General features: G+C 64.5%; 100 protein-coding genes, 1 pseudogene and 1 riboswitch (2 of these 102 cut by a window edge). Of the genes and pseudogenes, 64 read left to right on the top strand and 37 right to left on the bottom strand.

All coding sequences use genetic code 11. The features are described from left to right. Positions 1–1,377 carry the 3' end of an autotransporter family protein gene (locus ACVW1B_RS31225; protein WP_456822710.1) on the top strand. Its footprint begins 1,458 nt before the window's first position, so 1,377 of the gene's 2,835 nt are visible here — the last part of the coding sequence; its start codon lies off the left edge, out of view; it ends in the stop codon at positions 1,375–1,377. 805 nt (positions 1,378–2,182) lie between these two features. Then, positions 2,183–2,404 (top strand): hypothetical protein, encoded by a 222-nt coding sequence (locus tag ACVW1B_RS31220; protein ID WP_143029486.1) that lies wholly within the window; start codon positions 2,183–2,185, stop codon positions 2,402–2,404. Positions 2,405–2,542: 138 nt separating this feature from the next. Here the strand turns inward: ACVW1B_RS31220 and ACVW1B_RS31215 are convergent, their stop codons facing one another. After that, positions 2,543–4,330: a tetratricopeptide repeat protein gene (locus tag ACVW1B_RS31215; RefSeq protein WP_253606505.1), complete on the bottom strand. Its 1,788-nt coding sequence runs from the start codon at positions 4,328–4,330 to the stop codon at positions 2,543–2,545. A 272-nt stretch (positions 4,331–4,602) separates the two neighbouring features. On the opposite strand from ACVW1B_RS31215, the gene ACVW1B_RS31210 reads away from it, so the two are divergent. The 11 genes from ACVW1B_RS31210 to ACVW1B_RS31160 all read left to right on the top strand — a co-directional run bounded on the left by ACVW1B_RS31210 (position 4,603) and on the right by ACVW1B_RS31160 (position 14,137). After that, complete coding sequence (locus tag ACVW1B_RS31210; RefSeq protein WP_229192917.1) at positions 4,603–4,848, top strand: hypothetical protein; 246 nt, start codon at positions 4,603–4,605, stop codon at positions 4,846–4,848. Between the two features lie 31 nt (positions 4,849–4,879). Beyond that, positions 4,880–5,020: a hypothetical protein gene (locus ACVW1B_RS31205; RefSeq protein ID WP_253606506.1), complete on the top strand. Its 141-nt coding sequence runs from the start codon at positions 4,880–4,882 to the stop codon at positions 5,018–5,020. 15 nt (positions 5,021–5,035) lie between these two features. Next, positions 5,036–6,010, top strand: coding sequence for a formylglycine-generating enzyme family protein (locus tag ACVW1B_RS31200; RefSeq protein WP_256558625.1), 975 nt, complete (start codon positions 5,036–5,038; stop codon positions 6,008–6,010). Continuing rightward, positions 6,010–7,716: an arylsulfatase gene (locus tag ACVW1B_RS31195; RefSeq protein ID WP_253606508.1), complete on the top strand. Its 1,707-nt coding sequence runs from the start codon at positions 6,010–6,012 to the stop codon at positions 7,714–7,716. Before ACVW1B_RS31200 ends, ACVW1B_RS31195 begins: the two co-directional genes overlap by 1 nt. A gap of 73 nt (positions 7,717–7,789) precedes the next feature. Continuing rightward, complete coding sequence (locus ACVW1B_RS31190) at positions 7,790–8,800, top strand: HAD family hydrolase (RefSeq protein ID WP_253606510.1); 1,011 nt, start codon at positions 7,790–7,792, stop codon at positions 8,798–8,800. Between the two features lie 96 nt (positions 8,801–8,896). Beyond that, positions 8,897–10,201 carry a DUF3300 domain-containing protein gene (locus ACVW1B_RS31185; RefSeq protein ID WP_253606517.1) on the top strand — a complete coding sequence of 435 codons (1,305 nt, stop codon included), beginning with the start codon at positions 8,897–8,899 and terminating at the stop codon, positions 10,199–10,201. A 172-nt stretch (positions 10,202–10,373) separates the two neighbouring features. After that, complete coding sequence (locus ACVW1B_RS31180) at positions 10,374–11,798, top strand: MltF family protein (RefSeq protein ID WP_253606519.1); 1,425 nt, start codon at positions 10,374–10,376, stop codon at positions 11,796–11,798. A gap of 61 nt (positions 11,799–11,859) precedes the next feature. After that, positions 11,860–12,207 (top strand): HdeA/HdeB family chaperone, encoded by a 348-nt coding sequence (locus ACVW1B_RS31175; RefSeq protein WP_253606521.1) that lies wholly within the window; start codon positions 11,860–11,862, stop codon positions 12,205–12,207. 233 nt (positions 12,208–12,440) lie between these two features. After that, a complete protein-coding gene (locus ACVW1B_RS31170; RefSeq protein WP_253606523.1) occupies positions 12,441–13,052 on the top strand; it encodes a DUF502 domain-containing protein in 612 nt (203 codons plus the stop codon). Positions 13,053–13,371: 319 nt separating this feature from the next. Further along, complete coding sequence (locus ACVW1B_RS31165) at positions 13,372–13,581, top strand: hypervirulence associated TUDOR domain-containing protein (RefSeq protein WP_057017689.1); 210 nt, start codon at positions 13,372–13,374, stop codon at positions 13,579–13,581. Further along, positions 13,574–14,137 carry a DUF488 domain-containing protein gene (locus ACVW1B_RS31160; protein WP_256558913.1) on the top strand — a complete coding sequence of 188 codons (564 nt, stop codon included), beginning with the start codon at positions 13,574–13,576 and terminating at the stop codon, positions 14,135–14,137. The genes ACVW1B_RS31165 and ACVW1B_RS31160 overlap by 8 nt, the downstream gene beginning before the upstream one ends. A gap of 13 nt (positions 14,138–14,150) precedes the next feature. Here the strand turns inward: ACVW1B_RS31160 and ACVW1B_RS31155 are convergent, their stop codons facing one another. Next, positions 14,151–15,305: a caspase family protein gene (locus tag ACVW1B_RS31155; RefSeq protein ID WP_253606527.1), complete on the bottom strand. Its 1,155-nt coding sequence runs from the start codon at positions 15,303–15,305 to the stop codon at positions 14,151–14,153. 73 nt (positions 15,306–15,378) lie between these two features. Continuing rightward, positions 15,379–16,611 (bottom strand): hypothetical protein, encoded by a 1,233-nt coding sequence (locus ACVW1B_RS31150; RefSeq protein ID WP_253606529.1) that lies wholly within the window; start codon positions 16,609–16,611, stop codon positions 15,379–15,381. Positions 16,612–16,808: 197 nt separating this feature from the next. Between ACVW1B_RS31150 and glf the strand changes: the two genes are divergently transcribed. Beyond that, positions 16,809–18,017 (top strand): UDP-galactopyranose mutase, encoded by a 1,209-nt coding sequence (gene glf, locus ACVW1B_RS31145; RefSeq protein ID WP_253606531.1) that lies wholly within the window; start codon positions 16,809–16,811, stop codon positions 18,015–18,017. Positions 18,018–18,084: 67 nt separating this feature from the next. After that, the gene (locus ACVW1B_RS31140) at positions 18,085–19,353 is read left to right on the top strand and encodes a serine hydrolase domain-containing protein (protein ID WP_253606533.1); all 1,269 of its coding nucleotides are present in this window, start codon (positions 18,085–18,087) and stop codon (positions 19,351–19,353) included. 110 nt (positions 19,354–19,463) lie between these two features. On the opposite strand, the gene ACVW1B_RS31135 is transcribed toward ACVW1B_RS31140, so the two are convergent. After that, complete coding sequence (locus tag ACVW1B_RS31135) at positions 19,464–19,751, bottom strand: hypothetical protein (RefSeq protein ID WP_075969423.1); 288 nt, start codon at positions 19,749–19,751, stop codon at positions 19,464–19,466. A 460-nt stretch (positions 19,752–20,211) separates the two neighbouring features. Between ACVW1B_RS31135 and ACVW1B_RS31130 the strand changes: the two genes are divergently transcribed. From ACVW1B_RS31130 to ACVW1B_RS31120, 3 genes are all read left to right on the top strand, one after another. Further along, positions 20,212–21,513 (top strand): PQQ-dependent sugar dehydrogenase, encoded by a 1,302-nt coding sequence (locus ACVW1B_RS31130; RefSeq protein WP_253606535.1) that lies wholly within the window; start codon positions 20,212–20,214, stop codon positions 21,511–21,513. 137 nt (positions 21,514–21,650) lie between these two features. After that, entirely contained in the window at positions 21,651–21,977 is a 327-nt protein-coding gene (locus ACVW1B_RS31125) for an ArsR/SmtB family transcription factor (RefSeq protein ID WP_092080338.1), read from the top strand. Continuing rightward, entirely contained in the window at positions 21,974–22,477 is a 504-nt protein-coding gene (locus ACVW1B_RS31120; RefSeq protein ID WP_253606537.1) for an SRPBCC family protein, read from the top strand. The genes ACVW1B_RS31125 and ACVW1B_RS31120 overlap by 4 nt, the downstream gene beginning before the upstream one ends. Positions 22,478–22,508: 31 nt before the next feature. On the opposite strand, the gene ACVW1B_RS31115 is transcribed toward ACVW1B_RS31120, so the two are convergent. The 4 genes from ACVW1B_RS31115 to ACVW1B_RS31100 form a co-directional block, all read right to left on the bottom strand. Further along, positions 22,509–23,279 carry an SDR family oxidoreductase gene (locus ACVW1B_RS31115; protein WP_456822709.1) on the bottom strand — a complete coding sequence of 257 codons (771 nt, stop codon included), beginning with the start codon at positions 23,277–23,279 and terminating at the stop codon, positions 22,509–22,511. 158 nt (positions 23,280–23,437) lie between these two features. Beyond that, entirely contained in the window at positions 23,438–24,292 is an 855-nt protein-coding gene (locus ACVW1B_RS31110) for an alpha/beta fold hydrolase (protein WP_253606540.1), read from the bottom strand. A gap of 40 nt (positions 24,293–24,332) precedes the next feature. Next, entirely contained in the window at positions 24,333–24,932 is a 600-nt protein-coding gene (locus ACVW1B_RS31105) for a TMEM175 family protein (RefSeq protein WP_057017697.1), read from the bottom strand. Between the two features lie 33 nt (positions 24,933–24,965). Then, positions 24,966–25,661 (bottom strand): alpha/beta fold hydrolase, encoded by a 696-nt coding sequence (locus ACVW1B_RS31100; RefSeq protein WP_253606542.1) that lies wholly within the window; start codon positions 25,659–25,661, stop codon positions 24,966–24,968. 179 nt (positions 25,662–25,840) lie between these two features. Here ACVW1B_RS31100 and ACVW1B_RS31095 point away from each other — a divergent pair, with 179 nt between their 5' ends. The 4 genes from ACVW1B_RS31095 (at position 25,841) to ACVW1B_RS31080 (ending at position 30,066) form a co-directional block, all read left to right on the top strand. Further along, on the top strand, positions 25,841–26,455 hold the full coding sequence (locus tag ACVW1B_RS31095) for a CGNR zinc finger domain-containing protein (protein WP_253609876.1): 615 nt from the start codon (positions 25,841–25,843) through the stop codon (positions 26,453–26,455). Between the two features lie 35 nt (positions 26,456–26,490). Beyond that, entirely contained in the window at positions 26,491–27,177 is a 687-nt protein-coding gene (locus ACVW1B_RS31090; protein ID WP_253606544.1) for a haloacid dehalogenase type II, read from the top strand. Positions 27,178–27,355: 178 nt separating this feature from the next. After that, a complete protein-coding gene (locus ACVW1B_RS31085) occupies positions 27,356–27,703 on the top strand; it encodes a hypothetical protein (RefSeq protein WP_253606546.1) in 348 nt (115 codons plus the stop codon). A 341-nt stretch (positions 27,704–28,044) separates the two neighbouring features. Next, positions 28,045–30,066 (top strand): DEAD/DEAH box helicase, encoded by a 2,022-nt coding sequence (locus tag ACVW1B_RS31080; RefSeq protein WP_253606548.1) that lies wholly within the window; start codon positions 28,045–28,047, stop codon positions 30,064–30,066. A 306-nt stretch (positions 30,067–30,372) separates the two neighbouring features. Here the strand turns inward: ACVW1B_RS31080 and ACVW1B_RS31075 are convergent, their stop codons facing one another. After that, entirely contained in the window at positions 30,373–31,866 is a 1,494-nt protein-coding gene (locus ACVW1B_RS31075; protein ID WP_253606550.1) for a sensor domain-containing diguanylate cyclase, read from the bottom strand. A 115-nt stretch (positions 31,867–31,981) separates the two neighbouring features. Between ACVW1B_RS31075 and ACVW1B_RS31070 the strand changes: the two genes are divergently transcribed. After that, positions 31,982–32,260, top strand: coding sequence for a DUF7662 domain-containing protein (locus ACVW1B_RS31070; RefSeq protein ID WP_057017704.1), 279 nt, complete (start codon positions 31,982–31,984; stop codon positions 32,258–32,260). Positions 32,261–32,373: 113 nt separating this feature from the next. On the opposite strand, the gene ACVW1B_RS31065 is transcribed toward ACVW1B_RS31070, so the two are convergent. The 3 genes from ACVW1B_RS31065 to metG all read right to left on the bottom strand — a co-directional run bounded on the left by ACVW1B_RS31065 (position 32,374) and on the right by metG (position 38,118). After that, positions 32,374–35,250: an EAL domain-containing protein gene (locus tag ACVW1B_RS31065; RefSeq protein WP_076827342.1), complete on the bottom strand. Its 2,877-nt coding sequence runs from the start codon at positions 35,248–35,250 to the stop codon at positions 32,374–32,376. Between the two features lie 120 nt (positions 35,251–35,370). Next, a complete protein-coding gene (locus ACVW1B_RS31060) occupies positions 35,371–36,369 on the bottom strand; it encodes an NAD(P)H-quinone oxidoreductase (protein WP_057017706.1) in 999 nt (332 codons plus the stop codon). A 69-nt stretch (positions 36,370–36,438) separates the two neighbouring features. Continuing rightward, the gene (gene metG / locus ACVW1B_RS31055; protein WP_253606551.1) at positions 36,439–38,118 is read right to left on the bottom strand and encodes a methionine--tRNA ligase; all 1,680 of its coding nucleotides are present in this window, start codon (positions 38,116–38,118) and stop codon (positions 36,439–36,441) included. Positions 38,119–38,391: 273 nt separating this feature from the next. Between metG and ACVW1B_RS31050 the strand changes: the two genes are divergently transcribed. Further along, positions 38,392–38,583: a DUF1192 domain-containing protein gene (locus ACVW1B_RS31050; protein ID WP_016845225.1), complete on the top strand. Its 192-nt coding sequence runs from the start codon at positions 38,392–38,394 to the stop codon at positions 38,581–38,583. 574 nt (positions 38,584–39,157) lie between these two features. Then, positions 39,158–39,670, top strand: coding sequence for a protease adaptor protein RcdA (gene rcdA, locus ACVW1B_RS31045; protein WP_028340279.1), 513 nt, complete (start codon positions 39,158–39,160; stop codon positions 39,668–39,670). 16 nt (positions 39,671–39,686) lie between these two features. On the opposite strand, the gene pdxR is transcribed toward rcdA, so the two are convergent. Next, positions 39,687–41,201, bottom strand: a complete 1,515-nt coding sequence (gene pdxR / locus ACVW1B_RS31040) for a MocR-like pyridoxine biosynthesis transcription factor PdxR (protein ID WP_253606553.1) — start codon at positions 41,199–41,201, stop codon at positions 39,687–39,689. A gap of 108 nt (positions 41,202–41,309) precedes the next feature. Between pdxR and ACVW1B_RS31035 the strand changes: the two genes are divergently transcribed. Both ACVW1B_RS31035 and ACVW1B_RS31030 read left to right on the top strand, forming a co-directional pair. After that, entirely contained in the window at positions 41,310–41,936 is a 627-nt protein-coding gene (locus ACVW1B_RS31035; protein ID WP_253606555.1) for an FMN-binding negative transcriptional regulator, read from the top strand. Between the two features lie 14 nt (positions 41,937–41,950). After that, positions 41,951–42,568 carry a LysE family translocator gene (locus ACVW1B_RS31030; protein WP_253606557.1) on the top strand — a complete coding sequence of 206 codons (618 nt, stop codon included), beginning with the start codon at positions 41,951–41,953 and terminating at the stop codon, positions 42,566–42,568. 79 nt (positions 42,569–42,647) lie between these two features. On the opposite strand, the gene ACVW1B_RS31025 is transcribed toward ACVW1B_RS31030, so the two are convergent. From ACVW1B_RS31025 to ACVW1B_RS31015, 3 genes are all read right to left on the bottom strand, one after another. Next, positions 42,648–45,236, bottom strand: a complete 2,589-nt coding sequence (locus ACVW1B_RS31025) for an MASE1 domain-containing protein (protein WP_253606559.1) — start codon at positions 45,234–45,236, stop codon at positions 42,648–42,650. Between the two features lie 348 nt (positions 45,237–45,584). Then, positions 45,585–47,024, bottom strand: a complete 1,440-nt coding sequence (locus ACVW1B_RS31020) for an IS1182 family transposase (RefSeq protein WP_253607763.1) — start codon at positions 47,022–47,024, stop codon at positions 45,585–45,587. Between the two features lie 828 nt (positions 47,025–47,852). Beyond that, positions 47,853–48,593: a phosphotransferase enzyme family protein gene (locus tag ACVW1B_RS31015; protein ID WP_253606561.1), complete on the bottom strand. Its 741-nt coding sequence runs from the start codon at positions 48,591–48,593 to the stop codon at positions 47,853–47,855. A gap of 233 nt (positions 48,594–48,826) precedes the next feature. On the opposite strand from ACVW1B_RS31015, the gene ACVW1B_RS31010 reads away from it, so the two are divergent. After that, positions 48,827–50,266 carry an IS1182 family transposase gene (locus ACVW1B_RS31010; protein ID WP_253607763.1) on the top strand — a complete coding sequence of 480 codons (1,440 nt, stop codon included), beginning with the start codon at positions 48,827–48,829 and terminating at the stop codon, positions 50,264–50,266. Positions 50,267–50,375: 109 nt separating this feature from the next. Here ACVW1B_RS31010 and ACVW1B_RS31005 read toward each other — a convergent pair whose 3' ends face one another. Then, positions 50,376–51,404, bottom strand: coding sequence for a hypothetical protein (locus ACVW1B_RS31005; protein WP_253606564.1), 1,029 nt, complete (start codon positions 51,402–51,404; stop codon positions 50,376–50,378). Between the two features lie 410 nt (positions 51,405–51,814). On the opposite strand from ACVW1B_RS31005, the gene ACVW1B_RS31000 reads away from it, so the two are divergent. After that, positions 51,815–53,254 carry a DUF1254 domain-containing protein gene (locus ACVW1B_RS31000; RefSeq protein WP_253606566.1) on the top strand — a complete coding sequence of 480 codons (1,440 nt, stop codon included), beginning with the start codon at positions 51,815–51,817 and terminating at the stop codon, positions 53,252–53,254. Positions 53,255–53,518: 264 nt separating this feature from the next. Here the strand turns inward: ACVW1B_RS31000 and rpmE are convergent, their stop codons facing one another. Further along, complete coding sequence (rpmE, locus tag ACVW1B_RS30995) at positions 53,519–53,746, bottom strand: 50S ribosomal protein L31 (protein WP_016845230.1); 228 nt, start codon at positions 53,744–53,746, stop codon at positions 53,519–53,521. A 194-nt stretch (positions 53,747–53,940) separates the two neighbouring features. Between rpmE and ACVW1B_RS30990 the strand changes: the two genes are divergently transcribed. The 6 genes from ACVW1B_RS30990 to ACVW1B_RS30965 all read left to right on the top strand — a co-directional run bounded on the left by ACVW1B_RS30990 (position 53,941) and on the right by ACVW1B_RS30965 (position 63,226). After that, positions 53,941–55,797 carry an ABC transporter ATP-binding protein/permease gene (locus tag ACVW1B_RS30990; protein WP_253606568.1) on the top strand — a complete coding sequence of 619 codons (1,857 nt, stop codon included), beginning with the start codon at positions 53,941–53,943 and terminating at the stop codon, positions 55,795–55,797. Between the two features lie 152 nt (positions 55,798–55,949). Then, entirely contained in the window at positions 55,950–56,342 is a 393-nt protein-coding gene (locus ACVW1B_RS30985) for a hypothetical protein (protein ID WP_225646584.1), read from the top strand. Between the two features lie 153 nt (positions 56,343–56,495). Beyond that, positions 56,496–57,986: an amidohydrolase family protein gene (locus ACVW1B_RS30980; protein ID WP_253606570.1), complete on the top strand. Its 1,491-nt coding sequence runs from the start codon at positions 56,496–56,498 to the stop codon at positions 57,984–57,986. 1 nt (position 57,987) lies between these two features. Then, positions 57,988–58,917, top strand: coding sequence for a CobW family GTP-binding protein (locus ACVW1B_RS30975; protein WP_253606572.1), 930 nt, complete (start codon positions 57,988–57,990; stop codon positions 58,915–58,917). A gap of 228 nt (positions 58,918–59,145) precedes the next feature. Further along, positions 59,146–59,340, top strand: a riboswitch (cobalamin riboswitch). A 284-nt stretch (positions 59,341–59,624) separates the two neighbouring features. Then, positions 59,625–61,724 (top strand): TonB-dependent receptor, encoded by a 2,100-nt coding sequence (locus tag ACVW1B_RS30970; RefSeq protein ID WP_456822708.1) that lies wholly within the window; start codon positions 59,625–59,627, stop codon positions 61,722–61,724. Between the two features lie 2 nt (positions 61,725–61,726). Continuing rightward, entirely contained in the window at positions 61,727–63,226 is a 1,500-nt protein-coding gene (locus ACVW1B_RS30965; RefSeq protein WP_253606576.1) for a cytochrome b family protein, read from the top strand. 7 nt (positions 63,227–63,233) lie between these two features. Here the strand turns inward: ACVW1B_RS30965 and ACVW1B_RS30960 are convergent, their stop codons facing one another. Together ACVW1B_RS30960 and gspD are read right to left on the bottom strand one after the other, a co-directional pair. After that, complete coding sequence (locus ACVW1B_RS30960; protein ID WP_057017771.1) at positions 63,234–63,707, bottom strand: tetratricopeptide repeat protein; 474 nt, start codon at positions 63,705–63,707, stop codon at positions 63,234–63,236. Positions 63,708–63,783: 76 nt separating this feature from the next. Beyond that, positions 63,784–66,171 (bottom strand): type II secretion system secretin GspD, encoded by a 2,388-nt coding sequence (gspD, locus tag ACVW1B_RS30955; RefSeq protein ID WP_253606577.1) that lies wholly within the window; start codon positions 66,169–66,171, stop codon positions 63,784–63,786. Between the two features lie 336 nt (positions 66,172–66,507). Here gspD and ACVW1B_RS30950 point away from each other — a divergent pair, with 336 nt between their 5' ends. The 10 genes from ACVW1B_RS30950 to ACVW1B_RS30905 are packed head-to-tail and all read left to right on the top strand — an operon-like array spanning position 66,508 to position 74,693. Next, positions 66,508–68,184, top strand: coding sequence for a GspE/PulE family protein (locus tag ACVW1B_RS30950; protein WP_253606579.1), 1,677 nt, complete (start codon positions 66,508–66,510; stop codon positions 68,182–68,184). 4 nt (positions 68,185–68,188) lie between these two features. Continuing rightward, positions 68,189–69,400, top strand: coding sequence for a type II secretion system F family protein (locus ACVW1B_RS30945; RefSeq protein ID WP_253606581.1), 1,212 nt, complete (start codon positions 68,189–68,191; stop codon positions 69,398–69,400). Positions 69,401–69,417: 17 nt separating this feature from the next. Further along, positions 69,418–69,933, top strand: a complete 516-nt coding sequence (gene gspG / locus ACVW1B_RS30940) for a type II secretion system major pseudopilin GspG (protein WP_050386312.1) — start codon at positions 69,418–69,420, stop codon at positions 69,931–69,933. A 15-nt stretch (positions 69,934–69,948) separates the two neighbouring features. After that, a complete protein-coding gene (locus tag ACVW1B_RS30935) occupies positions 69,949–70,413 on the top strand; it encodes a type II secretion system protein (protein ID WP_253606583.1) in 465 nt (154 codons plus the stop codon). Beyond that, positions 70,379–70,798: a prepilin-type N-terminal cleavage/methylation domain-containing protein gene (locus tag ACVW1B_RS30930; protein ID WP_229160390.1), complete on the top strand. Its 420-nt coding sequence runs from the start codon at positions 70,379–70,381 to the stop codon at positions 70,796–70,798. Before ACVW1B_RS30935 ends, ACVW1B_RS30930 begins: the two co-directional genes overlap by 35 nt. Then, positions 70,795–71,502 carry a PulJ/GspJ family protein gene (locus ACVW1B_RS30925; RefSeq protein ID WP_253606584.1) on the top strand — a complete coding sequence of 236 codons (708 nt, stop codon included), beginning with the start codon at positions 70,795–70,797 and terminating at the stop codon, positions 71,500–71,502. Before ACVW1B_RS30930 ends, ACVW1B_RS30925 begins: the two co-directional genes overlap by 4 nt. Next, positions 71,502–72,416: a type II secretion system minor pseudopilin gene (locus ACVW1B_RS30920; RefSeq protein ID WP_253606586.1), complete on the top strand. Its 915-nt coding sequence runs from the start codon at positions 71,502–71,504 to the stop codon at positions 72,414–72,416. Before ACVW1B_RS30925 ends, ACVW1B_RS30920 begins: the two co-directional genes overlap by 1 nt. After that, complete coding sequence (locus ACVW1B_RS30915) at positions 72,416–73,489, top strand: PilN domain-containing protein (RefSeq protein WP_092080420.1); 1,074 nt, start codon at positions 72,416–72,418, stop codon at positions 73,487–73,489. The genes ACVW1B_RS30920 and ACVW1B_RS30915 overlap by 1 nt, the downstream gene beginning before the upstream one ends. Beyond that, complete coding sequence (gspM, locus tag ACVW1B_RS30910; RefSeq protein WP_229160386.1) at positions 73,486–74,049, top strand: type II secretion system protein GspM; 564 nt, start codon at positions 73,486–73,488, stop codon at positions 74,047–74,049. The genes ACVW1B_RS30915 and gspM overlap by 4 nt, the downstream gene beginning before the upstream one ends. Further along, positions 74,049–74,693, top strand: a complete 645-nt coding sequence (locus ACVW1B_RS30905) for a hypothetical protein (protein WP_253636016.1) — start codon at positions 74,049–74,051, stop codon at positions 74,691–74,693. The genes gspM and ACVW1B_RS30905 overlap by 1 nt, the downstream gene beginning before the upstream one ends. Before the next feature lie 20 nt (positions 74,694–74,713). Here ACVW1B_RS30905 and ACVW1B_RS30900 read toward each other — a convergent pair whose 3' ends face one another. Beyond that, a complete protein-coding gene (locus ACVW1B_RS30900) occupies positions 74,714–75,151 on the bottom strand; it encodes a prepilin peptidase (RefSeq protein WP_063790104.1) in 438 nt (145 codons plus the stop codon). A gap of 298 nt (positions 75,152–75,449) precedes the next feature. Here ACVW1B_RS30900 and ACVW1B_RS30895 point away from each other — a divergent pair, with 298 nt between their 5' ends. The 4 genes from ACVW1B_RS30895 (at position 75,450) to ACVW1B_RS30880 (ending at position 80,709) form a co-directional block, all read left to right on the top strand. After that, on the top strand, positions 75,450–76,235 hold the full coding sequence (locus ACVW1B_RS30895) for an EfeM/EfeO family lipoprotein (protein ID WP_092080432.1): 786 nt from the start codon (positions 75,450–75,452) through the stop codon (positions 76,233–76,235). Then, the gene (locus ACVW1B_RS30890) at positions 76,232–77,608 is read left to right on the top strand and encodes a cytochrome c peroxidase (RefSeq protein WP_253606589.1); all 1,377 of its coding nucleotides are present in this window, start codon (positions 76,232–76,234) and stop codon (positions 77,606–77,608) included. The genes ACVW1B_RS30895 and ACVW1B_RS30890 overlap by 4 nt, the downstream gene beginning before the upstream one ends. A gap of 244 nt (positions 77,609–77,852) precedes the next feature. After that, positions 77,853–79,904, top strand: coding sequence for an alkaline phosphatase family protein (locus ACVW1B_RS30885; RefSeq protein WP_375167130.1), 2,052 nt, complete (start codon positions 77,853–77,855; stop codon positions 79,902–79,904). Positions 79,905–80,022: 118 nt separating this feature from the next. Further along, complete coding sequence (locus tag ACVW1B_RS30880) at positions 80,023–80,709, top strand: hypothetical protein (protein WP_253606592.1); 687 nt, start codon at positions 80,023–80,025, stop codon at positions 80,707–80,709. A gap of 12 nt (positions 80,710–80,721) precedes the next feature. Here ACVW1B_RS30880 and ACVW1B_RS30875 read toward each other — a convergent pair whose 3' ends face one another. Further along, positions 80,722–82,134, bottom strand: coding sequence for a cytochrome c peroxidase (locus ACVW1B_RS30875; RefSeq protein ID WP_253606594.1), 1,413 nt, complete (start codon positions 82,132–82,134; stop codon positions 80,722–80,724). Between the two features lie 324 nt (positions 82,135–82,458). On the opposite strand from ACVW1B_RS30875, the gene ACVW1B_RS30870 reads away from it, so the two are divergent. Next, positions 82,459–84,228 (top strand): alkaline phosphatase family protein, encoded by a 1,770-nt coding sequence (locus ACVW1B_RS30870; protein ID WP_253606596.1) that lies wholly within the window; start codon positions 82,459–82,461, stop codon positions 84,226–84,228. A 104-nt stretch (positions 84,229–84,332) separates the two neighbouring features. Here ACVW1B_RS30870 and ACVW1B_RS30865 read toward each other — a convergent pair whose 3' ends face one another. Continuing rightward, positions 84,333–88,841 (bottom strand): DUF5801 repeats-in-toxin domain-containing protein, encoded by a 4,509-nt coding sequence (locus tag ACVW1B_RS30865; RefSeq protein WP_253606597.1) that lies wholly within the window; start codon positions 88,839–88,841, stop codon positions 84,333–84,335. A gap of 446 nt (positions 88,842–89,287) precedes the next feature. On the opposite strand from ACVW1B_RS30865, the gene ACVW1B_RS30860 reads away from it, so the two are divergent. Beyond that, entirely contained in the window at positions 89,288–89,926 is a 639-nt protein-coding gene (locus ACVW1B_RS30860; protein ID WP_253606599.1) for a FecR family protein, read from the top strand. Positions 89,927–89,963: 37 nt separating this feature from the next. Continuing rightward, on the top strand, positions 89,964–90,827 hold the full coding sequence (locus ACVW1B_RS30855) for a tetratricopeptide repeat protein (protein ID WP_082653818.1): 864 nt from the start codon (positions 89,964–89,966) through the stop codon (positions 90,825–90,827). 73 nt (positions 90,828–90,900) lie between these two features. Here ACVW1B_RS30855 and ACVW1B_RS30850 read toward each other — a convergent pair whose 3' ends face one another. The 4 genes from ACVW1B_RS30850 to ACVW1B_RS30835 are packed head-to-tail and all read right to left on the bottom strand — an operon-like array spanning position 90,901 to position 94,509. Beyond that, on the bottom strand, positions 90,901–91,767 hold the full coding sequence (locus ACVW1B_RS30850) for an efflux RND transporter periplasmic adaptor subunit (protein ID WP_253606601.1): 867 nt from the start codon (positions 91,765–91,767) through the stop codon (positions 90,901–90,903). Continuing rightward, entirely contained in the window at positions 91,764–91,970 is a 207-nt protein-coding gene (locus ACVW1B_RS30845; RefSeq protein WP_028333641.1) for a DUF1656 domain-containing protein, read from the bottom strand. The genes ACVW1B_RS30850 and ACVW1B_RS30845 overlap by 4 nt, the downstream gene beginning before the upstream one ends. Next, positions 91,967–94,018, bottom strand: coding sequence for an FUSC family protein (locus ACVW1B_RS30840; RefSeq protein WP_253606603.1), 2,052 nt, complete (start codon positions 94,016–94,018; stop codon positions 91,967–91,969). The genes ACVW1B_RS30845 and ACVW1B_RS30840 overlap by 4 nt, the downstream gene beginning before the upstream one ends. A gap of 2 nt (positions 94,019–94,020) precedes the next feature. Then, positions 94,021–94,509 (bottom strand): MarR family winged helix-turn-helix transcriptional regulator, encoded by a 489-nt coding sequence (locus tag ACVW1B_RS30835; RefSeq protein WP_253606605.1) that lies wholly within the window; start codon positions 94,507–94,509, stop codon positions 94,021–94,023. A gap of 212 nt (positions 94,510–94,721) precedes the next feature. Between ACVW1B_RS30835 and ACVW1B_RS30830 the strand changes: the two genes are divergently transcribed. From ACVW1B_RS30830 to ACVW1B_RS30815, 4 genes are all read left to right on the top strand, one after another. Next, on the top strand, positions 94,722–94,898 hold the full coding sequence (locus tag ACVW1B_RS30830) for a hypothetical protein (RefSeq protein ID WP_253606607.1): 177 nt from the start codon (positions 94,722–94,724) through the stop codon (positions 94,896–94,898). Positions 94,899–94,914: 16 nt separating this feature from the next. Continuing rightward, on the top strand, positions 94,915–95,142 hold the full coding sequence (locus tag ACVW1B_RS30825; protein WP_092080482.1) for a DUF6894 family protein: 228 nt from the start codon (positions 94,915–94,917) through the stop codon (positions 95,140–95,142). Positions 95,143–95,219: 77 nt separating this feature from the next. Then, the gene (locus tag ACVW1B_RS30820) at positions 95,220–95,375 is read left to right on the top strand and encodes a hypothetical protein (protein ID WP_176936779.1); all 156 of its coding nucleotides are present in this window, start codon (positions 95,220–95,222) and stop codon (positions 95,373–95,375) included. 29 nt (positions 95,376–95,404) lie between these two features. Further along, entirely contained in the window at positions 95,405–95,617 is a 213-nt protein-coding gene (locus ACVW1B_RS30815; RefSeq protein ID WP_253606608.1) for a hypothetical protein, read from the top strand. A gap of 58 nt (positions 95,618–95,675) precedes the next feature. On the opposite strand, the gene ACVW1B_RS30810 is transcribed toward ACVW1B_RS30815, so the two are convergent. Beyond that, positions 95,676–96,233: an HNH endonuclease gene (locus tag ACVW1B_RS30810; RefSeq protein ID WP_016845270.1), complete on the bottom strand. Its 558-nt coding sequence runs from the start codon at positions 96,231–96,233 to the stop codon at positions 95,676–95,678. Positions 96,234–96,424: 191 nt separating this feature from the next. Between ACVW1B_RS30810 and ACVW1B_RS30805 the strand changes: the two genes are divergently transcribed. Beyond that, on the top strand, positions 96,425–98,185 hold the full coding sequence (locus ACVW1B_RS30805; RefSeq protein WP_253606614.1) for a chloride channel protein: 1,761 nt from the start codon (positions 96,425–96,427) through the stop codon (positions 98,183–98,185). Between the two features lie 204 nt (positions 98,186–98,389). Here the strand turns inward: ACVW1B_RS30805 and ACVW1B_RS30800 are convergent, their stop codons facing one another. The 6 genes and pseudogenes from ACVW1B_RS30800 to ACVW1B_RS30775 form a co-directional block, all read right to left on the bottom strand. Further along, positions 98,390–99,367 (bottom strand): peptidyl-alpha-hydroxyglycine alpha-amidating lyase family protein, encoded by a 978-nt coding sequence (locus tag ACVW1B_RS30800; RefSeq protein WP_253606616.1) that lies wholly within the window; start codon positions 99,365–99,367, stop codon positions 98,390–98,392. Between the two features lie 106 nt (positions 99,368–99,473). Then, positions 99,474–101,262 (bottom strand): annotated as a pseudogene (locus ACVW1B_RS30795) (flavin-containing monooxygenase). A 112-nt stretch (positions 101,263–101,374) separates the two neighbouring features. After that, positions 101,375–102,460 carry a DUF2855 family protein gene (locus ACVW1B_RS30790; RefSeq protein ID WP_253606620.1) on the bottom strand — a complete coding sequence of 362 codons (1,086 nt, stop codon included), beginning with the start codon at positions 102,458–102,460 and terminating at the stop codon, positions 101,375–101,377. Positions 102,461–102,564: 104 nt separating this feature from the next. After that, positions 102,565–104,082, bottom strand: coding sequence for an acyl-CoA synthetase (locus ACVW1B_RS30785; RefSeq protein ID WP_253606621.1), 1,518 nt, complete (start codon positions 104,080–104,082; stop codon positions 102,565–102,567). A 15-nt stretch (positions 104,083–104,097) separates the two neighbouring features. Further along, a complete protein-coding gene (locus ACVW1B_RS30780) occupies positions 104,098–105,288 on the bottom strand; it encodes an ABC transporter substrate-binding protein (RefSeq protein WP_253606623.1) in 1,191 nt (396 codons plus the stop codon). A 29-nt stretch (positions 105,289–105,317) separates the two neighbouring features. Beyond that, positions 105,318–106,289: an NAD(P)H-dependent flavin oxidoreductase gene (locus ACVW1B_RS30775; RefSeq protein ID WP_253606625.1), complete on the bottom strand. Its 972-nt coding sequence runs from the start codon at positions 106,287–106,289 to the stop codon at positions 105,318–105,320. A 179-nt stretch (positions 106,290–106,468) separates the two neighbouring features. Between ACVW1B_RS30775 and ACVW1B_RS30770 the strand changes: the two genes are divergently transcribed. Then, positions 106,469–107,356 carry a LysR family transcriptional regulator gene (locus ACVW1B_RS30770; RefSeq protein ID WP_092080497.1) on the top strand — a complete coding sequence of 296 codons (888 nt, stop codon included), beginning with the start codon at positions 106,469–106,471 and terminating at the stop codon, positions 107,354–107,356. A gap of 111 nt (positions 107,357–107,467) precedes the next feature. Here the strand turns inward: ACVW1B_RS30770 and ACVW1B_RS30765 are convergent, their stop codons facing one another. After that, the gene (locus ACVW1B_RS30765) at positions 107,468–109,030 is read right to left on the bottom strand and encodes a glycoside hydrolase family 17 protein (protein WP_253609877.1); all 1,563 of its coding nucleotides are present in this window, start codon (positions 109,028–109,030) and stop codon (positions 107,468–107,470) included. A 166-nt stretch (positions 109,031–109,196) separates the two neighbouring features. After that, a complete protein-coding gene (locus tag ACVW1B_RS30760; protein ID WP_253609878.1) occupies positions 109,197–109,850 on the bottom strand; it encodes a DNA-3-methyladenine glycosylase family protein in 654 nt (217 codons plus the stop codon). A gap of 133 nt (positions 109,851–109,983) precedes the next feature. Here ACVW1B_RS30760 and gluQRS point away from each other — a divergent pair, with 133 nt between their 5' ends. Both gluQRS and ACVW1B_RS30750 read left to right on the top strand, forming a co-directional pair. Beyond that, a complete protein-coding gene (gene gluQRS, locus ACVW1B_RS30755; protein WP_253609879.1) occupies positions 109,984–110,853 on the top strand; it encodes a tRNA glutamyl-Q(34) synthetase GluQRS in 870 nt (289 codons plus the stop codon). A 115-nt stretch (positions 110,854–110,968) separates the two neighbouring features. Next, positions 110,969–112,330: an ATP-binding protein gene (locus tag ACVW1B_RS30750; RefSeq protein WP_253606627.1), complete on the top strand. Its 1,362-nt coding sequence runs from the start codon at positions 110,969–110,971 to the stop codon at positions 112,328–112,330. On the opposite strand, the gene ACVW1B_RS30745 is transcribed toward ACVW1B_RS30750, so the two are convergent. Next, the gene (locus ACVW1B_RS30745; protein WP_370143883.1) at positions 112,257–113,117 is read right to left on the bottom strand and encodes a YihY/virulence factor BrkB family protein; all 861 of its coding nucleotides are present in this window, start codon (positions 113,115–113,117) and stop codon (positions 112,257–112,259) included. The genes ACVW1B_RS30750 and ACVW1B_RS30745 overlap by 74 nt on opposite strands. 166 nt (positions 113,118–113,283) lie before the next feature. Between ACVW1B_RS30745 and ACVW1B_RS30740 the strand changes: the two genes are divergently transcribed. The 4 genes from ACVW1B_RS30740 to ACVW1B_RS30725 form a co-directional block, all read left to right on the top strand. Then, the gene (locus ACVW1B_RS30740) at positions 113,284–113,478 is read left to right on the top strand and encodes a twin transmembrane helix small protein (RefSeq protein ID WP_028340366.1); all 195 of its coding nucleotides are present in this window, start codon (positions 113,284–113,286) and stop codon (positions 113,476–113,478) included. 79 nt (positions 113,479–113,557) lie between these two features. Then, complete coding sequence (locus tag ACVW1B_RS30735; protein ID WP_092080510.1) at positions 113,558–114,130, top strand: cob(I)yrinic acid a,c-diamide adenosyltransferase; 573 nt, start codon at positions 113,558–113,560, stop codon at positions 114,128–114,130. Positions 114,131–114,247: 117 nt separating this feature from the next. Then, complete coding sequence (locus ACVW1B_RS30730) at positions 114,248–114,997, top strand: electron transfer flavoprotein subunit beta/FixA family protein (protein ID WP_016845285.1); 750 nt, start codon at positions 114,248–114,250, stop codon at positions 114,995–114,997. After that, positions 114,997–115,042 carry the 5' end (the start) of an electron transfer flavoprotein subunit alpha/FixB family protein gene (locus ACVW1B_RS30725; RefSeq protein ID WP_253606629.1) on the top strand. It continues 905 nt past the right edge of the window, so only the first 46 of its 951 coding nucleotides appear in the window; the start codon lies at positions 114,997–114,999; the stop codon falls past the right edge of the window. The genes ACVW1B_RS30730 and ACVW1B_RS30725 overlap by 1 nt, the downstream gene beginning before the upstream one ends.

The raw sequence follows: 115,042 nt of genomic DNA, 5'->3' as shown, positions 1-115,042 counted from the left end.
AAGATCGCGAACACGACCGGTGGCGGCGCGCTCACCACCGGCAACGGAATCCTCGTCGTCGACGCGATCAATGGCGCGACGACGACGGCTGGTGCCTTCAGCCTGTCTCACCCGGTCTTGGCCGGCCCTTACCAATATTCGCTGTATCGTTCGAGCGTCGACTCCAGCAACCCGCAAGCCTGGTATCTGCGCGACACCCTCGACTGCGTCGCGCATCCCAATCTGCGTGCCTGCGGCGGTGGCGGTCTTGTCAACTGCACCAATCTGCCCAACGTGCCTAGGTGCGGCGGCGGAGGCGGAGGCGGCGGCGGCGGAGGCGGAGGTGGAGGAGGCGGAGGCGGCGGTGGAGGCGGCGGCGGTGGAGGCGGAGCCGATGGCGGCGGCGGCGATATTCCCGACTATCGCGAGGAGACTTCGCTCTACGCGGCAATTCCGTCGATGACGCTGTTGTACGGACGCAGCCTGCTCGACACGCTGCATGAACGCGTGGGCGAGGAGGAGGACGAACGCTTCCGCGCCAATCCCGAGAACGCCAGGGTCGGATGGGGTCGCGTGCTTGGAGTCAACGGCGTGCACCAGGGCGACAGCTTCGGCGTGTTAGGCGGCGAAGCCGGACCGCACTTCAGCTATGATTTCCTGGCGCTGCAGGCGGGCATGGATGTCTATCGACACGACGGTCCCGACGGTTCGCGCGACCAGGCGGGGGCGTATTTCGCGATCGGCGGCGCGCGCGGGCGGGTCACCCATTTCGATGGCAGCCAGGGTGACAACACCTTCTCGGCCTACACGCTCGGTGGCTACTGGACGCATTTCGGACCGACCGGCTGGTACATCGACTCGATCCTGCAAGGCACGTTCTACGACATCACGAGCAGCGCAAATCGCGGCATTCCGGCGCTCAAGACCGGTGCTCAAGGTGGGGCTGCGTCGGTGGAGGGTGGATATCCCTTCAAGTTCGCCGGCGGCTTCTTCATCGAGCCGCAGGCGCAACTGGTGTATCAGAACATCCACATCAATGACGCCAGCGACATCGCGGCGCAAATCCGCTTTGCGGATGTGGATTCGCTCGCCACCCGGATCGGTGCCCGATTTGGCCGAACCTGGGCGGTCGATGACAGTCCGCGTACGCTGACGGCCTGGATCCGTCCGAGCCTGTGGAACGAATTCCTCGGCAACCCGAAAACGTTGTTCTCGTCGGACACCGGCTTCGTTCCATTCCAGGCCAGCCTCGGCGGCCTGTGGGGCGAAATCAATGCCGGCATCAGCGGACAGGTCACGTCGACCACGTCGCTTTATGCCAACGCTTCCTATCAGAGCCGGTTCGACGGTGGCGGCTTCTCCTACAGCGGGAAAGCCGGACTGCGCGTTAACTGGTAGCGCGCGAGGGCGTGACGCCGACCCAGACGGGGTCGGCGAAACGCACTCGCGCAGGCATAGCGGACGAGGAAATGCCTAACAGACCCTCACGCTTTGCTGAACATACGCGTAACCGTTCCACACGTTTCGCGTCTGATAGCAGGAGTTGTAGGCTGTCGCGGCTCCGATGGCTGCACCGGTCGCCAAACCGGCTGCGGCAGCTCCGGGCCATCCCCAACCGCCTCGATAGTAACCGCCACCGCGGTAATAGCCGCCGCCGGCCCAACGTGCGCGGCCGCCGTGCCAGCCGCCGGCATGCCATCGCGTGCCGCCGCCGTGCCAACCAGGCCGCATTCCTCCGCCGTGGAAGTGAGCCGATCGAGCGCCGGCTCCTCTGGGCCGGGCTTGGGCGTCATAAGGAAGTATCATTGCTGCAGATGCGATGAAGCTGAGAACCAGCAAAGCCTTGGTTGGTCGCATATCCGGACTCCTTGCAAGGGTGTCCCGATCAATCCCGCTGCACGAGCTTCGTTCCGTTGGTTCAACTACGTGTCACGCTGGCACAAACTGCATGTTCAGAACCGAATGCACGTCCAAAGCAGCGCGTCGCGGCTTCGGAGGCAAGCGCAGCGAGCGCCAATGCCGAGCTCGATCCTTTGGACCTCGGCTGCGCAAGGCAGGTACGCAAGGCAGGTACGAACGTGTTCGTACCTTGATGACCTCCCCGCCTGAAACAATGCTGATGCTCACGTGCCGGCGCAGCAGGATTGGCGGGCCGGTACGGCAGCTGGTCCACTACAGGGAGACGACCATGTGGAAGACAGGAGTGCTTGGCGCGCTGGTTTTGCTCGTCGCGGTTCCGGCAAATGCGGCTCCAAAGAATAGTGGCAAGAATGTCGATGCAATTCGTGCTGAATGCTTCAGGCAGGCGAATGAAGCCGCTGCCGCCGGCGGTGCGAACATGACAAGCGGGGCGACTGCCGCCCGAAACTCGGCGGGCTATTCCGCCTATCGGGATTGCGCGCGAAAGAACGGCATTCGCCCGTAAGCATCGCTTTGGTTTCCGCTAACCCATGGAAGGCCGCCTTCGGGCGGTCTATTCCATGCGCAGTGAAAAACGGCGACGGCGGCATGGCCGTCGAAAGCCGAAGATGCCGGCTGAGCGGCGCCAAAACTGCAGGGAAGGTCAGCTTGCGACGAGAGCCTGGGCTTTGCGCAATCCGGCCACGAGAGTGTCGACAACCTGATCCGCCGCTCCGTTGCGGCGCAAGAAGCCGGCCGGATCATCGGCCAACGCTTTGTACCGCGACATTCCTTTCAAGGCCGTTTGGGTCGCATCGCGGCGCCCCAGCTCTGTATTCGCTATCGCAATCAACAGTTGGCTGAATCCGGAATCGCGCAACGATGCCGTCTCGGCCACGTCGAGCATCTGCTTGTATTCACCCTTCAAGTAAAGGTCGACCGCGATGAAATGAAGATACCAGGCTGGCGGATGCAACGTGCGCTCGATCGCGCGCTTGAGCATCGGCACGCCTTCCGAGAAGTTCCCGCGGATGGCGAGACGCCAGCCGAATTGGGCAAGAATGTCGGGATCGTTGGGGTTGAGGTCGATCGCCAGATGGCTGATGCGATCACTATCGGCGTAACGTCCCGTGAAATGGTAGGCCGCAGCCAGGGCCTTCAGCGCCAGGGGACTGTTCGGCTGCAGGGCGATGGCGCGCGACGTTGCCTCAAGGGCCTTGTCATACTCCGTTTGCGGATTGCCGTCGGCTGAATAGCCCAACCGTCCGGCGTCGAGATGCAGCCATCCAAGCATCGCCCATGAATCGCTATACTGCGGATCCCGCTGAACGGTTTGCTGAAGACACTGCATGGCCGGATCGAAGTCGACGCGCCGGAAAGTGCTGCGATAGGCCTGAGCGCGCAGGACGCAGAGATAGCTTTCCATATTCCTCGGTGGATCCGCGCGAATGTCGTTTCTAACCACGCCGTAGGATTGGCCGACGACGGTTGCGATTTCGCTTGCGAGCTCGCGCTGGACATTCATGAGCGACTGAGGATCGAACGGTCGAGCATATGTCCGCATCCATACGATCTCGTCGTTCTCGGCATTGAAGACAGTCGTCGTGACTTGCACTTCTTCGGCGCTCGTTTGAACGCTTCCACGGACGACATAGGAAGCACCGAGAGGACGATTAGGTTGGGGCGCTTCGTCGCCTTTTGCGGAGGACCCGTTCGACGGCGACGTGTAGAGCCGGAATCCTCCGAATCGAAACAGGTTGCTGGTCAGTTCGTGTCCCATGCCGATGGCGAAGAGCCGCGTGTTCTCCCCGGGAGTCAGTGGCGTGAATGGCATCACCAGGACCGCGGGTTCGCGTGGCGTCATTGGGGACGGAGGCGGTCTTGCTGCAAGCCATATCCAAGCCACCACGCCGGCTGCCAGCGCGGCAGCGACGGGCCCATAGCGCCTGATGCCAGGCTTGGTCGTCCAATTCGCACGTGTAGCAGCAGCAGTTGTCGAATCATCGTGCAGTTCAAGAGCAGGTTCGCGAGGGGAAGCGTCGGCAATATGCATTTTGTGCCACTCAAAATGAGGCACATAGGAGCCTTTTGGAATTGTGATGCGTACCGGATCATCCCGGCCCGAATCCACGTAGTAGCTATCGAGGTCGCGGCGCAATCGTCGAGCTTCAAGACGGACGACAGGGTCAGCCTGGGGATCGAAAGAATGGTCGCGCCGAAACACGGCCAAGGCAATTGTGTAGCCTTTCAGGCTTTCAGCGCGACCTGCAAGCGTCTCGTCGACAATGAAACGAAGGAAAGCTTGCCGCCGTTCGCTCGCCTGGAAATGCGGACTCGAGAGGATGCGGTCCAGCTCTTTCGCTACATGCGCCGGCAGCACCGCGGAATCATCACGACGCGGGATATCGGATGAGCCGCTGACGGCATCTTGAGCGAAGGGTACATCAGGCATCAACCGGCAACCCCAATCGTCGCTCGACGGTAGGCCTTCCCAATACATGTTGCAACTCGTAAGCGAAACAAGCAGCCGGCGCTGACGCGACAGCTTTCAATCATCGGAACAACGAGTTCCCGACTGCAGCGACAGCTGGTCGCATCGGCCTTGAAGCCGTCGCGCCTGAGACGACGCGCTCAACGAGCGTCGCGCCGTGTACGAACATGTTCGTACCTTGAAGCCTCGATGAACCAGCGGCAAAGGTCACGTTGGCCACAAGCGAGTTCATCATGGAGGAGTTCCGCGCGATTGTGACCCGCTTTCCGCTGCGCGAACTTGACATTCGGCGCTGCTTCAATCGCGACGCGCAGTTTAGAGCCATTTGCGCAGATTATGACGAAGCTGTGAAAGCGCTTCGTCGTTGGCAACAAGCGGCAAAGCAAGGAGACCGCGAAGGAAGTCGGAAGGCCGCGGATTACGAACGGCTCGTTGCCGAACTGGAAGCCGAGGCTCTGGTTCACCTGAACCGGCCGTGATCCAGGGGCGTTCGCACAACTGGAGCAGTGCGTGAACAATACGATTCTTATCAACCTTTCGATATCAGGCGTGCTTGCCGCGGACATGATGCGTGGTGCGATCGGTCAGACGCAGAACCTGCGCAGCGAGGCCGCCGAACCGACCAAGCACGCAATCGGCCGCAACGAGTAACTGGAGGCAACCTTCTTGAATATTGCCGAGAGACCGGTCGCGAACGTGGACGAAACCGGCGCGTCAGACAGCATCTTCATTCCCGGCGGCACGTTTCGCATGGGATCGGATCGGCATTATCCGGAAGAAGCGCCGTCCCACATGGTGAGCGTCGACGGGTTCTGGATGGACCGCACGCCGGTGACGAACCGGCAATTCAAGCAGTTCGTGCGTGCCGCGGGCCACGTCACCTTCGCCGAGGTCGCTCCGGATCCCAAGGACTATCCGGATGCGCTCCCGCACATGCTCTACGCCGGATCGCTGGTCTTCACGCCGCCGGATCACCCGGTCGATCTTCGTGACTACGGCCAATGGTGGACGCTGCTCAAGGGCGCGAATTGGCGCCATCCCTATGGTCCGAAAAGCAACATCAAGTCGCTGGACGACCATCCCGTGGTGCACGTCACCCATGCTGACGCACTCGCCTATGCGCGATGGGCCGGCAAGGATTTGCCGACGGAAGCAGAGTGGGAGTTTGCCGCACGCGGCGGCCTCGATGGTGCTGAGTATGCCTGGGGCGATGAATTCGTGCCGGGCGGCGTGCATCAAGCCAATACGTGGCAAGGTCACTTTCCGTTCGAGAACCGGTGCGAGGACGGCCATGCGCGCACTTCGCCCGTGATGACCTATCCGCCGAACGGCTATGGCGTGTTCGACATGATCGGGAATGTCTGGGAGTGGACCAGCGACTGGTGGGCTCCAAAACACCGCGCCGATGCAAAGAAGGCCTGCTGCATTCCCCAGAACCCGCGGGGCGGCTGCGAGCATGACAGCCACGATCCGTCGCTGCCGCTCAGCAGGATACCGCGAAAGGTGATCAAGGGCGGCTCGCATCTCTGCGCGCCGAACTATTGCCGGCGCTATCGACCGGCGGCGCGCCATGCCGAGCCGATCGATACGTCGACCAGCCATCTCGGATTTCGCTGCATTACACGTTCAGGGAGAAAGTGATGACTGAGAAGACAACGACAGAGACCTTCAGCCGCCGCAACCTGCTCGCGGCCTCTAGTTCGCTCGCCACCATCGCCGCCTTCTCGGCAATGGCGCCCATCCAGACAGCCCAGGCGCAAGCGACCACGCAACCCTCTAGCGCCGCCGGCGGCGCAAAGCCGAACATCATCCTGATCCTGTCGGATGATTTTGGTTATGGTGACTCCGGGCCCTATGGCGGCGGCGAAAATCGCGGCATGCCAACGCCGAACATCGATCGCCTCGCGAATGAAGGACTGCAATTCATGTCCTTCTACGCGCAGCCGAGCTGCACGCCTGGACGTGCCGCGGTGCAAACCGGCCGGATTCCAAATCGCAGCGGCATGACGACCGTCGCGTTCCAGGGCCAGGGCGGCGGCATGCCGGCGGCGGAATGGACGCTTGCCTCGGTTTTGAAGACCGGCGGTTACAAAACGTTCTTCACGGGCAAATGGCACCTTGGCGAGGCCGACTATGCGTTGCCGAGCGCGCAAGGCTACGACGAGATGAAGTATGCCGGCCTTTATCATCTCAACGCGTACACCTACGCCGATCCGACCTGGTTTCCCGACATGGACCCCGAATTGAGGGCGATGTTCGAGAAGGTCACCAAAGGCGCACTTTCCGGAAATGCCGGGCAGCCGGCGAAGGAAGATTTCAAGATCAACGGCCAGTACGTCAACACGCCGGACAAGGGCGTCGTCGGCATTCCCTTCTTCGACGACTACGTCGAGAAGGCCTCGCTCGAGTATCTGGACCGCAACAAGTCATCGGGCCCGTTCTTCATGAGCATCAACTTCATGAAGGTGCACCAGCCCAACATGCCGGCGCCCGAATTCCAGGGCAAGTCGATGTCCAAGAGCAAGTACGCCGATTCCGTGGTCGAGAACGACACGCGTATCGGCCGCATCATGGACAAGGTGCGGTCCCTCGGCCTCGACAAGAACACATATGTGTTCTGGACGACCGACAACGGCGCCTGGCAGGACGTCTATCCGGACGCCGGCTACACACCGTTCCGCGGCACCAAGGGCACGGTTCGCGAGGGCGGCAACCGCGTCCCGTCGCTTGCGTGGGGCCCAGGCATCAAGGCCGGTTCGAAGAATTCGGACATCGTCGGCGGCCTCGATTACATGGCGACGTTCGCGAAGCTTGCCGGCGTGAAGCTGCCGGAGAACGATCGCGAGGGTAAGCCCATCATCTTCGACAGCATCGACATGTCGCCGATCCTGTTCGGAACCGGCAAGTCCGAGCGCAAGAACTGGTTCTATTTCACGGAATCCGAGCTCTCGCCTGGCGCAGCCCGTGTCGGCAATTACAAGGCGGTGTTCAATCTGCGCGGCGACAACGGCGCAAAGACCGGCGGTCTGGCGGTCGACAGCAACCTCGGCTGGAAGGGACCGGAGTCCTACGTGGCGACCGTTCCGCAGGTCTTCGATCTCTGGCAGGACCCGCAGGAGCGCTACGACATCTTCATGAACAACTACACCGAGCACACCTGGTCCTTGGTTTCCATCAATGCCGCGATCAAGGATCTGATGCAGACCTATGTGAAGTATCCCCCTCGCAAGATACAGAGCGAGACCTACGCGGGACCGATCACAATCCAACAGTATGAGCGCTTCGCGTTCTTCAGGGATCAACTCGCCAAGGACGGCTTCCAGATCGGCTTGCCCACAGGCAACTAGACACGCGAACAGAGCGGCCCCGGAACGCGGGGCCGTTCTGACTTGCTTCATGTGAGAACAGGAAAGGGGACTCATGACGGGGAATCCGGTCGGTCGTCGTTCGGTCCTTGCAGGTCTTCTGATATCGGCTGCGACAGCGACCTCTGGCGGTCATGCGCTTGCGCAGGAAGATCCTCTTCCTTCCTGGAATGACGGCCGGGCGAAGCAGTCGATCCTTGACTTCGTCGCGGCGGTGACGCGGGAAGGCACGCCGGATTTCGTGCCGGCGCCGGAGCGCATCGCGACATTCGACAATGACGGCACGCTGTGGTGCGAGCAGCCGATGTATGTGCAGCTTGCGTTTGCGCTCGACCGGGTGAAGGCGCTGGCGGGCCAGCATCCGGAATGGAAGCGGAAGCAGCCGTTCAGGGCGGTTCTCGACAACGACATCGCTGCGCTGGCCAAGGCCGGCGAGAAGGGCCTGGTCGAACTGGTCATGGCGACCCATGCCGGCATGACAACGGCCGAGTTCGCGCAGATCGCCGGCGACTGGATCAAGTCGGCGCGTCACCCGAAGTTCAACCGGCCTTATACCGATCTCGTCTACCAGCCGATGCTGGAACTGCTCGCCTGTCTGCGGGCCAATGGCTTCAAGACCTTCATTGTCTCGGGCGGCGGCATCGAGTTCATGCGGCCATGGAGCGAGCGGGTCTATGGCATCCCGCCGGAGCAGGTCGTCGGATCGAGCATCAAGACGAAGTTCGAGATCGACAAGGGGAAGCCGACACTGATCCGGCTGCCGGCGATCGATCTCGTCGACGACGGACCCGGCAAGCCGGTCGGCATCAACTCGCATATCGGCCGCCGGCCGATCGCGGCCTTCGGCAATTCGGACGGCGACTTCCAGATGCTGCAATGGGCGACGCAATCATCGGGGAAACGCTTCGGCCTGATCGTGCATCACACCGATGCCGAACGAGAATATGCATACGATCGGAAGTCCTCATTCGGCAAACTCGACAAGGCGCTCGACGCGGCGAACTCCAATGGCTGGATCGTTGTCAGCATGAAGGACGACTGGAAACGCATGTTCCGCTTTGAATAGAGGCCGAACGATTGCGTAGGCATCGCTGACGCCCGGCGCCGCGGAGCACGCCGGCGCCGCCGGTGATGCAAGCGAGACGAAGAACGAGGAGGCATCATGACAAAACTTCTTCCGGGAATGCGTCGGGTTACCTTCGCGAGCGCGGCGCTGGCGGTTGGTCTGATGCTGGGGGGCCCGGCATATGCGCAGACACCCGCGGACCAGAAGCCAGCCCAGGACCAGGCCGCCGCGCCGCCGCCGGCCCCGACAGCCAGCAAGCTTCCGAACGGACAGATCGAGCAACTGGTGGCGCCGATCGCGCTCTATCCGGACGCGCTGCTGTCGCAGATCCTGATGGCGTCGACCTATCCGTTGGAAGTCGTCGAGGCGGCGCGCTGGTCGCAAGACAACAAGACCGTCACCGGCAAGGCGCTCGAAGACGCCATGCAGAAGCAGTCGTGGGATCCGAGCGTCAAGGCCCTCGCGGCGGTGCCGCAGGTTCTTCAGATGATGAACGACAAACTCGACTGGACCCAGCAGCTTGGCGATGCATTCCTCGCTCAGGAACAGGACGTGATGAGCGCCGTGCAGACCCTGCGCCAGCGCGCGGAGGCCGCGGGCAATCTCAAGTCGACGCCGCAGCAGAAGGTGATAAAGAGCGCGCCTCCCGCCGGTGTGACCGCGCCCTCCGGCATGCAGCAGGCGATCTCGATCGAGCCGGTCGATCCCGACCAGTATTACGTCCCGGTCTACGATCCCGGCGTCGTCTACGGGGCCTGGGATTATCCCGACTACCAGCCGTTCTATTGGTCTCCGCCAGGCTATGTCGCCGCGGGCGTGATCGGCTTCACCGCCAGCGTGGCCGTCGGCGCTGCGATCTGGGGCGGCTGCAACTGGTGGGGCCGCAGCGTCTATGTCAACGTCAACCGCTATAACCAGTTCAACCGCACCAACATCAGAAACACCAATTGGGCCCACAATCCGGCGCATCGCGGCGGAGTTGCCTATCGCGATGCCGGCGTGGCGAGGCGGTTCGGCAGCAGCAATACCCCCGCCGCGCGCGAGGCGCTGCGCAATCGCACCGGTGGTCCCGGCGGCAGGGTCTCGAATGCGGGTGCTGGCCGGGCCAGGACCGCGGTCTCGCAACGCGCCGGCAATCGCGGTGCCTCGGTATCGCGCCGCACCAGCAGCAGGAGTGTCACGCGTGCTCGCACAGGTGCCGGCAATCGCGCCGCGATCTCGCACAGGAGCGTCACGCGCTCGCGCGTCAGCGGACGTGTTCACGCAGGCGGCCGGCCGGCCGCAATCCGCGGCGGCATGCGGGCCGGCGGCTTCCACGGAGGCGGCCGCGTGGGCGGTTTCCGCGGAGGTGGCGGTTTCCGGGGAGGGGGCGGTTTCCATGGAGGTGGCCGGCGGCGCTGATCAGAGTGCCTGGGCTCGCGCGTCGACATCTGCGAGCCCAGGTTGCTGCATAATTACAATACATCTTCCACGAAGAGAGGTAACGTCCAGGCAGATTTCAGCGGCACGTTTCAAATGATTGGTTGGATCAATGATTTTTTCATCGACCTACGCAAGTCCCAGGTTATTCGCCATGGCCTTCGCAACCGCCGCCGCCGTCGTCGTGGCAGAAAAATCAGCCAGGGCCGATCCACAGGTCCTGGCGCTGCCGTCCCTTAAGGTCTGGGAGGGCGACTTCGATGGCATGCTGAAGCGCAAACTCGTGCGCATTCTCGTGCCGACCGACAGGACATCGTTCTTCGTCGACAAGGGCGAGACACTCGGCTTCGAAGCCGAACTCGGCGTCGAGTTCGAGGGCTGGCTGAACAAGCGGTACGGCAGGAAGAAGCAGAGGATCTATGTCGGCTTCGTACCCACCAGGCGCGACAGACTGCTGGGTGACTTGATCGCCGGAAAGGGCGATATCGCCGCCGGCCTGCTCACGGTCACGCCGGATCGGAGCAAGTTGGTTGACTTCGCTGATCCTTGGGCATCCGGCGTTCGCGAAGTGCTCGTGACGGGATCTGCGGCGCCGAGCATCGGCTCGCTGAACGAGCTCGGTGGAAAGACGATTTTCGTCCGGGAAGCCAGCAGCCATTTCGAGCACCTGAACGCGCTCAACGCGGACCGGGCAGCCAAGGGGCTGGAACGCATCGTCGTCAAGCCAGCCGACAAGAACCTCGAGGACGAGGACTTGCTGGAGATGGTGAGCACCGGCCTGTTGCCCTGGGCCGTCGTCGACCGCTTCAAGGCGCAGGCGTGGGCGGGCCTCCTGAACGGGCTGACGGTGCGCGACGATATTGCGATCAACGAAGGCGGCGACATCGCCTGGGCGATCCGGAAGGACAGTCCGGCGCTCAGGAAGGAGCTCGCTGAATTCGTCAGTACTCACAAAATCGGAACTGAATTCGGCAACGACCTGCGTGCACGCTATTTCAAGACGGCGAAGCCTCTGAAGAACGCCCTCGCGCACACCGAGGCGGAGAAGTTCAAGACGCTGCGCGGATCTTTCGAAAAGTACGGGGTGCAATACTCCATCGACCCCGTCCTGCTCGCTGCACAGGGCTATCAGGAGTCAGAGCTCGACCAGGCCTGCCACAATGCCTCCGGCGCCACCGGCATCATGCAGATCAAGCCCAGTACCGCGAAGGAGAAGCCGATCGAGATCACCGGCGTCGCGGCCAGTGCCGACACCAATATCCACGCCGGCTCCAAATACCTGCGCTACCTGGCGGATACCTATGTCGACGCTTCGGTCACCGATCCGCGCGAGCGCGTGTTCATGGCCCTGGCGGCGTATGATGCAGGCCCGGGAAACCTGAAGCGTTTCCGGGACTATGCGAGCAAGCACGGCTTCGACTCGACCGTCTGGTTCGACAATGTCGAGAACGGCGCGGCTGCGATCGTCGGGCAGGAGACGGTTCAGTACGTCGGCAAGATCTACAAGTACTACATCTCCTACGAGTCGCTTCGCTCGCCCGCTCCGGCGAGCGCAACGGCCGACCCATCGCAGAAATGATCGGTTTGTTCAAAGTGTTCGCTGGCTTGGGTGGTGGACCAAAATCAAGAGGAGACTAATCATGAAACGCAAATCCTTCATGAACCAGATTGGGCTCAGCCTTGGCGCCCTCGTCATCTCGATTGCTTCTGTTCATGCCCAGGTCCCGCTCTCGACCTACATGGACTCGAAAGGGTTCATTGATGTGCAGGCTTTGACCTGCGCGCAACTCGCCAACACTTATCAGGAGGACGCCGACTTTCTCGCGATTTGGTACAGCGGCTGGTACAACGGCCTCGCGAAGAAGCATTTTGCCCATATTACGCGGACCAAATCTGGCGAGCACGAAGTCATTGTGTATTGCAAGGCCCACCCGGAACTCAAGGTGGTGATCCAGGCCATCGACGTTCTCTTCAAGAACGAGAAATGATCGGCGGCTCCCCGAGGCAACCGGTGCGGCGAGACCGGGATGTCTCGCCGCACTGCCCGTTCACTCGCCAAGCATCGCAATGATCCGCATCGGGACGCGATGGTTGTGGCGACGTGGGCGGTCTGTTGACGCTCGATGCGCCATGGCCGTTCTTGTCGATCCGGGCGAGTTCTTTCGGCTGTTGGCGAAAGGCCCGGTTTCAAACGGCGTGTGCAAATGGAGAGGCCGCGGCAATGAAGGAGTTTTTGAAAACGACCTTAATCGGAGGCGCACTGTTTCTCCTGCCCGTCGCTCTTGTACTGGCGATTCTCAGCCACGCGATGCGTCTGGCGGTGAAGGCCGCGCTTCCGGTGTCTCATGCCCTTCATTTCGACCAGATCGGAAAGGTCGCAGGCATTGGAATTGTTACAGTCGTGGCAGTGGCTTTATTGATCCTGGTGTCGTTCCTCGCCGGCATCGTCGCGCGAACCAAAACCGGCTCTCGGATTAGCGCATGGGTCGAAAAATCATTTCTTGGCAGCCTTCCGCAGTACCAGATGGTGAAGAGTATGGCTCAAGGCCTTGCTCAAGCCGAAGGCGCCAGCGATGAGTTCAAGCCAGTGCTAGTGAACGTCGAGGGTGGCTGGCAGCTCGGATATCTCCTCGAGACACTCGAGAACGACTGGGTGGCTGTCTTCGTCCCGCAGGCGCCGACGCCGTTGGTCGGCATTGTCAGATATTGCTCGGTCGATCGCATTCGTCCTCTGAGCATGTCGATGTTGCAGGCGAGGGCAATCGTGACCAATGTCGGCATTGGATCCGCGGCGGCCCTCAAAGGAGAAGATCTGAGCAGGGCAGCAACTTGATTCCGCGGATCCACGTAAGTGACGAGGGAATCTGACCGAGCTTTCTGTCAGGCTTGCGCGTTGAGCCATATAACTTGTAACTTGCTGTATCCGTTGCCGGTATCGCTTCGTCAATCAATCCCGCTATCGAATTCCGGACGGCGGCGGCAAGCTTCCGGGATACCGCAACGCAGACCATCAATTTGCGAGTGAACCCCTAATGCGAGGCAGGAACTTGGCCGGCTGCGAGCTCGTTTGCTCCGGCGGGCTTTTTTAGTCCCGTGCCGTCGATTGGCGGCGTATCGTACGATCAATTTCGCGCCTGAAGGAGCCTGCAACGATGGCCAGGAAATTCAAAGTCGGGGATCACGTCAGCTGGAATTCCGAGGCCGGCCGCGTCTCCGGCACCATCATCGCGGTCCACATCAGCGATTTCGACTACAAGGGGCACACCCACCGCGCCTCGGAAGCCGATCCGCAATACGAGATCAAGAGCGACAAGACCGATCATGTCGCGGCCCACAAGGGCAGCGCGCTGCATCATGCCTAGCAAAGACGTGGCGCTTCCGCTCTTCACGATCGGTCATTCCACCCGCAGCCTCGAAGATTTCATCGCTCTCCTCGGCGCGGCCATGATCGAGCGTATCGTTGACATCCGAACGGTGCCGCGGTCGCGAACCAATCCGCAGTTCAACAAGGATACGCTGCCCAAGCCGCTTAAGGCCGCGGGCATCTCGTATGAGCATCTGGCCGATCTCGGCGGGCTCCGCGGCAAGGCGCGAAGCGTGGCGCCGTCCGTCAACGGGTTCTGGAGCAACGAGAGTTTTCACAACTACGCCGACTATGCGTTGTCGCCGCAGTTTCGTGCAGCGCTGCAGCATCTGCGCGAGGAAGGGCACTGGCAACGCTGTGCGATGATGTGCTCGGAAGCGGTGTGGTGGCGCTGCCACCGCCGCATCGTCGCCGACTACCTCATTGCGTCCGGCGAGACCGTCGTCCACATCATGGGGGAGGGCCGCCTCGAGCCCGCCCGTCTCACCGAGGGCGCCGTCATCCAGGGCGACGGCACGGTGGTCTATCCGGCTACGGGTGAACTGGATTTATGAGAGGACGGCAGCCTCACTCAACACTGCGTTTCCAATAGCCGGTGCCGAGCTTGCCGGTGATCACGGCAATGGCGTCGCGGACCTCGTAGGAGCCGCCGTCGCTGTAGTTCCTCAGTCCTCTCAGCGCATGCAGCGTCCAGCGGCCGTTGGCGAAGCTGACGGTGCCTTCGTGCGGGCGCGCGGCGCGGGAGGGCTCGGCGTGGAATTGATAGGTGCCGTCGGCCATGATCTTCCAGATCCAGCGCGACTGGCCGCGGCCACCCGGCACCATCATCTCCCAGGTGCCGACTAGCGCGGGATCGATCGCGCCGGCTGCTGTCGCCGATGGCGCTGACAATGCGGCGGCTGCCGGCGCAGCGTTCGCCTGTTTCGTGGCGGCGGCGTCGGCGGGCGGAGCGGCCACGAGGTAGATCGCCTTGCGTGACAGCGAGCCGTACACAAACGGCTGCTGCGCGTTGCGCGTCGCCTCCATCACGTCGTCGCGGACGTTGCGGAACATGAAGGTGACCTCGACGCCCGGCGTCTCGATGTTGCGGAGCAGCGCCGCGGCGAACGGGCTGTTGCGGCCGTCGCCGTCGAGCGCAATGGTGCCGTCGCGCGCGGCATAGGCGACCAGCACATTGCCGACCGGCTCGATGCGGCCGAGCCCGCTGCCAGCGGCGGCGCGGGTGGCGAGCGAGCGGCTCATCTTCGCCGCGAACGGATTGTTGCGGCAAGCATCGAGGATGACGAGGCCGAGACTTCCGGTGTTGGAGACCTGCAGCATCACGCTTTGCAGGCTGATCGCTTCATTGGCGGCGTCGGTGTCGCGCTTCAGCTCGGCATCGACCGGGATCAGCCAGTTGTCGCCGTTGACCTCCATGCCATGGCCGGCGAAGTACACCGCGGCCATATCGGCGCCGGCGGCATTGCGTCCGAATGCGATCAGGCCGCGCCGCATCTCGTCGAAGCCGGCATTGGTGATCAGCGTCACGGCAAAGCCGAGGCGCTTCAGCGCGGCGGCGATATCGCCGGCATCATTCGGCGGATTGGACAGTGCCGGCACGCTTTTGTAGGCACCATTGCCGATCACCAGCGCCACCCGCTTGCCGTCGGCCGCAGCCGGCAAGGCGAAGCCCGCCAGCGCCGCGGCAACGGCCAGTCCCGAGACAAACGCGCGGCGATTCATGCTGGCCCCGATCGGAGGTGACGGGTGCATGGTAGCGCAGCCGGCGCGAGCCAGCCACGGAAATGGCGCGCGATCAGGCCGCCTGCTTCGGCGTCCAGACGCCGGCCGGCACCGGCTCGGCCGGCAACAAACTGGCGCCGGCGGCGCCCGCGATCGACATCGTGATCTCGTGGATGTCCTGCACCGACCGCTGCATCGAGAAGCGCGGATAAAGCTCGCGCAAGGTGGTCGCGGCCGCCGCCTGCGCTGCCGAGGGATCGGCAAGCACGGCCTCGACGGCGGCGGCGATGCTCATCGCGTCCTGGCCGAAGCTGAAGCGGGCGAGATGCGGCATCTCCGCGGCCGAGAAGCGGTTGGCGTCGAACACCGGCACGGTGCCGGCGCCGAGCGCGAAGAACACCCGGTCATGCACCGACAGGTCGATATTGGGATTGAGCGAGACCGCGGCAAGGTAGCTGCCGAGGCCTTCGCGCATCGCATCGAAGGTCATCGCGCCGAGCACGCGGGCCGGACGCCCGCTGACGTCGAGATCGCTCCAGCCGCCGCCGATGAAGTCGACCGGATAGTCGGCAAGCACGGCGCCCACCTCGCGGGTGCGCACGCCTCGTGTGTAGTTGTCGAGCCGGGTCAGGATCACGTTGAACAGGTCGCCGCCGGGCTTCAGATAGACCAGATGCTGCTCGGCGACGTCGACGATGATCTTCGGAAATGCGCCGCAGGTCTTGCCGCGCGCCTCGGCGATTGCGTCGAACAGCAGCGCGAACAGTTTTGGCGGCATCGTCTTGCGCCAGCCGCGCTCGAGCGCCAGCGGATTCCAGCCGGACTTGGCGAAGATCAGCCGGCCGTTGCGCCGCTCGGGCGGCAGGCTGCCGAAGAAGCCGGGATCGGGAATGCCCATATGGGTCGCGAACACGGCGCCATTGGCCCCCAGATGATCGCGGTTGAATGCGGCATGGTCCGGGAACACGTAGCCATGCGCGGTGTAGCGGCTCTCGAGCCCGTGACGCCGGGCGAAATAGCAGGGGTGATCGCAGAACCAGGTGAAGACGGGGATCTGGGCGACGTCCCAGAACAATCTGCCGTCCTTGGTGTGGATATCGAGCCCAATGCCGGAGAAGCCGAGCGCCATGGTCTCGGCACGCCGCGGCAGCAGGGCGTTGAGCCGGGTCGAGAAATCCGGCGCCAGCAGATCGAGCATCCTGACCTCGTGCCCGAGCCGGTCGAGCTCGGCGGCCGCCATCGCCAGGATGCCGCGCAGCGAATCATAGGTGGTGTTGCTGGAGTACAGGACGCAGATCACGGACATGGGACCTCCGCGCTTGACGGTGTTGCTGCTCGCGCGGGCATTTCCGTCGCCTTGCATGCTGTCAGTTGAACGGCCGAGCCGGCCGTTCCGGGCTCGGAATTATCCTGATGGGCGGATTTATTTCGCCGGAAACGGCCGTGCCGGCACGTTGAAGCTGCGTCGGGCGCCGTCGCGATCCGACATGAGGGCGAGAGCGCATGCAGCTTGATGGCTTCGACGTCGTCGTGGTGGGGGCGGGCTTCTTCGGCGCCGTGATCGCCGAGCAGGTGGCGAGCAGGCTCGGCCGCTCCGTCTGCGTGCTCGACCGCCGTCCGCATATCGGTGGCAACGCCTATTCGGAGCTCGACCCCGACAGCGGCGTCGAGGTGCATCGCTACGGCACGCATATCTTCCACACCAATTCCGAGACCGTCTGGCGCTATCTGCACCGCTTCACCGAGTTCACCGGCTACCGTCACCGCGTCTTCACCGTGGCGAAGGGCCGCGTCTATTCGATGCCGATTAACCTTGCGACCGTGTGCGCCGCGTTCGGGCGCGCCATGACGCCCGGGCAGGCCCGCGTCGTGATCGCGGCGGAGGTGGCCGCGCACGGCGCCGCAGGGATCGGCAATCTCGAGGACAAGGCAATCGCCTCGGTCGGCCGCACGCTCTACGATCTCCTGATCCGCGGCTATACGCAGAAGCAGTGGCAGACCGATCCGCGTGAGCTTTCGGCCGACATCATCGGCCGCCTGCCGGTCCGCTTCACCTTCGACGATCGCTACTTCGCCGATCGCTATGAGGGCATGCCGCTCGACGGCTACACCGCGATCTTCCGCCGAATGCTCGATCATCCCGCGATCGACGTCCGGCTCGGCGTCGACTATTTCGACGTCGCCGACCACATCAATCCGTGGCAGCTCGTGGTCTATACCGGTCCGATCGACCGCTTCTTCGGCTATGCCTGCGGCCATCTCGGCTGGCGCACCGTCGACTTCGCGCGCGAGGTGCACGACGTCGCCGACTACCAGGGCGCCGCAGTCATCAACTATGCCGACGCGGAGGTGCCGTACACCCGGATCCACGAGTTCAGGCATCTGCATCCGGAGCGCGCGCATGCGCAAGGCCGGACGACGATCTACCGCGAATATTCCCGCTTCGCGGGCCGCAGCGACGAGCCGTATTATCCGATCAACACCGCCGCCGACCGCGCCATGCTCGCCTCCTATCACGCCATGACGGCGTCGCGGCCGAATGTCATTTTCGGCGGCCGGCTCGGCTCCTACAAATATCTCGACATGCACCAGGCGATCGGCGCGGCGCTGAAGACGTTCGAGCTCGAGGTCGAGCCGTTCTTCGGCCGGCAAGGCATGCACCCGCGTGACGCGGCCGCGCGCCGCGAAGTCTTGTCGCCCTTGCCGGCGTGATCTAATCCTGCGAGCTGCGGGCAACGAACGCCATAACAAATCGCCCGCGGTCCCCGGTGAGGAAACAATGAGAAAAACCGTTATTGCCGCGGCTGCCGCCGCCACTAGCCTTGCTTTCAGCATCGCCCACGCCGCGCCGCTTCCGGAAACGTCGGCGCATCAGGCCGGTTTTTCGGAGCAGGGGCTGGCGCGGCTCGACGACTTCTTCGCGCGCGAGATCGCGGCCAAGCGGGTGCCCGGCGCGGTGGTGGCGATCGCGCGCGACGGCAAGCTCGTGCGTTACAAGGCATATGGCCAGCTCGATCCGGTGAAGGGCACGCCGATGCCGATCGACGCGGTGTTCGCGCTGGCGTCGATGACCAAGCCGATGGCGGCGGTTGCAGGACTGACGCTGATGGAGCAGGGCAAGCTGCCGCTGCAGGCCAAGGTCGCCGAGTTCTATCCGGCGTTCGCCGACATGAAGGTCGGCGTGCAGCAGGCCGACGGCTCGCTGAAGATGGAGCCGCAGGCGCAGCCGATCTTCATCCACGATCTCTATCGCCACACCTCCGGCCTGATGTATGGCGGCCGGCCCGACAGTTCGAGCGCGCTGGCGCGGCTCTATCCCGACGGCACCGCGCCGGCGGTCGAGGGCGATACCCAGGCCTTCATCGACCGGATCACCCAGCTGCCTCTGGTGCATCAGCCCGGCACCGAGTTCGAGTACGGCTTCTCGATCGACGTGCTGGGCGCCGTGGTCGAGAAGGTCTCCGGCCAGCGGCTTGGCGATTATCTCGCGGCCAATGTCTGGAAGCCGCTCGGCATGAAGGATGCGACGTTCCACCCGGCCGAGGCGCAGCGCGCGCGGCTGGCGCGTCCGTTCCCCAACGATCCGCTCACGGGCAAGCCGCAAGCCATCAAGCTGCTCGATACACCGTCCAGGTTCGATTGCGGCGGCGCCTGCTCGTTCGCCACCGTCGGCGACTATCTGCGCTTCGGGCAGATGCTGCTCAATGGCGGCGAGCTCGACGGCAAGCGCATCCTCAGCCCCAAGACGGTGCATCACATGACGTCGAACCATCTCGGGCCCGAGATCAAGAACAACGTCGCGGCGGTCGAACCGCATCGCGGCGGATTCGGCTTCGGGCTGTCGGTCGCGGTGCGGACCAGCGAGGGGCTGTCATCAGTGCCGGGCAATCCCGGCGAGTTTACCTGGAACGGCGCTTATGGCACCCAGTTTTTCTGCGATCCGAAGGAGCGCCTTGTCGTCGTTGTGGGAACCGCAGCTCCGGGCGAGCTGCGCAAATATTATCGCGAGAATGTGCAGGACATCGTCTACGGCGCGATGGTGAAGTAACGCCTCAGCAGAAAAATCGGACCTCACGTTGCCACGTTTGCATACGTGGAACGTGGAACAGCAAAAAGGCCCGTCGCTCAAGCCGAGCGACGGGCCTCAAATTCGCGGGCCTACCAGCGCCTGTACACGCCGGTCAGCGTACCGTTGTTGTTCCCTTCAGGACCCACGTCGCCCTGGGTCGAGCTCGGCGTCGGGTGGTTGGTGCCGTTGAATGAACCGTACCAGCCCGGCTCCGCTGGAGAGTACATCACGTCAGGCTGCACGGCCTGATAGCGGGGGCCGCCGTAATATCTCGGACCAGGGTTCCCGTAAGGATAGTAGCCTTGTGCGAACGCGCCTGCCGTTGTTGCGATCAGGGACGCCGCGGCGAGGGACAATATCTTGGTCTTTCGTTGCATTCACACTCTCCTTGCTGGTGTCCCGACCAACGACCGCCATGGAGCGGCGTTCCTGATCTGCCATGCATCTCGCAAAGGCAAATCTGCGCGAGCGTGGGATCAGGATCCTGTGAAGGGGACTTGTGCTCCGGGAGGGCACTGCCGGGCTCTGCCCGGCAGGATGCATCCGTCGCCGGCCCGTTATGCTTCTATGGCTATAACGGCGGATGCGCGAGCGGCGCCTCGAAAAGCCGGGGCGGTTCGTAAAAGGAAGCCCGCCACTGCGGCGGGCAAGGTCTCAGGGAGGAAAGCGCCCTGACAAGGGAGCGTGCAGCCAGTCTCCCCGATTCGTGCGCGGCTGCGAAGATCGTATAACTACTGTCATCAGAGCCGGCATTATGCGAATGCTGCTGCGGGCCGCGGCCGGTCGGCAAGGGAATGACAAGGCGCGCTAACACTGCGCAATTACAGGGGAAGTTTCATGAGCACGTCTGGAGTTTTTGCCCGCGTCGTCGCGGCGATCGGGGCCGGCGCCCTGGCGTGGCGGCGGATGCAGGGCGCGCAGCCCGCGCCCGCCTGGGGTAGCGCGCCAGAGATCCCGCAGGCCAAACCCCAGGGCGCGATCCCGACGCTCAAGATGCCGACGGCGCGAGGCTGGGACAACGACCAGAAGCCGGTCGCCGCGCCCGGGCTCAAGGTCAACGCCTTTGCCGCCGGGCTCGATCATCCGCGCTGGATCAATGTGCTGCCCAATGGCGATGTGCTGATCGCGGAGGCGACGCAGATCGCAGGAAAGCCGCGCAGCGTCTTCCACTACGCGATGCAGGCGACGATGCGGCGCGCCGCGGCGCTCGGCGTCAGCGCCAATCGCATCACGCTGCTGCGCGACCGTGACGGCGACGGCGTCGCCGAAAGTCGCGGCGCCTTCATGGAGGGGTTGAGTCAGCCGTTCGGCATGGCGCTGGTCGGCGACACCTTCTATGTCGGCAACACCGACGGCGTGGTGGCTTTTCCCTACATTGCGGGCGCCGATCGCATCACCGCGCCGGGGCGCAAGCTCGTCAGCTTCAAGCCCGACGGACACTGGACGCGCAGCCTGCTGCCGAGCGCCGACGGCAAGAAGCTTTATGCCGGCGTCGGCTCGCTCAGCAACATCGCCGAGAACGGTTTTGCGGTCGAGGAAGGCCGCGCCGCGATCTACGAGCTCGATCTCGCAGGTGGCACCAGCCGCATCTTCGCCGGCGGCCTGCGCAATCCGGTGGGCATCGCGTGGGAGCCGAGCACCAATGTGCTGTGGACCGTCGTCAATGAGCGCGACGGCCTCGGCGACGAGACGCCGCCGGACTATCTGACCTCGGTACGCGACGGCGGCTTCTACGGCTGGCCTTATTGCTACTGGGGTAAGACGGTCGACGATCGCGTGCCGCAGGATCCGGCGATGGTCGCCAAGGCGATCCAGCCGGACTACGCGCTCGGCGGCCACACCGCCTCGCTCGGCCTGTGCTGGATGCCGCAGGGCACGCTGCCGGGTTTTCCCGACGGCATGGTGATCGGCCAGCACGGCTCGTGGAATCGCTCGACGCTGTCAGGCTACAAGGTGGTGTTCGTGCCGTTCGCGGACGGCCGTCCCGCGGGGCCGCCGCGCGACATCCTTTCGGGCTTCCTCGCGCCCGACGAGAAGGTGTCGTACGGCCGCCCGGTGGGCGTCGCGCTCGGCCCCGACGGCTCGCTGCTGGTGGCCGACGACGTTGGCAACGTGATCTGGCGCGTGACGGCGGCGTAAGCGCCTGCACTTGCGGCAAGACGACTTGAACGGCGCGGCTTCGATCGGAGCCGCGCCGTTTCATTTGGAACCGAGCGTTAGTCTTGACTTACCGTAAGTGTTGACTTACGTTAAATCCGACAACGGACGATACGATCATGATCAGCGCCGAACGCGCGCTCGACGCGCTGGGAGACCCGACCCGCCGCATGGTGTTCAAGCGGCTGCGTGAGGGCAATCGATCGGTGCAGGAGATCGCGGACGGCCTCAAGGTGAGCCGTCCGGCAGTGTCGCAGCATCTTCGGGTGCTGAAGGACGCCGGCCTTGCCGTGGTGCGGATCGAAGGCACGCGGCGGCTCTATGCCATCGACACCCGCGGGTTGGAGAGCCTGCGCGGCTGGCTCGACGGATTCTGGGACAAGACACTCACCGCCTTCAAGCAAGCGGCCGAACGCGAAGCCGCCAAAGAGAGGAGATCCCGATGACGATGCAAGCGACCTCCGACAATTACGATCCCTACAGCGTCCGCAAGGTGATGAATGTCGAGGCGTCGCCGGCGGTGGCTTGGCGCGTCTTCACCGAGCAGATGGGCACGTGGTGGCCGCTCGCGCATTACAAGATCGGCAAGACCAATGCGGTCGATGCAATCATGGAGCCGCGCGTCGGCGGCCGCTGGTACGAACGCGGCGACGACGGCAGCACCTGCGATTGGGGCTGCGTGCTGCTCTGGGAGCCCCCGTCGCGCCTCGTGCTGTCGTGGGACATTACCGCGGACTGGCAGTACGATCCGAACCTGAAGACCGAGATCGAGGTGCGCTTCATTGCCGACGGCAAGGACGCCACGCGCGTCGAGCTCGAGCACCGCAAGCTCGACCGTTACGGCGCCCGCGCCGCCGAGATGCGCCGCATCTTTGATACCGAAGGCGATTGGGGCCGGCTGCTCGCGATGTTCGCGGCACGCGCCGCGCAGGGGCCGAAAGCATGACCGCGCGCGGATCGGCAATAGCGCGGCGATGTCAGACAGTCCTGATCTCGCCGCCATCGATGCGCAGCACGGTGCCGGTCATCCAGCGCGCCGGCGGCGACACGGCATAGGCGACGAGGTCGGCGATCTCCTCCGGCGTGCCGAACCGCCTGATGCCGGCCTGCCTGAGGAAGCCGGCCTTGGCCGCGTCGACATCGAGCTGCCTTGCCGCTGCGATCTTCTCCAGCATCGCGAGGCGTCGGCCGGTCATCACGGCGCCCGGCGACACGCAGTTCACCTGCACGCCGTCGTCGATGCCGCGCTCGGCGAAGGCTTTTGCAAGTGCCTCGATCGCGGCGTTGATCGTGCCCACCGCGGCGGCGCCGGCGCGGGGCCGCACGGCGGCATTGCCTGACGTGAAGATGACAGCGCCTTGCGACGCTTTCAGCGCGTCCCAGGCGCGGATCGTCAGCCGCCTCGCGCCGTGGAACTTGAGCGCGAGGCCGGCGTCCCATTGCGTATCGGTCATCTCGAACAGATCGAGCCCTGCCACCGCGCCTGCGACATTGACCAGCGCGTCGATGCGGCCGAAGCGATCCAGCGTGGCCTTGACGATTTCATCAGCGGCATCAGGCGCGGCGAGATCGAGCTCGAGCGCCAGCGGCGTGCTGCCGCGTCTTTCGATCTCCTGAGCGGCCTCGCGCAGCCTCTCGCCGCTGCGCGCGACGAGGACGATGGCGGAAAAATCCCGCGCGAGCCGCAGCGCGGCGGCGCGTCCGATGCCGGAGCTGGCGCCGGTCACGATGGCGACGGATTGGGTCATGTGCATTTCCTTGGAGTGGTCGGCGTGACTGAGTGGATGTGAGCCCGTCATTGCGAGGAGCGACAGCGACGAAGCAATCCATCCTTCCGTTGTGCGGAGCTATGGATTGCTTCGCTTCGCTCGCAATGACGCGGATGGAGTTGTCGCTGCCGCCACCTTCAGCGGCTCAGGAACTCGCGGATGGCCTGCGCAATCTCGGCGGCGTGCGTTTCCAGCGCAAAGTGGCCGGTGTCGAAAAATTTGACCACCGTCTTCGGATTGTCGCGCTTGAACGCCTCGGCGCCCGGCGGCAGGAAGAACGGATCGTTCTTGCCCCACACCGCGAGGAACGGCGGCTGGTGGGTGCGGAAGTAAGTCTGGAAGGTGGGGTAGAGCGCAACGTTGCTCTTGTAGTCGCCGAACAGATCGAGCTGCACGTCGTGCGCGCCGGGCCGCGCCATGTAGTAGTTGTCGAGGTTCTGGCCGTCCGGCGACACCGCCGCCGGATCCGAAGTGCCGTGGGTGTACTGCCAGCGCGTGGTGTCCGGCGTCAGCAACGCACGCAGGGCGTCGCGGTTCGCCGGCGAGGGATCCTGCCAATAGGCCTTGATCGGGGTCCAGCCGTCGCTGAGGCCTTCCTCATAGGCGTTGCCGTTCTGGGAGATGATCGCCGTGATCCGCTCCGGGTGCTTGACCGCCAGGCGGAAGCCGGTCGGCGCGCCATAATCGAACACATAGACCGCGAAGCGATCGAAGCCGATCACCTCGGTAAAGCGATCGATGACGCCGGCGATGCTGTCGAAGGTGTAGTTGAACTTGTCGCGCGGCGGCATGTCCGACTGGCCGAAGCCGGGCAGATCCGGCGCCACGATGTGGAATTTGTCCGCGAGCTGCGGGATCAGATCGCGGAACATGTGGCCGGCGCTCGGGAAGCCGTGCAGCAGCAGCAGCTTTGGCGCGCCGGGCGAACCGGCTTCGCGAAAGAAGATGTTAAAGCCGTCGACATCGACGGTGCGGTATTTGACCTGAGACATCTGTCGCTCCTTGTGGTCGTGCGTTGGTGAGTTCCGGGACTTAGGATTTGATTTGCTTCGCGAGCCCGCTGATCGCTTCGGGACGCAGATAGAGCAGCAGGGCGCAGCACACGGTGGCAAAGCCCAGCAGCGGCATGAACGGCGCGATGGCGGCGCCGGCCGCGAACACCAGCACGGCGAGCAAGGTGCGACGCTGCGTCCATGTCCGCACGCGCTCGGAGATCAGGCTCTGGTCTGCCTGCGTCAGCACCGCGCGCTCGAAGGCGAGATAGGCGAGATCGATCAGCAGGAAGATGACCGCATAGACCACCACCGGCGCGGCGGCCATGTGCGATCGCGCGACCCATGCGGTGGCAAACGGCAGCAGCGAGACCGCGAACAGATGCACGAAGTTCAGCCAGATCAGCCGTGGCGTCGGCTGCTGCACCAGATGCAGCAGATGGTGATGATTGACCCAGATCACCGCGATGAACAGATAGCTCGCCGCGTAGCTGATCGCGGTCGGCCATAGCGGCAGCAGGTCGGCGAACCGCGAGCCCTCCGGCGCCTTCAACTCGAGCACCATCACCGTGATGATGACGGCGATCACCGCATCGGAAAACGCGCCGAGCCGGTCGGCCGAGAGACGTTTCTCCTGCATGGCAGCTCTCCTGTCCGAAATCGTGGGAAGAGGTCAGTGCTGTGTAACGTTCTCGACCGCTTCCCGGATGATGTCGGTGACGAGCTTCGGCGTGGTGACGATCGGGGTATGGTCGACCGGGTGTGAGCGCACGGTCGCCTGCATCCGCGCCGCCATGCTGCGCTGGGTCTCGGGCGCGATCATCCGGTCGTCCTCGGCAACCAGGAACCAGCTCGGGACGTCCTTCCACAGGGGGCGGCCGACCGGCACGGTGATGCAGGCCGGCGAGATCGGCCGCTGCACGGCGGCGAGCACCGCGAGGTCCTCGGACCGCGCGCCTTGCGCAAAGGCCGCTGCGAAAGCGGACTCCGGGAGCCAGATCAGGCCATTGGCGTCGGGCGCGAGCTTCGGCGCGAACGGATGCGGCGGCAGGCGGTAGAATACGTCGGCGACCGTCTCGCCTTCATCCGGCGCCAGCGCCGCGACATAGACCAGCGCCTTGACGCGCGGCGAGCGGGTCTCGGCGATCACGGCGCCGGCATAGGCATGGCCAACCAGCACCACCGGGCCCGCGACGCGATCCAGGGTGCGGTTCAGCGCCGCGACGTCGTCGGCGAGTGAGGTGAGGGGCAGCGGCGCCGCTACCGCACTGATGCCCTCGGCATCTAGCACCGTGATCACCCGCGCCCAGCTCGAGCCATCGGCCCACGCGCCATGCGCAAGCACCACGCTGACATCCTTGTTCGACATTGTCCGCTCCCTCGTTTCAGGCCGGTTCTGGCTTTAACCTCTAAAATGCAGTTTGAAAGGTTACTGCGCTGCGCTTGTGAACCAGCGCACGTAACTTGTCAAATGAATTTTATCAGGTTACTATTCTGCGACTGAGGAACCGCCAGGAGGGCGTTACCGTGCAATCCCATCCGCCCGCGATGTTCATCGCCGACAGCCTGGGCCTCGATTTCATCAATTCGATCGCGACCCCGGTCGATACGCCGGTCGACTGGATCGCCGATGGCGACGGCCTGTTGCGCTGGCTCGCGCAGGCGCAGCTGGTGCCGTCGGAGGTGCTCGACGAGCTCAAGGCGCGCGCGACGCTTGGCGAGCTCGACGACGTCGCCGGTCAGGCCCGCGATTTGCGCGAGTGGTTCCGCGACTTCGTGCGCAAGCATATGGGCCGGCCGCTGGCGCCGCGTGCGCTCAAGGAGATCGAGCCGCTGAACCGGCTGCTGGAAAGCGATCAGGCGTTCAGCCGGATCGTGGCGCATCGCCACAAGGACGGCGATGGCGGCCATGACGGTTTCGCGCTGGAGCGGACGCGGCGCTGGCGTTCGGCCGAAACATTGCTGCTGCCGATCGGGGAAGCGATGGCCAGGGTCGTCTGCGAGGAAAGCTTCTCCGACATCAAGGCGTGCGAAGGCCCGGCCTGCACGCTGATGTTCGCCGACCACACGCGGGCGCGTGCGCGCCGATGGTGCAGCATGGCGATCTGCGGCAACCGCGCCAAGCAGGCCGCGCACCGCAGCCGGATGAAGGACAGGGGCTGAGACCAGCAAAAGCCAAACGACAGGAGTCCAACAAAATGGCGGCACTTCCCTTGATTGTGTTCGACGTCAATGAAACCCTGCTCGACCTCGAGACCATGGAGCCGGTGTTCGCGCGCATCTTCAACGACAAGAGCGCGATGCGGCTGTGGTTCGCCAACTTCATCATGTACTCGGCCTCGCTCACTGTCGCGGGGTGTTACGTGCCGTTCACCGATATCGGCGCCGCGGTCATGAAGATGCTGGCCGACACCCGCGGCATCAGGATCGACGATGCCGACAAGCAGGAGCTGACCGAGAAATTCTCCACCATGCCGCCGCACGGCGAAGTGCCCGGCGCGCTGCGCAGGCTGCGCGCGGCCGGCTTCCGCCTGTTCACGCTGACCGACAATCTGCTCGAGGTGCAGACCCGGCAGCTGACCCATGGCGGCATCGTCGATCTGTTCGAGCGGCGCTTCTCGGCCGACGGCGTCAAGCATCACAAGCCGTCGCGGCAGGCCTATGGCTATGTCGAGAAGGAGCTCGGGGCAAAGCCCTCGGAGTTCTGCCTGATCGCCTGCCACACCTGGGACACGCTGGGCGCGGTCGCGGCCGGCTGGGAGGCCGCGCTGATCAAGCGTCCCGGCAACGATGTCCTCGGCGTCGGCCCGCAGCCGCAGGTCGTCGGCAATGATCTCGACGATGTCGCCAATCAGCTGATCCGCCGCTACGGCGCCAAAGGGTAACGACGCCTGACGGATTCCCGCGCGGAGAAGAGGGCAAAACTCCCCTGCAGGCCCGATCGCTCGGAAGCGCATAAAACCGGAATGAAATCCATAGCGGTTTTCAACCATGCCCCTTGAGCTTTCCTCAACTTCCGCGGCCGATGCTGCGTCCGCCGCAGGGATCGAAGGAGCTCACAGCATGCCGGCCAAGGGACGAGCGACCGCGACCAACGCCACCGCGCAAGGGCGCGAGGACATCCTCAACGCGCGCGCCATCAGCACGCTGGGCGCAGGCGTCGTCAGCGCGATGAGCGCGGTCGGCGCCGCCGTCATCAAGAAGAACAAGCAGGCACTCGGCAAGAACGCGGACTGGTTCTGGCACATGTTCGCGAAATGCGAGGCCAGGGCCGCGCGCATCGCCGAGCAGGCCGCGCGCGATCCGGAGGCCTGCGGCGATGCCACCTTCATCGAGATCTATGCCGCGCAATTGCCGAAGCTGATGACAGCGGCGCTCGAGAGCCACGAGAAGGCGCTCAAGGCGAAGTGAAGCCGCGTCCGGGGAGTCCCGCGACGGTGCTCGTCCCGTTCTCGTCCCTCTTGACCTCTCAAATGCGCCAAGGCGGCAAGTAGCGGCGGCTCTCGCCGATCCGACAGTCTTGCGGATCAGGCGAAGCCGTCACCCGCCATCGCGCTGACCGGCCCTACGGCCCCGATCGGGCAGCCCGCCTGATCCGCGCGCCAGCTTTTCTGCGATGGGGCATGGCGATTTGGCGCTTCTTGGCGTAAAGCACCCCAAATCGTCATGCGGCTGTGCCGCTTGCCGGGTACGCAGCTCCAGGTCGTCCCGCTCGACGTTCTGCGCCCGGACCAATCAAGGTTTCCCATCTCGTGCCCTTTCCGACCACAAGTTCGCCGCTCGCCCGCGCCTTGGCTGAGCGCAACTACGATCAACCGACCCCGGTCCAGCTCGCCGTGCTCGCGGACGACGCTGTGGACCGCGATCTCCTGGTTTCAGCCCAGACCGGCTCGGGCAAGACCGTTGCCTACGGCTTGGCCATGGCAAAGGACCTGCTCGACGGCGCCGAGCGGTTCGAGCCGGCCGCCGCCCCGCTGGCCCTGATCGTCGCGCCGACCCGCGAGCTCGCCTTGCAGGTCCAGCGCGAGCTTGCGTGGCTTTATGAACACGCCGACGGCCGCGTCGTCTCCTGTGTCGGCGGCATGGACCCGCGCCGCGAGCAGCGCGAGCTTGCCGAGGGCGCCCACATCGTGGTCGGGACGCCCGGCCGGTTGTGCGACCATTTGCGGCGCGGCCGTCTCGACATTTCGGAACTCAAGGTCGTCGTGCTCGACGAGGCCGATGAGATGCTCAATCTCGGTTTCCGCGAGGATATGGAATTCATCCTCGAGACCACGCCGGACACCCGCCGCACCTTGCTGTTCTCGGCGACGTTCCCGCGCGGCATCGTCGCGCTTGCCAAGCAGTATCAGGAGCAGGCGTTCCGGATCGAGGTCGCGGGTGACGAAGGCGGCCATGCCGATATCGAGTACCGCGCCATCCGGGTGGCCGCCGACGATGTCGAGCACGCCGTCGTCAACGTGCTGCGTTTCCATGAGGCGCCGAGCGCGCTGGTGTTTTGCAACACCCGTGAGGCCGTCCGGCATTTGCAGGCGGCGCTGCTCGAGCGCGGGTTCTCCGTCGCCGCGCTGTCGGGCGAAATGACCCAGAACGAGCGGACCCAGGCGCTGCAGGCGTTGCGCGACGGGCGGTCGCGGGTTTGCGTCGCGACCGACGTCGCGGCGCGCGGCATCGACCTGCCGAGCCTCGATCTCGTCATTCACGCAGATCTGCCGAAAGACCCGGAGGTCATGCAGCATCGCTCGGGCCGCACCGGCCGCGCCGGCCGCAAGGGCGTCAGCATCCTGTTGGTGCCGCCGGCACGGCGGCGGCGCGCCGAATTGCTGCTCGATCTCGCCGGCATCGATGTGGTCTGGGGCTCTGCGCCGCAGGCGGAGGAGATCCGCAAGCTCGACCATGATCGCCTGCTGCAGGATGCAGTGTTCTCCGAAGAGGCGACATCAGACGATCTGGCGCTGGCGCAGGCCTTGCTCGCCGAACGCGCGCCCGAGGCGATTGCCGCGGCGCTCGCCCGGCTCTACCGCGCGCGGCTGCCTGCGCCCGAAGACATCCTCGATCCCGGCGAGGGACGGGGCCGGGACCGCGGCGAGCGCGCCTCGCGGCGCGATGATCGTGCCGCCGGGCCGCGATCGAAGACCGGCAAGTCCTCCGCGCGTCATGGCATGGAGGAGGCGACCGTCTGGTTTCGGGCCGCGATCGGACGCCGGAAGAATGCCGAAGCCCGCTGGCTGCTGCCGATGATCTGCCGTCGTGGCGGCATCGACAAGCGCGACATCGGCGCGATCAAGATCATGGACACGACCACCGAATTCGAGATCGCCGCGCGGGTCGCGGATTCCTTCGCGGTCAAGATCAAGCGTCCGGACAAGGAAGACAGCATCCGCATCGAGCCGCTGGCGGGCGCGCCGCAGGGAGAGGCGCGCGAGAAGCCGGCGCGCAAGCCCTGGCGCGATGATGACGACGGCGGATACAGCGCGCCGCGCGCCGAGGGGGCAGGAAAGCGGCGCGGCAAACCGGATCGCGAAGCCAGAGCGTTTTCGAGCGAAGGCGCGAGCGGTTCGCGTCAGGACTACGCGTCAAAAAAGGAATCCAGGGACTCGTTCCGATCCGATCGGGACGGAAAAGGCTTCAGGCCGAAATCCGGCGACGAGCCCCGGTTCGGAAAGAAAAAGAAGCATCCGGGCAAGTCCAGCCACGCCGGACCCACGCAGTGGCCGGACGTGTCGGCGAAGCCGAAGTTCGGCAAGAAGCCGAAGAAGAAGCGGTGGGGCTGAGGCGGCGGCAGCGGCGGGGCAGCGTTCAGAATGCCGATGTATGAGTTTCGACGCCGCAACAAACTCAGTGTCGTCCCGGGCAAGCCAACGGGTCGGCGCGAAGCGCCGCCCGATGACAGGCTCCGCGCGACCCGGGACCCATAACCACCGATGCTTGCTGCTGCATAACGCTGGAGCCACGGCTCGCTTCTACGACGAAGTCCTGTGGTTATGGGTCCCTGCTTTCGCAGGGACGACGATGTGGAGAGAGCCGCGCGTTCAACTCTATTGCCCGTGAAGCCCGGTATTTTGCAGCCGCTTGGCCCCTCACGCCACCAGCGCGATTTTCGGCACGGTTGCGAGCACCGACTGGTTGCGGCCGTTGGCCTTGGCGGCGTAGAGCGCCTTGTCGGCGGCCTCGATCAGATCGGACCATTGCTGGCCCGCGGTCGGCCGCATGCTGGCGACGCCGATGCTGACCGTCGTGATCAGTTCGCCCGCGCACCATTGCTGGACCTTGTGGCGGATGGTCTCGGCCAGGTTGAAGGCTTCGAGCGCGGTCATGTTGGGCAGCAGCACCGCGAATTCCTCGCCGCCGAAGCGCGCCGGGCAATCGCCGGCCCGGCGCACCGCGTCCGAAATGCAGATCGCGATCCCGACCAGCACCTGGTCGCCGGCCTGATGCCCATAGGTGTCGTTGTAGGCCTTGAAATGATCGGCATCGATCATCAATAGCGCGACCGGCTGGCCGTAGCGGCCGGCACGGCGCCATTCGCGCTCGATCTCGCCGTCGAACTTGCGCCGGTTCTTCAGGCCGGTGAGGGCGTCGGTGGTCGCCATCTCCTCGAGCTTGTCCTCGGCGTCGGCGCGGCGAACGATCTCGCGGGCGAGCACCAGCGTTGCGCTGAGCACGAACAGGATCAGAAACGCCATGATCGCGCCGATGCGAATGGCCTCCGTGCGCCACAGGTTGAAGACGGCTTCGAGCGGCTTGCCGACCACCACGTAAAGCGGCCCGGAGCTGCTGCGCCTGACATAGAGCCGCGGTATGTCGTCGACCGGGCCCTTGCCGGAGAAGGCGCCGCCCATCTTCAGGTTCTCGGCCTTCCAGTCCAGCTGCTCCGCGAGGTTCTTGCCGATCACGTCGAGATCGAACGGCGTCCGCATGATGATGGTGCGGTCGTTGCGCAGCACGGTGATGGTGTCGCCCGGCATGAGGTTCAGCCGCCCGAACAGGTCATGGAAATAGCTGAAGCGGATCGAGCCGACCACGACGCCGAGGAAGCGGCCCTCGTCGTCGACGATGCGCCGGCTCAGCACGATGGCGTAGGCGCCGCGATGCAGCATCGGCCGGCTGATGTAAAGCCCGGCATCGGGATTGTCGCGCTGGACCGTGAAATACTCCTCGTCGCTGCGGTTCTCCGGCCGCGGATCGAGGCTCGCCGCGTCGACGGTCAAATTGCCCTTGGTGTCGAACACCTGGATCGCGCCGAAATGTTTTGCGGTCGCGGCGTGATCGAACAGGATCAGCTGGCGCAGTTCCTTGCTGATATTGCGGATCTCCGGCATCTCGAGATTGCTGGCGACCGCGCGCAGCGACAGGTCGTAGAGCTCGATGTTGCGGCTGATGTCGGCCTCGATGCCCGACGCCAGATTCTCCAGGGTGCGGCGGGCCAGTTGCTCCTCGCCGCGGCGCATGTCGAACATCACGCCGGCGCAGACCGCGGAGAAGCCGAGGACGGTCGCAACCGACGCCGCGATCAGCAGCTTTGCCGATAGCCGCCAGCGCCGCCTTGCGTCGTTTCCCCGTCGAAATGGCATGTCCCGCTCCAATGCGCCGTCATGCAACGGGAAATCTTGTTGTCGCCTTAAATGGCGACAGCGGCCGCCGAATGGGTTAACGGGTGGTTGCCGGACTTTTGTCATCGAGGACGTTGTGAACGACTACGACGCATTGCGGGATTATCTGAAGAAGCAGCATCTGCCCGAATTTGTGCTGACCTTCGAGGAGATCGAGGCGATCATCGATGCGGCGCTGCCGCGCGCCGCGCATCGGGCGTCGTGGTGGGAGACGTTGCGCAGCCCGCAGGAGAAGATGCCGCAGCGCGAGGCCTGCCTCGAGGCCGGCTACATCGCCACCCGCCAGGCCGACGGCAAGAGCGTCAGGTTCAAGCGCATGCCCAACCGTCGTCCCGGCGAACGCCGGGACCCATAACCACAGGGCGTTGTTGTTACGAAGGCAACCGGCCCCAGCGCGTCATGGATGGGCCGCGGCGTATGGGTCCCGGCTCCGGTGCGCAATTGCGCACGGGGCCGGGACGACAAGAGTTAGCTCGCGGCTTCCAGCCGTTCCTCGGTGAGGAGCCGGGTCGCCGCATCCGCGTCCATCGGCTCGCCGAAGGCAAAGCCCTGGGCGTATTCGCAGCCGAGCTGGTAGAGCTCGACGGCATCCGAATCCGTCTCGGCGCCTTCCGCCACCACCTCCATCCCGAGATCGTGCGCCAGCGCGATGATCGATTTCAGGATCACCGGGCGGGTGCCGCGGCTGGTGGTGCGGACGAAGGATTGGTCGATCTTGATGGTGTCGAACGGGAAGCGCTGCAAATAGGATAGCGAGGAGTGGCCAGTGCCGAAATCGTCGAGTGACAGCCCGGTGCCGAGCTCGCGGATCCGCGCCAGCATCTGGGCGGCGTGCTCCGGGTTCTCCATGACCAGCGATTCCGTCAGCTCCAGCTTCAGCGTGCCACGCGCCACCGAGGAGCGCGACAGCACGGTGCGGATATCGTGGATCAGATCGTGGCGCAGCAGCTGCCGCGACGACACGTTGACCGAGGCGAAGATCGGCTCGCGGGCGCGCATCGCGCGCTGCCACACCGCGAGCTGGCGCGCGGTCTGGTCCATCACGAACATGCCGAGATCGACGATCAGGCCGGTCTCCTCGGCGACGTTGATGAACTCTGACGGTGACATCCGGCCGAGCTTGGGATGATCCCAGCGCGCCAGCGCCTCGAAGCCGGCGATCGCGCGATCCTCCAGCCGCACGATCGGCTGGTACAGGATCGTGATCTCCTGCCGCTCGATGGCGCGGCGCAGGTCGCTCTCCAGCGTCAGGCGGTCGGTCTTGCGCGCCCGCATCGCCGGCTTGTAGACGTCGATGCGGTCGCCGCCGATCCGCTTGGAATGATACATCGCAAGCTCGGCGTCCTTGATGATCTCGTCGGTCAGCGGTGCCGCCGGGTCGGACAGCGCAAGCCCGATCGAGGCGGTCAGGAAGATCTCGCGGTCGTTGAACGCGATCGGCGCGCGGATGGTCTTGCGGATGGTCTCGGCGAAATTGGTGATCCGTGCCGGGTCCTGCTCCGACAGCAGGATCAGGCCGAACTGGTCGCCGGCCATGCGGGCCAGCGTGTCCTGCGGCTTGAGGATGCGGGTCAGCCGCCGCGCCAGCGTCAGCAAAATGGAATCGCCGACCGCGATCCCGACGGAATCGTTGACCTGCTTGAAGCGGTCGAGGTCGATCACCATCAAGGTCGGCCGCAGGTTCGGCATGGTCTTGGCGAGATTCGCCACCGCGCCGAGGCGGTCCATGAACAGCCGGCGGTTCGGCAGGCCGGTCAGGTTGTCATGGACGGAGTCATGCAGCATCCGCTCTTCGGAGTTCTTGAACTCGGTGACATCAGTGAGGGTGCCGACCACGCGCGAGACCTCGCCGTCGGAGCCGACCACCGGCCGCGCTTTCAGCGCGAACCACATGAAGTGGCCGTCGGGCGTACGCAGCCGGAAATCCTGCACCAGGCGGCCGCGGCGCTGGTCGAGCACGCTGTCGAGCGCGGCGCGGAAGCGGTCCTGGTCGAGCGGGTGCAGCACCTCGAGCCATTTCGCCGCCGGGCCTTCAAGCGTGCCGCGCTTGAGGCCGAGCAGGGCTTCGGTCTCGGGGCTGGTGAACACCTTGTCGGCGGACACGTCCCAGTCCCAGATCAGATCGCCGGAGCCGGTCAGCGCCAGCGCCCGGCGCTCGACATCGGAGACGACGCCGGTGGTGGCGCCGCCGCCGGCGAAGGCATGCTGCATCACCGTGAATCCGATCAGCATCACGATCAGCACCAGGCCGCCCAGCAGCGCCGGGCCGACGATGTCGTTGGTGACGGAGCCTGCGACCGTCATGCCGGCCGCGACCACCCAGACCACCAGCAGGAACCAGGTCGGTATCAACAGCACCGCGCGGTCGAAGCCGTGGGTCGAGAGATAGACGATCAGCGCGAAGCCGGCGAAGGCGATCATCACCAGCGACATGCGCGCGATGCCGGAGGCGACCGCGGGGTCGAACAGCGCCAGCGCGACCAGCGAGCCGAGGAAGACCAGCCAGCCGATCGTGATGTGCGAGTAGCGGACGTGCCAGCGACTGAGATTGAGATATGCGAACAGGAACACCAGCAGCGTCGCCGCGAGGATCGCCTCGCCCGCCGCGCGCCAGACGCGCTCGGCGTTGTTCGACATGTCGAGCACCTTGCCCCAGAAGCCGAAGTCGACGCCGATATAGACCAGCACCGCCCAGGCCAGCGCCGCGGCGGCCGGGAACATGATACTTCCCTTGACCACAAACAAGATCGTGAGCACGAGGGCGAGCAGGCCCGAGATGCCGATCACGATGCCCTGGTACAGCGTGAACGAGTTGACCTTGTCCTTGTAGGCGTCGGGTTCCCACAGATACAGCTGCGGCAGCTTGTCCGTGCGCAGTTCCGCGACATAGGTGACGACGGCGCCGGGATCGAGCGTGATGCGGAACACGTCGGCGGTCGGGCTCTCCTGCCGCTCCGGACGATCGCCGACCGACGGCGTGATGGTGGCGATGCGCGACAGGCCGAGGTCGGGCCACAGCAGGCCGGACGACACGATGCGGTAGTGCGGCGCAACGATCAGGCGGTCGAGCTGGTCGTCGGTGTTGTTGGCGAGCGCGAACACCACCCAGTTCTGGCCGCCTTCGCGGGCGCGAACCTCGATGCGGCGCACGATGCCGTCGGTTCCGGGTGCGGTGGAGACCTGGATGCGGTCGGCTTCACTTCGCTGATGGTCGAGAACCGCCGTCAAATCGATCGCCGGCGCATCGCTGCGCACGCTGACCGCGTCGATCGCATACGCGGCAGGCGCGGCGGCAAACATCATGAGGCCCAGCGCGAGCAGCGCAAGGCACCTGATCAGACGCAATGTCAGTACTCCGCGATCGACAAACTGACCGGACCCGGCGACCGGCCCGGCGGTGGCGCGATAAATGACACGAAAGCGAAGGGAATCAAAGGGTTTCCGCCCCTGCTTCCGTCGCGAGGGTTAAACCGCCAACACAATTTTGCCAATATGTTCGCTGGTCTCCATGCGCCGGTGCGCGTCGGCGGCCTTTTCCAGCGGGAATGTGCTGTCCATCAGCGGTTTGACGCGGCCTTCGCGCAGCAAGGGCAGCACCTTTGCCTCGATCGCGGCGACCATCGCCGCCTTGTCCGCATTACTACGGGGGCGCAGGGTCGAGCCGGTGTGGTGCAGCCGCTTGACCATCAGCTTGGCGAAATTGGCCGTGGCCTTCGGTGTTCCCGACAGGAACGCGATCTGGACGATGCGGCCCTCGACCGCGGCGGCGTCATAGTTCCGGTCGATATAATCGCCGCCCACCATGTCGAGGATGACATTGGCGCCGTTGCCGCCGGTGGCCTTCTTCACCGCCTCGACGAAATCCTCGGTCTTGTAATTGACCGCGTGATCGGCGCCGAGCTTGAGGCAGGCATCGGCCTTGTCCTGCGAGCCGACGGTGACGATCACCTTGGCGCCGAACGCCTTGGCAAGCTGGATCGCCATCGTGCCGATGCCCGACGAGCCGCCGTGGATCAGCAGCGTCTCCCCGGCCTGGAGCGCGCCGCGCTCGAACACATTGTGCCACACCGTCATCAGCGTTTCCGGAATCGCGCCGGCTTCCTGCATCGACAGCGAGGGCGGCACGGTCATCGCCTGCGCGTCCTGCGCGATGCAATATTGCGCGTAGCCGCCGCCGGCGACCAGCGACATCACCTTGTCGCCGATCTTGTGCTTTGCGCCTTCGCCGAGCGCGACCACTTCGCCCGCGATTTCGAGGCCGGGCAGGTCGCTGGCGCCGGGCGGCGGCGGATAGGAGCCGGAGCGCTGCGCGACGTCGGGACGATTGACACCGGCGGCCGCGACCTTGACCAAAATCTCGCCGGCCTTCGGCACCGGCACCGCGCGGGTCTCCGGCACCAGCACCTCAGGGCCACCCGGCTTGCTGATGGCAACGACGGTCATTTGCGCGGGCAGATTTGGCATGGCTGGTCCCTGGTCAGTGGAGAGGATCGGCGGATGGCATACCGCCTTTTCCACCGAAGCGAAACGCCATTAAGCCCCGAACCGCGCCGTGAGCTGGCTGGCTCTCTCAGGCGTGATTTTCTCGACCAGCGGGCCGAGCCTTGCGACCGGCGTGCCCGCGCCACGATCGAGCAGCGGAACGAGTGGGCCAGTGGGCCAGCGCGGTACGGCATCGCTCTGACCGAGCGCGCCGAGCACGCGCGCCGCGAGGTGAGGCACGATGCTCCACGCCAGCGTGGCGCTGAGCGCGACAAGATTGAGCCCGGTGCGGGTGATGACTGCCGCGCGTGCCGGATCGGACTTGATCGCTGTCCAGGGTGCCGCGTGTTGCAGATAAGCGTTCGCGGTGTCCCAGATCGCGCGGGTCGTGGCCGCCGCTGCGCGAAATTCCAGCGCCGTGTGATGGCGGTGCAGCGCTGCGATGCGCTGCTCTAGTTCAAGCGCGAGTTGTCGCTCGGCATCGCCGGGAGCGCCACCATCCGGGATGCGGCCGTCGAAGGCGCGATGCGCGAAGCTGATGATGCGGTTGGCGAGATTGCCGAAGACATCGGCGAGATCCTTGTTCACGTCGGCGACGAATCTGGCGACGCCAAAATCGGTGTCGGCGCTATCCGGCGCGTTGGCGATCAGCCACCAGCGCCAGAGATCGGCAGGCAATTCCGCCAGCGCCGCATCGGTGAAGATGCCGCGCTTCCTGCTGGTCGAGAACTTGCCGCCCTCGTAATTCAGCCAGTGGAATCCCTTGATCACATCGGCGGTCTTCCACGGTTCACCCGAGCCGATCAGCGTCGCCGGAAAGCTCACGGTGTGGAACGGGATGTTGTCCTTGCCGAGAAACTGGATGTAGCTGACGTCATCGGCCTGCCACCACCATTGCCGCCAGTCGCGGCCTGGCGCGGCGTCGGCCCATTCCTGCGTCGCCGCGATGTAGCCGATCGGCGCGTCGAACCAGACATAGAACACCTTGCCGTCGAAGCCGTCGCGCGGCACCGCGATGCCCCAGGCGAGATCGCGCGTGATGCAGCGGTCGCGCAGCTCCGCATTGAGCCAGCCCTTCGCGGTCGACACCACGAAGGGTGGCCATCCGCTCCGGCTGTCGATCCATGCGTCGATCTTCTCGACTAGTTGCGACTGGCGCAGATAGAGATGACGGCTGTCGCGGATCTCGAGCGCGCGGTCGCCTGATAGTGCCGAGCGGGGATCGATGAGGTCCGGCGGGTCGAGCAGTGTGCCGCAATGGTCGCATTGATCGCCGCGCGCGCCAGCGTCGCCGCAATGCGGACAGGTGCCGAGCACATAACGGTCGGGCAGGAAGCGGCGGTCGGCCGGCGAGAACACCTGCCGCGAGGTGCGTGCTTCGATCAGCCCGGCGTCATCGAGCCGGCGATAGAAGTGCTGCGTCAGCGCATGGTTGTACGGCGAGCTGGTGCGGCCGAAATGATCGAAGGACAAGCCGAAGCGCCGGTAGATGTCGGCCTGGACGGCGTGCTGTGCGTCGCAGAACGCCCGGACATCCAGTCCGGCCTCGATGGCGCCGAGCTCGGCCGGTGTGCCGTGCTCGTCGGTCGCGCAGATGAAGAGCACGTCGCAGCCGGTCTGCCGGCGGAAGCGGGCGTGGACGTCGGCGGGCAGCAGCGAGCCGACGAGGTTGCCGAGATGCTTGACGCCGTTGACGTAGGGCAGCGCGCTGGTGATGAGAATCTTGGTCATGGGTTAAGGTCTTTCGCGTTCGGTGATGCCGACCCCGCAAGAATCAAAGCGGAAAATCAAAAAGCCCTCCCGCATGATCGGAAGGGCTTGGGGTCGGCTCATGCCTCGCGCGCAGGCGCGCAACTATCCCGTCCGGTCAGACTCCTTGCGGTCGGGCCGGGGCATTCGCGTCAGCTGTTGCGCGCACACGAAAGTCACTGCAAAATTCTCCTCTGGACGGATATCTATCATCGCTGGGCGCAGGGCGCCAGATCAGCATCGCGGGGAGGACACATGCCGATTGAGGATGAGGACCGGCCGCGGAAGAAAATCAGCCATGAGATCGGCCAGGATCTCTCGCTGCTGTCGGTCGAGGAGTTGACGGAGCGCATCGCGCTGCTCAACGCCGAAGTCGATCGCCTGAAAGAGGCGATGACGAAGAAGCGCGCGTCGAAGGATGCCGCCAACGCGTTCTTCAAGTCGTAGCTCGGCGATCTCATTGCTGTCGTGGCCCGGATGAAGCGCAGCGCAATCCGGGGCAGTGTTATCCGCGGATGGGCGTTTCCCGGATTTCGCTGCGCTCCATCCGGGCTACGCGGCTCCACCTCCCCTTGAAAAGGGGAGGTCGCTTTGCTCGCCAGAGCAAAGCGGGTGGGGATCAGCTCTCTCCACATACGCCGTCGCCTGCGGTTGACCCCCATCCCGACCTTCCCCCTTTCAGGGGGAAGGAGAAGAGGCCTGTCCCAAACTAGGTCAATGGCCGACATGGCAAACAAAGCCTGAAGAAATCCGTTCATTTACGATCGGTTAAGCTTTCTCGATTATGACTGCATTGTCCTCGTTTGGACACCGAGTGGCTCCTGTCCACTCTGTTTGACGCCTCCCTGTTATCAACTTCAAAGCCGCCGGAAACGGCGGCTCTTTTTTGTGCGTCCTATCGGCTGGAAACCATAAATCCGGTTGCGGCTGGACTCTTCGGCGCGCCCGCGCAATGATTTGTTCATCATAAGCTGGCGCGTCAGATGTCAGCGGGCGTTACGATGGTGTGAGGGCGTTAACCATGGCCGATCGTTCCCAGAGCGAAGCCGGGCTTGTGCTGTTCAGTGAACGGCTGACCAATTCAGCGGCATTCGGCGTGCTGTTCCGGGAAGGCATGGACCTGGTCGAGCAGACCGCCGCCTATCTCGACGGTGACGGACGTGCCGAAGCCAAGGCGCTCGAACGGTCCGTGAGCCTGACCTATGCCACCGAAAGCATGCGCCTGACCACGCGGCTGATGCAGCTCGCGTCCTGGCTGCTGCTGCATCGCGCGGTCAAGGAAGGCGAGATGACGCTGACCCAGGCCAATCGCGAAAAGACCAAGGTCAAGCTGTCGGCCGCCGATCCCGGCCCGGCCGACATGGTGACCAAGCTGCCCGAGCAATTGCAGCAGTTGATCGCCCGTTCGATGGATCTGCAGGCGCGCGTCCGCCGCCTCGACACCACGATCCACGCGCCGGCGCCGGATCGCTCCTCGATCGGCAACCCGCTGGTGCCGCAGCTCAACCGCCTCAAGGCCGCGTTCGAGCAGTAAAGTCCAAGCTGCAAAATCAGTGTGAGGCTTCAGTGCGGCGTGGCTTGATCCGCCGCTGCGACCTATGCTGATCCATCACGCGCCGCAGCCTTAGCGCCGTCGCCTCCAGCTCCTCAGGTTCGAACCCGCCGAAGCCGAGCATCAGGCCGGGGCGTGGTGCCGCCTGGTACATCGGCAAAATCGGCCGTACGACGATGCCGGCGGCAAGCGCTGATTTTGCCAGTTGCACATCGTCGAAGCGCTCTGGCAGCCACAGCAGCAGATGCATGCCCTGATCGCTCGGCTGCAGCGTGACGTCGTCAGGCATGTGGCGCGTCAGCGCCGCGATCAGCGTCGCACGCCGCGCGGCGTAGACGCCGCGAATGCGCCTGATATGCGCCTCGAACAGCCCCTCGCGCATATAGGCCGCCAGCACATGCTGGTCGGCGGTCGGCGAATGCCGGTCGAGCAGCGCCCGCGCGCCGGCGAAGGCGTCAATCAGCGGCAGGGGCGCCACGACGTAGCCGAGCCGCAGCGAGGGAAACAGAACCTTGCTCAGCGTGCCGAGATAAATCACCCGCGATGGGGCGAGGCCCTGCATCGACGGGAAGGGATGACCGGCATAGCGCAGCTCGCTGTCGTAATCGTCCTCGACGATCCAGGCATTGCTTCGCTGCGCCCACGCTACCAGCGCATTGCGGCGGGCCATGCTCATCGGCATGCCCAGCGGATATTGATGCGACGGCGTCACGAAGGCCGCGCGCGCATGCGGGCACGCGGCGACGGCGGCTTCGACGTCGATGCCCTGCGCATCGACGCCCACACGCGTCGTGACGAGATCGAGATCGTCGAGCACGGCGGTCATGCCGGGATAGGCGGGATCCTCGGCCCAGACGCGATCGCCTGACGACAGCAGCACGCGGCCGGCGAGATAGAGGCCTTGCTGGGTGCCGGCCGTGATCACGACCTGCTCGGGCTCGCAATGCACCGCGCGGGATTTGCGCACATAGTCGGCGATCGCCTGCCGCAGCTCCATCAAGCCGCGCGGATCGCCATAGCTCGCAGGCGCCGCCGCGCGCGATGCGCGTACGCGGTTGCCGAGGCGGCGCCAATGGTCGTCGGGCGCGACCGCGCCGCCGGGGACCGCGATTGCAAACGGGACTTCCGGCATCGGCATGAAGGCTGCCGCCACCTTGGCAAGCCACGCCGCGCGCGGCGGCAACTGAATCGGCGCCGATTTGCTCGGTTTGCGATCGACCATGACGGGCCGCGCCTGCTCGGCAAGCGTCGGCGCGACGCGGGTGCCAGCACCGACCTGCGATTCCAGATAGCCCTCGGCCAGCAGCTGCTCGAAAGCTTCCGTGACCGTGCCGCGCGCGACGCCGAGCGAGGCCGACAGCGCGCGCGTCGACGGCAGAAAATCCCCGGCCTTCAGTTCGCCGCTCGCAATCGCGGCGCGCAGGGCCTGCGCGATCTGGCGCCCGGCCTGTCCGGCGGCGCGGTCGACGGCCCGGAGCGAAGGGATGCTGATCGTGGCGCGCAGGCGGGGCATAGTGGACCAATCAAGATGATCGAAAGTGGCTCTTACCATAGGCCACTTCGGCGCTATGGTGGAGCAGCAATTGATGAGGCCTGCCAAAGGTCTGCCGAGAGGTTCGCAATGTACCTGCCGCCGCATTTCAAGATCGATGAGCTCGGTCCGATCCACGCCGCGATGCGGGCCTCAAAGCTCGCGACGCTGGTCACCGCAACCGCCGATGGCCTGATCGGCACGCCGCTGCCGCTGATCCTCAATGAGAACGAGGGCGACTACGGCACGCTGTACGGTCACGTCGCGCGGCCCAATCCGCAGTGGAGGCTGCCGGCGGTCGGCGAGGCGATGGCGATCTTCATGGGGCCCAGCGCCTATGTGACGCCGTCCTGGTACGCGACCAAGGCCGAGCACGGCAAGGTGGTGCCGACCTGGAATTACGTCGCCGTCCACGCCTATGGCGCGGCCGAGTTCTTTGAGGATGCCGAGCGCCTGCTCGACGTCGTGACCCGGCTGACCGAGCTGCACGAGACTTCGCGCCAGGAGGTCTGGCAGGTCAGCGATGCGCCTGACGATTTCATCAAGGCGCAGCTGCGCGGCATCGTCGGCTTCCGGATGCCGATCACGCGGATCGACGCCAAGAAGAAGATGAGCCAGAACCGCAAGCTTGAGGATCGCGCCGGCGTCATGGCGGGGCTCGGCGCCAGCGACAATCCGGTCGACCGCGAGGTCGCGGCGATGATCCCTGGGAACTGAGACGAACGCGCCCGATGGAATTGTACCTTGCCTTCGCGATCACGACCGCAACCTTCGCGCTGATCCCGGGTCCCGCTATGCTGTACGCCGCGGCCCGCACTTTAGCGGGCGGCAGGCGCGCGGGGCTGATGGCCTCGCTCGGGCTGCACCTCGGCGGCTATATCCATGTCGTCGCCGCGGCGGCCGGCCTCGCTCTGCTGTTTCACGCGGTGCCGCCGCTGTTTATGGCGATGAAGCTTGCCGGTGCGGCCTATCTGGTCTGGCTCGGGCTCTCGCTGTTCCGCGACCGCGACAACGCAAAGCGCCCCACGCTTGCGCCGCTCTCCGCGGAGCGCGCCTTCGCGCAAAGCATCGTCGTCGAGGTGCTCAATCCGAAGACGGCAATCTTCTTCCTGGCGTTCCTGCCGCAATTCGTCGATGCGTCGGCCGGCCTGCCGGTCTGGGTCCAGCTGCTTCTGCTCGGCACAACGGTCAATCTGACCTTCTCGGCGGTCGACATCGTCTGCGTGTTCTTCGCCAGCGCCGTGATGTCGAAGCTGCAGCGCTCGAAGCGGTCGCAGCGCGTCATGCAGCGGATCGGCGGTAGCATCCTGGTCGCGCTCGGCGCGCGGCTGGCTTTCCAGGATCGCTAGCAGCAGTCATGTCCATCAGCGGCGATGGTCAACGCTTCGTCAAGCTGCGCGACGAGGCGCTTCTGCATGGCGCGACCGGTCAATTTCTGCGCACGGCTTCGGTCGTGCTTGAAGTCATGGGTGTGCCGGATGATCGCGTTGGTCGCGGCGGCGCAAGATCGTGGATAAAATCTCTCAGTGCGTCGGTATCGAATGGCTTGCGGAGTATTTTTAGACTTGGCGGAGCCGCTTTTGCGGCATCGCTGTAGCCGGTTGTAAGGGCTATCGGCAAACCGGGGTATCGCGACCTGACTTCTCTCGCGAGCCCGACGCCATCGATGGTCCCGGGCATGACGATATCGCTGAAGACGAGATCGATCTTTGTACCGGCTTCGAGCAATTTCAGCGCCGCTTCGGCCGAATCTCGATATATCGTGTCATAGCCCAGATGTTCGAACAGCGAGGAAGTCACATCCGCCACTTCGGGGCTGTCGTCGACAACGAGAACCGTCTGCCGCTGCGGCTGCCTTGCTCTTGTTCTGGCAGCGGCTAGCTCTTTGCTGGTGATTTGCTCGTCCGCGCAGGACGGCAGGTAGATTGTAATCGTCGTTCCCTGTCCAACCTTGCTGTCCGCCGTCACCGTTCCGCCGGCCTGATGCGCGAAACCATAGACTTGCGACAAGCCGAGCCCGGTACCCTTGCCGACCTCCTTGGTCGTGAAGAACGGATCGAACATCTTGGACAGCAGGTTTGGCGGAATGCCGGTGCCGCTATCGCCAAGCGCGATCGCAAAGAAAGCCTTTGCGCGGCGATCGCCGCCGGTTTCCTGGTTCGCGGTCACCGCATGCACGGATAAGGTGAACGTGCCGCCGCTTGGCATTGCATCGCGCGCATTAACGGCGATGTTGACGATCGCAAGTTCCAGCTCGGCGAGGTCCACCTTGACCGACGCTACACCCTCGCCGACGTTCTCATTGTACACGATGTTTCCGCGCAGCGAGCTCTCGATCATGGTCCGCATGTTCTTGATGGACGCATTCAGATCGACGACCGTCGGGCTGAGATGCTGATGACGAGAGAATGTCAACAATTGGCGTGTGAGGCTTTCGCCGCGTTTGGCCGCGGTCTGTATGGCTTCAATTGCCTTGGGCAGTTTTGGATCAAGCAGGCGTGTGAAGATCTGGGCACTCCCTCCGATGATCATCAATAGATTGTTGAAGTCGTGTGCAATCCCGCCGGTCAGCTTGCCGATTGCCTCCATTTTCTGCGACATCGCGAGCTGTTCGCGTGCCTGAACCAGCTTCTCCTCCGCGTCGCGTCGCTCGGTTGCGTCCCGCAGAATACTGATGAAGCCGATCAGATTTCCTGAGTCATCATGGCTCGACGAGACCGAGCCCGTGATGAAGAACGGCGTACCATTCTTTCTGATGCGCCAACCCTCTACGTCGTACTTGCCTCTTTCGATTGCCGTCTCCAGCGCGTGTGTCGGCGAACCCGCGCGGCGTTCATCCGGCCGATAGAATATTCCAAAATGCTTGCCGATGATTTCTTCCGAGGTGTAGCCGATGATCTTTTGAGCGGTGCTATTCCAACTCGTAACGTGTCCTTCTCGATCAAGCGCAAAAATCGCATAGTCGACGACGCCTTCGATGAGGGTCTGGAAGTGCCGTCTGATGCTGTCGAGCGCCAAGGCGTTCCGTTCAAGTTGACCGTTCAACTGGTCCTGCACGGAAAGCAGATGGGCTTCCGTGGTCTGACGCGTGGCAATTGCCGCTGCCAGGGCAAGAGAGGGCGCCGATACGCTGATCGAAAGCACGAGCAGTGACAACAATGCTCCGTTCGGATCCGTTTTCGGAAACGGATCATTACCGAACGCGAACCCCCAGACTGCCATTCCGGTGAAAATGAGCGCAGCCGTAGCCGCGGTGCATCGATTGCCGCGCAGGCCAGCCCAGATCAACGGGAGCAAAGCCAGAAAGCCCAGCAGGCTGCGATGCGGCAACGCAACGTTGAGATCGTCGCTGACGAGGTCACTGCCGATGAGCGGGCTATAGGCCACGATCCCAATGAGACCAGCGAGGGCGATAACTGCGATCGATTCCAACAGATCCCACCTGGAGGAAATCCGTAAGGGCATCATCGCCCAGAGCACGATGACCGGAGCAATCACCAGGGTCGCGGCTGCGTCGGCAAGCCACCAGGTCAGCCCGGCGGCGACGGAATCGGGAAAGCTCGGTTCGTTGACGAAGATGGATCCGGCCAGGGCGGTGAATGAACTGATCATCGCGGTCGGCGCAAAGGAGATGCCTGCAAACTTTGCGACACCGGATGGTGTGGCAAACGTCTGGCAACCGTTCGACCAGCGTCCGATCAGCCATGTCCCGGCCAGTGCAGCAAGGAGGGTGCCGATCCCGGCGGCGACAAGCTCCAGGAGCGATCGGTCGGTCATCAGGTAAGGCGCGACGGCGCCCAGCAGGATCGCGGGCCAGATCCGGTAGCCACGCAGCAGCATCAGCGCGAGCGCAACCCCGGTTGGCGGCCACAGCGGTGTCGCGGTCGGATTGATAGCGGGAAGGAAATGTGCGGAGGCCGCAAGGCTCCCGTAGATCGCGGTGACGATAAAAACTTCGACCGAGTAGGTCACAGCGCTCCGAGCATCGCCAAAAGCGAAAATCCCGGCCTTATCCAACCTTGCCCGTTCCATCACAAGCCTTTGCGGTGGGCACCTCAAGAATGCGGTAGGGAACGACCTGGCACCCTGTCCCATGTCACCCGAAGGAGGGGGATCGTATTTTCTCCAAGTCGATGACCCTGCCAAACACTCAACGCAGTTTTGACCAAAGCATGGCCGCTGGATCGAGAGTAGGGGGCGCCAGCAACTTCTGAACAAGAGACCATGGGGCAGAACCGCTGACCTAACGGCGTGGGCCTGCAAAATCGATCCGATGCCACCGCGTGTCGGTGTCGCTTAAGTAACCGCTTCGGGTCTTGGTCGTGTAAAAACGCCAGTCCCGAGGCAGTCGGGACTGGATTGGTGTCATGCCGCGATCGCAGCCATCAGCGGCTTGATCCCGACGATGTTCATGACCCGTGTCAGATTGTAGGCCAGGACGGAGAGCGCCATTTCGGCCGCCACTTTCGGAAGCGTTTTGGTGAGGAAGTGTGTCGCTCCCATGCGGGCCTTCATGGTGCCGAACGGATGCTCGACAGTTTCGCGGCGCTGACGCATGGCGTGCGGGCTTGCATCAAGGCGCTGCTGCACAGCCTCGAGCAGATGCTCATGCTCCCATCGCGTAATCCGCCGTTCTGACCCAGGCGTGCATTGGGTCTTGAGCGAACAGCTTTGACAGGCCGTGGTCCAGTAGCGCCGCAGCACCTTGCTGTCTTCTTCATTCGTATAGCGATATGATAGCCGCTCCCCGGCCGGGCAGCGATAGACGTCCTCCTCTGGCAAATAGGCAAAGTCCTGTTTACCGAAGCGTCCGTCTGCCTTAGCGCCGGACGTTAGCGGTTTGGGCAGAGTTACCGTGATGCCCGCTTCGTGGCACGCAAGGATCTCTGGGCTGTTGAAGTAGCCGCGATCGGCTACAGCTTCGAGCGTCTCAGTCTTCAGAACAGCCTTCGCCCGCTTGGCCATATTGGCAAGTTGTGCCCGATCCGAGCCGCTGTTCGTCACCTCGTGCGTCACAATCAGATGGTGTTCGGTGTCTACGGCGACCTGTACGTTGTAGCCGACAACACCAGAGCCGCGCCCGCTCGTCGCCATCGAGCGGCTGTCGGGGTCGGTCAGGGAGATTTGCTGGTCGGGTGACGCAAGCATCTGCTTCTCGTAGACGGCAAGCTTGCCCATTTCCTCCTTCAGTTTCGTCAGCTTCTCGGTAAGCCTCGTCACCTTCGTGGCCAGGGCCTCGGTCGGCTCCTGGCGGTCGGCCGTGTCAAGTTGGCTCAGATAGCGCGCGACGCTCTCCTCCAACTGAGCACGCCGTCGCTCCATCTTCGCGCGCGTGAAGTTCCTGTCCCGGTTGTTCACGGCCTTGAACTTGCTGCCATCGATGGCGACGCTCGCCGTCGCCAGCAGACCCATCTCTCGGCAGAGTTCGACGAAGCGCGCACATACCCTGCGCAGCGCCAGGCCGTTGTCCTTGCGGAAGTCCGCAATCGTCTTGTGATCGGGAGCGAGCCGACCCAGCAGCCACATCACCTCGACGTTGCGCCCGGCCTCTCGTTCCAGCCGCCGGCTCGACTGTACCCGGTTCAGATAACCGTAAATGTAAAGCTTCAGGAGCACCGAGGGATGGTACGACGGCCGACCGGTGGCCGCCGGCTCCACACCCTCAAAGCCCATCTCAGCCAAACCGAGCGCATCGACAAATACGTCGATCACGCGAACAGGGTTGCTCTCGTCAATGAAGTCATCGAGGCATTCGGGCAACAGCGACCGCTGTCCACGATCCGCCTCTTCAACGAAGCGCCTCATCGATTCCCCCAAAGAATCACAGGAGAATCATAACAGCAGCCCAGCGTTTTCACACAGCCAGGGTCAAAAGGCGAATATCGGCAAGAGCCGTTCGAGCTCAGCTTTGGGCCGGGAGCAGACGCCGGAACGGTGTGAGCGGTCGGCGTTCTCTCGCCGCCATGTCGACGTCGATCGTGAGACACTGGGAGATTTATCTTCAACCCTAGGTAGCCAAACTCGGGCTGTATGGTACCGTGCCCTCGTCGGGACGGCATTTCCGTCCCGGATTTGGGAGGGCTATGTCATGAGATTGCCGTCGAGCCTTGTCGCGCCTTCAGCCGTCGCCGTGTTGTCAACTGTCTGGCTGTGCGGCCCGGCAGCGTCGCAAACAGACCCAGCCAAGCCGCTTCCTTCCATCACGGTCGAGGCGCCGAAGCCGGTGGCAAGGCCAAATCGTCCGACACAGGTGGTGACCACGGGGGCACCTCACCGGAGATCGAGAACCACGCAAACGTCATCGTCAACCGCTCGAGCGCCGTCGCCAGATTCAGTGCTGGGCAGGATTGCCGCGCTGGAGAAAGTCGCCAGCAATTGCAACGGTGGCTGCGAATCGAGCCTCCCGCATGGCAAGGATCCTTGGGTCGGGTGTAGCGAGTCAGGGGGCGGACCAACATACGGACCGTTCTCGTCGACGTGCCGAGACAACCTCACCTACAAATCCTACGTCGATTGCGTCGAGACCAAATGGTTCCTGGGCGAGTACCGAAACAGGGCCTGGTGGCTTTGCAGCAGCCTGCAGGCCGCGGGGAAGTTTAAGGTCGCCGAACTCAAGCGACCGAAGCGTCCGCGCTAGACCGCTCGAATGTCGGCAAGCCGCTTGATTGCGTACGCGTCGTCCCAGCAGACGGCGGCCTCCCACGCAGCCGACGCTTGCGCGGCGATGTCGTGCGCGGCGCCGTCGAGACCGGCGGCGTTGTGGGGCAGCACCAGGTCAAGATCGGGGACGTCGACATGCGACTCGTCCCAGTCGATCAGCGCGACCCGATCTGCGGTCACGCGGATGTTGCGCGGGTTGGGGTCGCCGTGGACGACGCAGGTCTGACGTCCGACGAGCCGCGCCCACGCGGCCCGGCATCGGGCAACGCCCTCAGGCGGCATCGCGGCGAGGTCGATCTTCGTCCCGGTTTCGGCGTGCAGGAGGTCGGTCGACGATCGCCAGCCCGGACGCTGCGGCCAGCGCGCCGTCAACCGATGCAGCCGGCGGAGCGTGTCGGCTGCGCGACGCCAGTCGGCCTCAGTCTCGGGCGGTTCGCCCTCCACATACGTCATCACCACCAGACCGTCCGCGAACAAACGGCCGTCTATCGTCGGGATCGGCACCGGCACGGTCAGACCCTCACGATCGAGGTATTGGAGGAGCGCGGTCTCCCAAGCGAGATCAGCGTCGCTCCTCGTACCGAGACGACCGACCGCGTGGTGCCCCTGGACGCGCACGCTCCACACGTCGTTCGCGACTCCGCCAGTGAGCGGTTCGATGCGAGTTACGCCTTCACCCCACTGCCGGAGTGCCTCCCATCCCGCTGACGACATCAAAGGCATTCCTCATCGCGTTGGCCGGCAAAAGACATTAAGCGGACGTCACCTGGCCCAAACACGGCGCGGCATGATGTCTCCGTTTGACCCGAAGCGGATGTTCATTCGGGAAAGTGGTCGCAGGTCACGCCAGCGTCGAAGTGATGGAGTAACAAGGCGGCTATTGACCCTGGCTGTGTGAAAACGCTGGGCTGCTGTTATGATTCTCCTGTGATTCTTTGGGGGAATCGATGAGGCGCTTCGTTGAAGAGGCGGATCGTGGACAGCGGTCGCTGTTGCCCGAATGCCTCGATGACTTCATTGACGAGAGCAACCCTGTTCGCGTGATCGACGTATTTGTCGATGCGCTCGGTTTGGCTGAGATGGGCTTTGAGGGTGTGGAGCCGGCGGCCACCGGTCGGCCGTCGTACCATCCCTCGGTGCTCCTGAAGCTTTACATTTACGGTTATCTGAACCGGGTACAGTCGAGCCGGCGGCTGGAACGAGAGGCCGGGCGCAACGTCGAGGTGATGTGGCTGCTGGGTCGGCTCGCTCCCGATCACAAGACGATTGCGGACTTCCGCAAGGACAACGGCCTGGCGCTGCGCAGGGTATGTGCGCGCTTCGTCGAACTCTGCCGAGAGATGGGTCTGCTGGCGACGGCGAGCGTCGCCATCGATGGCAGCAAGTTCAAGGCCGTGAACAACCGGGACAGGAACTTCACGCGCGCGAAGATGGAGCGACGGCGTGCTCAGTTGGAGGAGAGCGTCGCGCGCTATCTGAGCCAACTTGACACGGCCGACCGCCAGGAGCCGACCGAGGCCCTGGCCACGAAGGTGACGAGGCTTACCGAGAAGCTGACGAAACTGAAGGAGGAAATGGGCAAGCTTGCCGTCTACGAGAAGCAGATGCTTGCGTCACCCGACCAGCAAATCTCCCTGACCGACCCCGACAGCCGCTCGATGGCGACGAGCGGGCGCGGCTCTGGTGTTGTCGGCTACAACGTACAGGTCGCCGTAGACACCGAACACCATCTGATTGTGACGCACGAGGTGACGAACAGCGGCTCGGATCGGGCACAACTTGCCAATATGGCCAAGCGGGCGAAGGCTGTTCTGAAGACTGAGACGCTCGAAGCTGTAGCCGATCGCGGCTACTTCAACAGCCCAGAGATCCTTGCGTGCCACGAAGCGGGCATCACGGTAACTCTGCCCAAACCGCTAACGTCCGGCGCTAAGGCAGACGGACGCTTCGGTAAACAGGACTTTGCCTATTTGCCAGAGGAGGACGTCTATCGCTGCCCGGCCGGGGAGCGGCTATCATATCGCTATACGAATGAAGAAGACAGCAAGGTGCTGCGGCGCTACTGGACCACGGCCTGTCAAAGCTGTTCGCTCAAGACCCAATGCACGCCTGGGTCAGAACGGCGGATTACGCGATGGGAGCATGAGCATCTGCTCGAGGCTGTGCAGCAGCGCCTTGATGCAAGCCCGCACGCCATGCGTCAGCGCCGCGAAACTGTCGAGCATCCGTTCGGCACCATGAAGGCCCGCATGGGAGCGACACACTTCCTCACCAAAACGCTTCCGAAAGTGGCGGCCGAAATGGCGCTCTCCGTCCTGGCCTACAATCTGACACGGGTCATGAACATCGTCGGGATCAAGCCGCTGATGGCTGCGATCGCGGCATGACACCAATCCAGTCCCGACTGCCTCGGGACTGGCGTTTTTACACGACCAAGACCCAAAGGCGACATTCAACGCCTGGATTCATTTCCAGCTTCTGTCTGATCGTCGGATGCTAGCCGGGAAAGTCGCGGAACTCCTTGACGAGATTGAACGGAATTTTCCACCCGGCGCCTCCGCCCCGCATCAGCATCTTGATGTCTTCCGCCCTGTTTTCTTTTCCGGTTTTCGGATCGGTCTCCAGCGTGTGGCCTTGGCTGTCCCAAGGTTTGCTCGCGCTCTTCGAGTAGTAGCCGAGAAAATGCCCGGCTTCATGGGCCGACGTGTTAGGCCCGCGTTGCGAGCAGATGAAGGCAAGGTCCAACGATCGAGCAAATGAGCCATTGGGGAAGGAGCCATTGGACAAAAGCTTATCGACGCAGAAAATGGTTAGATGGGCGCCCTGAACTTTGTGTTTGACGAAGAAGCTCTTCAATTTTTCGACCTCGATCACATCGGGAAAAGTCGCCAAGCTCGCATCCTTCATGCCAGTGGCACTGGCGAGCTCCTGTTTGACGGCAGCCTGCGAGTCGTCGATGACCAGCCAGTCGCTTGGCACTCGCTCGAAACGGATGTTGGCCTGCGGCCTCCATATATTGTTCATCGTCAGCAATTCATCTTGCTCGTTGCAAGGCTTCTTGGCGTGAAACGCCGGAGCGCCGCCGCTCCCTGGAACCATGACATTGCGGAACGCCACCTTGATCTTGATTTCTGGCAGCACGGCGACATGGAGCTTGGCTTCGATCTTCCGGCCGGCCGACCGAGCCACCACCTCGAGGCCGGGAAAGCCAATCGGCTTGATCCGGCCACTGATTTCGAAAAACCGTGCATCGCCATTGAAGGTGGCGGGAAGTGACGCCGCCCTGAGCTGCGGATCGACATCGGGTTCGGAGAGGGTGTCTCTGGCTTGCATGACGCGTCTAAGGGTGTCGGCGCCATCGATCTCCCTGATCCCGAGCGCATGGGGGTTAGGATCGACTTTGAGCTTTCTTCCGGGGTCGATCAGCGCCACGATATTGGAGCCCCCGAACGGCACCACCATGCCCGGCGGGCTGCGGCGCTCGTCGATGCCGGAGCGGCGGAAAACCTCTTGAAAGGCGGCCATGTCTGGTTCTCCTGTCCTGGTTCGGTCCGTCGACGCGAAATTTTGCGCGCGGAAATGAGAGCCTGCTTCTGCGGCGGCGGGAGCACAATCTGGCCGGCCGCCGCGGCGGGATGCAGAAAATTTCGGCGGCGAAGTTTCATGGCCAGTCCCTCCACAACAATCGGACACGGACGGCATCAGGCGTAGCCTACTCCGTTTTCCGGAGAACGCGGAAGGCCAATCAAGCTCCGCTCATGGCCCAAAGCAATTCGAACTTGCCGATATTCGCCTTTGACCCAAATCGGACGTCGTTGATCTGAATCAATCGGCTTTCATCTGCGCGATGTTGGATGAATTTGCTTCGGCTGCTCAGCGGAGCCGATTACCGGCGCCGACCATCGCATCGGACAAAAAGCAAAGAGGTGGAATTCATGAACGTGATCAATCGACGTTCTCTTCTCGCCGTTACCCTCGCCATATCGACGTGCCTCACAGCGACCGCACCGGCAAACGCCCAATCCGTATCGCCCACGCAAGCCCAGCAAATCGCCGTCGATGCTTACGTCTACGGTTATTCGTTGATTACGACGGAAGTAACCCGCGTGCAGATGAGCAACGTGCCCAAGGTCGAGGGCTTCACAAGTCCCACCGGTCAGTTCGTCAACGTTCCTCGCTATCCGCCTGCGGACTATCGTGGTATTTCCGCGCCCAATGCCGATACGCTGTATTCCGTTGCCTGGCTCGACCTAACCGAGCCGCAGGTATTCAGTCATCCGGATATGGGCGATCGCTTCTATCTCTTTGAGATCACCGATCTGTGGATGTCGGATTCCGAGCACTCGCCGAGCAAGCGGACGGCCGGCGGCAAGGCCGCCAACTACCTCTTCACCGGCCCGGGCTGGAAGGGCGAGGTGCCGGCGGATATGAAGCATTTCCCGATGGCGACGCGCAACATGGTCATTCTCGGTCGCACCTATGCAGACGGCACCGAGGCTGACTACAAGACCGTCAACGCGCTGCAGGCGCAATACAAGATCACGCCGCTTTCGTCGTGGGGCAAGCCATACACACCGGTCGCGCCCCCGGTGAATCCCAATCCGGGCTTCAGCATGACCGACAAGCCGCAGACGGTCATTCTCGCCATGGGAACGCAGGGGTACTTCAATCTGATGGCCAAGCTCATGGCTTCCACGGCACCTGCCGCCGCGGCAGATGCACCGATGCTCGCAAGCATGGCGAAGATCGGCATCGTGCCCGGCAAGCCGTTCGAGATGGGCAAGCTCGATCCGGCAGTACAGGAAGCGCTGAAAGACATCCCCAATATCGCTCTGAAAAAAATCGAGGCCAACAAGGACAACCTGGGTGGGATCGTCGACGGCTGGTCGATCACGAAGGGTCTCGGCACCTACGGTCCCTCGGATTACATGAAGCGCGCAGTGGTGGCGGCCTTCGGTTGGCCCGCAAATCAGGAGCGTGATGCGGTCTATCCGAATACCGAGAAGGACTCGACAGGACAGAAGCTGAGCGGTGCAAACAAATACACATTGACGTTTGCAAAAGATGCGACACCACCCGTCAACGGCTTCTGGTCGTTCACCATGTACATGATCGATCAGGGCTGGTGGTTCGTTCCCAATCCGCTGAACAGGTTCACCGTCAGCATGCGCGACAATCCGAAGTTCAATCCGGACGGCTCGCTGACCCTCTACTTCCAGAACGAGTCGCCGGGTACTGACAAGGAGTCGAACTGGCTGCCGGCGCCCAAGGGCGATTTTGTCCTGATGCTGCGAATGTACTGGCCCAAGGACACTGCCCCTTCGATCATCGACGGAAGCTGGAAAGTGCCGCAAGTGGTCAAGGTTGGCCCATAGCCACGAATAGGCGATTGCCTTGCGCACGAAATGACTCCGGTCGGCGGGAAGCTGCGTGCGTCAGCAAAGCTCGGACAGATCATGTCGCGAGAGCGCGGATGTGTGACTCACTGGCCGTGCCGCAAACTCGCCGTCGTCTCGGCGAAGGCCGGGACCCATAGTGCCTGTTCGGCCCGCCAATCCGCAGCGGACCGCAATAAACAAAAACGCCCCCGAGACGGGGGCGTTTTGCGTGTGGTCGCCGGGGCGATCCCGAAGCGGACTTTAGTCCTTCTTGAGAAAGCCCGAAAATTTCTTCTGGAAGCGCGAGACGCGGCCGCCGCGATCCATCAGCTGCTGGGTGCCGCCGGTCCAGGCCGGGTGCGACTTGGGGTCGATGTCGAGGTTCAGCGTGTCGCCTTCCTTGCCCCAGGTCGAGCGGGTCAGGTACTCGGTGCCGTCGGTCATGACGACCTTAATCGTATGATAATTCGGATGAATATCGGCTTTCATGACAGTTCCTTCGGCGCGCCGGCGCCCGTCTCAAGATGTCTGGAATACGGGATTTGCGCGGGTCTATAACCCATGGAGCCCGCCAAAACAAGCCAAGAAAGGGCCTAAGCCCATCACCGGATTGGGACTTTACCGGATTTGCCAGCCGGGGGTCGGCGGGCCTATGTGGGGGGCGATAGAACCGGTCTAGATTGATGAGCGTAGCCGAACAGCTTGAGACCCCGCGCGGCGCCCCGCAGCCCCCGCGCGACGCGTTGCTCGATGAGGAAGCCTTCATCGAGAGCCAGATCACGGAGCCGGCGAAGAGCCGTGCCCGGTTGCGGCCGTTGCTTGCGCTCGCGCCCTATGTGGCGCGCTACAAGGGCCGGGCGATCCTCGCGCTGATCTCGCTGACGATCGCCGCGATCACCACGCTGATCGTGCCGGTCGCGGTGCGGCGGATGATCGACATGGGCTTCACGCCCGAAGGCATCGCGATGATCAACAGCTATTTCAGCGTGATGATCGCGGTCGTCGCGGTGCTCGCCTGCGCCAGCGCCTCGCGCTATTACCTCGTGATGACGATCGGCGAACGCATCGTCGCCGATCTCCGGCGCGACGTGTTCGCGCATCTGATCTCGCTGTCGCCCTCGTTCTTCGATTCCGCACGATCAGGCGAATTGGTGTCGCGGCTCACCGCCGACACCACGCAGATCAAGTCCGCGGTCGGCGCGTCGGTGTCGATCGCGCTGCGCAATCTGATGCTGTTCTTCGGCGCCGCCGCGATGATGGTGATCACCAGCCCGCGGCTGTCCGGCTTCGTGCTGCTCGCGATCCCGATCATCGTGATTCCGCTGGTGGCGTTCGGCCGCTGGGTGCGACGGCTGTCGCGCACCGCCCAGGATACGCTGGCCGATGCCAGTGCCTATGCCTCCGAGCTGGTCAATGCGATCCGCACCGTGCAGGCCTATACCGGCGAACGGCTCGCCAGGACGCGCTTTGCCGGCGAGGTCGAGCAGGCCTATCAAGCCGCGCGCAGCTCGACCAAGGCGCGCGCGGTGCTGACGCTGATCGTCATCTTCATCGTGTTCGCCAGCGTCGTCGTGATCCTCTGGGTCGGCTCGCACGATGTGCTGGTCGGAACCATCAGTCCGGGCCGGCTCGGCCAGTTCATTCTCTATACGGCGTTCGCCGCGAGCGGCCTCGGCCAGCTCAGCGAGGTCTGGGGCGAGGTCTCGGCCGCATCGGGCGCCGCCGAGCGGCTGTTCGAGATCTTGCGCGTCAGGCCGCAGATCGCGGCGCCCGCGTCGCCGCGCGCGCTGCCGCAGCCGGCGCGCGGCGATGTCGGCTTCGACAATGTCAGCTTCGCCTATCCGACCCGGCCCAACGCGCTTGCGGTCGATGAAGTGTCGCTCTCGGTCCGGTCAGGTGAGAAGGTCGCGATCGTCGGCCCGTCCGGCGCCGGCAAGAGCACGCTGTTCCATCTGCTGCTGCGCTTCTACGATCCGAAATCGGGCACCATCTCGCTCGACGGCGTGCCGATCCGGCAGGTCGATCCGGCCGAGGTGCGCGCGCGCATCGCGCTGGTGCCGCAGGATTCCGTGGTGTTCGCCGCCAGCGCCCGCGAGAACATCCGGTTCGGCCGGCCCGATGCGAGCGACGCCGAGGTCGAGCGTGCCGCCGATCTCGCCCATGCCAGCGAATTCCTGCGCCGCCTGCCCGAAGGCTTCGACGCCCAGCTTGGCGAGCGTGGCGTGACGCTGTCAGGCGGCCAGCGCCAGCGCATCGCGATCGCGCGCGCGATCCTGCGCGATGCGCCGCTGCTGCTGCTCGACGAGGCGACCTCGGCGCTCGACGCCGAGAGCGAGACGCTGGTGCAGACCGCGCTGGAGGAGTTGATGCGCCACCGCACCACGCTGGTGATCGCGCATCGGCTGGCGACCGTTCTGTCCTGCGACCGCATCCTGGTGATGGACCAGGGCAGGATCGTCGAGCAGGGCACCCACGCCGAACTGGTCGCCGCGGGCGGACTCTACGCCCGGCTGGCCCGGCTGCAGTTCGAGGGGATCTGAGCGAATTGGGCCTCGGCGCGCTCCGCCTATGCGATTCCTATGCAATCGGGCGCGCGCTCCCCTCGAAAACCTATTCCCGCGCAAGGATATTCGCGCCGCGCCCTACCTCCCTCGACAGCCGAAGGAAGTCAGGCGCGCGGGGTGTTCGACTGATGCGCGAGAATGCGACCGAACCGGAGAGCAAGCTGCTCCGTGCCTGGCAGCTTGCCGTGCTGCGCTTCGCAGTGACGCTCGACGACGACGATCGGATGCACGCGCTCGGTGTGGCCGGCGAGGTCGACCGGCTGGGCGGCGCGGCCGATGACGCCTTCCACTTCTTCCGCAGGACGACCGCGGAGCTGTGCGCGGCGATCTCCGGTCAGGGCGCGGATCAGGATGCCGTCATCCGGCGGTTCCTGGCGCAGATCGACAATGTCAGGCTCAAGCGTGCGGTCGAAGCGGCGATAGCCAGGGACCGCACGCCGCCGAAACTCGTGGCGAGCCGCGTGAAGCCCGGCGCCGATCTCTGGCGCGGGCTGCCGTCGCGGCGTGCAACCGGAACGTAGGAAGGGCCTCACTCTGCAATCGCCATCACGGCGCGGCGGATATTCCGTCACAGCATGTCGCCACAACCCTGGCCGGCTTGCTGCGATCAGTGCGATGCGCTTCTCTGTGCTCGACAGGAGACCGGTCGGTTTCGGAATGCGGGGAGTGGCGAGATGGGTGGCTTGGTGATCAGCGGCGGCCGGGTGGTGGATCCGGCCAGCGGGATGGACGCGATCGGCGATGTCGCCGTCGTCGACGGCAAGATCGCCGCGGTCGGCACCGGCCTCGGCGGTTCCGAACGGCAGATCGACGCGACCGGGCTCGTGGTGGCGCCGGGCTTCATCGACCTGCACGCGCATGGCCAGACCATTCCAGCCGACCGCATGCAGGCGTTCGACGGGGTGACGACCTCGCTCGACCTCGAGGCCGGCGTGTTGCCGGTCGCGTCCTGGTACAAGCGCCAGGCCGAGAAGGGCAGGGTGCTGAACTACGGCGCCGCCGCCAACTGGGCCTTCGCGCGCATCGGTGCGATGACCGGCTCGAATTCGGAGAGCTCGCTGGAATCGTTTGGTGCCGCGATGCGCGATCGCCGCTGGATCGAAAACGTCGCGACCGAAGGCGAGGTCGGCGGCATCCTGGAGCGCCTCGCCAACGGACTGAACGAGGGCGGCATCGGCATCGGCATTCTCAACGCCTATGCGCCGGGCGCCGGCGTGCAGGAATTGACCGCGGTGTGCCAGCTCGCGGCGGATCATGCGGTGCCGACCTTTACCCACGTCGCCTACATGTCGCGGATCGATCCCGAGAGCGCGGCCGAGGCCTATATCCGCCTGATCGGCTACGCGGGCGCCACCGGCGCGCATATGCACATCTGCCACTTCAACTCGTCGAGCAAGACCGATATCGAACGCTGTGTTGGGCTGATCGCGAAAGCGCAGGCGCAGGGCCTGCCGATCACGGTGGAGGCCTATCCCTACGGCACCGGCTCGACCGTGCTGGCGGCGACCTTCTTCAGCGATCCGAAATTCGAGGAGCGCAACGGCCTCGGTTATGATTCGGTGCAGCGCGTGACCGACGGTCACCGTTTCGGCAGTCGCGAGGAGCTGCTGGCGGCACAGGCCGAAGAGCCCTCGACCTTGGTACTGTGGCATGTGCTCGACATCGAGAACAACGCGCATCATCGCGATCTGCTCGACATGGCGGTGCTGTATCCGGGCGGCGCAATCGCCTCCGACGCGATGCCGTGGACGCTGTCGGACGGCCGTCCCTACAGCGGCGACGCCTGGCCGCTGCCGGACGATGCCACCTCGCATCCGCGCTCGGCGGGCTGCTTCACCCGCTTCATCCGCGAATGGGTGCGCGAGCGCAAGAAGGTGTCGCTGCTCGAGGGCATCCGCAAATGCGCGCTGATCCCGGCCGAGATCCTGTCGGCGAGCACGCCGGCGATGCGGGCCAAGGGCCGGCTGCAGGTCGGCGCCGACGCCGATGTCGTGGTGTTCGACTACGAGACGTTGAGCGATCGCGCGACCTTCTCCGCGATGAATCGTCCGGCGGAGGGCGTGCGGCATCTCGTGGTCAGCGGCCAGCCGCTGATCAGCGATGGTGTGCTCGATGTCGCGGCGCGTCCCGGCCGGCCGGTGCGCCGGCCCGTCACCGGAGGCTAATGTGCCGGTCCCGATCCTGCTGGTCGCGGGCTTTCTCGGGGCGGGCAAGACCACCGTCGTCAACCATCTGCTGGCGCATGCGCAAGGGCGGCGCATCGCCGCCGTGGTCAACGATTTCGGTGCGATCAATATCGACGCCGAGCTGATCGCCGGCGCCGGCGACGGCGTGGTCAGCCTGAGCAATGGCTGCATCTGCTGCACACTGGAGGGCGACCTGCTGCGCACGCTCGCAACCTTGCTGCGGCGTGATCCGCGTCCCGAATTCATCGTGATCGAGACCAGCGGGATCGCCGATCCCGCCGACATCGTGCGCAACCTGATGGATCCCGTGATCTGGAAGGAGGCGCCGCTGGAGACGGTGCTGTGCGTGGTCGACGCGACGCAACCTGCGGCGATGCTGAACGATGCGCTGCTGCGCTCGCAGCTCCGGGCGGCGGATGTGGTGGCGCTGAGCAAGGTCGATCTGACTGACGCCGCTGCGTGCGCCGCGATCCGCGACGCCGTGCGCGCGGCGCGTCCGGCGGCCGTGGTGGTTGATGCCTTGCATGGCGAGGTGCCGGCCGCGCTGCTGTTCCCGACGGACCTCGATCATGTGCCGGCTCCGCGCGAGACCGCGCCGCGACGGCCGGCGTCCGATCGCTTCGAGACGCTGAGCTGGACCTCGGAGCGGCCCGTCGTGCTGCCGCGCTTGCAGCAGGCGATCGGCAGACTGGCGCCGAAGCTGGCGCGGGCGAAGGGATTGTTCGAGACGGTGGAGCAGCCCGGGCGGCTGACCGTGCTTCAACTCGCCGGCGGCCGCGCGACCCTGGCTGCGGGCGGCGTGCCGTCGCCCGGCGTGCCGCGCACGCGCATCGTGTTCATCGCCGAGATGGGTGCGCTGTCGCGCGCGGAGATTGATGAGGTGATGCAGGGATGTGTCGAGGCTCAGTGACGCGAACCTACGTTTCCCGTCATCTTGAGGAGCCGCGAAGCAGCGTCTCGAAGGATGAATCGGCCACCAGCCGGGCCGTGCATCCTTCGAGACGCGCGTGCCGCGCTCCTCAGGATGACGGGTTGCCTTTCGGCGTCAGCCCTCGACGTCGCTGTGTCATCGCCGCAGCAGCATCTCGCAAAGCATGTGTGCGACAATCGCATCGAATTGACAGCCCTGCAGCCAGCACCTATCGTTTTTGCCGACGGTTCCCTTCGGGGATCAAAAGGGAATGCGGTGCGAGGGTAACCCCAATGCCGCAGCTGTCCCCGCAACTGTAAACGGCGAGCCTTTCGTCAAATTGCCACTGGGCCATCGGCCCGGGAAGGCGTCGACAGGCGATGACCCGTGAGCCAGGAGACCTGCCGTCAGTCGTGGTCACACGCGAGCACATCGGGCGGGGGCGTCCTGGTGGGATCGGAGCACTGCCTTTTGGGCAATGCGCCAGTCCGCGTTCGCGGTGACGTGCCACGTTACCGCGAGTCCTTTTCATGTCTCCGTCCTCTCCCGTTGCGCGCAAATGGCGCCTCGGTCTTCTCTGCTCCCTGTCATCGCTGCTGTTGCCGGCCGAAGGCTCGGCACAAACGCCTCCACCAACCAGGCTCGATCCGATTGAGGTCGCGCCTTCCGCTGTGGCAAGGCCGAAGCCCGCGGCGCGAAGCCGTGCCGTGGCCGCCGCGGCGCGGCCGAGGCCCGCGACGATCGCAACAACCGGCAACGCGCCGCGCGTCGCAGCGTCGGGCGTACCGGGATCGGCATCGCCGACGCTCAATGCCACCACGCAGGGCGGCACCGGCAGTCGTCTCAATCTGACGCCGCTGCAGACGCCGGCCAGCGTCGAGATCATCACGGCGCAGACCATCGCTGAACGCGGCCAGCATAATGTGCTCGATGCCGTCACCCAGGACGCGGCTGGCTTCATCGCAACGCCGGCACCCGGCAATGGCGGCCTGTCGTTCAGCACCCGCGGCTTTGCCGGCAGCAACTCGGTGATGACGCTGTATGACGGCACGCGCTTCTATATCGGCTCCGGCACGCTGACGTTCCCCTACGACACCTGGTCGACGCAGCGCATCGAAGTGCTGCGCGGCCCGGCCTCGGTGCTGTACGGCGAAGGCGCGATCGGCGGCGTCATCAACGTGATCCCGAAGAAACCGCTCAATACGCCCTACAACGAGGCCGAAGTTTCGCTCGACAGCAACATGACCCGGCGGCTCTCGGTGGACAGCACCGGTCCGATCAATCCCAATGTGTCGTACCGCATCAACGCCACCGGCAACATGTCGGACGGCTGGGTCGATCGCGACAAGACCTCGAACGCGGTGGTCTCCGCTGCCGTGCGGGTGCAGGCGTCGGACAATCTGGCCTTCACGCTGTCGGAGGACTACGGCGACCGCAGCCCGTCGCGCTATTTCGGCACGCCGCTGATCAACGGTTCGATCCAGGATGCGCTGCGCTTCAAGAACTACAACGCATTGGACAGCGCGATCCGCTATCAGGACAGCTGGACCCAGTTCAAGACCGAGTGGGACGTCGCCGACGGCATCAAGGTCAACAACACGCTGTATTACCTGACCAGCGAGCGGCACTGGCGCGACATCGAAAACTATACCTGGAATCCGAAGACCCGGCTGATCGATCGCGCGAGCTACATCGAGATCTTCCACGACCAGAAGCAGCTCGGCAACCGGATGGATGCGACCTTCAGCGGTCACGTGTTCGGCCTTGCGAACCAGGTCGTCGCTGGCTTCGACGTCAACCGGATCGACTTCACCCACACCAACAACTCGCCCTATGGCGGCGCGTCGTCGGTCAATCCTTACGTGTTCGATCCGGGATCGTTCTTCGCGACGACGACGGCGACCACGCCGGGCTTCAATGCGATCGTCAATCAATACGCGCTGTTCGCCGAGGATCGTCTCTTGCTGACCGATCAGTTGTCGCTGGTGACCGGTGTCAGGTATGACCGTCCCGAGGTGGATCGCACCGACTACAAGACGCCGGCGAACAGTTTCGAGACGGCGCTATCGGGCACCAGCTGGCGCGCGGGGCTCGTTTACGAGCCGATCAAGAACCTCGCGTTCTATGGCCAGTACGCGGTCGGCGTCGATCCGGTCAGTAATCTGATCTCACTGTCGACCACGCAGAAGACGTTCCAGCTTGCGACCGGCAAGCAGACCGAGATCGGGGTCAAGCAGTCGTTCTGGGGCGGCCGCGGCGAGTGGACGCTGGCTGCCTACGAGATCGTCAAGACCGGGCTCACGATTCCCGATCCCGGCAATCCCACCGGCGGCCTGGCATTGCAGATCGGCCAGCAATCATCCCGCGGGGTCGAAGGATCGATCGGGCTCGCACTGAGCGACGGCTGGCGCGTCGACGCCAATCTTGCACTGCTGCGCGCCAGATACGACAACAACAGCCAGGTGGCCGGCGGCAAGATCGTCAGCTTCAACGGCAATGTCCCGGTCAACGTGCCGCAGCAGGTCTCGAACGTCTGGCTGACCTGGGACTTCGCGCCCAACTGGTCGGCCTATGGCGGCGTGCAGATCGTCGGTGCGATGTACTCCGATCTTGCCAACACCCAGCTGCGGCCAGGCTACAACGTGGTCAATGGCGGCGTCAGGTGGAAGCCGGATGACCGCACCACGGTCGCGTTCCGCCTCTACAATCTGTTCGACAAGGCCTACGCGGTGACCTCGAACGGCACCGGGCAGTGGCTGCTCGGCATGCCGCGTACCGTCGAATTGTCCGTCAGCGTGAAGTTCTGACCATGCGCAACGCTCTGATCCGGCGCGGGCGGCGGTGGCTCTATATCGTCCATCGCTGGATCGGCATTGCGACGTGTCTCCTGTTCGCGATGTGGTTCATCTCCGGCCTTGTCATGATGTACGTGGCCTTTCCGCGCCTTACCGACAGCGAGCGCCTCGCCGCGCTTCCTGTCATTCCCTGGAGCAAGGTGCAGCTCGCACCCGATCGCGCGATGGCGATCGCAGGTGTCGAGCGTTATCCGCGTGATTTGCGGCTTTCGATGATGGACGACACGCCCGTCTATCGGGTGACCGGCTGGAAGGCAGGGGCGATCACGATTTCGGCGACCGACGGCAGCGTGATCGACCGGATCACGCCGGACCAGGCGCTGGCCATTGCCGCTCATCATCCGCATGCCGTGCGGCCTCGCTTGATCGAAACGATCACGCGCGACCAATGGTCGGTGACCGCGCGCTTCGATCCGTTGCGGCCGCTCCATCTGATCGACCTCGGGGACGCCGATGGCACCGAATTCTACGTTTCCTCGCGCAGCGGCGAGATCGCGCTCGACACCACGCGTTGCGAGCGGATCTGGAATTGGCTCGGCTCGATCCCGCACTGGATCTATCCGACCGTGTTGCGCAAGGACGGCCCGCTGTGGCGGGATGTGGTGCTGTGGATCTCGGGTGTCTGTCTTGTCGTCGCGATCACCGGCTTCTGGATCGGCGTCCTCCGCCTGCGGCTGATGCGCCGCTACGCTGATGGCGCCGTCTCGCCCTATCGCGGCTGGATGGCCTGGCATCACATCGCCGGCCTGATCGGCGGCATCTGCGTCTTGACCTGGATGTTCAGCGGCTGGCTGTCGCTCAATCCCGGCGGCGCGTTCTCGGCACGCGGCATCACCCGCGAGATTACAATCGGCTACAGCGGCCATGAGACGCCCGACATCGTCGCCGGCTTCCAGTCGTCGCCATCGATGCCGGCGGTGGAGGCCCGCTTCGTCTGGATCGGCGGACACCGGTTAATGTTGCTCGACGACGGTAACGGCGGCCGCAGCATCGCCGATCCTGTGACCGGTGCGCGGATGACCCTCTCGCGCGACGAGATCATCGCTGCCGCCAGACACGCAATGCCCGGCGCTGCGATGACATCAGCGCGGCAGCTCGATGAACCCGACGCCTACTGGTACACGCTGCACCAGACGCGCGAGCTTCCCGTATTGCGGATCGGCTTCGACGATCCCGCCCACACCTGGCTGCACATCTCCCCCGTCACCGGCGAGATCCTCGACCGCAGCGACGACAGCCGCCGGTCCTACCGCTGGCTGTTCAACGCGCTGCACAGCCTCGATTTCCCGCTGCTGCTGCGCATCTGGCCGGCGCGCGACGTCGTGGTGTGGCTGCTGTCGGCGGCTGGTACGATTATCTCGATCAGCGGGATCGTGATCGGCTGGCGCCGGTTGCGGCGGCGGAAGGTACGAGGCAGGCGCGTGTCGGCGAGCCTCGTGCGCACACCCCCGTAAGCCGCGATTACTTGGCGGTCAGGTGCACGTCCGGCGCCGGCCGATCGGGTGCCCATTCCAGTGCGAACCGCTGTCCGGCAATGATCTCATAGGTCGAAAGCTTGGATGCGACCGCATCGCGGAACCGGAGATAGGCATCGCGCTGCCGCCCGTTCGAGCGGGCCGCGGCCAGATTGAGCCATTTGTAGGCCAGCACGAAATCCGTCGGAACGCCGTGACCCTTGTCGTACATCAGGCCGAGCTGGGCCTGCGCGAACGGGTCGCCCTGCACGGCGCCGCGATAGTAGCAGTCGGCGGCGGCTGCGTAGGCCTGCGGCACGCCGAAGCCGTGCTCATACAAGAAGCCGAGCATGCCGAGGGCGCGCGCATTGCCGCGCTCGGCGGCCGGCGCGAGCTCCCGAGCCGCCCGGACATAGTCGCCGCGATGGAAGGCGGCCGATCCGCGCGCCACGCTGTCGGCGCTCGCGACAGAGGCGGTCATCGCCCAAAGCACGATCGCAAGCGAGACCGAGAGGCCTGTCCGTTGTGCGAGAACGCGGCGCATCCTGCTGTCCGGCTCAGTGATAGCTGGTGGTGATCGGTGCATTGGTCGATGTCGTGGCGATGCTGCCGCGCAATTTCGATCGAAGCTCCTCGGCCACGGTCTGGGCGTCGGAACCATTGCGGATGATCTGCGGGCGGATGAAGATGATCAGCTCGGTACGCTGGGTGCCGTTGCTCTGATGTCCGAAGGCGTCACCGAGGCCCGGAATCTGGTCGAGCACCGGAAGCGCATTGCGGGCGCCGCTCTGCTGCTCGCTGATCAGGCCCGCCAGCAGCACGGTCTGACCGTTGGCCACCGAGATCTGGCTCTTGACCCGTCGTTCCGAAACGGTCGGCGTCAGGTTGACCGTGCTGCCGCTGCTTTGGGGAACATTGCTGATCTCCTGCTCGACGTCGAGCCGCACGGTGCCGTTCACGCTGACGCGTGGCGAGACCTTCAGGATGATGCCGGTGTTGCGATAGTCGATGGTGTTGACCACCGTGTTGCTCGTGGTCAGCACCGTCGCGCTGCCGGTCGAGACCGGGACGACGTCGCCGACCTGCAGGGTCGCGACCTGGTTGTTGATCACGACCAGTGAGGGATTGGACAGCACCTTGACGCTGGTGACGGCGTGCAGCGCATCCAGGATCAGGCTCGGCTGCGTTGCATTTCCGATCAGGAAGTTGAAGCCCGGGAAGCTCTGGTTGATGAAGGCATTGGTGAGCGATCCCGCGACCGAGACCGCACCGGTGGTTGCGTCCGTGGTGGTCGCGGGCGCGGAAGTGGCCTGGGTTCCGAGGATCGAGCCGGTGTTCGGCTTCAGGCCGAGGTTCTGGCTGGTGAGATAGGTCTGTACGCCATAGGACAAGGTGTTGTTGAGCGTGACCTCGGCGATCGTCGCGTCGATCGCGACCTGGAGCTGCGGCTCATCGATCTGCAGCAGGGTCGACTCGATGATGCGGTAGTTGGCCTGGTCGGCATAGATCAGGAGATTGTTGTTCACGACATCGGGCGTGATCCGGACGTCCTGCATGACGGGCTGCCCGTTGCCGCCGCCGGCACCGCGTCCGGCGTCCAGCGCGGCATTGTTGCCCTGGCCCGGATTGTTGGGATTGTTCGCTTGCCCGCCGGCGCCAAATCCCTGGCCAAGGCCCTGGCCGGTTGCGCCCGTCCCCGACGTGCCGCGGGATGCGAAGCCGCTCATGCCTGAATTCGCGCCGTTGTTGTTGTTGAGCGACAGACGGTCGGCGACGCTTGAGGTCGACGAGGTGCCGGAGCCGGGCGCGAGCTGGCTGTCGGCACTGTCGAGCAGGTTGCCGGACGATCCGCCAAGGAACATGTCGGTCAGGACCCGCGCAATCTGGCGCGCATCGCCGTATTTGACGCGGTAGACATGGACCGAGGTGCGCGCCGTGTCGTTGCGGTCGAGGCGCTTGATCCAGGTCGCGGCCGTGTGCAGCATGTCGGGCTTCTTGGTCACCACCAAAATCGCGTTCAGGCGCGCGATCGGCATGAACTTGATGACATTCTGGCTGAGGCCGTTCTCGCCGGAATCGACGATCTTCTCCAGCTCGGCAATAACAGGCGCGGGCGAGCCGCTCGAGATCGGGAAGATGCCGACGGATTGGCCGCGCATCCAGTCGACGTCGAAGCTGAGCACGGTATCGACCGCGGTGCGGCGCTCGGCGCCGGTGCCCTGGATCAGCAGCAGGTTGCGCGTCGTGTCGGCGCGGATCGCGCCGGCCCTGGTGGCAAAACTGTCGGTCAGCTTCATGAGGGTCTGCGCCGACACATATTGCAGGGGGACCACCGAGATGCCGAATCCGGGTTCCGGATTGGCCGCCGCGGCATCGACGCGGCCGCCGCCGACGGCGTCGCCGAGCGGCGTCAGGCGATAGCCTGCCGTATCCTTGAGCAGCACAACGCCGCTCAGGCGGAGTGCGTTTTCAAGCACGAACACCATGTCGGACTTCGGCACCGGGCGGACCGAGACCAGGCTGACCGTGCCCTGCACCCGCGGGTCGATGGTGTAGCCGACATGCAGGATGTCGCCGAGCACCACCTTGGCGACGGTCGCCACCGGCGTGCTCTCGAAATTCAGATCGAAGCCGTTGCCGTTCGACGCCGGTTGCGGCCGCGCGTCCGCGACGGCCGTCACTTCGCTTCCGTCATACATCGCCGCGCGGACGCTGCCGCTCTGGCTGCCGCCCGTCGCCGCCTGTGCGTTCACCGGTTGCGGCTGGCGCTGCGCCAGATCCAGCGAGCGCACCTTGTCGGTGACGTCGAGTTGGGATGCGTCCACGCTCTCGCCGACCGTCGCGGAATTGCAGGACGCCAACAACCCCAGTGACGTCAAGGCAAAAATGGCTGCGAGGCCGCCACGGATCGTCGGGCAGCGGCCCACTGTGCCTACGCGTTGCATGAAGGCCCTTCGCTTTGACTAACTGAAATTTCGATTGCTTGCGACGATCGGTCCTACCCCGGAGGGACTCTTAGCGATCGAACATGACAGAAATAAATTGGTTACATGATTGTCGTTCGCGACCTGCCCATCGCATCGCACCGAAATCGTGCTGCCGGCGCGCTGCTTGTGTCCGCGATGCCACCCTCAAAGTTTCTTGAGCGGGACGAATGATGTGACTTCGCACAGCTGTCACACTTCGGATCGATAACCGCACAATTGCCGGGAGCCGAACGCGACGGCACGCAGTGGCACTTGGCACGAACTGATCCGGGATAGTGTGGCGGGATATCGAGAATGGCCAACGACCTGTCCGTTCGGTTCGTGGATTATCTGCGTCAGAACAATCACCTGGCGCCGAGCGATGGACCGGCTGAGCGGACCGGGCAGGGCGCCGACGTCAGGCAGTTGAAGCTGTGGGAGGTTACCAGCCTCTCGCCGACCGACTTCGCCGACGAAGCCGCGCGCTTCTTTGCGCTCGGCCGGCTGACGCTTCAGGAGATGACGTCGGCCGAACCGCTGGTCGGGTCGTTCTCGCCGCGCTTCCTGCGCGAGACCATGGTCTATCCGTGCCGCGCGGTCGACGGGACCACGGTGCTCGCCGTCGTCGACCCGACCGATCAGGCGACGCTGCGGGCGGCACAGATCGTGCTTGGCGCCGGCATCCATGTGAAGGTGGCTTCGTCGGAAGACGTCGCCATCGCGCTGAACAACTCGTCCAGCACTGAAGAGGCCGAGGCCGCCGATAGCGCCGCGGCGCTGCCCCGCGAAGACGACATCGAGAGCCTGCGCGATCTCGCCAGCGGCGCGCCGGTGGTGCGCGCAGTCAACGATCTCATTGAGAAGGCGGTCGAGCTTCGCGCCAGCGACATCCATATCGAGCCGTTTTCCGGCGGGCTCATGGTGCGCTTACGGATCGATGGTCTGCTCCGGCCGGTCGCCGCGCTGTCGGGCGTGCTGCCCCAGGCGGTGGTCTCCCGCATCAAGATCATCGCCAACCTCAATATCGCCGAGCGCCGCCTGCCGCAGGACGGCGCGGCGCGGCTGCGGGCCGGTCGCACCGACATCGATATCCGCGTCGCGATCATGCCGACGCAGCACGGCGAATCCTGTGTCATCCGCATCCTGCCCAAGGATCGCGGCTTGTTGGTGGTCGAAAAGCTCGGATTCTCCGAGCCTGACGAAGCCAAGCTGCGGCGGCTCTTGAAGCTGCCGCACGGCATGGTCGTGATCACGGGGCCGACCGGCAGCGGCAAGACCACGACGCTGGCGACGATCCTGTCGATCCTCAATGAGCCCAGCCGCAAGATCCTGACCATCGAGGATCCGGTCGAATACGAGCTTCCCGGGGTCAACCAGTCCCAGATCAAGCCCGCGATCGGCCTGACCTTCGCCACCGCCCTGCGGTCCTTCGTTCGCCAGGACCCGGATGTGATCATGGTCGGCGAAATCCGCGATTCCGAGACCGCGCATGTCGCGGTGCATGCGGCGCTGACCGGGCATCTGGTGCTGACGACGCTGCACACCGAGACCGCGGCTGCCGCGGTGCCGCGTCTGCTCGACCTCGAGGTCGAAGGCTATCTGTTGCGTTCGGTGCTGCGCGGCGTGATCGCGCAGCGTCTGGTCCGGCAACTCTGCGAGCGCTGCAAGACGGCGCGGCCGCTTGCAACAGCCGATTTCGCCGAGGACCCCCGGCTCGCCGCGCTCGGCTTCAAGGCCGACGAGATCATTCAGGAGCCATGCGGCTGCGAGCGCTGCGGCGGGACCGGCTATCGAGGCCGCCTCGGCGTGTTCGAACTGCTCGAACTGTCCAATGAACTGCGCGAACTGATCGGGGAGCGAACCGACGGGCTGAAGATCGATACGATGGCGATCCGCTCGGGCATGACCACGATGCTCGACGACGGGGTCGCGAAATGCCGCGCCGGATTGACCTCGCCCGCCGAGATCCTCCGCGTCGCAACGGTGCGGTGACGCCGTGCCGAATTATCGCTATCGCGCTCTGACCCAGGCCGGCGAGATCGTGAACGGCACGATCTCCGCCCCGACGGCGGCCGAGGTGGCGCGGCGGATCGAATATCTCAAGCTGCTGCCGATCGAAACCACCGAGGACAAGCGCGCATCCGGCGGCACCGGTGGCCGCAGCCTGTTCGGCGGGCCGAGCGCGGCCGAGGTCACTACGTTCACGCGTGATCTCGCACTGCTGCTCAAGGCCGGTGCGCGTCTCGACGATGCCTTGGAGTTGCTGTCGGGCGACGCGGACGTGGGCCGGATGCGTCCGGTGGTGGCGAAAATTCGCGCCGCCCTGCTCACCGGCGAGAGCTTTGCCGACGCGGTCGCCGATCATCCAACCCTGTTCCAGCCGATGTACATCGCCCTGGTCCGGGTGGGAGAGATCTCCGGCACGCTCGATTCCGTGCTGGAGATGCTGGGCACCGAGCGCGCGCGTTCCGAGCAGATGCGGCGCAAGCTGACCGACGCCATGCAATATCCGGCCTTCGTGCTGGTCGCGGCGTCCGGCGTGATGCTGTTCTTCCTGCTGTTCGTGCTGCCGCAATTCTCGACCGTGCTCGGCGATTTCGGCGGCAAGTCGGACACGGCGCTCGCCAGCTTCATTGCGGTATCGGATTTCCTGCGCGCCAATGCCACCGCGGCAAGCCTGATCAGCGCGGCAACGATTGCGCTCGCATGGTGGCTGCTGCGGCAGGCGCGCGTCCGCGCCGCGCTGGTCAACGCCATCTCGCGGGTGCCGGGCATCAGCAGCGCTTTCCAGTTCTATCGCGCCAGCCTGTTCTGCCGCAATCTCGGCGTCCTGCTCGGCAGCGGTGTCAACCTCACCGCCGCGTTGCGCATCCTGGTCGACATCATGTCAGTGACCGGAAGCGAGGCGAACTGGACCGCCGCCGCCGACCGCGTCCGCCATGGCGGCAAATTGTCGGAAGCACTCGCCGTGGCGGACAGTCTGCCGCCGATGGCGGTCCGCATGCTGCGGCTCGGTGAAGAGACCGGGCAGCTGCCGGTGCTGGCCGGGCGGGTCGCGGAATTCTACGAAGCAAAATTGCAGCGCAGCCTGGACCGGGTCGTCGGCATCGTCGGTCCGCTAGCGATCATCACGATCAGCACCGTCGTCGGCGGATTGATCGTGTCGGTCATGACGGCGCTGCTCTCGGTCACACAGCTAGTCGGTTAGAGCAGGGGTCATCGGCCATGATATCGCGCAACATCATCATAAAGGCATTCGCCACGCGAGCGGAACGCGCTCGCACGCCGTCGCAAAGCCAGAGGCGTTCGGGGCAGGAGGGCTTCACGCTGGTCGAGATGCTGGTGGTGATCGCGATCATCGGCCTGATCATGGGGCTGATCGGCCCGCGCGTGCTCAACTATCTCAGCGAATCCAAGGTCAAGACCGCGCGCATTCAGTTGCAGAGCTTCTCCAGCGCGCTCGACCTGTTCTACCTCGACGCCGGGCGCTTCCCGTCGACGGCTGAGGGGCTTGCCGCCCTGGTGCGGCGCACGCCGGGGGTCGCGGCCTGGAACGGCCCGTATCTGAAGGGCGGCAACGTGCCGAACGATCCCTGGAACCATCCTTATCTCTATCGCTCGCCCGGCGAGCACGGACCGTATGACATCGTCTCCTACGGCTCCGATGGTCAGGAGGGCGGCAGCGGCACCTCGGCCGATATCTCGCTCGAGAAGACCACCGCCGCCAACAACGACCAGTAAGGATGCATGGCAAGCATGAGTGACGCGACGCAGCGCGGTTTCACCCTGCTCGAGATGGTGTGCGTGCTCGCCATCATCGCGCTGCTGGCGGCCGTGCTGCTTCCGTTCATTCCGCACCAGACCTCGCGATCGCGCCTGCAGGCCTATGCATTGCAGACCGCGACGCTGCTGAAGGCCGATCGGAATGCCGCCATCGAGCGCAGCACCAGTGTTGCGACGCTGGTCGATGCGCCGAGCCGGGTGATCCACTCCGGCGCATCGCGCATGACGGTGCGGATCCCCGAAGACGTGCGGTTCGATGCCGTGCTGCCGCAGAGCTGTCAGCGCCGCGCCGCACTGTCGACCATCCGCTTCTTCGCCGATGGCGGGTCCTGCGGCGGCTCCATCGCGCTGACGCGGCTCGATGCGGGATATGAGGTCCGCGTCAACTGGCTTACCGGAAGGGTTGAAATCGTTGCTCGCGACGTCGCCGCCAACTGACCGCGCTGATGCGGGGTTCACCATCATCGAGGTGCTGGTGGCGCTGGCGCTGGTGGCTGTCTCGATCGTTGCGATCGGCGCCGTCATGGGCGTCAAGACGCGCGGCGTGCGAGCGCTGGAGCAGCACGTGGCGCTGATGCAGGCGGTGCGCACCTTGATGACGGTCGGCATCCCGCCCCGCGCGGAATTGCAGTCGGGCACCTCGACGGGGCAGGCGGAGGGCTACCGCTGGACGATTGATGTCAGTCCGCTCGGTGGCGACTGGAAGGTGCCCGAGGGCAATGTGCCCTGGGCTCCGGAGCTGGTGCGGATTCGCGTCAAATCTCCGGGCGGTGCGCTGTCCGACATTCGCACCGTGCGCCTGATGCCGAGGGCGTCGGAATGACCCGGGCATGGGCAGACCAGCGAACGGGCGAGCGCGGCTTCACGCTGATCGAGACCATCGTCGCGCTGGCGCTGATGGGGCTGTTGCTGTCGGCGCTCGCCAGCATCACGGCGCAGTGGCTGCCGAGCTGGAACAGGGGCCTCGACCGGATCCAGCGCAGCGAATTGATCGGGATCGCGCTGGAGCGGATCGGCGCCGATCTTGCCGCCGCGGAGTTCGTTGCCGCCAACCGCGACAGCCACAAGCCGCTGTTCGACGGATCGGAGTTGTCCGTGATGTTCGTGCGCACGTCGGTGGGGCCGAATGCCGGGCCGGGGCTCGACGTGGTGCGCCTTGGCGAGACGCGCGATCGCGGCGAGTTCGTCACGGTTCGCACGCAGACGCGGTTCACGCCGCTGGCTGACGGGGTGTCGCTGTCGGAGCAGGTCCATCTCGGCAGCCCGGTGGTGCTGCTGCGCGCGCCCTATCGGCTGTCGTTCGCCTATGCCGGTGCTGACCGGGCCTGGAAGAGCGCGTGGAAGGACGCGGACAGACTGCCGGCGATGATCCGGCTGACCGTGCGCGACGCGGCGAGCCAGCGCGTCCTGTCGGTTTCGACCATCGCGCCGGTCCATGTCCAGATTCCGAGCGACTGCACCAAGCCGGACGGCAATTGCGGCGACAAGCAGAGCTCCGGAAGTGCCACCGATCAGGGGAAGACGTGATGGGCGCGTCCGGCAATGTCGGCCGATCGCCGGCCAATCGCGGCTTCGTCATCGTTGCGGTGCTCTGGATCCTGCTGGCGCTGTCGTCGCTGGCGATCATTTTCTCGGCCTATCTGGCCGCGTCGGCGCGCGCGCTGGCGGCCAGCGACCTGTCGTTGCAGACCGAGGCGCTGGTGTCGGCCGGGCTCGAGCTCACCGCCTATCAGCTGACGCTGACGGACGAGAAGACGAGACCACAGTACGGGGCGTTTCATTTCGGGCTGGACGATGCCAGCGTCGGCATCACCTTCACGTCGGAGGCCGGCCGCCTTGATCTGAACTACGCGTCGAAGGAGATGCTGATCGGCCTGTTCGTCGTGCTCGGCGCCCGCAAGGACGCCGCCGCCGAATATGCCGACCGGATCGTCGGCTGGCGAACCCGGCCCGCGCCGGGCAGCGAGAATGTGGAGGCGGCGCGCTACAACGCGCTTGGCTATTCGCCGCGGCAGGGGCTGTTCACCCATATCAACGAGCTGGCGCTGGTCGCCGGCATCCCCGAAGCGTTTGTCGATCGCGTGTTGCCGTTCGTGACGGTGTTCAACGGCGGTCCGGATGTTGATCCGACCATCGCCGCGCCGGAAGTCGCTCTCGCCGTCGATAAGGCGTCGGGGAAGGACCAGGACGGCTTCGGGGCGCGCCCGGCTTCGCCGAACGGAATCGCTGCCGGAACGCAGGCCCCAAGCCAGCAGAGCGCGGCATCGACGGCGCAGAGCCCGTGCTACCGGATCGCAATCTCGATCCGCTTCCGCAACGGTCACCGTACCACGTCCGAGGCGGTGATCGCACTCGGCGACAAGGTCGAGCCTTATCGGGTCTTGTCCTGGCAAAACGACGTCGAGCCGCGAAACCCGGTTCTGCTGCGCAAGAGAGGATGATGGCAATGCTTGCCGAAGCACGGCAATGGTTCGAGCAATGGATCGGCGCGGTCGCGACCACCGTCGACGGCGTCGCCGGCAGGTTCATGCGCCGGCGCAGCATCGAGCTCGACGAGAATGGCGACGGCACGTTCACCGCCCGCCTCGCGGTCTCGAAGGATGGCTCGCCTTCGATGCCGGTTTCGTTCCGGCTCGATCACGATGCGCCGCAGCCTCCGCTGCCGGCGGAGTGGAAGACCGCGTTCGACGGCAGCCGCATCGAGGTGCGTTTGCGATCGGATCAAATCGTCAGCCGCGTGCTCGATTTCCCGAGCCAGGCAAGCGACTTCCTCGACGGCATGATCCGCGCGCAGGTCGACCGGCTGACACCATGGAGCGCCGCCGATGCTGTCTTTGGCTGGAGTTCGCCGCAGCCGATCGCCAATGACCGCATTGAAGTCGCGTTCGGCGCGACCGCGGCGACGAAGGTCGATCCGTTGATCCGGATGGCGAGGATGCTCGGCGCCGCCTCCATCGCGGTGTTCGCGCCGGCGGTTGGCGGCGACGGCGCCGCGCAGCAGGTGACGCTGCTCGACAGGTCGCTGCGCGGCCTTGCCGGGCCCTCGGTTCCGCGCCTGTTGCGCGTCAGCCTGGCCTCGACGGCGGCCGCGGCCGCGGTCTCGCTGCTGCTGAACATCTATCTCGGCGGGTGGCTGCAATCCGAGCAGGACGACCTGCAACACCGGATCGCGCAGCGCCGCGCCGCGCTGCGTCTCGATGCCAATGGCGACTCGTCCGGGCTCGGCCTGCTGGCCAAGCGCAAGCAGACGACGCCGTCGAGCGTCATGGTCCTGGAAGCGGTCTCGCGCGTGCTGCCCGACACGACCTATGTGACGGAACTTCGCATCGAGGGCAACAAGGTGCAGGTGGTGGGGCTGACCCAGGATGCGCCGTCCCTGATCCGGCTGCTGGAACAGTCGCCGCAATTCACCCGCGCGACGTTCTTCGCGCCGACGACGCGCGCGGCGAATGAATCGGCCGAGCGGTTCCACGTCGAGGCCAACATCACTGCCTATTTTGGATCCGGCTCATGAGCGCAGCATCCCGATCGCTGACCGCTGTCAGCACCTCGCCAATGGTCGCGACCGCGAGCTATCTCGGCCTGTTCGTGCTGCTGCTCTTTGTCGTCATCTCGTCGCTCTCGGACATCATCGGCCTGCGCAGCGATGTTGCGGCAGCGGCCGGATTGCTGGAGCAACTGGAGGGGCGATCCAAGGCGAATACCGCGCCAGGTCAGCCGGCGATGCCGACCGGCTCGGCCTATCTCGAGGGGGCGACCGTCACGGTGGCCGGCGCCACCTTGCTGCAACGGGTGTCGGGCGCGGTGATCAAGGCCGGCGGCAACGTGCTGTCGACGCAGCTCGATGTTCCCAACGCGCCGGCCAAGGCCGGCTTCATCAGCATGGTCGCGAGCAGCGAGATCGAGCAGGCGCAATTACAGCAGGTGCTCTACGATCTGGAAGCCGGCATGCCGTTTTTGTTCATCGACCAACTGGTCGTGCAACCCGTCGCCGACGAGGCCGCCAAGGGCGCCGATCCCGGCAAGCTGCGCGTGCTGCTCGGCGTCTCCGGACAATGGCGAGGAGCCAAATGATGCGACGCTTCGCAGCGACCATCGTGCTGTTGGCAGTGTCGGCCTATTCGGCGCCGGCTGCGGTGCCTGCCCCGTCCGGCGATGCATTGGACGCCGGGATGCTCGACGATACACGCCTCGGTGGACCGGTGCTGAGTTCACCGCCGCCGTCCGAACCGGTGACATCGGTCCGGGTGGCCCCGTCGCCGGCACCGACACCCCGGCCGCTCAGCGCCAATCCGTTGTGGGGCATCCCGCTCAAGACACTGTCCAACACGCGCGACCGGCCGGTGTTCTCGCCGTCGCGGCGACCGCCGCCTGCCGTCGTTGCGGAACCGGAGGTCAGCAAGCCGGCGCCGCCGCCGCCGCGCAAGGTCGCGATCGAGCCACCGCCGCTGTCGCTGGTCGGCACGATTGCGGGAGATGACGAAAGCTTCGGGATCTTTCTCGATCAGTCGACCAAGACGGCGCTGCGGCTGAAGATCGGCGATGACTTCCAGGGATGGAAGCTGCGGTCCATCAACGGCCGCGAAGTCACGATGCAGAAGGACGATCAGGGGGCCGTGCTCACATTGCCCCAGCCCGGCGGCGACGAGAGCGGCGATGTCCGCCTGGTTCCGGTCAGCACGGAAAGGAAGCCCTTGGCAGCGCGGCGCCAGATGTGACCGCGCGTCGGACCGAGATGCTAGTTCAACGCGAGCCAGCTCTGAAGGGCCGGCGTCACGAGAAGCCCGAGCGCCAGAAACGGGCCGAACGGGATCGAGGTCTGGCGCTTCATCTCGTGACCTGCGAGTTGCAGGCCGCCGGCAACACCGAGCGCCGCGAGTGCCGCGATCAGCAGCAAGGTCGGAACGCCTGTCGCGCCGACCCAGATCGCCGCGGCGGCAAGAAACTTGACGTCGCCAAGTCCCAATCCGTCGACATGCCGCAAGGCGAAGTAAAGACGCTGCAGTAGAAGGAACACGATGCCGACCAGGACCGCAATCGCCATGGCGGTGAAGGCGGCCATCGTGCCTTCGGTGACGACGACGTTGGCGAGACCGAGCGCCGCGATCGCAAGGTTCAGCCAATTCGGGATGATGCCGTGGCGAAGATCGATCAGCGCGACCGCGCAGCAAAGCATGCAAAGCGCACCGTAAGATCCGATAAAATAAAGGGCTTCGCGATCAATCTGCATGGCGACGGACAAGTGTGACAGGTGCGGACGTTGTGTTGCAACAACTCACGCGCGTTGAACAGTCCAATTTCAATCCGTCTGCAGCAGCGCGAACGAGTTTGCAAAATTGTGATCGTCATCGACGATCGCGAAGCAGAAAAGATGCGACAAAAAGTCTGCGCTGTCACAAATCCGCATAGGATACCGACAATAGTTCGCCCCGCTACATGCCGCGAGCCCTTCGTGGCAGACGAGTGGGTTGACTATGCACAAGATGCAAGTGGCGGCGTGCCTTGCTTTGCTGGCGGCGTTCGCAGGCGTGCGCGCCGCGAATGCCGGCGCTCTCGAGGAGGGCGCCGAGCGCTACCGGCCATATTTGATCGAGGGCGTCGCCAGTGCGCTGACAGGCGCGCGTGCGCTTCGCGAGCGCGCCGCGGCGGCGGATTTGCCTGGAGCGAAGAAGGCCTGGCTGTCGGCGCGCGCCGGCTGGGAGCGCTCGGAGGTGTTCACCGCGGGGTTCGTGCCTGAGCTCGACGCGCAGATCGACGCCTGGCCCAACGCGGACAGCGGGTTCCACGCCATCGAGGCGAAACTGTTCGGAGCTGCCAGCACCGACGTGGCCACCGATGCGACCGGCCTTGTCGAGCATCTGAACGATCTCCACGGCAAGCTCAAGGATATCAAGCTGACGCCGCAGGGCCTTCTGGATGGCACGGTGCGGCTCGCCTACGAAGTCGGAGAGAGCAAGGCCGATGGCGGCGAGTCGCGCATCAGCGGCACCTCGCTCGACGACATGCGCAACAACATCGCCGGCATCGATTTCGCCTACCACACGATCTTCTCGGCCGCGCTCAACACGGTCGACGGCAAGCTCGACGAGATGGTGACCAACCGGATCGAGCAGCTCGAAGCGATTGTCGCCACGCCCGACCTGCCGCATGTCAACATTGCCGAACTGCGCCAGACCAGCGAGGAACTGGTGGTTGCGTTGCAGAGCGCCTCGGCAAAGCTCGGGCTGCAGCGGCCGACCCTGGAGGCCCAGGCGCGATGACATCGCTTCACCTGCGTCTGGCTGCGCTGCTCTCCGGTGTGATCGCCCTGGCACTGTTCGGGCGTGCGGTGGCGTTTCCGGTCGACGGTGACAAGACCGTGCTGCCTGTCGCGACCGAGCTGAACGAGGATGCGCTCGACAAGCCGCGCGAGGTGTTCCAGTCCGAGCGGACCGGGGCCAAGTCCTATCTGGTGAATCTCGGCGATCTCGCGTTCAATTCGCCGGGGCTGCTCGGTGACGTGGCGCGGCAGGCCGGCGTGAGCTGCGGCACCTGCCACGTCAATGGCGCGAACAACGCCAAATTCTTCATGCCGAAGATGTCGAGCCGGCCCGGCACGTTCGACACCACCGGTCCGCTGTTCAATCCGAAGGCCAACAATCTGGCGTTCGATCCAGTGCGGATCCCGAGCCTGCGCGGCGCCCGTTATCTAGCGCCCTACGGCGCCGACGGCCGATTCGCCTCGCTGCGCGACTTCGTCCACAACGTCATCACCAACGAGTTCGCAGGTCCCGAGCCGTCGCCGGCAACGCTCGATGCGATCGTGGCGTATATTCACGACATCGACTTCCTGCCCAATCCGAGCCTTGGTCCCGCCGGGCGGCTGGCCGGCAAGATCAGCGACGCGGAGCGCCGCGGCGAGGTGCTGTTCGCAAAGCCGTTCCCGCACGATCTCGCGCTGAGCTGCGCGGGATGCCACGTTCCGTCGTCCGGCTTTGTCGATCACCAGCAGCACGATGTCGGTTCGGGCGGACTGTTCAAGACGCCGACGCTGCGCAATGCCGATTTCAACGCGCCGTACTTTCACGACGGCCGCTTCGACAATTACGACCAGGTCGTCGATTATTTCGACCGGACCTTTCAGCTCGAGCTCTCGGCGCAGGACAAGGGCGACCTCGTCGCCTATCTCACGGCAGTCGGCGATGGCGTTCAGCCCTATGAGCGCGACGGCGCCGGGGCAACGCTGAAGGAGATCAACGATTTCTCGACGGTGCTCGCGACCGCGATTCCGTCCGGTGACAAGGACATCGTCGCGCTGGCGGTCGATACGATCGGTCGCGAGTTGCGCGAGTTGACCGAGCAATATCCCGACCGCAAGAACACCAGCGTCTCGGGCGGCGAGCAGCAGCGCGTACTTGCGCGCAACGGCCTCAAGGAGCTCGTGCTCACGCTGCGGCGAATCGAGATGGCGGTTGCGGCAGGGCGCAACGCGGATGCCGCAACCGAGTTCAGGAATTATCGCAATCTGATGGCTGCTGCAGTGCCTGCGCTGTTGGCTAGCGCCGAGCCGTGGTCGCTATTCAATCAAGGCGTGCATGACCAACATTACGCTGCGCTTCGCCAGGTGATGCGCTCCAAGCACCTTTCGCATTGATTGCGTTGTATTGAAGTGATTTTGCGATCTGCGCTGCGGCGCGGATGCGTGAGCAATTTTCGATCATTGGTTGCATGGTTGAATCGTGGAGATGCACCGCCGCGGCGGCAGATGTCTCCTCAGAAAATATTTGAACGTTTCGAAATTTCTTGCGCGCTTTCATGTAAGCGAAAACCATGCGTCATATTGTCGCACTAAGCAGTGTGTGTTGCTAACCGCAAACACCCTGAGGTCGACAATGAGTTTGAATTACAAAAAGCACTGGCGAACCAGCACCGCGCTCTGCATCGCGTCAACGGTGCTCGTCGCAACAGCCGCATATGCTGCTCACTATCCGGGCGGCCGCAGTGATTGGGACAAGCGTCCGCATCACAATCACCAGGCGCACGAAGAGGGCGATCGTGCGAACCATGAGAACCATGGCCATCATGGTGACGGCGATCACGGCGTGAAGACCGCGTCGCCGATCAAGCACGTCATCATCCTGATCGGTGAGAACCGCGGTCTCGATCACACCTTCGGTATCTACAAGCCGAAGGGCAAGGGACAGACCATCTCCAACCTGTTGTCGAAGGGCATCGTCAACGAGGATGGAACGCCGGGACCGAACTTTGCGCAGGCGCAGCAGTCCTCGGTCGCGGGCCAGCCCTTGTACTATATCGGCGCACCGACCATCGCGAAGTCGCCCTACAACGCGACCAACCCGATGCCGCAGCCGAACACGGCCGGCACGCCGACCGCGCAGAGCGACACCGCGCCCCCGTTCAAGACGATCGCCGAAGCCAGCGTCGAGAAGGACATGGACCCGGCCGATCTCGATATCCTCACCACCGGCTTCAGCGGCCTGCCGACCGGTGTGCTGGATACCCGCATTCCCGGCGCCGGCGGTCTGAACGGACCGTTCCAGTTGCAGGGTGAGCAGATCAGCGACGACGACTACACCGGCGACTCGACGCATCGCTTCTACCAGGATTGGCAGCAGGAAGACTGCAGCGCCGCCAACGCCACCAAGAAGAACAATTCGGGTTGCCTGAACGATTTGTTCCCGTTCGTGATGGCGACCTATTCGGCATCCAACAAGAGCATGGCCAACTCGATGGGCTACTACAACGCCCAGCAGGGTCAGGCTCCGGTCCTGAAGATGCTGGCCGACCGCTTCACCCTGAGCGACAACTTCCACCAGTCGTTCCACGGCGGCACCGGCGCGAATCACTTCATGCTCGGTACCGGCGACGCGGCCTTCTGGAGCGACGGCAAGGGCAATCCGGTGACGCCGCCGGCCAACCTGATCGCCAATCCGAATCCGGTCGCAGGTTCGGTCAACCGCTACACCGTCGATGGCAATTGGAGCAATTGCTCTGATGTCTTCCAGCCCGGCGTCAAGCCGATCGTCACCTACCTCAACAATCTGCCGTACGCGGCGGAGCCGAACTGCAAGCCCAACCACTACTACATGCTCAACAACGTCAACCCGGGTTATCTGCCGAACGGCGCGCTGTCGGGTGGCAACAACGTGCCGCCGTCGTCGGTTCGCACGATCGGCGATGCGCTCATGGAGAAGAATGTCTCCTGGGCGTTCTACGGTGGCGCGTTCAACGACGCCGTGGCGCTTTCCAACGCCGCGGTTGCCGCCAATCCGTCGAACCCCAACCTCAGCGCCGCTGCGGTCGCCGATCCGGCGCACGCGCTCGGCATTGCCTACTGCCAGATCTGCAATCCGTTCCAGTATGCGACCTCGATCATGGCTAACCCGGCCGTGCGTCAGGCTCACATGAAGGACACTGCCGATCTGATCACGGCGATCCAGAACAACACGCTGCCTGCGGTGTCTTTCGGCAAGCCGGACGGCCTGCTCGACGGTCATCCGCAGAGCTCGAAGGTTGACCTGTTCGAGGCCTATGTCCTGAACGTGCTCAACTCGCTGGACAACAACCCGGAGCTGAAGGCTGAAACCGCTGTCTTCATCACCTGGGACGAGGCCGGCGGCTATTGGGACTCCGGCTACCAGCAGTCCATCGACTTCTTCGGCGACGGACCGCGCATTCCGACCCTGATCCTTTCGCCCTATTCGACGGGCGGCAAGGTCAACCACAACTACGCCGACCACGTTTCGCTGCTGAAGTTCATCGAGCGCAACTGGGCTCTCCAGCCGCTCACGAACCGCAGCCGCGACAACCTGCCGAACCCGACCTACTCGAAGAACAACGAGTATGTTCCGACCAACAGCCCGGCATTGTCTGATATGTTCGACGCGTTCGACTTCAGCAAGCCGGTCACGTTGTCCTACACCGAGTGATCAAGCTCTCGCCCACGGCGAGGTCTTGACTGCATCCAAGGGCGGCGCCGATCGAACCAATGGTTCGGTCGGCGCCGTCATGTTCTGTTCCTGCCACCTGATCGACCGGAGACATGCGATGAAACGCAATAAGAAGACGTGCGCGATCAGCAGCAGCGTCGCGGCTAGCCTGCTTGCCGTCGCCATCCTGGCCGGCGCGGCGATCCCGGCCATGGCGCAGCAGTTTTCCGCCGACCTCGTCGCGAACAAGGACGACACGGCAACCGCCATGGGAGCCTTGCGGGTCTCGGGCGGAAAAGCACGGATCGAGACAAGCGCGCTGCCCGACGGGTTCTTCCTGATCGATACGGGCAAGCCCGCGGCCTATTTCGTCCGTCCGGCGGCACGGGTTTACATGGACGCGCGGCAATCGAGCCCGCTCACCCGGATGTTCATTCCGGTTGATCCGGATGATCCCTGCCGGCAATGGCTGGCGATGGCGCAACTGTCCACGCCGATCGACCTCGCGGCGTGGCACTGCCAGCGCGACGGAGAGGAAACCATCGCTGGGCAGAATACCGACGTCTTTCGAATCGCTGCGCCGTCCGGTTTGAGCTTTGTCGGCTGGATCGACCGCGCGCGCAGATTTCCGGTACGGATCAAGACCGCGGATGGGACGGTGATCGCTGCCGATCACATCCGCGACGAGCCGCAGGCGGCGCAAATGTTTGAAATTCCCGCAGGCTTGCGCAAGTTCGACCCGCAAGCGCTGATCCGTCGGATCCAGCAGAGCGACGTATGGGTTGAGCCGCCGGCTTCGGAGTGAGCACGCCGTCCGTTACTGCGACTGCAGGCTTGTTACCGGCAGGATCCGGCCGAGCGCAGTGTAGTGCGACTGATGCACGCTGCTGTTGAACAGCGACCAGGGTTCGGCCTTTTTCAGGGCGACGGGTACGTCGAAGTGCACCAGCTGCGCAAAGTTGCGATATTCGGCCATCGCATCGTCGATACGGCCGGCGGCGACGTCGAGATCGATGCGGCGCAGGGTCAGAACGAGGTCCTTCAGGATCGCGCGCGCCGCCAGCCGCTCGTCCTTGCCACCGATCGCGGTGTTCCTGATGTCCGGGATGCGCTCGGTCAGTTCGCGCAGTTCGGCCCCGACCCCGGTCACGGCCAGCGACACCACCGCGGTGTCGGCAGCCGGGATCGCGACCTCGAGGACGCTCGAGAGCTCGAGCACCTCTTTCATCCGGAGCATGACGCCGTCCTTGTCGAACGGGCGTTCGCCGTCGCCGACCGCATTCAGATAGGCCACGAGGTCCTGGGTGTCCTGGGTCGACAGTTCGAGGTCGAACACACGATCGAAATGATCGACCACCTGTTCATAGCTGTCGTAGCGGCCATCGTGGAAATACGGGGCGTTGAAGTTGGCGTTCAGCAAAGTCGGGGTCTTGACCATTCCACCGGATCCGACGTCGTGGCGCATCTGGTCGTTGAAGGTACCACCCGGAACATGACAACCGGCGCAGCTCAGCTCGGCCTGCTTCGGGAACGGCTTGAAGAACAGCGCCTCGCCGCGGCGCTCGGCCAGGCTCGCCTGCGCGGCAAGCCTGCCGCCGGGTGCAATCTTCGGATTGGGGAGAAAATCGATATCGTTGATATAGGCGACGAGGCCGTCGAGAACCTCGTCGCGCGGCTTCGGGCCGGAAAATTCATTGACGATGACATTATAGACGAAGTCGCGCAGCGAGGTGATGCGGCCGTCATGTCCGTAGGGAGCGAGGAAGCGGGCGCCGCGCAGGCTCGGAATCCTGACCGGATCGAGGATGCTGTTGAACGTCTTCGCGTTGAAGACGAGGCTGGTCGTATCGAAGGTGCCGGGGCGGGAGGATGCGCCCGGAACGAACAGTTTCGGGTTCGATGCGCCGTTGACGTGACAGGTGCCGCAGCTCATCTCGGCCTGACGCGCCTTGCCGCCCAGGATGGAAGGCGAGTTGAACGCGAGATCGCCGAGATTGACCAAATAGGATTTTCGCCCGCCGACGGCCTCGGAATGAAAGAGCTCGCGTGGCCGCGCCAGCGCTTCCTCGGAAAATTCGGTGCCGGCCGGCAGCACGGTCTGGTCGCCGCCGAGCGGGAACGCCGTCGCGCGCAACGGGAGCAGGGCAACGACGAGCGCCAGCCACGCGACCCGTGCCGGTCTGACGCCGCGATCGGCAGCTGTCGCACGATGTTTTCCGGAGCCGGACACCAGAATATCCCAAGCCATCGCGCGAAAACGCCCCTGTCACAAATGCATATGCGCTGCCGTGCGTCGGAAGATGTCACGGAGGTGACAGTTTCCTGTCGGCAGGATCAATGACCATCTGACTGGATAGACGAATTTTGATTGCGGTTTGATGACGCTCGATCAGCGAAGCGCAACGCAGTCTGCGTTTGACACGATGAAAGTCTGTTGGTGCGCGAGCATCTTTCCGCGCGTTTGCGCGCGCGTCGAAAAACAGTCATCCCAGCGAAATGTGTTTTGCATAGCGTGTAGCTCCATTTCTATTTCTTTCTAAATCAGGAGAGCACTATGCGGCTTTGGGGAGCCATTCCGGCGCTCGCGGTTGTTGCTGGCGCCGTTGCCATCTCGCCGGTAGCAAACGCAGAGAATTTGGTCGAAAAGATCGTTGATGAGTTCAAGCACGAGATCAAGGACGAGCTGCGCGACCTGCGGGATCGTGGCCATGAAGGCGTGCACCAGTACAAGCACATCGTCGTCATCTATCAGGAGAACCACAGCTTCGATAACCTCTACGGTCACTGGGGCGACGTCGGCCGCGACCGGATCAACGGCACATCCTATGCCGATCAGGCGCACACCCTGCAGGTTCGGCAGGACAACCAGACCGTCTATGCTTGTCTGCTGCAGAACGACGTCAACCTGACTTCTCCGTCGCCGCAACCGACGAGCTGCACCGACAATACGGGCACGGTCGCGATCCTGAGCGCCTTCAAGAACAAGCCGTTCGAGATCAATGAATTCATTCCGACCTCGGCCACGACCTGCCCGAAGCCGCTCGGCGCTTTCGCGGCTCACGGTTTCCTCAACGGCACCGGCGCGCCCGGCGGCTGCACCGCGGACATCGTGCACCGCTTCTACAGCGAGCAGTACCAGCTCAACGGCGGCCGGCAGAACCGCTACATGACCGGCAGTGATGCGGCGGGTCTGGTGATGGGCTATTACGACACCAAGAAGCTGCCCATCTACACCTATCTCCACGGCAACGGCGCGCCGAACTACATCATTGCCGACAGCTTCTTCCAGGGTGCCTTCGGCGGTTCGTTCCTCAACCACCAGTTCCTGGTCGCCGCCGCGGCGCCCCAGTTCGTCGGTGCCCTGAATGACGGCAGCGCCAACGACTTCCACTCGATCGTCGATGCCAACGGCATGCCGACCAGCACGCCGCTCTACACGCCGCTCTCGACCGTGAAGGATGCGCAGCTGACGGCGAAGTGCAATCAGGCCGGCCTGCCGGCGGGCCTTGCCTGCGGCGACTACGCGGTCAACACGACGCAGCCGTTCTATCAGCCCTATTCCCCGGGCACCGCCGACATCAAGCGCCTGCCGCCGCTGCACACGCCGAACATCGGCGATCGGCTGTCGGCAAAGCGCGTCGATTGGGCCTGGTATTCGGGCGGCTGGTCGAACGCCAACGGCGACGTCGGCGCTTCGGGCTGGACCAACGGCAACGGTACGACCTGCACCGACCCGAACCATGTTTCCACGGCGGTGTTCCCGAACTGCCCGGACGTGGATTTCCAGTACCACCATCAGGCGTTCAACTACTTCGCCAACTACGCGCCCGGAACGCAGGCCCGCAAGGATCGTCTGAAGGACGAGGCGGAGTTCATCCAGGCGGCGAAGACCGGCCGGCTGAAGCAGGTCAGCTTCATCAAGCCGATCGGCGAGGAAAACGAGCATCCGGGCTACACCAGCGAGTCCGAAGGCAGCCAGCATCTCGTCGATCTCGTCAAGGCGATCGTCGAGGGGCCGGATGGCAAGGACACGCTGATCGTCATCACCTATGACGAGTTCGGCGGGCAGTGGGATCACGTTCCGCCGCCGCCGTTCAACCGTCATGGTGCCGAAGCCAAGGCCGCGGACCAGTGGGGCCCGGGCACCCGCATTCCGGCGCTCTTGATCGCCAAGCGCTTCAACAAGTCGGGCGTCGCGCATGAGGACTTCGACACCACGTCGATCCTCAAGATGCTCGAAAAGCGCTTCGATCTCGATCCGCTGGTGACGCGCCCGGTGCGCAGCCTCTCGGCGGCGCTGAAGGCCGGCGAGGGCTGGCACTGACACGAGAAACGCTGCCGGCCCGCGACAACGTCCGACGCGGGCCGGAGTGCCGGCCACGCGCCCAAGGGATCGCTAGACGAAGGGATCGCTACAAGAAGCGATCGCTACATGATCAGATCGTGTAGCGGATGGGTCACGACGGCGTCCGGCGTATGGTCCGGGAAGAAATCTGTTTGGTGCTCCGGGACAGCCGGCCCCATTGCCGGCGTTCCACCAGTTGCAACTCCTTGCGCCAGCTGAAATCCGGCGGAATCGTCGTGGCGGCTGAACCACGCGAGGCTTTGATCAAACTGTGGAGGGGACGAAGCTCCCTGCTGTTCAAGGCTCGAAGGCTCCGCGAAATGAAAGGACTGCTCGGTCGTTCCCGACGTTCCGCCGTCTACAAAGGGCAAGATTGCCTGAGACAACGCCGCGTCCTCGTGGCTACTCGTTGACATCGGACTAACATCGGGTGCGGGAGCGCTGGCGCCGACCGGCGGCGCGGGGCTGTCCTGGCTGGCGGCGAATATGAAGGTGTCCATCCCCGCCGTGTGGCACTGAATATCGACCTGAAGGCTGCTCGTGGCCGAATCGCCGTCCGCATCGACCGCCGTCACATCGAACAGCAGATCCGCATTGATGCTCGTCTTTTCGGTATAGCTGATGTTGTTGATCGCGAAGGTGGGACACCCGGCTTCCACCCGATCGTAGTCGACCTGGACTTGATCGAACGACCTGTCAACGTAAAGCGTATACGTCGTCGTCGTGGCATCAAAGGTGTAGGTGTCGATCAGCGAAGCATCCGATGTCTCCTGCACCACGAAGCCGGCACTGCCGCAGAGCGGCCTGGGAACATCGATGCAGAAGTCGTGAACGTCGGCGCTGCCATCAAGAACCTTGAGGATCACACCGGCGGTGCCGTAGCCCTGCCATTCCGTGAGATTGAAGCCGACCTGCGACTGCTTCTCGGTGAACGCGAGATTCAACTGCTCGGCCGGGTCCATCTGCAGTCCACTGTCGCCGACCGCAATACCGCAGTCCGATGCCTTGACATCGAGCGGCTGGCCGGCGCAGTCCGACCCGGTAATAACCAGTTGTCCGTCCGGAGCCGTCAATGACGGCGTGCCGCAGATCGGGGCATCAAAATCGGAGCCATGGACGGTGACGTCCTTCGACGGCCCGGCGTGCTCGAGATCAAAGCAGAATGTTCCATCCGGATTGATCAGCAACTTGAAATAAGGATCGTCCAACCTACCGCCGCAATCGGTAAGATACGCGTCGAGCTCGACGCCGCCGCCCACCTCATGGGTCGTATAGTAGAAGTTGTAATCATCGCCATGTCCGGTGACGTGCACCGCGGTGATGCCGTTGCCCAGGCATGATGTGGCCAGATCATATCCCGTGCAGCCGACCGGACCGTTGTGGACGGCAACGAACATCGCGGCATCGCCATCCGCGCCGAAATTGATATCGTAGGTACCTGTCGCAGTCTGATGATCCTGAGCGGCGACGAAGGTCTCCGGGAAGCCGCAAATGGTCGGGTGATCGTCCGTGATCGTCAGTTGCTTGCCGAGGTCGATGCACGCGCTCTGGAAGTCGCCGTCCTTGTCCGTGATGGTGGCAACCAGGCTTACGACGCCGGCGGTCAGCGACACGGCTTCGCCGCTGTCAGGGCCGGCGCAGGCCGGATGCGTCACCGCGCGATATTCGGTGAAGGTGACGCATCCCGTGGCCGGATCAACCGCGATGGTGAATGCCAGCGCGCCACTTGCTGTGCCAACATGGCCTTCGATGGTGTTGCCGTTCAGAACCAGCACGTCGGAGCAGCCGGTATGCGAATCGATCAGACCGGATGGGGTGCAGTCACCTCCGTTGATCGACAGTGCATAGTGAGTCGTCGCGCCGTCGGCGCCCTGGAGCGAGGTGAACGCCGTCGAGAAATCGGCAGAAATTTTCGTCAGCGCGGCGTCCGGTGCCGAGCCCGCGACATGGTCGTCCAGTGCCGTTGCCGTCAGGTGCGTCTCGCTCAGCGTCAGCGACGGAGCGGTGCAATTGGCCCGGATGCAGGGGCCATCGTCGCTGATGGTCAGCCTGCTGCCGAGGTCGAGGCCGGCGCTCTGGAAGTCGCCGTCCCTGTCCGTGATCGTGGCGTTCAGGCTCACGATGCCCGCGGCCAGCGATACGGCTTCGCCGCTGTCCGGGCTGGTGCCGAGCGGTTGCTCCACCGGCCGGTAGTCGGTGAAGGTCACGCGTCCCGTGGCCGGATCGAGCGTGATGGTGAATGCCAGCGTGCCGTTGGTCGCGCCGACGCGGCCTTCGATCGTGTTGCCGTTCAGAACCAGCAGGTCAGCGAGGCCGGTATGCGAGTCGATCAGCCCCGATGCCGTGCCGTTGCCGCCGGTGATGGTCAGCGCGTAGCGGATGGTCGCGCCATCGGCCCCTTGCACCGAAGTGAACGCCGTCGAGAAATCGGCGGAAGTCGTCGTCAGCGCCGCGTCCGGCGCCGAGCCGGCGATGTGGTCGTCCAGCGCCGTTGCCGTCAGATGCGTCTCGCTCAGCGTCAGCGATGGGGCTGTGCCCGCCGCCTCGATGCGCGGGCCGTCGTCCGTGATTGTCAGCTGCTTGCCGAGATCGATGCTTAGATCCTGGTACTGGCCGTCGCTCTCCGTGACCGTCGCGATCAGGTTGACGAGGCCGGTCCCCAGCGCGATCCCTTCGCCGCTGTCAGGGCTGGTGCCCGACGATTGTTCGACCGCGCGGTGCTCGACGAAGGTCACGCGGCCCGTCGCCGGGTCAACCGTGATGGTAAACGCGAGCGCCCCGCTTGCCGTGCCGACATGGCCTTCGATGGTGTTGCCGTTCAGAACCAGCAGGTCAGCGAGGCCGGTATGCGAATCGATCAATCCTGACGCCGTACCGTTGCCGTCGGTGATCGACAGTGCGTAGCTGACCGTCAGACCCGGTTCGGTGACGAATGCCGCCGAGAACTCGCCTGATGTCGTCGTCAGCGCGGCGTCCGGTGCCGAGCCGGCGATGTTGTCGTCCAGCGTCGTCGCTGTCAGATGGGTCTCGCTCAACGTCAGCGATGGCGCGGTCCCAACCTCGATCAGCGGGCCGTGGATGGTGAGTGTCACCGTCTGCGGGGTTCCGCCGATCGTGGTCACCGTGAAGCTGTCGGTCAGCGTGTTGCCGACATGGAGGGCTTGCACGGAGCTGTTGGCGTTGTCGAGCGTATAGGTCCACACGCCGGCCGTTGTGAGCGTGAATGAGCCGTAGCCACCTGCGCTTGTCGTCGGCGCGTTCACGGCGGTGAAGGTATTGGCGGGATCGTCGACATCGGTGTCGGTGAGCGTGCCCTTTGCGATGAGCAGGCCGGGCGAGGCATGACTGACGCCGACCGCACCCACCACCGAGCCGGCCATGGTGCCGGAGATGATGGAGGCGTCGTCGGCGCCCAGGATGCTGATGTCGAAGCTCTCGCTGGCCGAAAGCGCGCCGTCCGAGACCGTGATCACGAAGCTCTGGGTCGTGTTGGCCTTCAGCGCGTTGATTGCGGTATTGTTCGGAACGAAGGTGTAGCTTCCGGTCGCGCTGTTGAGATAGAGCGTGCCAAAAGTACCGACGCTCGACACGTCGTATGTCGCCTGTCCCAGCACCGTATCGCCTGTGGCGCCTCCGCTGATGCCGAATTTCAGTGCGCCGCCCTTGATGCTGCTCGCGGAAAAGGTCCCGCTCGCCGCATTGAAGTCGTCAAATATCACCGTATCGATTTCAGTCGGCCCCGCTCCGAGGTTCAGCTTCGGCGGAACCGGCGGCAGCTTGAAGAGATCATTTTTCGCGAAGGTCGCTACCGGCAGCGGCCCGAGCGTATCTTGCACCGGCGACAGCGGGGACTGCTGAATAAAATTGATCGGCAGCAGCAGTTGTCCGCCTTCGAGAGCAGGCATGCCGGATCCTTTCGATGCCGGTCCTTTCTCGAAATAGGCAAGGGTCTCCTGTTGGGCCTCCCGTAATTCCTCCATGTGCGAAGGGGAATTCGTGGCATGGTTCACGCCGACGGAGGAGCCTCTTCTGCTCAGGATGATCGTCTCTTCGGGATCCTCGACGATGATGTGACGGGGGATCGCCTCCTTGGTGACGAGTTCGAACACGCCGTGGTGGAGGTCCTTGTATTTGATGTTGTCGTCGTCCAGGAGCGTGACGTTCGGCTCCGCGGCTCGGGCGTCCTCCAGCAGCGAGAAGGTCAGGGCGGCCAGCGACAGCATGCCGAGGCCGCTGGCGCGGATGGTGCCAACCGGTGTGTCCGCCGTCAGGACGCCAGACCCTGCGAGCCGGCTGCCGATGAGGCGGAAGAGGCTTCTGGTTTTCGCGAACAGGCCCGGCCGCAAGCCCCCGGTGGGGTCCTGCGCGATGTCCAACTCCAGCCGGGTGCCGGCCGGCAAATTGAGCACCCTGCCATCGACCAGGCGGATTTCGATCCGCCCGCCGGCTCCGACCTCGATGACGTCACCCTGGCGAACGGGATCGCCAGCTACGATTTGAATCGGTATGCCGCGGGCACCCGCGATCGTGCCGCAGCCGATCGCCGTCCGAACAGTGCCAACTAAGCGGGGCGGCTGGCCCAAAACGGCCATGCACGCGTCCCCGAACTCTACGCCGGACGCAACTGACATTGGCTTTTTGCCTGTTAGGCAGTTCGAGCGGAAAGTGGCGCCGCAGTCTTTTTATTTTGGCTTGGTTCGGCCACGCGGCGAAAAACCCCGCGCCGTCAGCCATAGGCTTGTCCGCTGAAACGTCCTGATTGAAACCAAATTCGGCAGTAAAAATGGAATTCCAATACTGCGGGGAAGCCTTACGAAAAGGACAGAACAGCTGTCCTTTATCGCGCGTGCAGCCCCGCAAAATTAATAGTATGATTACCATGCAAATTGTCCACTTATTAATTTTTAGTCGAACTGCGTCAGGCATTTAGGCCTGTCTGCGACAACTCGTTTGGCACTCAAGGTCCTGCGGTCTCGGCCCGGTGGTCCCGGTCACCCATCGAGCCCCGGCACGACAAGACCTTTTCGAGGAGGGGATCGTGCGCATCCATTTGATTGTTCAATTGCTTGCAAGCTTCGTCCTGGCGCTCGCAACGCTCACGTCCGGCCAGGTCCAGGCGCAAACCGAACCGGACAATATCCAATTGAAATTCATCGGAAGGGTCGTAGCCGCCACGGGTTCGGTCACGATCGAGCATCCGAATGCAGTCGTCGTTCAGGCAGGGCTGCCCGGCAAACTGCCTCAGGCGCAGGTCGGCGACCCCGTGTATCTGGGCGACGTGGTGCAAACTGGAGCTGACGGACGCGTCGGGATCAATTTCTCCGACGGCACTTCGTTTAATCTGTCGAGCAACGCCAAGATGGCGATGACCGAGTTCGTGTACGACCCGAACGGCAAGTCGAACTCGACCTTGCTCAAACTGACCAATGGGACGTTCACCTTCGTTGCCGGCAACATTGCGAAGACCGGAGACATGAAGATCGACACCCCTGTCGCAACGATGGGCATTCGAGGCACCACGCCACGCATCGAGATATCGGACGATGGAACGGTGAGGTTCGCCACGCTCGTTGAAGAGGGCAAGAGCAAGGTCAGGAAGGTCGGGACTCGAACGCCGCAGCAACCTGAGCAAAACACCCTTCACAAGTTCAATCCCAACATCTGTCGAGGGTGCTAGGCCAGGCGCAGCCCGTTTCGTGCAAGCAAGGCCCGATATGAAACTTCGTGCAAGCGCCGGCGCAATTGTCAGCCTGATATCGCTCCTCGTTGCGACGCTCCCAGTGTTGCCGGCGGTCGCGCAGAACCCGAAGAAGGATAGCTATCTCCGCACTATCGGATTGTGCAGCGGCCTCGATCGCACACCGGCCGACGCGCGCATTGCTGCCTGCACGGCGCTGATCGATGCGGGGCAGGACATGACCCAGGCTGGCCTCGCGATCGCCTATAACAACCGTGGTAACGCCTACGCCGCCAAGGGAGACTATGACGGCGCCATCCGGGATTTCGATCGATCGATCGAGCTCAATCCGACCTACACCAAGCCGTTCAACAACCGCGGCGTGGCCTATCTCAGGAAGCGCGAATATGATCGCGCGACCGACGCCTTCGATCAGGCGATCAAGCTCAACCCGAACTACGGCGAGGCCTTCGCCAACCGCGCCGGCGCCTATTTGAAGAAGAACGATTATGCACGCGCGGCGCAGGACTACGATGAGGCAATTCGCCTCGAGCCGAAGCTCGATGGGGTGTGGAACGGACGCTGCTGGAGCCGGGCCATCCTCGGCGAATTGCAGGCGGCGCTGGAAGATTGCAACAAGGCCCTTCAATTGGCGTCAACCAACGCCGCGACGTATGACTCGCGTGCCCTTATCTATCTGAAGACCGGCGAGCTGGGCGCGGCGATCGCCGACTACAGCTCCGCACTTCGCATCGATCCCAAACTCGCAAGCGCACTTTATGGCCGCGGCCTGGCGAAGTTGAAGCAGGGTGACAAGGCCGGCGGCAATACCGACATGGCGGCGGCCAAGGCGATCCAGGGCAGCATCGGCGACGATTTCACACGCTACGGCGTGCGATAGGCGAGTGGTCGACGAGCCGCAGTAAGGTGCACCGGCTCGATGCTGTCGCCGCGGATGCGCCCCGGCCAGCCGGCTAGTCCATGATCTCGACCGTCGCCGAACGGCCGGCGACCAGCGCGATGCGATCCGGCAGGTGGTCCAGCGCGATGCGCACGGGGATGCGCTGTGCGAGCCGAACCCAGCTGAAGGTCGGGTTGACATTTGCGAGCAGGCTCGCGCCTGCCGCGCGGTCGCGATCCTCGATGCCGGCCGCAATGCTCTCGACATGTCCGGTGAGCCGCACCGGCTCGCCCATCAGCCGGATCTGCGCCTTGTCGCCGACGCGAATGCGCGCGAGCTTGGTCTCCTCGAAATAGCCTTCCACATGCAGCGTGTCGGTGTCGACCAGCGCCATCACGCCCTTGCCTGCGGTGACGTAGGCGCCCGGCCGCAGGTCCATATTGGTGATGGTGCCGTTCACCGAAGCGTGCACCTCGCTGCGATCCAGATTGAGCTGCGCGACGGCGCGGTCGGCGACCGCCTGGTCATAGGCCGCCTTGGCCTGCAGCTGCGTCGCCAGAACCTGCTCCTGCTTCTGCTGCGACACCGCATCGGTGGTCAGCGAGCTGTAGCGTTTGAGGTCGGCGTCGGCCTGATCCAGCGTCGCGCGATGGCCGGCGACCGCTGCATCGGCCTGCTTCAGTGCCAGGGCAAAGCGTGCGCGATCGATCCGGAACAGGATGTCGCCACGATGCACCGGCTGATTGTCCTTGACCAGCACGTCGGTGACGAAGCCGGAGACGTCGGGAGCCACCTGGATCACGTCGGCGCGGACCCTGCCGTCGCGAGTCCATGGCGATTCCATATAGTAGACCCAGAGCGCGCGAGCGACAGCGAGTGCGGCGACGACGGCGACCGCGGTCAGCGCAACCCGGCCGAGCCAGGCGAAATTCGCTTTCATGGCAGAAACTCCGAAAGATAAACCACGACGCCGAGTAGGCATACGTACAGGGCGAAATTGAACAGCGCGCGATGCCAGACCAACCGGTAGAATCCGAAGCGCTGCATGATCCGGCTCACCACTGCGCTCAGCGCATAGGCGACGATGAGCCACAGCAGCAGCGCCGGAACGAGCACGCCGTAAATGTCGAGCTCATATCTCATGCGGCGAAACTCGCTTCGGGCTGCGATCGATACGCGGGTGCATCCGGAAACAGGCCGCGGCGGATGCCGACGAGGCCGAGCAATGCATCGTCCCGCGCGCGCTCATTGGGGTCCTTGACGACCGCGGTCAGCGCCGTATCGATGCATGACAACAGTTCGGCCGGCATTGCCCGGTCCGCACGGGCGCGAAACGCCGCCGCGAGGTCGTCCAGCATATCGTCGATGGCACGCACGGTCACTGCGGCGAGGCCGTAACGCGCCCGCCTGAGGTCGATGATGTTGAGCCCGATGCGGAGCTGGACCAGGCTGTCGGCATCGCGGCGGTCGCTCTCGGAGATGAAGGCGATGCGCTGGACCAATAGCCCGAGCCGATGCAGCATCAGGCCGGCAAACTGCGCGCGATCGCCGTGGCCGCGCCGTTCGGCCGCGACCGCGAGCGTCTGCCAGCTCGACGTCATCAACCGCTTGGCGATCCATTCGGCGCCGACGCCGCGCGCGATCCGCGTTACGATCTCCGCGATCACAACACCGAGGAAGAAGGCGACCGACGTGTTGGCGAAACTGGCGAAATCCGCGCTGTAGGTCGATTGCAGCGCGAGCAGCGTCGCGGTGTTGGCGGCGAGCGCCATGCCGATCGGCGCGGTCTTGGGTCGTGCGATCAAAAAGCCGTACAGGAGGAAGGTCGGCGCCAGCGCCGCGATCAGGACCTCGACATGGGAGATGCCCGGCACCAGCGCGAACTGATAGATCGCGACGATGACGATCGCGACCAGTGAAAACAGGCCGAAGGCCCGGATGCTGCGCGCCGGCTCGTCCTGCGCGGCGAAGAACGAGCAGGCGACCGCCGCCATCATCGGCGCCGAGGCGCCATCGGCCCAGCCGGTCGCAATCCACAGGCCGCAGCAGATCAGGATGGCGACCGCTGCGCCCGCGGCCGACCACAGCGCCATGCCGTGGTCGCGATGACGGACCGGTGCGGCCCCCGACTCCGGGTGGAACGCCAGCGGGACGCTGGAGATATCCCGGCCCGCGGCGATCGCATCGCCCAGCGCGCGGCAGTCGGCCGAGATATCGACAAGCTCGCGCAGCCGGAGCAGCAGGCTGATCGTGATGATGCGTTCCCGCGGCGCGATGCCGTCGAGCGCAGATTGCCGCTCGGCGATTGCGGTGCGGATCTGCTCGCCGGATTGTCGCTGGCGGTCCTCGTCCACGATCCATGCGGCGAGATCGCCGATCAGGCGTTGCAGCTCCGGTTGCCGTTGCAGCGCCGCTTCGCCAAGTGCGGTAAGCCGGTCTTCGATCGACGTGATGATCGGCAACAGCATCAGCATGCGCAGCCGGACCTCGCCGAGGCCACGCACGGTGCCGGCGTCGGCCAGCCGGTCATAGGCGACATGGGTCGCCAGCGTATCGATCTCGACAATGTCGGTCGCAAGACGGAGGCGTTGGGCCCGGCGCGTCTCGCCGGTCCCGCGGTCAAGCAGCACGTCGCGGGACAGACGGCGCGCATCCGACAGCCAACTCCTGATGCGGCCGCCGACCGCCGGCGCGACGCTGCGGGGAAACACCACCGTCGACACCAGGCTCGCACAGATGATGCCGAGCGAGATCTCCTCGACCCGTGCCAGCGCTACATCGAAGATGCTGCCGGGGTCAGCCACCGACGGAAAGCCGATCAGCGCGACGGTATATCCGCCCAGCATGAAGACATAGCTGCGCGGCGTGCCGTCGAGCAGCGATAAATAGAGACAGAGCCCGACCCAGAGCGCGATCGCGAGGCACAGTAGCTCCGGTGCATTGACCAGGTTCGGCACCAGGGCGACCGTGACGCTCGCGCCGACCAGCGTACCGATCACGCGGAAGAACGCCTTCGAGCTGGTCGCGCCGGCCAGCGGCTGCGAGGTGATGTAGACCGTCGCCATCGCCCAATAGGGACGCGGCAGATCGATCGCCAGGGCGATGACAAGCGCCAGCATCGACGCCGCGAACGTCTTCAACGCGAAGATGAGATCCGCGTGGCGGACCAGGAACGGCTCTTCCGCGCGCATGACTATTTCGCCTCTGGAGCAGTCCTGGCTGGCGCAGTCCTGGCGTCCTGCAGGCGGCTCGCCCGCTGCTCGATGAGCTGCAGCGTCTCGAAGGTTACCGCAAGTTCCGCGCTGCCGATATCCTTCAGCAGGCTGGCCCGTACGCGACGCAGCACCCGATTGATCTCCTCGACCTTGGCTCCGCCGGCCGCGGTGAGATGCAGCGTCTTGGCGCGCCGGTCGGTCGGGTCCTCGCGACGCTCGACGAGGCCTTCAGACTGCAGCAGATCGATCAACCGCACCAGTGAAGGCCCTTCGATCCCCAGTTCATCGGCCAGCACGCCTTGCCGGACGTTCTCTCCCTGGCGTGACAACACCAGCAGCGGAATCGCCGTCGCGTAGGACAGTCCGTGGTCGGACAAGGCCTGATCCGACTCGCGACGCCAGATCCGGGCCAGCCTGGTCACCAGGCGGCCGATCTCGGCGTGGATATGGGGCTGCGAAGGCGGCATGCAAATTAGATAGGATGCGAACTATTAGGATGCAATGATATACTGCGAACATCGCGGACGATCACGCGAATGCGATCCTGCGTGAGGAAGCGTCAATACTGCTGCGGGATCGACCTCGATGCGCTGGTTATGCTCGGTTGCGGGCGGACCTTGAGCGCGGCGGGTTAGGAACACATCGGGATACAGATGCTTCTGTTCTTGAGGAGATTGTGATGAACAGAAAGCCGGTAACGCAGGATTCTGGGCGCTCGAGCGACTGGGGTTCCCACGCGCAAACCGACAAGCCGTGGAAGGGAAACCCGGAGAAGGAGCAGCGCTCTGGGGATGCGAAGCGCTCAGGAGACGAGAAGCCGGACCTGGAAAAGTGGCATGAATCGAACACGCATTGATGCGCGGAGATAGTGAATGTCCGCCTTTCACTTCGCGATCGTGAATGATGAGCGTGTGATCGATGCAACCGGTCAGCCGGTTACCGACCGCGATGAAGCCATTGCCGTCGCCAAGCGGCTCGCCATCGACCTTGCCGAGACGCGACAGGAATATCTGGGACGCGGCTACTTCATCTCGGTGATCGGCAGCGACGCGCGCGAAATTCACCGCGAAAGCATCGACAGCGCCGCGAAGAGCGGATGAACGATGCCGCCCCGGCGGGCGGCAAGAGAGCAAGGCTTTAAGAGCAAGGCTTTGAGAACAAGGCTTGGAGAGACCGAATGGATATGGGCCTTGAAATCATCTACGGCATCGGAGCGCTCGTGCTGCTGACCGCTTTGATCTTCGGCGTGCTTCAACACCATTTTCGCAGCAGGCGCGCGGTGCAGGCCGGCGAGGATGTCGTCCGCGAAAGATACAAGCGGAACGAGACCTGACGCGGCGCCGCCAGCGTAAGGAGGAGACGATGGGATTGGCTCAATATGCGGTGATTGCAGCCGGCAAGGAATGGGGCGTCCTGCACGACGGCAATCTCAACGGCGGATACGCCACCAAGGAGGCTGCATTCGAATCGGCGGCGGCCGCCGCGGCAGTGGCGATCAGGATGGGGCACGAGGTCCACGTCAGCGTTCCCGGACGCGAGGAGGGCGAGGCGGCCCTCACCAAGCGACCCGCCTGATCCAAATCACAGCGGTACGGCTTGCATTCGATGTGACGACGATGCGCGCCAGCGCGCTCTACGGATCGAGCTCAGTATCCCAGTAGAGATAATCGAGCCAGCTCTCGTGCAGATAGTTCGGCGGAAACAGCCGGCCGTTGCGATGCAGCTGATGCACGGTCGGGGCATAGGGCGTCTGCTTCGGAAACATCTTGGCCTGCTGCGGCGTGAGATTGCCCTTGCGCAAATTGCAGGGCGAGCAGGCGGCGACGACGTTCTCCCAGGTGGTCTGGCCACCCTTGCTGCGCGGAATGATGTGATCGAAGGTGAGATCGTCGCCCGACAGGCAATACTGACAGCTGAATCGGTCGCGCAGGAAAACGTTGAACCGGGTGAAGGCGGGGTGGGTGGTCGGCTTGACGAAGGACTTGAGGGATACGACGCTCGGCAGCTGGATTTCGAAGGAAGGACTTCGTACCGCCCGGTCGTAATATTCGACGATGTTGACACGATCGAGGAACACCGCCTTGATCGCGTCCTGCCAGGACCAGAGCGACAGCGGGTAATAACTCAGCGGCCGGAAGTCCGCATTCAAGACCAGCACCGGCCAACCGCCTTGCGAGACATGTGCGTTCAAATAACGCTCCTGACTCCCATTAGCTGCGAAGCAGCATGCACTCACATACTACAGGCAGCGTGACGGGATTGTGAAGAGCAATGAGCGGCTTATCCGCCGCGCCCTGCCATGTTCCTGCCCCGATTGCCTCCCGCCCGCGAGGCCCGTAAAGGGAGCCGCAAGGCCCTGTCGGCCAGTGACGGACCCTGCCGATGACCACGACCTCAAGCTATCTCGAGGCGCCGCGCCGGTTGCGCGCGTTCGTGCGCGCGCACGAGACGAGCCTTGTGGTGCTGGCGGTGCTGATCGGCGCCATCGGCGGCCTCGTGGTGGCGGTCATGAGCGGCCTCGTCACGGTGCTGCATTCGGTGCTGTTCAATCTGCCGCTCGGCGACCGGTTGTCGAGCCAGCCCAGCATCGATCCCGTGCGCGCGCTCGTGGTTCCCACGATCGGCGGCCTGCTGCTGGGATTTGCGTTCCTTCTGTTGCTTCGGGTCCGGCCGGCCCGCGAAATCGACCCGATCGAGGCCAACGCGCTTTATGGCGGGCGGATGTCGTTCCGCGGCAGCGTGATCGTGGCGCTGCAGACGATCTGGTCGAGCGGCGTCGGCGGCTCGGTCGGGCTCGAGGCCGGCTACACCCAGCTCTCCAGCGGCCTCGCCGCCTCGCTCGGGCGCGGCTTTCACCTCCGCCGCAACGACCAGCGAATCATGGTGGGCTGCGGCGCGGCGGCAGCGATCGCCGGCGCCTTCAGCGCGCCGCTTGCGGGCGCGTTCTACGCTTTCGAGCTTGTGATCGGCGGCTATACGCCGGCCAGCCTGACTCCGGTCGGCGTGGCGGCGGTGACCGGCTACTTCGTCGCCCATGCCTTCGAGCCGCTGCCGCTCGGCGTCGGCGTCGGAACCGTCGGCGATGTGCTCGGGCGGGATCTCGCGATCGCGGCGCTGCTCGGTATGGTCGCGGCCCTGACCGGCATTGCGATCATGCGCGGGGTGACGCTGTGCGAGGCGCTGCTGACCAAGAGCCGGCTCTGGCCGCCGCTGCGGCCGGCGCTCGGCGGGCTTGCAGTCGGCGCGATGGCCCTTTTGACGCCGCAGGTGATGTCGTCGGGCCACGGCGCGCTGCGCTTCGCCGGCATCGTAGCGATGCCGCTTGCCTTCATCGCCGGCGTGTTCGCGCTGAAGGCGGTTGCCTCGATCGTTTCGCTCGGCTCCGGCTTCCGCGGCGGATTGTTCTTCGCCACGCTGTTCATGGGCGCGCTCGGCGGCCGGCTGTTCGCCGCCGGCGTCGACATCGTGTGGCCGGGGCTGAACCTCGACCCCAACGCCTATGCGGTGATTGGCATGAGCGCGCTGTCGGCCTCGGTGATCGGCGGTCCGCTCACGATGTCCTTCATCGCGCTGGAATCCACCGGCAACCTCTGGCTCACGACCGCGGTGCTGGTCGCGGTCATTATCTCGACCACGATCACGCGCGAGCTGTTCGGTTATTCGTTCGCGACCTGGCGGCTGCATCTGCGCGGCGAGACCATCCGCAGCGCCGCCGATATCGGCTGGATCCGCGATCTCACGGTCGGCAAGATGATGCGGCAGGACATGACGACGGTGAACGCCGCGATGCCGATCGAGGCGTTCCGCGAGGAATTCCCGCCGGGCTCGAAGACCCAGGTCGTCGCGGTCGACGGCGAGGGGCATTACGCCGGGCTCGCGCTGGTTGCGGAAGCGCACGCGCCGGATCTCGAGGCCGACAAGGGGCTTGCTGCCATCTTGCGCTACGCCGACGTGGTGCTGCATCCCGGCATGAACGTGCAGGAGGCGATCGCGGTGTTCGACGCGGCCGAAGCGGAATCGCTCGCCGTGGTCGAAGGCGACGGCGACCGCCGGCCGATCGGCCTGCTCACCGAAGCGCACGCGATGCGGCGCTACGCGGAAGAATCCGAGCAGCGCCGCCGCGAGGTGATCGGCGAGATTTGATTTCGCGGGCGATAGCCAAGGCGTCGGGCAGCAAACGGGATTGATCTTAGTCGCGGCGCTCGCTGCCTGATCCGTCATCCTGAGGAGCGCGGAACGCGCGTCTCGAAGGATGCACGGCCACCGGCCGGGCCGTCGACCCTTCGAGACGCGCGCGATGCGCGCTCCTCGGGGTGACGGTGATGGAGTGACGGTGGGAGACTGAATCTAAACCTTCTCCAGCTTCTGCAGGCATCGCGTCACGCGCACCGCGGCCGGCATCTCGGTGTCCGGAAAGCTGGTCTTCCAGTCGGTGACGCCGACTTCGCCGACATAGATGTCGCCGCGGGAATCCAGCGCGATGCCGTGCGGCGCCAGGAATTTTCCGGTCTCGACGCCGGGGCCTTGCTCGCCGCCGAGGCGCGCGATGCGCTTTCCGGTGTGATCCACGATCGACAGCCGCGGGCCGAGATTGGGCACCTTGCGATTCACCGCCATGCCAGGGCCGAGCTCGCCGATCACGAAGTTCGGCTGCTTGCCGCCGCCGCAGCAGCAGCAGCACAGCGCGCAGGGCCGGTGCAGGTTGTTCCACTGCGTTTCGTATTTGCCGTTGCCGTCGAACACCTGGACGCGGTGGTTCTCGCGGTCGGCGACATAGACCCAGCCATCGGCGTCGGTCGCGATGTTGTGCACGATGTTGAACTGGCCGGGATCGGTGCCGGGCTCGCCCCAGGTTTTGATCAGCTTGCCATCCGGCGTGTATTTGTGGACGCAGGCATTGCCGTAGCCATCGGAGACATAGATCTCGCCCTTCGGCGACAGCGCGGTATGGGTGCAGCGGTGGAACGGCTCGCCGCTCATGAACGGCGCCGGCTTGTTCGGGATGCCGATCGTCAGCAGCACCTTGCCGTCGGTCGAGCATTTGCGCACGGTGTGGTCGCCGTCATCGGTGCAATAGAGATTGTCGTCGGCGTCGATATGCAGGCCGTGGGCACGCGATAACACGCCTTCGCCCCAGCTCTTGATGAAATTCCCCGCGCGGTCGAGCACCACCATCGGATGGTCGCCGCGGTTGAAAACGTAGACGCGGTCCTTGCTGTCGACCGCGACGGAGGCAACATCGGTCAGGCTCCAGCCGTCGGGGAGTTTTGCGAAATTCTCCACCACGCGATAGCGGTGTTCGCCGGTGCCGAGGGTGGTTGGCATAAGATGTCTCCCCAAGATCGTCATTCCGGGGCGATGCGCAGCATCGAACCCGGAATCTCGAGGTTCCGGGTCTGCGCTTCGCGCATCCCGGAACGACGGCAGGCTTCTACGAAAAATCCGCCCGTGGCCCGACGTTGCGCGGCATCAGGCTTTCCTCGATCGCCTTGATCTGCAATGCGAGATAGCGCGAGTTGATGCGGCATTGCGCGAGGCTGCCGGCGATGAACCAGAGGCCGGGCTGCGGCGTGCGGCTGTACATGTTGCGCAGCTCCTGGCCGTCGCCAAAGCCCCAGATCGGGCCGACGCGCGCGGCCATCGCCTCGCCGAACAGCTTCTTCACCAGCTCTTCCTGCGGCCGGTAGCCGGTCGCGAGTACGATCAGGTCGGCCTCAACCGTCTCGCCGTTCTTCAGCCGCGCGCCCTCGCTCACGAAGGTCTCGATGTCGGCGAATTGCTGCAGGGCGACCGCGCCGCTCGCGACCAGATCGGAGCAGCCGACGTTGAAGTAATAGCCGCCGCCGCGGGTCAGGTATTTGAACTGCCAGCCGGTGCCGCCATCGCCGAAATCAAGCTTGAAGCCCTTGCGCGCAAGGCCGTCGAGCAGCGGCTTGTCGAGTTGCTTCGACTGCTCGGTCATCAGCACATGACTGCGTTTGGCGAGCGCGAGCGGCATCGAGGTCGTGATCAGATCATTATCCTCGAGCGTACCTTCATTGTAGGCGGCATAGGCAAGCTGCGCCGACGGCTCGATATTGGTGATCAGCGTCGAGGAGCGCTGTACCAGCGTGACCTCGGCGCCCGAGGAATGCAGGTCCTGCGCGATGTCGTGGCCGCTGTTGCCGGTGCCGATCACGAGCGCGCGCTTGCCGGTCCAGTTCTCGCCGTCCTCGTAGCGGCTGGAATGCATGACTTTGCCGCGAAAAATTCTTCAAACCGGGGATATCGGGCAGATTGGGGATGCCGCTGACGCCGGTTGCCATCACCACATGGCGCGGCTGCATCTTGCGGGTCGTGCCGTCGGCGCGGCGCAACTCGACGGTCCAACGCCCCGTTGCGTCGTCATAGCTGCCGCCGACAAATTCCGTGCCGGTCCAGAAGTTCAGCTCCATCGCATCAACATAGGATTCGAACCAGTTGGCGAGCTTGTCCTTCGGGATGTAGGTCGGCCAGTTCGGCGGGAATGGCATGTAGGGCAGGTGATTGACCTGTACCTGGTTGTGCAGGGTCAGCGCGTGATAGCGCTTGCGCCAATTGTCGCCGACGCGCGCCTCGCGGTCGACGATCAGCGCGTCGATCTTGAGCTGCTGCAGCCGCGCGGCGATCGCAAGCCCGGCCTGTCCGCCGCCGACCACCAGCACATCAGGGTTGCGGTCGGCATATTCGGCGGATGCCTTGCGCAGGTCGAGCCAGTTGGGGCCGCGGAAGTCGCGCGAATAGGACTTCCCGCGCGGCCTGGTGTGGCCCTGCTGCTCCTCAAAACCCTTCAGCTCCTCGAGCGCCGTCAGCAAGGTCCAGGCCTTCAGGCGATCGTCGTCGGCGGCATCAGGGATCAGCCGCACGATGCCATGGCCGCGGCCAACCGCCGTCTCGAATTTGAAGATCGCCTCGATGGCGTTGGTGCCGGCGCGCGTCACCCGGCGCGGCGCCGCGCGCTCGGCATCGATGCGGAAGTCATGCGGCGCGCTGTGACGCGCATGCGCCGGCAGCTCCTCGATGATTGCGAAGGCCCGGTTGACGGTCTGGATGTTCCAGCTCAGCGCCAGCACGTCGCGCCAGTAGCTGTCGGGATGGAACAGTGGCTTCAGCAGCACATCGTCCGGGCTCGCCAGCGCATCTTCGAACTGCACAAGCCAATTGTCGGCGGCGACCGAAATATCGTCCGTCTTGTCGAGCATTGAGCGTTTCTCGCCATCGGCCCGCCTTGCTGATATTTTCTTGGCGGCGTTCCCTTTCCGCAAAGCCTATACCCATTCGAAGGCACGCAGAAAGGGCGCGACGGGATAGCGCCTATTCGGCCAGCGACAGGATCAGGCCTTGATCCGGCGGAACGCGGCCTTGCAGGGTATCGAGATAGGCCTCGCGCACCGCGGCCGGGCCGCGCCGCTCAACCACGTCAAGCCAATTCGGCAGATGCGGCACGAGCTCGGCCCAGGCGGCGCCAAAACGCTGGTCGATGCCGCCCGGTCCCCATTCCTTGGCGCGCTTGCGGATCTGGTCCGGGGCGAAGAACCAGACCGGCTTGGCGCCGGGCAGCGTCGGCTCCTCCGGCTCGCTGGCACGGTGCGTCAGCCCGACCCGGCCGGAATAGACCATCTGCGCGCCGAAGTGCCGGTGCAGACTTCCGCGCAGCGCGCTGTTGCCGGCCATGTCGACATAGGCGACAGGCTCGGCCGACGGGATCGCGGTGACCTGGTCATAGGTGACGACCTCGTCGTAGCAGCCGAGCGAGCTGACGAAATCGACATTGCCCCTGGAGGTCAGCCCGATCACCGGGACACCCCGCTTGTGCACGAGATGGGCGAGCCCGAACGCGGTCTTGCTCGAGGCCGACGACAGGATGACGCGGCGTGCGCCGTAGAACGCATTCTCGGCCAGGAAGTCGTCGACCAGGAAGGATAGCATGAACAGCGGCAGCATCAGCGCCCGGTAGTCACCTTGCCGGCCGGCATAGGTCGGATCGCCGGAGACCCGGGCATAGGCGTTGTAGACCGGCGAGACCTCCTGCCGGTGCGCGGCGCCGTCGCGCAGGCCGCGCTTGCTGACGTCGGTAGCCTTGATCACCAGATGGGTCGCCATCGGGAAATAGCCGAACAGCGTTTCGCCGGCCGCGATCATCGGATGTTTCGAGACCAGCACCTCGCCAAAGCCCCACACCGGGACGATGCCGTAGCCTTCGGGCGCCGGGAACAGCTGCCAGTATTTCAGCTGCTCGCCGATCACGGCGTAGGTGATGTTGTTGGCGGTGAAGGCGAAGCGGGTCACCTTCACCAGCAGCGCATCGGCCGGCAGCGCCGCGGCATCGGGCAACTGCGTCTCGATCACCTTGCACTGCTGCAGATCGTTGCGGATGACGATGAAGTCGGTCGAGTTCATGGCGGTGATCCGGGCTCAGGATGTGCCGGCATCGTTGCGTCGATTGCCGGCCGTTTGCAACAGCAACTAAGTTTCAAACGCCGTTCGCTTCGCCGTCACATCGTTCAGCCGAGCCGTCCTTCGCGGTAGAGGTCGCGCAGCTTGCGCTTGAAGATCTTGCCGGTGGCTTCCCGCGGCAGCGCGTCCATGAAGCGGATCTCCTTCGGCACCTTGAAATTGGCCAGCTTGTCGCGGAGGAAATCCTGGATCGCCGCAACCGAAAGCGTGCTGCCGGCTTCCGGCTCGACGCAGGCGAACAGCCGCTCGCCATATTCGTCGTCGGGAACGCCGAACACCGCGCAGTCGCGGACGCCTGCCATGCCGATCAGGGCATTCTCGATCTCGGCGGGATAGATGTTGACGCCGCCCGAGATCACCATGTCGCGCTTGCGGTCGCACAGGAACAGATAGCCGTCCGCGTCGAGATAGCCGACATCGCCGACGCTGATCAGGCCGTCGTGATCGGCCTCGGCGCGCGCCTTGGCATTGCCGTGATAGTCGAAATCCGAGGTCGCGGTCTGACGCATGAAGATCTCGCCGGGCTCGCCGACGTCGCATGGCGTCCCGTCGGGCCGGAAGATCTTGACGATGCCGCCCTCGATCGCGCGGCCAACGGTGCCGGGCTTGGCCAGCGCTTCGGCTGACGAATGCCAGACCGGGATGCCGGTCTCGGTCGAGCCGAGATATTCGTTGATGACCGGTCCCCACCACTCGATCATCGCGCGCTTGACGTCGACAGGGCAGGGCGCCGCGCCATGGACGATGAAGCGCAGCGACGACAGGTCGTAGCGGCGCCGCGTCTCCTCGGGCAGGCGCAGCAGCCGCACGAACATGGTCGGCACCATATGCATGTGGGTGACATGGTGGCGCTCGATCAGTTGCAGCAGATCCTCCGGATCGAAGCGCGGCTCGAGCACGATCACGCAGCCGTTGCGGAACGCGAGCATCCCGTAGGAGTGCGGCGCCGAATGATACATCGGGCCGTTCATCAGGATCACCTGATCCTCGTTCGGCTTGACGCCGTAGGTGATGGCACCGACCCGCGCGGCTGCCGCCTGCTGCTCGGGCCGCATCGGCTTGCGCTTGACGCCCTTCGGCAGTCCGGTGGTGCCCGACGTGTAGAACATCGGCGCCGCGCCGATCGGCGCGTCGGTCAGCGGTTGGTGCGTCTCCCGCCAGACGTCCCAGTCGGTCATGCCGTCAGGCACGCGGGTGAGCGCCGGCGCCACGCCGTAGGCCGCGGCGATCTCCGGTGGCGTCGTCACCACCAGCAGCTTGATTGCCGGCGGCAGCCCGTCGCGGATCTGCGGCAGCAGATCGGCGTGGCAGACCAGCGTGTCGGCGCCGCTGTCGGACAGGATGTAGGCGACCTCGTCGGCCTTCAGATGCCAGTTGATCGGTACCACCGGGCTGCCGAGCGCGGCCGAGGCCGCGACCACCTCGAACAGCGCGAAATCGTTGCGCAGCATCATGCCGACCGGCTTGCCGCCCTGCACGCCTAGCGTCCGGAAGCCGCTGGTCGCCCGCGCGATGCGAGCGTGAATGTCGCCGTAGCTGATCTGTCTGTCGCCGCTGATGATCATGTCGCGCCTCGTCTCCTAGCGATCGTCCAGGATCTCGCCGAAGCTGATCCAGCTCTTGCCGTTGAACCGGCGCAGCCGCAACTGCTGGAACGGCAGGTAGTCGTCCGGCCCGGTCGACACCGTCATGCCCGGCAACAATAGCGGCAGCGGAACGTCGCGCAATGACGCCGCCTGGCGCATGATGTTCTCGCGGCTGAAATCGTTCTTGGAGGCCTTCAGCACGGCCACCAGCAGCGTCGCATAGTGATAGCCCGCCGAGTAGTTCGAGTTGCTGAGGTCCGCATTGGGCAGGTACTGCTTCATGAAGGCGAGATAGTCCTTCACGGCGGGATCATCGGCCCATTGCGCATCCATCGTGTCCTTCTGGTTGCTGGACGAGATCAGGCCGACCGCGTTCTCGAGCCCGGCGGGCTCCAGGAACGAGATCGACGACGCGGAGGTCGGTACGAAGAACAGGTCCGGCTTCCAGCCGATCTCGGCCACGCCCTTGATCATCTGCGGCGTGAACTTGCCGAGCACGACACCGAACAGCACATCGGCACCGGACGCCTTCAGGGTCGCGAGCTGCGAGCTGATGGTGGGCGCTGAGGTCTCGTAGCTCGCTTCCGCGACGATCATGCTCGCGGCCTTGCCGCCGAGCGCACGCTTGAAGCCGGCGACATAGTCGCGGCCGAAATCGTCGTTCTGCGCAAGGATCGCGATCTTTGCGTCGGGCTTGGCCTGCAGCACATATTTGGCATAGACCACGCCCTCAGATTCGTAGGACGCCATGCCTGGCATGGTCCACGGATAGGTCTTCGGGTCGGCCCATTTGGTCGCGCCGCTCAGCACGAACAATTGCGGGATCTTCTTGCTGTTGAGATAGCGGTGCACGGCGTTGTTGGTGGCGGTTCCGAGCGAGCCGAACATCATCAGCACCTCCTCCTGCTCCACCAGCTTGCGGGTCTGCTCGACGGTCTTCGGCGGCGAATAGGCGTCGTCCAACGTGATGAATTTCACCTGCCGGCCGTTGATGCCGCCCTCCGCGTTGACCTTCGCGAAAAACGCTTCCTGGGCGCGGCCGATGGTGCCGAAGCCGGAGACCGGTCCGCTATAGGGCAGCGTCTGGCCGATTCGGATCGCTTCGTTGCCGTTGTCGGCGGCGGCCGTGCCGGCGATCGCGCAGACCGCAAGCGCGGCTGCCAGCGCGTGTTGCGCTCGTTTCATGGTTCACTCCCGGACTTTGTGAAACAGCGTCAGGCGCTGGTGCGCAGAAAGTCGCTGCGCGCCGCGGCGAACTCGGACTTGAGCCGCGCCACCAGTTCGGCGACCGGCGGGGCGTCGGTGATCTGGCCGATGCCCTGGCCCGAGCCCCAGATGTCGCGCCAAGCCTTGGCCTTCATGTTGCCGCCGGAGCCGAAGTTCATGCTGGATTTGTCGGCGACCGGCAGGTTGCCCGGATCGAGGCCTGCCGCCGCGATCGACGGTCCGAGATAGTTGCCGTGCACGCCGGTGAACAGGTTCGAATAGATGATGTCGTGCGCGGCGTATTCGGTCAGCGCCTGCTTGTACCTGATATCCGCGTTGGCTTCCGCGGTCGCGATGAAGCGGGTGCCGATATAGGCGAGGTCGGCGCCGAGCGCGAGCGCGGATGCGATGCTCCAGCCGTCGGAGATCGCGCCCGACAGCAGGATCGTGCCCTTGAACCATTGCTTGACCTCGCGCACCAGCGCGAACGGCGACAGCGTGCCGGCATGGCCGCCCGCGCCGGCGCAGACCAGGATCAGGCCGTCGACGCCCTGCTCGGCGGCCTTGCGCGCGTGCTTTACATTGATGACGTCGTGGAACACCACGCCGCCATAGGAGTGCGCGGCCTCGACGATTTCGGACGGCGGGCGCAGCGAGGTGATGATCACGGGCACCTTGTGCTTCACGCAGGTTTCCATGTCGCGCATCAGGCGGTCGTTGGAGGCGTGGCAGATTTGGTTGACGGCGTAGGGCGCGACCTTCGTCTCCGGATGCAGCGCCTGGTACTCGCCGAGCTCGTTCTCGATCTGGGTCAGCCATTCGTCGAGCTTTTCGGCCGGGCGGGCGTTCAGCGCCGGGAACGAGCCGACGATGCCGGCCTTGCACTGCGCGATCACGAGCTCGGGCCCCGAGACGATGAACAGCGGGGAGCCGACGACCGGCAGTTCAAGCTTGTTGGCGAGCGAAGCGGGCAGCGACATTTTCGGATCCTCCATGCGCGTCGCCCGGCCGGCGGTCGGGGCGGATCGCGATTTGTTATGATGACTGGAGCGGCGGCTCTCTTGGCGCGGCAATATAAGGCTGGACGGCTCGGTCATGGCGTTCAATATTGAACATCGGATCGACCAGAAATGAACGATGTCGCAGAAAGGGGAGCGGCATGGACTGGGAGCTTTGCAAGACATTCGTCGCGGTGGCGGAGACACGCAGCCTCGCCGGGGCGGCAAGGCGGCTGCGCATCAGCCACCCCACCGTCGGTCGCAACGTCGCGGCGCTCGAGCAGCAACTCGGCACCCGCCTGTTCGCGCGTTCCAATGACGGTCTGTCGCTGACATCGCAGGGCCGCAAATTCCGCGAGCATGCCGAAGCGATGGCCGCGGCGGCTTTGCGCGCGGAGGCGGCCGCGTCCGCTACCGGCGGGCAGGCGCGCGGCGTCGTGAAGCTGTCGATCGGCGCGACGCTGGCCGCGCATTGGCTGATGCCGCGCCTCGGCCCGTTCCTGCGCGATCACGCCAACATCCAGCTCGAGATCATCACCCACCCGTTCCCGGCCAGCGTGCGCCGCCGCGAGGCCGACGTGGTGCTAAGGCCGGTCGATGCGGGCGAGGAGAACCTGATCGGGCGCAAGATCGGGCGGCTCGGCACCGGCTTCTACGCTTCCCGCGACTATGCGGCAGGCCGCAAGCTGCCGGAGCGGCGGGACGAGTGGCGGGGCCACCATGTGATCGGCTTTGCCGACCAGGCCTCGAACGCGCATCTGGCGCGCTGGAGCGACGTCATCACCCGACAGGGCACGCTGGTGATGCGCTGTTCATCGCAGGGCGACATGCTCGCGGCGGCGCGGGCCGGGCTCGGGATTTGCGCGCTGTCCTGCCTGGTCGGGGCCGACTACCCCGATCTGGTGCGGGTCGCGCCGCAAAAGCTCTCGAGCCTTTCCGATCTCTGGCTGCTCGCCCATCCCGATCTGGTCGAGCTTCCCGCGGTGCGCGCCGTCATCGGCTTCGTCACCGACTGCGCGCGCGAGGATCGCGTCAGGCTGCGCGGCTAGAGCGTTTTCGAGCGAAGTGGATACCGGTTCGCGTGAAGAAAACGCGTCAAAACAAGAATCTAGAGCGCCGTTCCGATTCCATCGGAACGGGAAACGCTCTAGGTCGCGTTGTCAGGCACGCGCCCGCAACAGCGTCACTGCGAGCAGAAGGAAGGCCGCGCAGGTCCACAGCGACTGCCAGTTCTCCGCCCCTTCGTTGAATCCTGTGTAGATCGCCGTTGCAATGAAAATGCCGGCAAAGATCGACTCCGCCAGTGGTCGGATTCCCTTCGTGGGAGGATTGAGCAGCGTCACGGCAGCAAAGGGCACCGCCGCCATGGTGAGAGGCGCGAAGGGAAAGTCAATGAAGCGCGGGTCGAACACGAGACCGATTGCGGTCGCCGTGCCGATCACGACGGTGATCATCAAGGCCAGTCCGTGCAGGGTCGCCAGCACCGATTCAGTGTGATGGCCCTTCGGACCCAACACTTCGAAAAAGCTGGGCGGTGCGCGGCCCGACATCAGGGCGTTGGCGCTCAACACGGGCGAAGCCGTGGCCGCCACCAGCAGCGAGCCCCAGACAAGCCAGCCTCCCGTTCCGTAGCTTTCATAGACCAATCTCTGCTCGGCGACGCCAAACAGGATGCCAGCCGTGGTCGCCGATAGCGCGACTGCAGGCCACGACGCGAATGCGGGCTTTCTCGGCTTGCGGCGTAAGGTCAGCCATGCCGCGCCGAAGACGAGGATCGCCATGCCCATTCCGCTGACCATTTGCAGCTTCCAGAGCGGAAAATTGCTGACCGGTTGGCCCGGCGGATATTTCGGCATGCGCTGCTCGGAATCGAACAGGCCCCAGGAGCCGCCGACCGTGCCCTCGATCTCCCGCTTCCAGCCTTCATCATAGGCCTCGAACAGGTTGACGCGGAAATGCTGGCGCCGGGCAAGGTCGAGGACCTCCGAAACCACTCGCGCCTGATTGATGCGGGACGGCAGCGCGGACTCGCGCATGCGCCCCTCGCTGGGCCAGCCGATTTCTCCGATAAAGATTTCCTTGCCTGGAAAAGCCGCGGCGATCTGCCGGCGCATCTCGTCGGCGTGAGCGGCGGCATCTTCCGCCCGGATTGGAACATTTTCCCAATAGGGCAGGATGTGAACCGTGACGAAGTCGACGGCGTCAGAAAGCTCGCGATTGCTCAGCCAGAATTCCCAGACGTCGGCGTAGGTGACGGGCACGGAGACCTGCGCCTTGATCGAGCGGATCGTGGCGGCAAGGTCGGAAGCCGACATTTCCTTGCGCAGCAAGACCTCGTTGCCGACCACGAGCGCGATGATGGTTTCCGGATATTCCTGGGCGAGGCGGATCGCGGTGGCGACCTGCGTTGCATTCTTCTTGCGGTCCCGATCGAGGAAGATGCCCTGGATGACCTTCAGCCCCGCCTTGGCCGCGAGTGCGGGAATCTGATCGAGACCGAGATCGGTCGCATAGGTGCGGATGCAGTCGGATATCTTCGCGAGTTGCGCGAGGTCTTCCGCGATCTGTTCCGGCGAGACCTGTGTCGCCGGCGAAAGCGATGTCTGATTGTTACGGAACGGCGCGTACGAGATGCATTGCACCTTGTCGTTCGGATCGATCGGCGCGCGCGGCAGGTTGACCGGGATGCCGAGCCACCACCACGCCGCGGCGATCGCGCCCAGGGATAACGAGAGAAGCGTCAGCGGGATACGGAGAGAAATCAGGTCCGTCTCCTTGCAATAAGGACGTGCTGCGCGTGCAAAATGGGCGAGGCCGGCAAATTGAAAAACTATATGTCTGCTGATTCTATATCACGCGATCACGCAGTTGGTGTGTTTTTCTCCACGACTACTTTGCACCGGCGATCACGCCCTCGCGATTTCTGAGCACGCGATAATATGCCCACCACAGATGCGCTGCGGCGCCGCGCAGCGGACGCCACGGCTCCGCAAGCGGCGCCATCTGCTTCGGCGTCGGCCGCTCCTTCAAGCCGAGCCCGACCTTGACCGCTTCCTGTACGGCGAGGTCGCCCGCGGGCCAGGCATCGCCATGGCCGAGGCAGAACAGCAGATAGACATCAGCGGTCCACGGGCCGATTCCGGGTAGCGCGGTCAGCGTGTTGTGCGCCGCATCGGCCTCCTCATTGGCAAGGACGTCGAGGTTCAGCCGCTCCTCGGCGAGCTCGCGCGCGATGTGCTTCAGCGTCTTGATCTTGGCCGCCGACAGCCCGAGCCGGCCGAGCCGGTCGGCCCGCGCGTTGCGGATCGCGTCATGGTGGAACGGGTCGAACGCCGTGCTGACGCGCCCCCAGATCGCCGCCGCACTCGCGGTCGAGAGCTGCTGGCCGCAGATGATCGCGGCAAGCCCGGCAAATCCGGGCTCGCGCTGCCGGATCGCCGGCATGCCGGTCAGCTCCAGGATCGGGCGCAGGCGGCGGTCCTGGTCGACCAGTTTGTGGATCGCGTCGTCGAGGTCGGCCTGGGTTTCGAGGTGAATCAGCATTTGCGGGGTCTGCATCGGCTTGTCAGGCGCGGGCTTGACCCGCGCATCGATCTCCTATCGTAACAGAGTCTTGTCCGGGCGCATGAACCAGAGTCGCCGGGGCAAGTCCGGCAATGACGCGTGACCGATGACCATGCCACCCGTTTTCCGCTTCGCGCCGAGTCCGAACGGCTACCTGCATCTCGGCCACGCCTATTCGGCGCTCCTCAACCACGACCTCGCGCGGCAGTCGGGCGGACGCTTGCTGCTGCGGATCGAGGACATCGACGCGACGCGCTGCCGGCCGGAATTCGAGCAGGCGATCTACGAGGATCTGGCCTGGCTCGGCATCGCCTGGAAGACCCCGGTGCGGCGGCAGTCCGAGCATTTTGCCGCCTATCGCGCGGCGATCGACCGCCTGTCGGCCGATGGGCTGGTCTATCCGAGCTTCGAAAGCCGGGCCGAGATCGCCCGGCTGGTCGCGGAGCGCGAGGCCGGGGGCGCATGGCCGCGCGATCCGGACGGCGCGCCGCTCTATCCAGGGCCAGCCAAATCGCTGTCGGCCGAGGCGCGCGACTGGCTGATCGGGCAGGGCGCGCCGTTCGCGTTGCGGCTCGATATGGGCGCAGCCCGCGCGCGCGCCGGCGAGCTGCGCTGGCGGGAAGCGGGCGAGGGGCCGGCTGGCGAGAGCGGAGACGTCGTGGCCCGGCCTGAGGCCTGGGGCGACGTGATCCTGGCGCGCAAGGAGACCCCAACCAGCTACCATCTCTCGGTCGTGATCGATGACGCCCTGCAGGGCGTTACCGATGTCGTCAGGGGCGTTGACCTGTTCTGGTCGACCAGCGTGCATCGGCTGTTGCAGGAACTGCTCGGCCTGCCCGCGCCAAACTACCGGCACCACCGGCTGATCCGAGACGCGGCCGGCCAAAAGCTGTCGAAATCGACCCAGGCGACCGGACTGCGCGAATTGCGGGCGGCTGGGGCGAGCCCGGCCGGTATCCGCCGCCTGGTCGGTTTGCAGTAGATTTTGGCCATTTGATCGCATCATGGCGTTTTGCGCAGGCGCGCCGTAAACGTCGCCGTGACTCCGGCCCGCCTGGCATGCCATGTTGTTGACCGGGGCGGGGATCACGGAGACCATGGCGTCAAAATCGCGCGCACGGCGCAGCAAGCGGCCATCCAAAAGGACGCCGCCGAAGGCGCGCGCCGCCAAACCGCGTGCTGCCAAGACACGAACTGCCAAAACACGAACTGCCAAGACAGGTGCCGCCAAGACGCGAACGGCCAAGGCCCGCGCCGCCAAGGTGGCCGCCAGGCCGCGCCGCAAGCGGGCCGTGCCGAAGCCGGCCCCGAAGGCCGGTCCCGGCATGGTCGATACTGCACTTGCCGCCTTTGCCCATGAGGTGCGGACGCCGCTCACCGGAATCCTTGCGATCAGCAATCTGCTCGCGACATCCGATCTCGGCGAGCGCGAGCGGCGCTGGGTCGATACCATCAAGGCCGGCGCCGAGCATCTGGCGAGCCTTGCGACCCTGTTCGTCGACGCCGCCCGGAGCGAGGGGCCGGGGCTCGAGATCCGGCAGGATTTCTTCGACCTGCGCACGCTGGCGCGTCACGCAGCGGATTCGCTCGCCGGCCGCGCGGCGGCCAAGGGGCTGCAGGCTTCCGTCGAGGTCTCCGACCAGTTGCCTGCCTTCGCGGTCGGCGATCCCGTCCGCCTGCGCGCGGCGCTGGAAAATCTGATCGACAACGCGGTGAAGTTCACCGAGCAGGGCAGCATTGAGCTGCGTATCGTGCCGGTGGGCGCGGTGAAGGGAAGGTCCGGCGACAAGATCGGCGTCGCGTTCGCGATCTCCGACAGCGGGATCGGCCTGACGCTATCGGAGGTCAAGCGCCTGTTCCGGCCGTTCTCGCAGGCCAACGTCTCGATCGCCGCGCGGTTCGGCGGCGCCGGGCTCGGCCTGTCGTCCGTCAGGCAGCTCGCGCGCGCCATGGGCGGCGACATCGTCGCGGACCGGCGCGCCGGCGGGGGCACCACCTTCACGCTCAAGGTGGAACTGGCGCCCGCCGAAGGGCCGGCCGGCACCGCCTCCGGCGAGAGCGCGGCGGCGCTGCTGTCGCAAGGGCTGCGGCTGCTCAGTGTCGAGGACAATCCGTTCGGTCGCGTCGTGCTCAACACGATCCTGACCGAACTCGGTCACCACGCCGAATTCGTCGGTCAGGGCGAGGCCGCGCCCGACCGGCTCGTGCAGGGCGCCTTCGACGCCGTGCTGATGGACATGGTGCTGCCCGGCATCGGCGGCATCGAGGCGATCAAGCGCATCCGCGCGCTGCCGCCGCCGCACGGCCGCATCGTGATTGTCGGGATTTCCGGCCGGGCCGAGGACGAGGCCGCAGCGCGCGCTGCCGGCGCCGACGGCTTCCTGGTCAAGCCTGTGTCCCCGCGGGCGCTCGCGACTGCGCTGCATGAAGCGACACGCCGTGCGGCAACCGCGACTTGATGATCGCCGCGTTCAACTCGCCGCCGAACACGAAGATCGCGGCGATGAAATACAGGAACACCAGTGCGATCACCACCGAGGCCAGCCCCGCATACATCGTGACGTAGTTGTTGGCGAAGCGTGCGAGGTACATGCCGAAGCCGATGCCCGAGAGCAGCGAGGCCACCATGGTGAAGATGATGCCGGGCAGGATTTGCGTGAAGCTGCGACGGCCCGCCGGCAGCCAGGCGTGCAGGATGAAAAGCGCGACGACCAGCGCCAGGATCGTGACGCCGTAACGGGCGGTGTTGAGCAGGCTCTCGTTCGATTCGACGAAGAACGGGATATAGCGCCGCGCCGCCTCGATGATCAGCGGTCCGAGCACGATCAGGAAAGCCATCGCGAGCGAGGTGAACGCCGCGACCAGCGTGTAGCCGATCGACTCCAGCCGCAGCCAGTACCAGCGCCGCGGCTCGATCACGGCGTAGGCGCGGTTCAGCGCCACCCGCAGCGCCTCGACGCCGTTGGAGGCGAAGTAGACCGCGAGCACCGCGCCGATGGTCAGGATGTCGCCGCGGGTGTTGGTCAGCACGTCGTGGATCTGGCCGGACAGCGCCTCGGCGACCTGTTGCGGCCAGACCTGCAGCATCAGCCCGACCGCCTGGTCGGCGAGTTGCTTGGAGCCGAAGAAGCCGGCCACCGAGGTCAGCACGATCAGGAACGGAAACAGCGCCATCAGCGTCGACAGCGCGATGTGGCTCGCGATCGCCCAGCCGTCGTCGGCGAGGAACGTGTAAAAGGCATCCATCACGACGTGGGTGACGTAACGAAGCTGCTTCACATTCCACCCGGCATTGTCGAAAACCGCTCGGCCCGAGAACGGACCCAGCATCTGATATTACGCGCTGAAAAGCCAGTTGGTTGCATGGCCGGGCTGTGTGGAAGTCCGCGTCCTGCGGTGTTATGTACCGCAAATGACATCTCTCCTCAGCACGATCATTCTTCCCATCGCCGTCGGCGCCGTCGCGCTGGTCCTCCTGCTCGGCCTCATCAACATGATGAAGGGCGGCTCGCCGAACACGTCGCAAAAGCTGATGCGGCTGCGCGTGCTGCTGCAGTTCGTCGCCATTGTCATCGCGATGCTCGCGGTCTGGGCGATGGGGCGCTAGGTGAGGTAGATTTGTCGGGCTATTCTCCACCTCTCCCGATCGGAGTGGTGGACTCGAACATCGAACACCGGAGCCTGCCATGGTCGTTCTCAATCGGATCTACACGCGCACCGGCGATGACGGCACCACCGCGCTCGGCTCCGGCGAGCGGCGGCCGAAATACGATCTGCGCATTGCCGCCTATGGCACGGTCGACGAGACCAATGCCGCGATCGGCGTGGTGCGGCTGCATCTTGCCGGCAGCCCCGCGGTCGATGCGATGCTGGGCCGGATCCAGAACGATCTGTTCGATCTCGGCGCCGACCTCGCGGTGCCCGAGCGCGAGGGCAAGGCCGAACGTCTGCGGATGCTGGCAAGCCAGGTCGAGCGGCTCGAGCGCGATATCGACAGCCTGAACGACCAGCTCGCGCCGCTAACCTCGTTCGTGCTGCCCGGTGGCACGCCCGCCTCTGCCTATCTGCATCTCGCCCGGACGATATGTCGCCGCGCGGAACGGATGATGGTGGAACTCGCCGCCCAACCCGATGAGCCGGTCAATCAGGCTGGCATCCAGTATATGAACCGCCTGTCGGATTTCCTGTTCGTTGCCAGCCGCTTCCAGAACAATAAGGGAGCGGGAGACGTGTTGTGGGTGCCGGGCCAGAACCGCTAAACTGGTTCAAAACCGGGGGACGGTTTTTTGGCTTTGGCGCGTTGACCGGGAGAAACGGGACCTTTAGGTTCCGCGCCAGCCAACCGAAACCCATAAAATCAAAGCGAAAGAGGATCGATGAAGGTTCTTGTGCCGGTAAAGCGGGTCGTCGACTACAACGTCAAGGTCCGCGTCAAGAGTGACGGGACGGGCGTGGAGCTCGCCAACGTCAAGATGTCGATGAACCCGTTCGACGAAATCGCCGTCGAGGAAGCGCTGCGGCTGAAGGAAGCCGGCAAGGCGACCGAAGTGGTGGTGGTGTCGATCGGACCCGCGCAGGCCTCCGAGACCATTCGCACCGGACTTGCGATGGGCGCCGACCGCGGCATCCTGGTCAAGGCCGAAGGCAATGTTGAACCGCTCGCTGTTGCCAAGATCCTGAAGGCGGTGGTTGAAGCGGAGCAGCCCGGCCTCGTCATTCTCGGCAAGCAGGCGATCGACGACGACTCGAACCAGACCGGCCAGATGCTGGCCGCGCTGCTCGGCTGGTCGCAGGCGACCTTCGCCTCCAAGCTCGAGGTCGAAGGATCCGACTTCAAGGTCACCCGCGAAGTCGACGGCGGCCTGCAGACCATCAAGCTCAAGGGCCCGGCGATCGTCACCACCGACCTGCGCCTGAACGAGCCGCGCTATGCGTCGCTGCCCAACATCATGAAGGCGAAGAAGAAGCCGATCGACGACAAGAGCGTCGCTGACTACGGCGTCGATGTGACGCCGCGTCTGGAAGTGCTGAAGACCGCGGAACCGGCAGGCCGCAAGGCGGGCGTCAAGGTCAAGGACGTCGCCGAACTCGTGAACAAGCTCAAGACCGAAGCCGGGGTTCTCTGATGACGACGCTGTTGATTGCTGAACACGACCACGAGACGCTGAAGG

This window comes from Bradyrhizobium sp. USDA 4502, from assembly GCF_054063355.1.
This window is presented reverse-complemented; position numbering and strand designations above follow the sequence as displayed.

Coding starts and splice junctions, on each gene's coding strand:
- ACVW1B_RS31215 (WP_253606505.1), bottom strand. CDS start 4,330: ATGCCTGATGTACCCTTCGCTCAAGATGCCGTCAGCGGCTCATCCGAT.
- ACVW1B_RS31210 (WP_229192917.1), top strand. CDS start 4,603: ATGGAGGAGTTCCGCGCGATTGTGACCCGCTTTCCGCTGCGCGAACTT.
- ACVW1B_RS31195 (WP_253606508.1), top strand. CDS start 6,010: ATGACTGAGAAGACAACGACAGAGACCTTCAGCCGCCGCAACCTGCTC.
- ACVW1B_RS31190 (WP_253606510.1), top strand. CDS start 7,790: ATGACGGGGAATCCGGTCGGTCGTCGTTCGGTCCTTGCAGGTCTTCTG.
- ACVW1B_RS31185 (WP_253606517.1), top strand. CDS start 8,897: ATGACAAAACTTCTTCCGGGAATGCGTCGGGTTACCTTCGCGAGCGCG.
- ACVW1B_RS31180 (WP_253606519.1), top strand. CDS start 10,374: ATGGCCTTCGCAACCGCCGCCGCCGTCGTCGTGGCAGAAAAATCAGCC.
- ACVW1B_RS31175 (WP_253606521.1), top strand. CDS start 11,860: ATGAAACGCAAATCCTTCATGAACCAGATTGGGCTCAGCCTTGGCGCC.
- ACVW1B_RS31170 (WP_253606523.1), top strand. CDS start 12,441: ATGAAGGAGTTTTTGAAAACGACCTTAATCGGAGGCGCACTGTTTCTC.
- ACVW1B_RS31165 (WP_057017689.1), top strand. CDS start 13,372: ATGGCCAGGAAATTCAAAGTCGGGGATCACGTCAGCTGGAATTCCGAG.
- ACVW1B_RS31160 (WP_256558913.1), top strand. CDS start 13,574: ATGCCTAGCAAAGACGTGGCGCTTCCGCTCTTCACGATCGGTCATTCC.
- ACVW1B_RS31155 (WP_253606527.1), bottom strand. CDS start 15,305: ATGAATCGCCGCGCGTTTGTCTCGGGACTGGCCGTTGCCGCGGCGCTG.
- ACVW1B_RS31150 (WP_253606529.1), bottom strand. CDS start 16,611: ATGTCCGTGATCTGCGTCCTGTACTCCAGCAACACCACCTATGATTCG.
- glf (WP_253606531.1), top strand. CDS start 16,809: ATGCAGCTTGATGGCTTCGACGTCGTCGTGGTGGGGGCGGGCTTCTTC.
- ACVW1B_RS31140 (WP_253606533.1), top strand. CDS start 18,085: ATGAGAAAAACCGTTATTGCCGCGGCTGCCGCCGCCACTAGCCTTGCT.
- ACVW1B_RS31135 (WP_075969423.1), bottom strand. CDS start 19,751: ATGCAACGAAAGACCAAGATATTGTCCCTCGCCGCGGCGTCCCTGATC.
- ACVW1B_RS31130 (WP_253606535.1), top strand. CDS start 20,212: ATGAGCACGTCTGGAGTTTTTGCCCGCGTCGTCGCGGCGATCGGGGCC.
- ACVW1B_RS31125 (WP_092080338.1), top strand. CDS start 21,651: ATGATCAGCGCCGAACGCGCGCTCGACGCGCTGGGAGACCCGACCCGC.
- ACVW1B_RS31120 (WP_253606537.1), top strand. CDS start 21,974: ATGACGATGCAAGCGACCTCCGACAATTACGATCCCTACAGCGTCCGC.
- ACVW1B_RS31115 (WP_456822709.1), bottom strand. CDS start 23,279: ATGACCCAATCCGTCGCCATCGTGACCGGCGCCAGCTCCGGCATCGGA.
- ACVW1B_RS31110 (WP_253606540.1), bottom strand. CDS start 24,292: ATGTCTCAGGTCAAATACCGCACCGTCGATGTCGACGGCTTTAACATC.
- ACVW1B_RS31105 (WP_057017697.1), bottom strand. CDS start 24,932: ATGCAGGAGAAACGTCTCTCGGCCGACCGGCTCGGCGCGTTTTCCGAT.
- ACVW1B_RS31100 (WP_253606542.1), bottom strand. CDS start 25,661: ATGTCGAACAAGGATGTCAGCGTGGTGCTTGCGCATGGCGCGTGGGCC.
- ACVW1B_RS31095 (WP_253609876.1), top strand. CDS start 25,841: ATGTTCATCGCCGACAGCCTGGGCCTCGATTTCATCAATTCGATCGCG.
- ACVW1B_RS31090 (WP_253606544.1), top strand. CDS start 26,491: ATGGCGGCACTTCCCTTGATTGTGTTCGACGTCAATGAAACCCTGCTC.
- ACVW1B_RS31085 (WP_253606546.1), top strand. CDS start 27,356: ATGCCGGCCAAGGGACGAGCGACCGCGACCAACGCCACCGCGCAAGGG.
- ACVW1B_RS31075 (WP_253606550.1), bottom strand. CDS start 31,866: ATGCCATTTCGACGGGGAAACGACGCAAGGCGGCGCTGGCGGCTATCG.
- ACVW1B_RS31060 (WP_057017706.1), bottom strand. CDS start 36,369: ATGCCAAATCTGCCCGCGCAAATGACCGTCGTTGCCATCAGCAAGCCG.
- metG (WP_253606551.1), bottom strand. CDS start 38,118: ATGACCAAGATTCTCATCACCAGCGCGCTGCCCTACGTCAACGGCGTC.
- ACVW1B_RS31050 (WP_016845225.1), top strand. CDS start 38,392: ATGCCGATTGAGGATGAGGACCGGCCGCGGAAGAAAATCAGCCATGAG.
- rcdA (WP_028340279.1), top strand. CDS start 39,158: ATGGCCGATCGTTCCCAGAGCGAAGCCGGGCTTGTGCTGTTCAGTGAA.
- pdxR (WP_253606553.1), bottom strand. CDS start 41,201: ATGCCCCGCCTGCGCGCCACGATCAGCATCCCTTCGCTCCGGGCCGTC.
- ACVW1B_RS31035 (WP_253606555.1), top strand. CDS start 41,310: ATGTACCTGCCGCCGCATTTCAAGATCGATGAGCTCGGTCCGATCCAC.
- ACVW1B_RS31030 (WP_253606557.1), top strand. CDS start 41,951: ATGGAATTGTACCTTGCCTTCGCGATCACGACCGCAACCTTCGCGCTG.
- ACVW1B_RS31020 (WP_253607763.1), bottom strand. CDS start 47,024: ATGAGGCGCTTCGTTGAAGAGGCGGATCGTGGACAGCGGTCGCTGTTG.
- ACVW1B_RS31015 (WP_253606561.1), bottom strand. CDS start 48,593: ATGTCGTCAGCGGGATGGGAGGCACTCCGGCAGTGGGGTGAAGGCGTA.
- ACVW1B_RS31010 (WP_253607763.1), top strand. CDS start 48,827: ATGAGGCGCTTCGTTGAAGAGGCGGATCGTGGACAGCGGTCGCTGTTG.
- ACVW1B_RS31005 (WP_253606564.1), bottom strand. CDS start 51,404: ATGGCCGCCTTTCAAGAGGTTTTCCGCCGCTCCGGCATCGACGAGCGC.
- ACVW1B_RS31000 (WP_253606566.1), top strand. CDS start 51,815: ATGAACGTGATCAATCGACGTTCTCTTCTCGCCGTTACCCTCGCCATA.
- rpmE (WP_016845230.1), bottom strand. CDS start 53,746: ATGAAAGCCGATATTCATCCGAATTATCATACGATTAAGGTCGTCATG.
- ACVW1B_RS30990 (WP_253606568.1), top strand. CDS start 53,941: ATGAGCGTAGCCGAACAGCTTGAGACCCCGCGCGGCGCCCCGCAGCCC.
- ACVW1B_RS30985 (WP_225646584.1), top strand. CDS start 55,950: ATGCGCGAGAATGCGACCGAACCGGAGAGCAAGCTGCTCCGTGCCTGG.
- ACVW1B_RS30980 (WP_253606570.1), top strand. CDS start 56,496: ATGGGTGGCTTGGTGATCAGCGGCGGCCGGGTGGTGGATCCGGCCAGC.
- ACVW1B_RS30965 (WP_253606576.1), top strand. CDS start 61,727: ATGCGCAACGCTCTGATCCGGCGCGGGCGGCGGTGGCTCTATATCGTC.
- ACVW1B_RS30960 (WP_057017771.1), bottom strand. CDS start 63,707: ATGACCGCCTCTGTCGCGAGCGCCGACAGCGTGGCGCGCGGATCGGCC.
- gspD (WP_253606577.1), bottom strand. CDS start 66,171: ATGCAACGCGTAGGCACAGTGGGCCGCTGCCCGACGATCCGTGGCGGC.
- ACVW1B_RS30950 (WP_253606579.1), top strand. CDS start 66,508: ATGGCCAACGACCTGTCCGTTCGGTTCGTGGATTATCTGCGTCAGAAC.
- gspG (WP_050386312.1), top strand. CDS start 69,418: ATGATATCGCGCAACATCATCATAAAGGCATTCGCCACGCGAGCGGAA.
- ACVW1B_RS30935 (WP_253606583.1), top strand. CDS start 69,949: ATGAGTGACGCGACGCAGCGCGGTTTCACCCTGCTCGAGATGGTGTGC.
- ACVW1B_RS30925 (WP_253606584.1), top strand. CDS start 70,795: ATGACCCGGGCATGGGCAGACCAGCGAACGGGCGAGCGCGGCTTCACG.
- ACVW1B_RS30920 (WP_253606586.1), top strand. CDS start 71,502: ATGGGCGCGTCCGGCAATGTCGGCCGATCGCCGGCCAATCGCGGCTTC.
- ACVW1B_RS30915 (WP_092080420.1), top strand. CDS start 72,416: ATGGCAATGCTTGCCGAAGCACGGCAATGGTTCGAGCAATGGATCGGC.
- gspM (WP_229160386.1), top strand. CDS start 73,486: ATGAGCGCAGCATCCCGATCGCTGACCGCTGTCAGCACCTCGCCAATG.
- ACVW1B_RS30905 (WP_253636016.1), top strand. CDS start 74,049: ATGCGACGCTTCGCAGCGACCATCGTGCTGTTGGCAGTGTCGGCCTAT.
- ACVW1B_RS30900 (WP_063790104.1), bottom strand. CDS start 75,151: ATGCTTTGCTGCGCGGTCGCGCTGATCGATCTTCGCCACGGCATCATC.
- ACVW1B_RS30895 (WP_092080432.1), top strand. CDS start 75,450: ATGCACAAGATGCAAGTGGCGGCGTGCCTTGCTTTGCTGGCGGCGTTC.
- ACVW1B_RS30890 (WP_253606589.1), top strand. CDS start 76,232: ATGACATCGCTTCACCTGCGTCTGGCTGCGCTGCTCTCCGGTGTGATC.
- ACVW1B_RS30880 (WP_253606592.1), top strand. CDS start 80,023: ATGAAACGCAATAAGAAGACGTGCGCGATCAGCAGCAGCGTCGCGGCT.
- ACVW1B_RS30870 (WP_253606596.1), top strand. CDS start 82,459: ATGCGGCTTTGGGGAGCCATTCCGGCGCTCGCGGTTGTTGCTGGCGCC.
- ACVW1B_RS30865 (WP_253606597.1), bottom strand. CDS start 88,841: ATGGCCGTTTTGGGCCAGCCGCCCCGCTTAGTTGGCACTGTTCGGACG.
- ACVW1B_RS30855 (WP_082653818.1), top strand. CDS start 89,964: ATGAAACTTCGTGCAAGCGCCGGCGCAATTGTCAGCCTGATATCGCTC.
- ACVW1B_RS30850 (WP_253606601.1), bottom strand. CDS start 91,767: ATGAAAGCGAATTTCGCCTGGCTCGGCCGGGTTGCGCTGACCGCGGTC.
- ACVW1B_RS30845 (WP_028333641.1), bottom strand. CDS start 91,970: ATGAGATATGAGCTCGACATTTACGGCGTGCTCGTTCCGGCGCTGCTG.
- ACVW1B_RS30840 (WP_253606603.1), bottom strand. CDS start 94,018: ATGCGCGCGGAAGAGCCGTTCCTGGTCCGCCACGCGGATCTCATCTTC.
- ACVW1B_RS30835 (WP_253606605.1), bottom strand. CDS start 94,509: ATGCCGCCTTCGCAGCCCCATATCCACGCCGAGATCGGCCGCCTGGTG.
- ACVW1B_RS30830 (WP_253606607.1), top strand. CDS start 94,722: ATGAACAGAAAGCCGGTAACGCAGGATTCTGGGCGCTCGAGCGACTGG.
- ACVW1B_RS30825 (WP_092080482.1), top strand. CDS start 94,915: ATGTCCGCCTTTCACTTCGCGATCGTGAATGATGAGCGTGTGATCGAT.
- ACVW1B_RS30820 (WP_176936779.1), top strand. CDS start 95,220: ATGGATATGGGCCTTGAAATCATCTACGGCATCGGAGCGCTCGTGCTG.
- ACVW1B_RS30815 (WP_253606608.1), top strand. CDS start 95,405: ATGGGATTGGCTCAATATGCGGTGATTGCAGCCGGCAAGGAATGGGGC.
- ACVW1B_RS30805 (WP_253606614.1), top strand. CDS start 96,425: ATGACCACGACCTCAAGCTATCTCGAGGCGCCGCGCCGGTTGCGCGCG.
- ACVW1B_RS30800 (WP_253606616.1), bottom strand. CDS start 99,367: ATGCCAACCACCCTCGGCACCGGCGAACACCGCTATCGCGTGGTGGAG.
- ACVW1B_RS30790 (WP_253606620.1), bottom strand. CDS start 102,460: ATGAACTCGACCGACTTCATCGTCATCCGCAACGATCTGCAGCAGTGC.
- ACVW1B_RS30785 (WP_253606621.1), bottom strand. CDS start 104,082: ATGATCATCAGCGGCGACAGACAGATCAGCTACGGCGACATTCACGCT.
- ACVW1B_RS30780 (WP_253606623.1), bottom strand. CDS start 105,288: ATGAAACGAGCGCAACACGCGCTGGCAGCCGCGCTTGCGGTCTGCGCG.
- ACVW1B_RS30775 (WP_253606625.1), bottom strand. CDS start 106,289: ATGTCGCTGCCCGCTTCGCTCGCCAACAAGCTTGAACTGCCGGTCGTC.
- ACVW1B_RS30770 (WP_092080497.1), top strand. CDS start 106,469: ATGGACTGGGAGCTTTGCAAGACATTCGTCGCGGTGGCGGAGACACGC.
- ACVW1B_RS30760 (WP_253609878.1), bottom strand. CDS start 109,850: ATGCTGATTCACCTCGAAACCCAGGCCGACCTCGACGACGCGATCCAC.
- gluQRS (WP_253609879.1), top strand. CDS start 109,984: ATGCCACCCGTTTTCCGCTTCGCGCCGAGTCCGAACGGCTACCTGCAT.
- ACVW1B_RS30750 (WP_253606627.1), top strand. CDS start 110,969: ATGGCGTCAAAATCGCGCGCACGGCGCAGCAAGCGGCCATCCAAAAGG.
- ACVW1B_RS30745 (WP_370143883.1), bottom strand. CDS start 113,117: ATGGATGCCTTTTACACGTTCCTCGCCGACGACGGCTGGGCGATCGCG.
- ACVW1B_RS30740 (WP_028340366.1), top strand. CDS start 113,284: ATGACATCTCTCCTCAGCACGATCATTCTTCCCATCGCCGTCGGCGCC.
- ACVW1B_RS30735 (WP_092080510.1), top strand. CDS start 113,558: ATGGTCGTTCTCAATCGGATCTACACGCGCACCGGCGATGACGGCACC.
- ACVW1B_RS30730 (WP_016845285.1), top strand. CDS start 114,248: ATGAAGGTTCTTGTGCCGGTAAAGCGGGTCGTCGACTACAACGTCAAG.